94 protein-coding genes, 4 tRNA genes and 1 riboswitch (2 of these 99 cut by a window edge) are annotated in these 115,343 nt (G+C 41.4%); of the genes, 16 read left to right on the plus strand and 82 right to left on the minus strand.

The window, feature by feature from the left end; translation table 11 throughout:
• The 4 genes from BIV16_RS11020 to BIV16_RS11035 all read right to left on the minus strand — a co-directional run.
• Nucleotides 1-13, minus strand: the start of a protein-coding gene (locus BIV16_RS11020; RefSeq protein ID WP_075680834.1) for a cation:proton antiporter. Its footprint begins 1,181 nt before the window's first position; only the first 13 of its 1,194 coding nucleotides appear in the window; the start codon lies at nucleotides 11-13; its stop codon lies off the left edge, out of view.
• A gap of 419 nt (nucleotides 14-432) precedes the next feature.
• On the minus strand, nucleotides 433-1,212 hold the full coding sequence (gene murI / locus BIV16_RS11025; RefSeq protein ID WP_075680835.1) for a glutamate racemase: 780 nt from the start codon (nucleotides 1,210-1,212) through the stop codon (nucleotides 433-435).
• Between the two features lie 43 nt (nucleotides 1,213-1,255).
• On the minus strand, nucleotides 1,256-4,117 hold the full coding sequence (locus tag BIV16_RS11030) for an AAA family ATPase (protein ID WP_075680836.1): 2,862 nt from the start codon (nucleotides 4,115-4,117) through the stop codon (nucleotides 1,256-1,258).
• Nucleotides 4,114-5,268 (minus strand): exonuclease SbcCD subunit D, encoded by a 1,155-nt coding sequence (locus tag BIV16_RS11035; protein ID WP_075680837.1) that lies wholly within the window; start codon nucleotides 5,266-5,268, stop codon nucleotides 4,114-4,116. The genes BIV16_RS11030 and BIV16_RS11035 overlap by 4 nt, the downstream gene beginning before the upstream one ends.
• A 143-nt stretch (nucleotides 5,269-5,411) precedes the next feature.
• Between BIV16_RS11035 and BIV16_RS11040 the strand changes: the two genes are divergently transcribed.
• Nucleotides 5,412-5,837: a helix-turn-helix domain-containing protein gene (locus tag BIV16_RS11040; RefSeq protein WP_075680838.1), complete on the plus strand. Its 426-nt coding sequence runs from the start codon at nucleotides 5,412-5,414 to the stop codon at nucleotides 5,835-5,837.
• Nucleotides 5,838-5,927: 90 nt separating this feature from the next.
• Here the strand turns inward: BIV16_RS11040 and BIV16_RS11045 are convergent, their stop codons facing one another.
• Complete coding sequence (locus BIV16_RS11045; RefSeq protein WP_075680839.1) at nucleotides 5,928-6,845, minus strand: SufB/SufD family protein; 918 nt, start codon at nucleotides 6,843-6,845, stop codon at nucleotides 5,928-5,930.
• A gap of 85 nt (nucleotides 6,846-6,930) precedes the next feature.
• Nucleotides 6,931-7,662: an ABC transporter ATP-binding protein gene (locus BIV16_RS11050; protein ID WP_075680840.1), complete on the minus strand. Its 732-nt coding sequence runs from the start codon at nucleotides 7,660-7,662 to the stop codon at nucleotides 6,931-6,933.
• Between the two features lie 190 nt (nucleotides 7,663-7,852).
• Here BIV16_RS11050 and BIV16_RS11055 point away from each other — a divergent pair, with 190 nt between their 5' ends.
• The gene (locus tag BIV16_RS11055) at nucleotides 7,853-9,568 is read left to right on the plus strand and encodes a sensor domain-containing diguanylate cyclase (protein WP_075680841.1); all 1,716 of its coding nucleotides are present in this window, start codon (nucleotides 7,853-7,855) and stop codon (nucleotides 9,566-9,568) included.
• 15 nt (nucleotides 9,569-9,583) lie between these two features.
• Here the strand turns inward: BIV16_RS11055 and BIV16_RS11060 are convergent, their stop codons facing one another.
• Nucleotides 9,584-10,078 carry a hypothetical protein gene (locus tag BIV16_RS11060; protein WP_075680842.1) on the minus strand — a complete coding sequence of 165 codons (495 nt, stop codon included), beginning with the start codon at nucleotides 10,076-10,078 and terminating at the stop codon, nucleotides 9,584-9,586.
• A gap of 248 nt (nucleotides 10,079-10,326) precedes the next feature.
• Here BIV16_RS11060 and BIV16_RS11065 point away from each other — a divergent pair, with 248 nt between their 5' ends.
• The 4 genes from BIV16_RS11065 to BIV16_RS11080 all read left to right on the plus strand — a co-directional run bounded on the left by BIV16_RS11065 (nucleotide 10,327) and on the right by BIV16_RS11080 (nucleotide 13,847).
• On the plus strand, nucleotides 10,327-12,351 hold the full coding sequence (locus tag BIV16_RS11065) for an amylo-alpha-1,6-glucosidase (protein ID WP_075680843.1): 2,025 nt from the start codon (nucleotides 10,327-10,329) through the stop codon (nucleotides 12,349-12,351).
• Nucleotides 12,352-12,909: 558 nt separating this feature from the next.
• Nucleotides 12,910-12,982, plus strand: a tRNA-Phe gene (locus BIV16_RS11070).
• 6 nt (nucleotides 12,983-12,988) lie between these two features.
• Nucleotides 12,989-13,059: transfer RNA gene (locus BIV16_RS11075), tRNA-Gly, on the plus strand.
• 137 nt (nucleotides 13,060-13,196) lie between these two features.
• Entirely contained in the window at nucleotides 13,197-13,847 is a 651-nt protein-coding gene (locus tag BIV16_RS11080; protein WP_075681032.1) for a hypothetical protein, read from the plus strand.
• A 174-nt stretch (nucleotides 13,848-14,021) separates the two neighbouring features.
• Here the strand turns inward: BIV16_RS11080 and BIV16_RS11085 are convergent, their stop codons facing one another.
• The 5 genes from BIV16_RS11085 to malQ form a co-directional block, all read right to left on the minus strand.
• Nucleotides 14,022-15,764, minus strand: coding sequence for an alpha-amylase family glycosyl hydrolase (locus BIV16_RS11085; RefSeq protein WP_075680844.1), 1,743 nt, complete (start codon nucleotides 15,762-15,764; stop codon nucleotides 14,022-14,024).
• Between the two features lie 136 nt (nucleotides 15,765-15,900).
• The gene (locus BIV16_RS11090; RefSeq protein WP_083625237.1) at nucleotides 15,901-16,782 is read right to left on the minus strand and encodes a sugar ABC transporter permease; all 882 of its coding nucleotides are present in this window, start codon (nucleotides 16,780-16,782) and stop codon (nucleotides 15,901-15,903) included.
• The gene (locus BIV16_RS11095) at nucleotides 16,782-18,155 is read right to left on the minus strand and encodes a carbohydrate ABC transporter permease (protein WP_075680845.1); all 1,374 of its coding nucleotides are present in this window, start codon (nucleotides 18,153-18,155) and stop codon (nucleotides 16,782-16,784) included. Before BIV16_RS11095 ends, BIV16_RS11090 begins: the two co-directional genes overlap by 1 nt.
• A 165-nt stretch (nucleotides 18,156-18,320) precedes the next feature.
• Complete coding sequence (locus BIV16_RS11100) at nucleotides 18,321-19,619, minus strand: extracellular solute-binding protein (protein WP_075680846.1); 1,299 nt, start codon at nucleotides 19,617-19,619, stop codon at nucleotides 18,321-18,323.
• 81 nt (nucleotides 19,620-19,700) lie between these two features.
• Nucleotides 19,701-21,197, minus strand: a complete 1,497-nt coding sequence (gene malQ, locus BIV16_RS11105) for a 4-alpha-glucanotransferase (protein ID WP_173664559.1) — start codon at nucleotides 21,195-21,197, stop codon at nucleotides 19,701-19,703.
• 366 nt (nucleotides 21,198-21,563) lie between these two features.
• Here malQ and BIV16_RS11110 point away from each other — a divergent pair, with 366 nt between their 5' ends.
• On the plus strand, nucleotides 21,564-22,595 hold the full coding sequence (locus tag BIV16_RS11110; protein ID WP_075680848.1) for a LacI family DNA-binding transcriptional regulator: 1,032 nt from the start codon (nucleotides 21,564-21,566) through the stop codon (nucleotides 22,593-22,595).
• A gap of 299 nt (nucleotides 22,596-22,894) precedes the next feature.
• Here the strand turns inward: BIV16_RS11110 and BIV16_RS11115 are convergent, their stop codons facing one another.
• The 25 genes from BIV16_RS11115 to metK form a co-directional block, all read right to left on the minus strand.
• Complete coding sequence (locus BIV16_RS11115) at nucleotides 22,895-25,027, minus strand: methyl-accepting chemotaxis protein (RefSeq protein WP_075680849.1); 2,133 nt, start codon at nucleotides 25,025-25,027, stop codon at nucleotides 22,895-22,897.
• A gap of 580 nt (nucleotides 25,028-25,607) precedes the next feature.
• Nucleotides 25,608-25,691 (minus strand) — tRNA-Leu (locus tag BIV16_RS11120).
• Between the two features lie 18 nt (nucleotides 25,692-25,709).
• Nucleotides 25,710-25,791 (minus strand) — tRNA-Tyr (locus BIV16_RS11125).
• Nucleotides 25,792-26,283: 492 nt separating this feature from the next.
• Complete coding sequence (gene ftsH, locus BIV16_RS11130; protein WP_075680851.1) at nucleotides 26,284-28,098, minus strand: ATP-dependent zinc metalloprotease FtsH; 1,815 nt, start codon at nucleotides 28,096-28,098, stop codon at nucleotides 26,284-26,286.
• A 12-nt stretch (nucleotides 28,099-28,110) separates the two neighbouring features.
• Nucleotides 28,111-28,578, minus strand: coding sequence for a hypoxanthine phosphoribosyltransferase (gene hpt / locus BIV16_RS11135; protein ID WP_442971737.1), 468 nt, complete (start codon nucleotides 28,576-28,578; stop codon nucleotides 28,111-28,113).
• Nucleotides 28,579-28,637: 59 nt separating this feature from the next.
• Nucleotides 28,638-30,077, minus strand: coding sequence for a tRNA lysidine(34) synthetase TilS (gene tilS / locus BIV16_RS11140; RefSeq protein WP_075681036.1), 1,440 nt, complete (start codon nucleotides 30,075-30,077; stop codon nucleotides 28,638-28,640).
• A 36-nt stretch (nucleotides 30,078-30,113) separates the two neighbouring features.
• Nucleotides 30,114-31,955 (minus strand): SpoIIE family protein phosphatase, encoded by a 1,842-nt coding sequence (locus BIV16_RS11145; RefSeq protein ID WP_075680855.1) that lies wholly within the window; start codon nucleotides 31,953-31,955, stop codon nucleotides 30,114-30,116.
• Nucleotides 31,956-32,194: 239 nt separating this feature from the next.
• Complete coding sequence (locus BIV16_RS11150; RefSeq protein ID WP_075680857.1) at nucleotides 32,195-32,503, minus strand: septum formation initiator family protein; 309 nt, start codon at nucleotides 32,501-32,503, stop codon at nucleotides 32,195-32,197.
• Nucleotides 32,504-32,518: 15 nt separating this feature from the next.
• Entirely contained in the window at nucleotides 32,519-32,977 is a 459-nt protein-coding gene (gene yabQ / locus BIV16_RS11155) for a spore cortex biosynthesis protein YabQ (RefSeq protein WP_242940391.1), read from the minus strand.
• Complete coding sequence (gene yabP / locus BIV16_RS11160; RefSeq protein ID WP_075680859.1) at nucleotides 32,974-33,258, minus strand: sporulation protein YabP; 285 nt, start codon at nucleotides 33,256-33,258, stop codon at nucleotides 32,974-32,976. The genes yabQ and yabP overlap by 4 nt, the downstream gene beginning before the upstream one ends.
• A gap of 56 nt (nucleotides 33,259-33,314) precedes the next feature.
• Nucleotides 33,315-33,557 carry an RNA-binding S4 domain-containing protein gene (locus BIV16_RS11165; protein ID WP_075680861.1) on the minus strand — a complete coding sequence of 81 codons (243 nt, stop codon included), beginning with the start codon at nucleotides 33,555-33,557 and terminating at the stop codon, nucleotides 33,315-33,317.
• Between the two features lie 154 nt (nucleotides 33,558-33,711).
• The gene (locus tag BIV16_RS11170) at nucleotides 33,712-33,987 is read right to left on the minus strand and encodes an HU family DNA-binding protein (protein ID WP_075680863.1); all 276 of its coding nucleotides are present in this window, start codon (nucleotides 33,985-33,987) and stop codon (nucleotides 33,712-33,714) included.
• A 199-nt stretch (nucleotides 33,988-34,186) separates the two neighbouring features.
• A complete protein-coding gene (locus BIV16_RS11175) occupies nucleotides 34,187-35,920 on the minus strand; it encodes a phospho-sugar mutase (RefSeq protein WP_075680865.1) in 1,734 nt (577 codons plus the stop codon).
• A 162-nt stretch (nucleotides 35,921-36,082) separates the two neighbouring features.
• The gene (locus BIV16_RS11180) at nucleotides 36,083-37,438 is read right to left on the minus strand and encodes a hypothetical protein (RefSeq protein WP_075680867.1); all 1,356 of its coding nucleotides are present in this window, start codon (nucleotides 37,436-37,438) and stop codon (nucleotides 36,083-36,085) included.
• Nucleotides 37,439-37,581: 143 nt separating this feature from the next.
• The gene (locus BIV16_RS11185) at nucleotides 37,582-38,568 is read right to left on the minus strand and encodes a CotS family spore coat protein (protein WP_242940392.1); all 987 of its coding nucleotides are present in this window, start codon (nucleotides 38,566-38,568) and stop codon (nucleotides 37,582-37,584) included.
• A 77-nt stretch (nucleotides 38,569-38,645) separates the two neighbouring features.
• Nucleotides 38,646-39,980 (minus strand): CCA tRNA nucleotidyltransferase, encoded by a 1,335-nt coding sequence (locus tag BIV16_RS11190; protein WP_075680869.1) that lies wholly within the window; start codon nucleotides 39,978-39,980, stop codon nucleotides 38,646-38,648.
• Nucleotides 39,977-43,291 (minus strand): tetratricopeptide repeat-containing diguanylate cyclase, encoded by a 3,315-nt coding sequence (locus BIV16_RS11195; protein WP_075680871.1) that lies wholly within the window; start codon nucleotides 43,289-43,291, stop codon nucleotides 39,977-39,979. Before BIV16_RS11195 ends, BIV16_RS11190 begins: the two co-directional genes overlap by 4 nt.
• A 57-nt stretch (nucleotides 43,292-43,348) precedes the next feature.
• On the minus strand, nucleotides 43,349-44,788 hold the full coding sequence (proS, locus tag BIV16_RS11200) for a proline--tRNA ligase (protein WP_075680873.1): 1,440 nt from the start codon (nucleotides 44,786-44,788) through the stop codon (nucleotides 43,349-43,351).
• 37 nt (nucleotides 44,789-44,825) lie between these two features.
• The gene (locus tag BIV16_RS11205) at nucleotides 44,826-45,479 is read right to left on the minus strand and encodes an RluA family pseudouridine synthase (protein ID WP_075680876.1); all 654 of its coding nucleotides are present in this window, start codon (nucleotides 45,477-45,479) and stop codon (nucleotides 44,826-44,828) included.
• Between the two features lie 13 nt (nucleotides 45,480-45,492).
• Entirely contained in the window at nucleotides 45,493-46,104 is a 612-nt protein-coding gene (locus tag BIV16_RS11210; RefSeq protein ID WP_075680878.1) for an HD domain-containing protein, read from the minus strand.
• Between the two features lie 114 nt (nucleotides 46,105-46,218).
• Entirely contained in the window at nucleotides 46,219-46,758 is a 540-nt protein-coding gene (locus BIV16_RS11215) for a prolyl-tRNA synthetase associated domain-containing protein (RefSeq protein ID WP_075680880.1), read from the minus strand.
• A gap of 114 nt (nucleotides 46,759-46,872) precedes the next feature.
• Nucleotides 46,873-47,562, minus strand: a complete 690-nt coding sequence (locus BIV16_RS11220) for a response regulator transcription factor (RefSeq protein WP_075680882.1) — start codon at nucleotides 47,560-47,562, stop codon at nucleotides 46,873-46,875.
• Entirely contained in the window at nucleotides 47,555-49,048 is a 1,494-nt protein-coding gene (locus BIV16_RS11225) for a sensor histidine kinase (protein ID WP_075680884.1), read from the minus strand. The genes BIV16_RS11220 and BIV16_RS11225 overlap by 8 nt, the downstream gene beginning before the upstream one ends.
• A 237-nt stretch (nucleotides 49,049-49,285) precedes the next feature.
• Nucleotides 49,286-49,780: a FliG C-terminal domain-containing protein gene (locus BIV16_RS11230; protein WP_075680886.1), complete on the minus strand. Its 495-nt coding sequence runs from the start codon at nucleotides 49,778-49,780 to the stop codon at nucleotides 49,286-49,288.
• Nucleotides 49,781-50,008: 228 nt separating this feature from the next.
• Complete coding sequence (gene metK / locus BIV16_RS11235; RefSeq protein ID WP_075680888.1) at nucleotides 50,009-51,190, minus strand: methionine adenosyltransferase; 1,182 nt, start codon at nucleotides 51,188-51,190, stop codon at nucleotides 50,009-50,011.
• A gap of 153 nt (nucleotides 51,191-51,343) precedes the next feature.
• Nucleotides 51,344-51,455, minus strand: a riboswitch (SAM riboswitch).
• Between the two features lie 150 nt (nucleotides 51,456-51,605).
• On the opposite strand from metK, the gene BIV16_RS11240 reads away from it, so the two are divergent.
• Entirely contained in the window at nucleotides 51,606-52,694 is a 1,089-nt protein-coding gene (locus BIV16_RS11240; RefSeq protein ID WP_075680890.1) for an HD-GYP domain-containing protein, read from the plus strand.
• 155 nt (nucleotides 52,695-52,849) lie between these two features.
• Here the strand turns inward: BIV16_RS11240 and BIV16_RS11245 are convergent, their stop codons facing one another.
• The 9 genes from BIV16_RS11245 to BIV16_RS11285 form a co-directional block, all read right to left on the minus strand.
• Entirely contained in the window at nucleotides 52,850-54,142 is a 1,293-nt protein-coding gene (locus BIV16_RS11245; RefSeq protein ID WP_075680892.1) for a UDP-N-acetylglucosamine 1-carboxyvinyltransferase, read from the minus strand.
• A gap of 201 nt (nucleotides 54,143-54,343) precedes the next feature.
• The gene (locus BIV16_RS11250) at nucleotides 54,344-54,847 is read right to left on the minus strand and encodes a shikimate kinase (protein ID WP_075680894.1); all 504 of its coding nucleotides are present in this window, start codon (nucleotides 54,845-54,847) and stop codon (nucleotides 54,344-54,346) included.
• Nucleotides 54,848-55,054: 207 nt separating this feature from the next.
• Nucleotides 55,055-56,176 carry a peptidyl-prolyl cis-trans isomerase gene (locus tag BIV16_RS11255; protein WP_075680896.1) on the minus strand — a complete coding sequence of 374 codons (1,122 nt, stop codon included), beginning with the start codon at nucleotides 56,174-56,176 and terminating at the stop codon, nucleotides 55,055-55,057.
• Between the two features lie 181 nt (nucleotides 56,177-56,357).
• On the minus strand, nucleotides 56,358-59,903 hold the full coding sequence (gene mfd, locus BIV16_RS11260; protein ID WP_075680898.1) for a transcription-repair coupling factor: 3,546 nt from the start codon (nucleotides 59,901-59,903) through the stop codon (nucleotides 56,358-56,360).
• Nucleotides 59,904-60,482, minus strand: a complete 579-nt coding sequence (pth, locus tag BIV16_RS11265; protein ID WP_075680900.1) for an aminoacyl-tRNA hydrolase — start codon at nucleotides 60,480-60,482, stop codon at nucleotides 59,904-59,906.
• Between the two features lie 61 nt (nucleotides 60,483-60,543).
• The gene (locus BIV16_RS11270; protein ID WP_075680902.1) at nucleotides 60,544-61,284 is read right to left on the minus strand and encodes a sugar phosphate nucleotidyltransferase; all 741 of its coding nucleotides are present in this window, start codon (nucleotides 61,282-61,284) and stop codon (nucleotides 60,544-60,546) included.
• A 207-nt stretch (nucleotides 61,285-61,491) separates the two neighbouring features.
• The gene (gene spoVG, locus BIV16_RS11275) at nucleotides 61,492-61,758 is read right to left on the minus strand and encodes a septation regulator SpoVG (protein ID WP_075680904.1); all 267 of its coding nucleotides are present in this window, start codon (nucleotides 61,756-61,758) and stop codon (nucleotides 61,492-61,494) included.
• 26 nt (nucleotides 61,759-61,784) lie between these two features.
• Entirely contained in the window at nucleotides 61,785-62,903 is a 1,119-nt protein-coding gene (gene glgD, locus BIV16_RS11280) for a glucose-1-phosphate adenylyltransferase subunit GlgD (protein ID WP_075680906.1), read from the minus strand.
• Complete coding sequence (locus BIV16_RS11285; protein WP_242940395.1) at nucleotides 62,900-64,150, minus strand: glucose-1-phosphate adenylyltransferase; 1,251 nt, start codon at nucleotides 64,148-64,150, stop codon at nucleotides 62,900-62,902. The genes glgD and BIV16_RS11285 overlap by 4 nt, the downstream gene beginning before the upstream one ends.
• A 446-nt stretch (nucleotides 64,151-64,596) precedes the next feature.
• Here BIV16_RS11285 and murC point away from each other — a divergent pair, with 446 nt between their 5' ends.
• From murC to BIV16_RS11305, 4 genes are all read left to right on the plus strand, one after another.
• The gene (gene murC, locus BIV16_RS11290) at nucleotides 64,597-65,976 is read left to right on the plus strand and encodes a UDP-N-acetylmuramate--L-alanine ligase (protein WP_075680910.1); all 1,380 of its coding nucleotides are present in this window, start codon (nucleotides 64,597-64,599) and stop codon (nucleotides 65,974-65,976) included.
• A 420-nt stretch (nucleotides 65,977-66,396) separates the two neighbouring features.
• Nucleotides 66,397-67,485 carry a DnaD domain protein gene (locus BIV16_RS11295; RefSeq protein ID WP_075680912.1) on the plus strand — a complete coding sequence of 363 codons (1,089 nt, stop codon included), beginning with the start codon at nucleotides 66,397-66,399 and terminating at the stop codon, nucleotides 67,483-67,485.
• A 20-nt stretch (nucleotides 67,486-67,505) separates the two neighbouring features.
• Nucleotides 67,506-68,486 carry an ATP-binding protein gene (locus tag BIV16_RS11300; RefSeq protein ID WP_075680914.1) on the plus strand — a complete coding sequence of 327 codons (981 nt, stop codon included), beginning with the start codon at nucleotides 67,506-67,508 and terminating at the stop codon, nucleotides 68,484-68,486.
• A gap of 65 nt (nucleotides 68,487-68,551) precedes the next feature.
• Nucleotides 68,552-69,733, plus strand: a complete 1,182-nt coding sequence (locus BIV16_RS11305; protein WP_075680916.1) for a ribose-phosphate pyrophosphokinase — start codon at nucleotides 68,552-68,554, stop codon at nucleotides 69,731-69,733.
• Nucleotides 69,734-69,820: 87 nt separating this feature from the next.
• Here the strand turns inward: BIV16_RS11305 and BIV16_RS11310 are convergent, their stop codons facing one another.
• From BIV16_RS11310 to BIV16_RS11390, 17 genes are all read right to left on the minus strand, one after another.
• Nucleotides 69,821-70,294, minus strand: coding sequence for a DUF6465 family protein (locus tag BIV16_RS11310; protein ID WP_075680918.1), 474 nt, complete (start codon nucleotides 70,292-70,294; stop codon nucleotides 69,821-69,823).
• A 27-nt stretch (nucleotides 70,295-70,321) separates the two neighbouring features.
• A complete protein-coding gene (locus BIV16_RS11315) occupies nucleotides 70,322-70,576 on the minus strand; it encodes an HPr family phosphocarrier protein (RefSeq protein WP_075680920.1) in 255 nt (84 codons plus the stop codon).
• Nucleotides 70,577-70,735: 159 nt separating this feature from the next.
• Nucleotides 70,736-72,136 carry an alanine/glycine:cation symporter family protein gene (locus tag BIV16_RS11320; RefSeq protein WP_075680922.1) on the minus strand — a complete coding sequence of 467 codons (1,401 nt, stop codon included), beginning with the start codon at nucleotides 72,134-72,136 and terminating at the stop codon, nucleotides 70,736-70,738.
• 189 nt (nucleotides 72,137-72,325) lie between these two features.
• Nucleotides 72,326-74,848 (minus strand): hypothetical protein, encoded by a 2,523-nt coding sequence (locus tag BIV16_RS11325; RefSeq protein ID WP_075680924.1) that lies wholly within the window; start codon nucleotides 74,846-74,848, stop codon nucleotides 72,326-72,328.
• A 143-nt stretch (nucleotides 74,849-74,991) separates the two neighbouring features.
• The gene (locus tag BIV16_RS11330; RefSeq protein WP_159435940.1) at nucleotides 74,992-75,540 is read right to left on the minus strand and encodes a hypothetical protein; all 549 of its coding nucleotides are present in this window, start codon (nucleotides 75,538-75,540) and stop codon (nucleotides 74,992-74,994) included.
• A gap of 45 nt (nucleotides 75,541-75,585) precedes the next feature.
• Nucleotides 75,586-77,871 carry a glycoside hydrolase family 31 protein gene (locus tag BIV16_RS11335; protein ID WP_075680926.1) on the minus strand — a complete coding sequence of 762 codons (2,286 nt, stop codon included), beginning with the start codon at nucleotides 77,869-77,871 and terminating at the stop codon, nucleotides 75,586-75,588.
• Nucleotides 77,872-77,955: 84 nt separating this feature from the next.
• Entirely contained in the window at nucleotides 77,956-78,189 is a 234-nt protein-coding gene (locus tag BIV16_RS11340; RefSeq protein ID WP_242940393.1) for a hypothetical protein, read from the minus strand.
• Nucleotides 78,190-78,216: 27 nt separating this feature from the next.
• Nucleotides 78,217-79,461 (minus strand): aminopeptidase P N-terminal domain-containing protein, encoded by a 1,245-nt coding sequence (locus tag BIV16_RS11345; RefSeq protein WP_075680928.1) that lies wholly within the window; start codon nucleotides 79,459-79,461, stop codon nucleotides 78,217-78,219.
• A 264-nt stretch (nucleotides 79,462-79,725) separates the two neighbouring features.
• Nucleotides 79,726-80,934 carry a D-alanyl-lipoteichoic acid biosynthesis protein DltD gene (gene dltD / locus BIV16_RS11350; RefSeq protein ID WP_075680930.1) on the minus strand — a complete coding sequence of 403 codons (1,209 nt, stop codon included), beginning with the start codon at nucleotides 80,932-80,934 and terminating at the stop codon, nucleotides 79,726-79,728.
• A gap of 15 nt (nucleotides 80,935-80,949) precedes the next feature.
• Entirely contained in the window at nucleotides 80,950-81,189 is a 240-nt protein-coding gene (gene dltC, locus BIV16_RS11355; RefSeq protein ID WP_075680932.1) for a D-alanine--poly(phosphoribitol) ligase subunit DltC, read from the minus strand.
• 99 nt (nucleotides 81,190-81,288) lie between these two features.
• Nucleotides 81,289-82,461: a D-alanyl-lipoteichoic acid biosynthesis protein DltB gene (dltB, locus tag BIV16_RS11360; protein ID WP_075680934.1), complete on the minus strand. Its 1,173-nt coding sequence runs from the start codon at nucleotides 82,459-82,461 to the stop codon at nucleotides 81,289-81,291.
• Complete coding sequence (dltA, locus tag BIV16_RS11365) at nucleotides 82,458-83,993, minus strand: D-alanine--poly(phosphoribitol) ligase subunit DltA (RefSeq protein WP_075680936.1); 1,536 nt, start codon at nucleotides 83,991-83,993, stop codon at nucleotides 82,458-82,460. Before dltA ends, dltB begins: the two co-directional genes overlap by 4 nt.
• 199 nt (nucleotides 83,994-84,192) lie before the next feature.
• Nucleotides 84,193-84,840, minus strand: coding sequence for an HAD family hydrolase (locus tag BIV16_RS11370; RefSeq protein ID WP_075681045.1), 648 nt, complete (start codon nucleotides 84,838-84,840; stop codon nucleotides 84,193-84,195).
• Between the two features lie 35 nt (nucleotides 84,841-84,875).
• Nucleotides 84,876-85,904 carry an aldo/keto reductase gene (locus BIV16_RS11375; protein WP_075680938.1) on the minus strand — a complete coding sequence of 343 codons (1,029 nt, stop codon included), beginning with the start codon at nucleotides 85,902-85,904 and terminating at the stop codon, nucleotides 84,876-84,878.
• Nucleotides 85,904-87,880 (minus strand): LTA synthase family protein, encoded by a 1,977-nt coding sequence (locus tag BIV16_RS11380; protein WP_075680940.1) that lies wholly within the window; start codon nucleotides 87,878-87,880, stop codon nucleotides 85,904-85,906. Before BIV16_RS11380 ends, BIV16_RS11375 begins: the two co-directional genes overlap by 1 nt.
• Nucleotides 87,881-87,981: 101 nt before the next feature.
• Nucleotides 87,982-88,935 carry a lysylphosphatidylglycerol synthase transmembrane domain-containing protein gene (locus tag BIV16_RS11385; protein WP_075680942.1) on the minus strand — a complete coding sequence of 318 codons (954 nt, stop codon included), beginning with the start codon at nucleotides 88,933-88,935 and terminating at the stop codon, nucleotides 87,982-87,984.
• Between the two features lie 97 nt (nucleotides 88,936-89,032).
• Nucleotides 89,033-90,430, minus strand: a complete 1,398-nt coding sequence (locus tag BIV16_RS11390) for a radical SAM protein (RefSeq protein WP_075680944.1) — start codon at nucleotides 90,428-90,430, stop codon at nucleotides 89,033-89,035.
• A gap of 359 nt (nucleotides 90,431-90,789) precedes the next feature.
• Between BIV16_RS11390 and BIV16_RS11395 the strand changes: the two genes are divergently transcribed.
• Complete coding sequence (locus BIV16_RS11395; protein WP_075680946.1) at nucleotides 90,790-91,746, plus strand: zinc dependent phospholipase C family protein; 957 nt, start codon at nucleotides 90,790-90,792, stop codon at nucleotides 91,744-91,746.
• Nucleotides 91,747-91,817: 71 nt separating this feature from the next.
• On the opposite strand, the gene ltrA is transcribed toward BIV16_RS11395, so the two are convergent.
• From ltrA to BIV16_RS11420, 5 genes are all read right to left on the minus strand, one after another.
• Nucleotides 91,818-93,230, minus strand: a complete 1,413-nt coding sequence (gene ltrA, locus BIV16_RS11400) for a group II intron reverse transcriptase/maturase (RefSeq protein ID WP_075680656.1) — start codon at nucleotides 93,228-93,230, stop codon at nucleotides 91,818-91,820.
• A gap of 506 nt (nucleotides 93,231-93,736) precedes the next feature.
• Complete coding sequence (locus tag BIV16_RS11405) at nucleotides 93,737-94,675, minus strand: D-2-hydroxyacid dehydrogenase (RefSeq protein WP_075680948.1); 939 nt, start codon at nucleotides 94,673-94,675, stop codon at nucleotides 93,737-93,739.
• 6 nt (nucleotides 94,676-94,681) lie between these two features.
• Nucleotides 94,682-95,536, minus strand: coding sequence for a patatin-like phospholipase family protein (locus BIV16_RS11410; RefSeq protein ID WP_330546289.1), 855 nt, complete (start codon nucleotides 95,534-95,536; stop codon nucleotides 94,682-94,684).
• Between the two features lie 69 nt (nucleotides 95,537-95,605).
• On the minus strand, nucleotides 95,606-97,327 hold the full coding sequence (locus tag BIV16_RS11415) for a methyl-accepting chemotaxis protein (protein ID WP_083625241.1): 1,722 nt from the start codon (nucleotides 97,325-97,327) through the stop codon (nucleotides 95,606-95,608).
• A 276-nt stretch (nucleotides 97,328-97,603) separates the two neighbouring features.
• The gene (locus BIV16_RS11420) at nucleotides 97,604-98,056 is read right to left on the minus strand and encodes an NfeD family protein (protein WP_075680950.1); all 453 of its coding nucleotides are present in this window, start codon (nucleotides 98,054-98,056) and stop codon (nucleotides 97,604-97,606) included.
• A gap of 188 nt (nucleotides 98,057-98,244) precedes the next feature.
• Between BIV16_RS11420 and BIV16_RS11425 the strand changes: the two genes are divergently transcribed.
• Nucleotides 98,245-98,841: a hypothetical protein gene (locus BIV16_RS11425; RefSeq protein ID WP_075680952.1), complete on the plus strand. Its 597-nt coding sequence runs from the start codon at nucleotides 98,245-98,247 to the stop codon at nucleotides 98,839-98,841.
• Between the two features lie 239 nt (nucleotides 98,842-99,080).
• Here BIV16_RS11425 and BIV16_RS11430 read toward each other — a convergent pair whose 3' ends face one another.
• The 13 genes from BIV16_RS11430 to BIV16_RS11490 all read right to left on the minus strand — a co-directional run bounded on the left by BIV16_RS11430 (nucleotide 99,081) and on the right by BIV16_RS11490 (nucleotide 113,390).
• Entirely contained in the window at nucleotides 99,081-100,139 is a 1,059-nt protein-coding gene (locus BIV16_RS11430; protein WP_075680954.1) for a S66 family peptidase, read from the minus strand.
• Between the two features lie 76 nt (nucleotides 100,140-100,215).
• Entirely contained in the window at nucleotides 100,216-102,243 is a 2,028-nt protein-coding gene (locus BIV16_RS11435; protein ID WP_075680956.1) for an FtsX-like permease family protein, read from the minus strand.
• Nucleotides 102,236-103,003, minus strand: a complete 768-nt coding sequence (locus BIV16_RS11440) for an ABC transporter ATP-binding protein (RefSeq protein WP_075680958.1) — start codon at nucleotides 103,001-103,003, stop codon at nucleotides 102,236-102,238. Before BIV16_RS11440 ends, BIV16_RS11435 begins: the two co-directional genes overlap by 8 nt.
• A 181-nt stretch (nucleotides 103,004-103,184) precedes the next feature.
• Nucleotides 103,185-104,411, minus strand: a complete 1,227-nt coding sequence (locus BIV16_RS11445) for an MFS transporter (RefSeq protein WP_075680960.1) — start codon at nucleotides 104,409-104,411, stop codon at nucleotides 103,185-103,187.
• A gap of 25 nt (nucleotides 104,412-104,436) precedes the next feature.
• Entirely contained in the window at nucleotides 104,437-105,441 is a 1,005-nt protein-coding gene (locus BIV16_RS11450) for a cytidylate kinase-like family protein (protein WP_075680962.1), read from the minus strand.
• Between the two features lie 44 nt (nucleotides 105,442-105,485).
• On the minus strand, nucleotides 105,486-106,829 hold the full coding sequence (locus tag BIV16_RS11455) for a sodium:proton antiporter (protein WP_083625243.1): 1,344 nt from the start codon (nucleotides 106,827-106,829) through the stop codon (nucleotides 105,486-105,488).
• 85 nt (nucleotides 106,830-106,914) lie between these two features.
• Nucleotides 106,915-108,153: a CapA family protein gene (locus BIV16_RS11460; protein WP_075680966.1), complete on the minus strand. Its 1,239-nt coding sequence runs from the start codon at nucleotides 108,151-108,153 to the stop codon at nucleotides 106,915-106,917.
• Nucleotides 108,154-108,177: 24 nt separating this feature from the next.
• On the minus strand, nucleotides 108,178-109,140 hold the full coding sequence (locus BIV16_RS11465) for a GTP-binding protein (RefSeq protein WP_075680968.1): 963 nt from the start codon (nucleotides 109,138-109,140) through the stop codon (nucleotides 108,178-108,180).
• Nucleotides 109,141-109,143: 3 nt separating this feature from the next.
• The gene (locus BIV16_RS11470) at nucleotides 109,144-110,217 is read right to left on the minus strand and encodes a sensor histidine kinase (RefSeq protein WP_075680970.1); all 1,074 of its coding nucleotides are present in this window, start codon (nucleotides 110,215-110,217) and stop codon (nucleotides 109,144-109,146) included.
• Nucleotides 110,214-110,885 carry a response regulator transcription factor gene (locus BIV16_RS11475; protein WP_075680972.1) on the minus strand — a complete coding sequence of 224 codons (672 nt, stop codon included), beginning with the start codon at nucleotides 110,883-110,885 and terminating at the stop codon, nucleotides 110,214-110,216. The genes BIV16_RS11470 and BIV16_RS11475 overlap by 4 nt, the downstream gene beginning before the upstream one ends.
• Before the next feature lie 77 nt (nucleotides 110,886-110,962).
• The gene (locus BIV16_RS11480; RefSeq protein WP_075680974.1) at nucleotides 110,963-111,991 is read right to left on the minus strand and encodes a 3-deoxy-7-phosphoheptulonate synthase; all 1,029 of its coding nucleotides are present in this window, start codon (nucleotides 111,989-111,991) and stop codon (nucleotides 110,963-110,965) included.
• Between the two features lie 221 nt (nucleotides 111,992-112,212).
• Nucleotides 112,213-113,004 carry a LytR/AlgR family response regulator transcription factor gene (locus tag BIV16_RS11485; RefSeq protein ID WP_075680976.1) on the minus strand — a complete coding sequence of 264 codons (792 nt, stop codon included), beginning with the start codon at nucleotides 113,002-113,004 and terminating at the stop codon, nucleotides 112,213-112,215.
• A 206-nt stretch (nucleotides 113,005-113,210) separates the two neighbouring features.
• Nucleotides 113,211-113,390 carry a hypothetical protein gene (locus BIV16_RS11490; RefSeq protein WP_075680978.1) on the minus strand — a complete coding sequence of 60 codons (180 nt, stop codon included), beginning with the start codon at nucleotides 113,388-113,390 and terminating at the stop codon, nucleotides 113,211-113,213.
• A 211-nt stretch (nucleotides 113,391-113,601) separates the two neighbouring features.
• Here BIV16_RS11490 and BIV16_RS11495 point away from each other — a divergent pair, with 211 nt between their 5' ends.
• Nucleotides 113,602-114,009, plus strand: coding sequence for a hypothetical protein (locus BIV16_RS11495; RefSeq protein ID WP_075680980.1), 408 nt, complete (start codon nucleotides 113,602-113,604; stop codon nucleotides 114,007-114,009).
• A 193-nt stretch (nucleotides 114,010-114,202) separates the two neighbouring features.
• Entirely contained in the window at nucleotides 114,203-115,141 is a 939-nt protein-coding gene (locus tag BIV16_RS11500; protein ID WP_075680982.1) for a calcium/sodium antiporter, read from the plus strand.
• A gap of 59 nt (nucleotides 115,142-115,200) precedes the next feature.
• Here the strand turns inward: BIV16_RS11500 and BIV16_RS11505 are convergent, their stop codons facing one another.
• Nucleotides 115,201-115,343, minus strand: partial view of a hypothetical protein gene (locus BIV16_RS11505; protein ID WP_075680984.1) — the 3' end only. Its footprint extends 172 nt past the window's final position; the window shows 143 of its 315 coding nt (coding positions 173-315); its start codon lies beyond the right edge, outside the window; the stop codon is at nucleotides 115,201-115,203.

The following is a 115,343-nucleotide window of genomic DNA, read 5'->3' on the forward strand; positions in this document are numbered from 1 at the left end:
AATATGATTCCATATTTTTCTTCCTTTCTTAAGAGTCTTACGATTGAAAAAAGGCTACCACAACTTTCTTCGAACTTGTCTATTCTACTCTCTTTCCATGCAAAATGTAATTGACGTTTTCCACAAAGATGAAAAGGCAGCTCTTTCGAGCTGCCTTTTCGAGGAGTTTAGTTATGAAAATGTTAATCTATCTAAAGGAATTTGGCTTATGCAAATCGGTTATGGAGTACCGACTCACTTCCTTTTGATAAGAACAGTATATCCAGAAAATATGTCCGAATTGTGAAGGAATTCGAAAACATTTCTAAAATTCATTCCTACAAATTTTAGATTTTATTTATAATTAATTTGCACATTGTTTATAAGTACGGCAAATAAATACAAAAATCGCAAAAATATTACAAAACCCTTGTTTTTACGGCATTTGTGGTATCAAAAAGTATGCCAGAGCAGTTGTTTTGCCAGGGCTGTTTTCTGTTCGGTTCCTTCTGTGTTTTCAAAAATTACGGTTCCTTTTTGTGGTGTTGTGTTTAGCAGATTTTTTTCTTTGAGCCTGCGGTAAGTTTCGTGGGCCGTTCCCTCTCCACCGTCAAAAAGTGTGACCGAATCCCCTAACATTTTCTGAATCACATTTTTTACAAGCGGATAATGTGTACAGCCTAACACGGCGGAATCTATTTTTTTATCTGCAAACGGGGCAAACAATTCCTTAAAATATGCTTCGAGTGCCTCCCCTTCTAGCTCTCCTCGCTCCACGAACTCCACCAGTCCCGGACATGGAAGAGAAATAATCTCAGCCTCATTTTCATATCGTTTCATCAGTGCATGAAATTTTTCTTCCCGGAGTGTCATCGGCGTAGCCATCACAAGAACATTAGGATGCTCTTTCTGTAACACTGCTGGCTTTAGTGCCGGCTCAATCCCGATAATCGGCATATCCTTATGATGCTCCCTTAGTATCTGGATTGCAGCACTGGTTGCGGTATTGCATGCAACTACAATTGCTTTTGCACCTTTTCCAATCAAATATTCAATATTGTTACAGGTTAATTTCTGAACCTCCTGCAGACTCTTCGTTCCATACGGTGCATGTTTCGAATCCCCTAAATATAAATAGTTTTCGTTTGGTAAAAAAGCTACCAGCTCCCTTAAAACACTGATTCCACCCAAACCGGAGTCAAACACTCCAATCGGCTGCTGCATTTGTTCCATTTCTTACTCCATTCCTGCGCATATGCTGCACATTGCTCTTATGCTAAATTTCCCATTCTACACGGCTTCCTCTCTCTGTCCGCGTTACGATGAGTTTTTGATCAATCTGTTCTTTCAATTCGGTCACATGGGAAATGATTCCGACTAAGCGGCTGTCTCCAGCCAGCTCATTTAAAACCTCAATCGCCTGTTTTCTTGCCTGTGCATCCAACGAGCCAAATCCTTCGTCGATAAACATCATATCTAGCCGGATGGCTCCTGCATTGCGTCCTACAATATCGGAAAGTCCAAGCGCCATCGCAAGTGCGGCAAGAAAAGATTCCCCGCCCGACAATGTCTTGACATCACGCTCACTGTCTGTAATCAGGCTGTATACAGACAAATCCAATCCCTCGTTTGCCTTTTTCCCGGAATTGGCACCTTCCTTTAATTTGAGCATAAACTGATGATTGCTCATCGTCAACAGTCTTTTGTTCGCCTCCGCAATAATCTGTTTAAAATAACTCCTTTGAATGTAGGTCTCAAAATCTATTTTAGCAGACCCTGTCAACCTTCCATTTGCAGTCTTCGAAAGACTCTTAATCACACGGTCCTGTTCCTCAAGCTGTTTTGCCCGCTCTAAGTAACGGTTGGTGTGTTCTAATATGCTTTGATTCTGCTCTAATGCCGCATGAATGGCAAGCTGCTCTTTTTCAAGCTCCTGGACCACCTTCTGCTCCGTGGAAATCTTGTTTTCCAGGCCAGTGATTTCACATCTTTCCTGCCCCTGCGTCTTTTCTAATAAAATCTGTAACTGCCCCTCATTTTTCTGACATGCCTGTTCGTAATCCCGCAGCCAGTTTTCAAGGCTTTGCCGTTTCTCTTCACTGCAATAAGCTTCATGATAGGACGCTTCATCCAAAAATCCTTCCGCTTTTCTTTTTTCCTCATAGAGCAGCTTTTGCTTTCCGGACTCTTGTTCTAACAGATTTGCATTTTCCAGCTCCTGCTTTTGTCCGCCCTCTTGCAGATGCAGTTTTTCCAGAAAGCTTTCATAAAATTTTTTCGTCTGTTCCAGCGAAGCAGTTTCTTTTGCCAGCACGTCCTTTAATCGCTGCCATTCCATTTTTGCCTGCGCTCCACTCTCAAACGCAATTCCCTCTCTTTTTTGTTTGATTTGTGTGCGCAATACCAACAATTTCTGGTAGGATTCCTGGAGACCTTCTTTGGTCACACGACCCTCCCGCTCTCTTGTTTCACCGGTATCCTTCGAAAACCGGTCTAAGTAAGCGTCCTCCTCCATGCCGGACTCTTCCTGGAAATGTTCCCTCTCATATCGAATCTGCAACTCCAGTTCGGAACACTCCTTCTTTTTCTGCTCTAACTGCTGGTAAAGGGCATCCGTCCGCTCCTCCGCCTGATTGCGGAATTCCTTTTTCTCCTTTACCTCTGCCTCTGTCACCGCCTGCGCGGAAAGCGTTGCCGGGGATGGATGACTGGTGGAGCCACAGACCGGGCAAGGTTGATTTTCCTCTAATTTTTCTGCCAGAATTCCAGCCTGCTCCTGCAAAAAAATCTGATAGGCATCCTCGTAGTCTTTGGCAGCCTGTTTTGCCAGCCCTGCTGCCACCACCCATTCTTCTTTTTTCTTTTCCTGCTCCGCAAGGTTCTTTTCCAGCTTCCCAACAAGAAGAAGATTTTGTTTTGCCCAACTACATATGTCGTTGATATAACTTTTCCGATCGGCATCATAGGATTGCTTTACCTGTTTTTCCTGCTGCAACAATTGTTCCAGTTCTTCATAAACAGGAAACGTCTCCTCTATCGCATGCATTTTTTTGGTAAGTTCTTCCTCTCGCTCTCCAAAGCGCTTTGTCTCTGCCTGTAATTTCTCTGCCCAAGCCCGTTCCTCTTTCCTTGCACGCTCTAAATCTGTCTCCAGCTCTTTTAATCTTTTCCTGGATTCCAAAAGGCGCCTCGCTGCTCCTAAGTGTTTTTCTTCCTCCACAAATACCCTTGCAGCCCCGTCTGCCTTTCTTTTTTGCTCTGTCACCCTTTGCTGCTCGTCTTTTTGCTGTTCCAGAAATTGTTTCTCTTGTTGCAGCTTTTCCAACGAATCAAACAACTTTTGTTTTTCCTGTTCCTTCGCAAACTCCTCTTTCCAGGAATCGAGCTGTTTCTGGCGCTCACCGCGCTCTTTTTTCATATCCTTTTCTTTTTCCTTTAACGTGGATACCAGTTCGTCTAACGGAAGTTCCTCGGTTCCTTCTATCCTTACAATATGAGCCTGTTCCTGCGCATACGCACGTTCATTTTCCGAGATTTTCTCGTCCATCTCAGAGGATGACCGGCGGAGTGACTCCTGAATCTTCCAATAGAAATCCGTCTTAAACAGCTTGGTAAAAATTGCTTTTCGCTCATCCGACTTTGTATACAATAACTTCAGAAAATCTCCCTGGGCAATCATGACAATCTGCGTAAACTGATCCGCACTAAGCCCTATGATTTCCTCTATTTTGGCGTCTGTCGCCGCCTTTTTTTCCGGGAAAACCAGCCCGTCCGGCATCGTAAGCTCTACGGTAGGTGCCACGCGCTGCTCCTTTTCCTTGCCGTTTTTTAGCTGTTTTAAAATCCGGTATTCGGGATTCCTTTTGATGCGGTAAACAGTATTCCCATACGCAAATGAAAAATCAACGTAAGTCACTGCCTCCGGGCTTGCATACTGGCTTCTCATCATGTTTCCGTTGCGCTCTCCACCGCTGGTCTGGTCGTAAAGCGCATAGGTGATTGCATCAAAAATCGTTGTTTTTCCCGCTCCGGTATCCCCTGTAATCAGGAAAATCCCGTGATCCTGCTTTGTAAAATCAATTGTAGTTACATCCGCGTAAGAACCAAACGCCGACATCGTCAGTTGTAACGGTTTCACTCCTCCTCACCTCCTATCTGCTTTTGAATCACTTCTCTTAAAAAAGCATCTTCTTCCTCACTTAACTCCCGGTGGTTCATCTCCTTGAAAAAGCTGCAAAATGCCTCATAAGGGTCAACATGTTCGACCTTCCCCGTCGTAAAGTTCAAAAGATTTCTCGTCCTTGCATTGTCTATTTTTATCTCTAAAATCCGTTCAAACACTGTTTCCAGCTGCTCTTTCGGACGGTTTGACTCCACCTCATCTGTGAGCGTGACGCTGACAAAATCTTTGGCATACTCTTTTTTTTCTAGGATATCTTCCAGTTTTCCCGTCAGTTTCCGCACTGCATGGCGCGGCTTAAGCGGATGAGAAGTCACAACCGCAGGCGTACCTTTTTCGCCTAATTCCACGACTGTAATCGCTTTTTCATCCGATGCTTCGCTCACGGAGTAAGGAAGCGGCGTGCCGCTGTAACGAAACCGTTCCTCGCCAATCTTTTGTGCGCGGTGAATGTGTCCGAGTGCTGCATAATCAAACGATGCAAGACAGCTTACATCCACATTTTCGATCCCGCCTACAATATGCATCTCCGAATCGCTGATCAAAGGCTCCGACGCCCCTGCGGTATAAAACTGGTGGCTTATAATTACATTTCTTCTTGCTGCATCAATCTCTTCCCGCGACAGCACCGCCTTTACGGCACCGTCGTAGCTTGTGATTTCTTCCTCCACCAGTTTTCGGACATAGCCCGGTTTAACAAACGGCAACAGATAGAAATCGACCGGTCCATAAGCATCCTCTAGTGTTACCTTTTTCACTTTCTCTTCCGGTGTAACCGGCGGCATTCCTGCAATGTATACATCATTTTTTGCCAGGATACTGCTTGCGAAATCAATTCTTCTGGCACTGTCATGATTCCCCGCAATCATCATCACGGGTATCGCCGGCTCTATTTCGGACAGGCTTGTTAAAAAGTTGTCAAACACGGACACTGCTTCTGCCGATGGCACTGCCACGTCGTAAATATCGCCGGCAAGAAGAATCGCATCCGGATGCTCTTTTTTTGCATAATCGACAATCTGTTGTAAAATAAAACGCTGTTCTTCACATAAATTATAGTGATGTAACTGTTTTCCAATATGAAGATCCGACAAATGAAAAAATTTCATAGTTTCCACGATTCCCTTCTATTTTCATATATTTTGCACTTGTTTTCAGATAAATTATAGTTTCCATTCTTTTTCTGGTGTAATATAATAAATAGCTATCATTTGACATACACCAACACGTTGAAACGAGAATGGAGATTTTTATGACCGATGACACTTTATTTAAAAATTATAAATTCTGTGCGCAATGCCGAAAGCCGCTTTCCCTCTCATACCCGGATGATATCTGTCCGGATTGCAAGGAACGCCAGCTTTTCAATGAGGTAAAAGAATATATCCGTTCCAATGTTGCGAATGAATATCAGGTCTGCGAACATTTTCACATTCCTCACCACAAAGTGCGCGAATGGATTCGAGAAGGACGAATTGAATATGTAAAAAAGGGCGATCAGGTTGTGATGATTTCTCTCCACTGCAAAAACTGCGGTGCTCCTATCACCTTTGGTTCTCTTTGCTCAAAATGCCTGAAAATGCAAAATACGCAAAGAGGTCATGCCTATGCCGCACCCTCCAAAGAAAACGACGTCCGCATGCACTTTTTGGATTCTGAAAAACCGGATCTGCCATAAATTTTTCAAAAAATCAGGTATACAGCATTTCGAAAAAGTAAAAAAGGTCTGCCACATTACGATATTCCTCGTTTGTGACAGACCTTCTTTTTATTTCAAAAATCCATTGATAATCTGTTCTTCTGCTTCTTTCTCTGTCAATCCAAGTGTCATTAACTTAATTAACTGTTCGCCGGCAATTTTTCCAATTGCGGCTTCATGAATCAGGCTTGCATCGATATTATTGGCGGTAAGCTGTGGGCTTGCAGTCACACATGCCTTGTCCATAATGATGGCGTCACATTCACTATGACCTGCACACTCTGCATTTCCGTTCATGACGGAGAAGAATTCCTGCTTGGATTCCTCTTTTGCAACAGAACGGGAAACCAGATTACAACTGCAGCCTTTTCCATTCATATCAACGGTAAAGTCTGTTTTGGCATACTGTTTGCCGTGTGTCATGATATTCTCATGAATCTCTAAGGTTGCGCCGTCTGCAAGGTCACCCTTTGTCACACGGACGGTGGAATCGATTCCCTTAATCTGTGTGGTCTCCATCTCCATGTATGCACCCTCTTTTAAATGAACGATAGTCTGAGGATTCATCACATTCTTTCCATTTCCATCACCCTCACCATAGTGTCTTTCTATATAGCGGACTTTTGCATTCTTCTCTAAGTAAAAGGTATGAATTCCTTCGTGTTTGGAAGTATCCACACCACAGTTATGAATTCCACAACCGGCTACGATGGTAACGTCCGCACCCTCGCCGATGTAGAAATCATTGTATACACACTCCTGTAAACCACTCTGGCTTAACACAACTGGGATATGAACGCTCTCGTTTACAGTTCCCGGTTTGATGATGATGTCAATTCCATCTTTGTCTGTCTTTGAAACAATATCAATATTGGCAGTTGTGTTGCGGCCTTCCTTTTTCCCATTTGCACGGATGTTGTAAGCACCCTCTGGGATTTCATGCAGTCCTGCAACCTGCTCTAATAAATTCTTTTCTATAATATCCATATCTTAACCATGCCTTTCTTACGAACTATCGGAAATACACTTTGTGCACTCCTAAGGGTTATTGCGATATACGCACAAATACAGTCTAACGGCCTTCTATCTTATCCGTCAGTGTCTTGCAGGTCTCTGCTGTATGAAGAAGCTGTGGAAGTACCTCTTCCTTACTTCCTGCCGTCTGAATCTGTCCATCTGCAATCACCACAATCTTGTCCGCAATATCAAGAATCTTCTCCTGATGAGAAATGATTAAAATGGTTCCCTGAATCTCATCGCGCATCTTCTCGAATACCTTAATCAGGCTGTTAAAGCTCCACAAATCAATGCCTGCTTCTGGCTCATCAAAAATAGAAAGCTGTGTTCCTCTTGCCAAAATCATGGCAATCTCGATTCGTTTCAGCTCTCCACCGGAAAGACTTGCGTTAATCTCACGGTCGATATACTCTCTTGCACACAAGCCAACCTCGGAAAGAATGTCGCAGATATCGCCAACACTCATCTCTTTTCCTGCTGCAAGTGTTACCAAATCCTTTACGGTAAGTCCTTTAAAATGAACCGGCTGCTGAAATGCAAAACTGATTCCTTTTCTGGCACGTTCTGTGATATCCAGCCCTGTAATGTCTTCCCCATTGAACAGAATCTGTCCGCTTGTCGGCTTGATAATTCCGGCAATCATCTTGGCAAGTGTTGACTTTCCACCGCCGTTTGGTCCCGTAATTGCCACAAAATGATCTTCTATTGTCAAATTAATATTTTTTAAAATCTCTTTATTGTCACGATTATCATCAACTTCATATGTGATGTTTCTTAATTCTAACATGAATCCCTCCACAAACTTGATACTTACGGAGAATCCGCAGTTTCTCACGTTATTATATTATACTATCAATCAAATGGAGATACAAGGAAAATATTTCTAGAAAAATTCAGAGTTCTGTCGACTTTTTTGCTTGTTTATGCTAGACTTTTTTTAGAATATTTTTGCTTCAGAATACACATTGGAGTTTATCATGGCGAAAACAAACTTTTCCATAAAATCATTTTTTATTATTCTTGCAGGGTTTACCATTGCTCTGGGTCTGACCTTCCTGCTCTTTTCTTTTTTTCAGCAAGGAGGGCTTGCAGACGACAGCGTAACCTTAAACGATCACTGGAATCTTTCCATTAACGATACACACTATTCTGACGTTTCTTTATCGGACACTCTTTTCCCGGAAACCAATAAGGGAGACTATATCACTCTTTCCTGCACCCTTCCAGACACCGGACTTTCCCATGCACAGCTGATTCTTTTTTCCTGCCATTCTACCCTGAATGTCTCCATCAACGGCACTTCCGTTTACCGTTTTGGCGAGGAGCGGGCTGCCAAGAATAAAATGATTGGATACGGGAACCACTATCTGGAGCTTCCCATCTCTTATGCCGGGAAAACACTTTCCATCCAGATGAAAGTCACAGAAAATCACTCTTTTACCAGTGTGACTGCCCCGATTATCGCAGATGGATACCGCAGTCAGGAACTGTTTATGAGCAAGCATATTATGCCATTCTTTATTAGTGTTTTCTTGATTATATTTGGCATTGCGTTTCTCTTTTTATCTGTTATCATGTATAGCCTTTCGGGAAAATTCTTCCCGTTGGTGCAGCTTTCTTTGATTTCAATCTGCGTTGGAATGTGGACCTTCTGCAACTATCACCTGATGCAGCTTTTCACGCCGGATTTAGCGCTGTGCGCATATTTGGAATATACCAGCCTTTACGTTGCGCCGATTCCGGTTATGCTTTATTTTTACAACTATATCAAATCCTCGAAAAAGAAAATTTTTCCACATTTGTATCAGCTTTATCTGGTCGTATATACGGTCTTTCTGGCAGTCTGCTTTACCTGCCATACCATCGGTGTTGCACATTTTCCTGTATTTTTGCGCATCTTTCACGTGCTGGCCGTCATTATGCTTTTACTGATTATGTTAACCCCATTTTTCGGTTTCCAGACAAAGACCGTCGAATCGAGACTCTTAATCTGTGGTCTTTTGATTTTTGCACTGTTTGCTTCACTTGATTTAATCCGGTTTAATCTGGAAAAGTACACACATTATTTTCTTCGTGAAAGCTTTAACGGATTTCTTGCAATCGGTGCTGTGATTTTTATTCTGTTCCTGTTGGTCTCCTTCGCAGTCCAGCTGACCCAGAATGTCTATTCACAGGCAAAACAGGATCTTTTGGAGCATCAGGCAAACACGGACTCCATGACGGGACTTGCCAACCGCCGGTTCTGTCAAAAAGAAATGGAACAGTTCAAATCATTTCCGAAAAACCAGGTCTTTGGCATCCTTACCTTTGATCTTAACAACTTAAAACAGACCAACGATTCCCTTGGACATGAATACGGGGATAAACTGATTATTACCTTTGCAAATCTTCTGGCACAGACTTTTTCGGATTACGGAACCGTAGGGCGCACGGGCGGCGATGAATTTGTTGTACTTCTTCCAGATGTCAAAAAAAATGACGTGGACGCCCTGGTAAACACACTTTTTGCTAAAATTGCAGATACCAATCGCACCCTGCACGAGTTTACCATCAGTACTTCCTTTGGCTACGCTGAAAGTTCTGAGACTACCGACATTCTTGAGTTGTATAAACTTGCAGACAGCCGCATGTACGACTACAAACGTCGTTATAAAGGAAAATCCCTGGAACCAGAACTGTTCCCAGGGATCTAATCTTTCGCTTTGAAGTTATTTGACAACGGAACGTGGATATTTCACCATGATAGCATCTAACATCTCTTCGTCCGGTTCAAACTCGTACATTTTTACGGTCTCTCCGTCACGCCATACCACTTCATACACCTTGGCATCTGCTCTTCCGGATGCCACATTCTTTCTGGTGATGGTGCGGTCATTCTCATACTTGTACATGCTGCGGTCACCTTTTGGTGCAATCGCAAGCACATTGTCCATATCCATGTAGGCAACTTTCTTTCTTTTTCTTTTTGCCTTAATCATTGCAATCTTCAAATCACCTTCATAGTAGGTATATTCATATTCTACATCAGACTGAAACGCCTGCCAGTACCAGACTACTCCAAACACAATCAACGGTACCAGAAATACAAATGGATTGACCAGACACAGTACAAATGATAAACAGGCTAACACAAGCCAGAGCCATGTCATGACTTTTTTACCAGTGCTTTTTAGCTTTGGCACAACATTCAAAACTTCTCGCATAATTCTTCTTCTCCTAATCTTCAGTATCTATTCTCACTTCTCTTATTATAGAACGTTTTTTGTAAAAAACAAAGAGAAAGGATAGCTTTTTTTTATTCTATCATGTAAAATAAATCTTGCGAAGATTTTTTCGTAAAGTTTCGTACATTTTCATATTTTTTTAGATTTTGTTTAGAATTTATTCTTTTTTCTACGATAAAATCAAATTGTATTTTGTAGAGTAAAATTTCGAGAAGGGATGGGTTTTTATGATTTCTTACGAATACACCAGCAAAGACTGGACAACCTTCCAAGAAGGTATCAAAAGAGAATGGGCAATGACAAACGGCATCGGCGGTTATGCCGGAAGTTCCCTGATTGGAGCGCACAACCGGACACACCAGGGATGGCTGATTGCAAGCCTTCATCCGCCGATTGAGCGTTACCTTGTTTTTTCCAAAATAAATGAGGTGCTAACACGTGGCGATGAAACCTTTGATCTGACAACAGCGCAGCACAAACCGTTTGTTTATCAGGAAGGCCAGACTTATTTGAAACATGTTTCCTACGATGGCACCATCAGTTACTTTTACCAGATGGATCATCTTTCTTTTACACGTCATATCAGTTTAAAACGTGGAAAGAATCTTTGTGCTGTCGCTTATGAGATTGACAACGACGGCGCACCTGTCACCTTGTCTCTCACCCCACTGTTTAACTTCAGAGAACACAGCGAGAGCAGCAAACCGGAAGATTTTGATTTTGAGATTTCTTTGGATGGAAAGAATCTGACTCTGATTCCGAAAAAGATGCCAGATGTTGCCATTCTTTTTAAGACCAGCGAGGGAACCTTTCTCCCACGCAAAGACCTCTACGACTGCGACATGCAGCTTCAGACTGAGGTCGACCTTGAGACAGACGGACTTGACTCTCACTTTACCCCTTATAACATCTCAATCCAGATTCCGGCAGAGGTCTGTAAAAAAGTCAGCGTCACCTGCGAGGTTGTCCCAATTGCCAAATTAGAGAAAAAGAAGGCAGCTTCTATCTCTTCAACCTGCGCATTTACGATTTTGGAGGAAAACAAAAGCTACTACGAGACACTCCAGAAAAATGCAGGCTATCAGAATGAATTTGCCAACCAGCTTGTACTTGCCTCAGACGCTTTCCTTTGCTACCGGGAATCCACCGGATTAAAGACTGTACTTGCCGGACTTCCTTGGTTTACCGACTGGGGACGTGACACTATGATTGCTTTTACCGGACTGACCCTTTGCTGTGGGCGTTATCAGGACGCAAAGGACATTCTGGTTACTTTTTCCAGATATATTCATCATGGAATTGTGCCAAACATGTTCCCGGACACAAACGCAGAGCCACTTTATAACACTGTGGATGCCTCCCTTTGGTATTTTTACGCAGTTGACCAGTTCCTGCGCTATCAGAACACCAAGGCCGACTATGCTTTTGTAGAAAGAGAACTTTATCCGCATTTGAAAGAGATTCAGACCGCTTATGAAAACGGTACCGACTTTAGTATCTACATGGATAAGGACGGGCTTATTCATGCCGGAAGCGGCGTGGATCAGATTACCTGGATGGACGTGCGTGTCGGCGACTGGGTTCCGACTCCTCGTCATGGAAAACCGGTTGAAATCAATGCGTTATGGTACAATGCCTTAAAAGTAATGGAAGATCTTGCGACACGTTTTGGAGATGACCCAACGCATTACCGCGAATTATCAGAACAGGTGAAAGAATCCTTCCTCTCCAAGTTCTGGTACAAGGAGGCCGGCTGCCTTTATGATGTTGTGGACGGTGATGAAATCGATGACCACATCCGTCCAAACCAGATTTACGCCGTATCCTTACCATACAGCATGGTTCCAGATGATATGGCAGAAAAAATCGTATCGGTTGTAAAAGAAAAACTTTACGTTGGATGCGGACTCCGCTCCCTTTCCCGCGACCACAGGGAATACCACGGTATCTATTGCGGTGCGCTGGAAAAACGAGACGCCGCTTACCACCAGGGAACTGCCTGGGGCTTCTTGCTGGGCGGTTTCTTAAGTGCTTACTTAAAGGTAAACCATCACTCCAAAGAGAGTGTCAAAGAGGCTCTTAAGATGTTAGAACCTGTCACTGCACATTTATCTGACAACGGTTGTATTGGTTCCATCTCCGAAATCTTTGACGGTGATGCTCCTCACAATCCACGTGGCTGCTATGCACAGGCCTGGAGTGTCGGAGAAGTCTTACGTGCCTACACCCAGGATATTCTGCCTTATTTGTAAGATTTTGGTTTTATTAAGATTCGGGTGTTAAAAGGTCGCTTACAGTTTTCTTGCTGGAAAATTGCACAATGCCAAGTCTATTTTGTATTTTACAGCCCTCTGTTTTTGGTTAACAGGGGGCTGTTTTTTCTTTTCTTATTATTACTTATTACATTCATGGGATACTTTTCTTTTTGAAGGTTTTATGTTGGAATTTTTCATAACTTAGTGGAGGACAAATTGCACCATGACAGCTCTGCTTTGTGACTATGGAAGAACATTAGAAAATCTTAGTATGTCTGTCTTGGTACAGTGATGTTCTGCCAAGGATGGCAGAACAAGGCTTCACGGGCCACGGACGGCACGTTGAAGCCGGTCACGTCAAAACAAAGCCACTTTTTCAGACATACTTAGATTTTCTTATGTTCGCACATCGGAACAAAGCAGAGACGTCATGATACAATTTGTCCTTTACGAAACTATGCGCAATTTTTTCAAAAAAACTTTCAAAAAGTTACGCTTTTTTTCTTGACACAGGCTTTATCTTCATGTAAAATTGATTTTGTTGTGATGCAAAACGCCCAGTTAGCTCAGTTGGTAGAGCAGAGGACTGAAAATCCTCGTGTCTCTGGTTCGATTCCGGAACTGGGCATCACCTGCGGGTGTAGTTCAATGGTAGAACACCAGCCTTCCAAGCTGGATACGTGGGTTCGATTCCCATCACCCGCTTTAAGAACAGATTCAATCGAATCTGTTCTTTTTTGTTTCCGAAACTTTTCACAAAAGAAGCATTTTCATACCAATTTGCAGCTGTAAAGATAAGATATCGCATCCTCTTTACAGAACCGAAAGAAATGAGGGATATTTTGGAGAAGAAAACAGATTTTAAGGCACTGTCCGGGAAAGCAAAGGCACAATATATTTTTGATTATTATAAGTGGCCCATTCTGATTGGAATTGTTGTTTTGATTATTCTGATTAAAGTAATCATTCATTTTGTAACTTATAAAGAGCCTGTTTTGAATGTAACTATGGTGAACTGCTATCAAACAGCCGAGAACACTGATACAAGCAGTTTCGATGACTTTTTTGAAAAAGAAGGATTTGATGCCGCCAAAGAATGTATCGGTTTTACAAACTCTTTGACCTGGAATCCAAAATCGAACGACTCCATGAGCGTCTCATCCTATGAGAGCATCGCCTTACACATAACGGCTGGTGATGAGGATGTATTTTTCGCTCCACCGGATGTTTTCGAGGCATTGGCTCCTGACGGCTGTATGCTGGATTTAAGAACACTTTTCTCCGATGAGGAATTAGACTCCTACTCCGATTTTCTGGTCTATACGACCGATTCAGAGACGCAGGAGACCTATCCATGTGGATTTGCTTTGAAAAACAATCCTTGGATTACAGAGCATGAATATTATGATGACACCTGCTACCTTGGTATACTGTATACAAGCAAGCATAAGGACACTGCTCTTGATTTTGTAGATTATATTATAAATCCATAGATTTCCCTTTCTGATATGCCATAAATGGAGGAAATTCCTTTTTGCAATCAATGCTGACTAAAAAGAAGGAGCTGGACACTAAAAACTCAGTGTTCAGCTCCTTTTTTATCAATAAAGCAAAGCATTCGCCTGCATCTGCTTCTATGCGACAATTACATCAAATCAATCCATGAATTATTTCAACACAACAACCGAATATGCTGGCATTGTCAGTGTTGTTCCTTCATAAGCAACCGGTTCTGTTCCGGTAAGCAGGCTTCCTCCAATGGAAAGGTCTTTGGTTTCTTCCCCGTTTACAGAAAGTCCGGCAAGATCTACCGTCTGTGTTTCGCCGGAAATATTGTAGACAAGTACCACCTGTTTGTCATCATAAGTTTTTGTAATAGTACAAATATTTTCATCGGAATAATCGCTTTCAAATGTTACATTACCATGCACAATTTCTGGATAGGCGTTCCGAATCTTAATGACTTGTTTCACATAATTGTAGATGGAATTCTCGTCGTCTTTTTGTTCTTCTAAACTGTCATATTTCATTTTGACGGTATCCATATCTTTTGGTCCATCACACATGCCCTTTGCGTTATCGTCTTTCGACCAGTACATCGGCGCTCTCTTATTCTCATCTTTTCCTGAACCTTTCATGCCGAGTTCCTCTCCATAATAAAGGAAGGCGCTTCCGCTCATCAGAAGGTTCATCGCCTGTGCAATCTTTGTCTGGCTCTCGGAATCATCCCCGGAATAATAACCAGCACCTCTTGCCATATCATGGTTGGTATAAAACGGTGCATCAATATAGTTTTCGTTATACTGGGAAATGGTATCCTGCAATGTCTCTAGCTCTTTTCCGTAGCTGCTTGCATTCTTGCCGGAGGAACGTTTGATGGTGTTTGCAATTAAACCGGTGCTGTCTGCAAAATCAAAATCAAAACAGCTGTCCATTCCGCTTGCATAATATTTGGCATAAGTCGGCAAATCCAGCCATGCCTCACCTACGATGTAGGCGTCTTCTTTTTTCTCTTTTACCATCTGGTTAAACCAGCTTAAAACCTCTACGTTCTTATCCACGCTGCCGGAATAATACTCTTTCACTGCATCCAGTCGGAAGCCGTCTACATCATGCGCAAGCCAGAAATCCACAATCTTGTCAAACTCTGCACGAACTGCATCGGAACCGAGATTTAAGTCTGGCATCTCGCTCCAGAACTGTGCCTCATAGTACCAGTCGGTTCCTGGAACTTCATAATAGTTCGCCTGTTTTTCTTTTGAAAAATTATAATAATCTACATATGGACAATCCGCTGCGTTTGGCTCCTCGCCATCCGAAAGGCTCTGCAAATAGGAAACTGCCTGTGTGAACCATGGATGCTTGGAGGATGTATGGTTCATAACAAAATCGATGATAACGTTGATTCCGCGCTCATGAGCTGCCGAAACAAAAGCGTCAAAATCATCCATCGTTCCATACTCCGGATCAATGTCACAGTAATCGGTCACATCATATTTGTGATAGGTTGTTGACGGCATAATCGGCATGAGCCAGATTCCGTTGACACCTAAATCCGTATCGGTAGAAGGATCTCCGTCATTTAAATAGTCAAGCTGTGAAGTAAGACCATTCAAATCTCCGATTCCATCCCCATCGCTGTCATAAAAACTATAAACAAACGCCTCATAAAAGGTACGGTAATTGTCATCCACCACATTTTCCTGGAGCTGGTTGGTCTCGTTCATCAAGGAGAGAGCACCCTCTTCTCCCGTCGCATTTACATTTATAGTTGTCTCTGTGTTTTCCTGCTCTGACGTTACAGCCTCTTTTGTTTCCTTTGCGCCTTGTTTTGTGGTTCCACATCCACCTGCAACACTTCCTAACAGCATCGCTCCCACCAACAGCGCTGCAATACATCTTTTTTTCATTTTCTTCTCCTACTTTTTTAAGAAAAGGCCGTCGAGAACGCTCCATACGTTCTGTGACAGCCCTTTCGTCTATTTTTTTACATTTTCATCTAAAACCCCGCGGAATGTTCCGCAAGTATTTCTTAACCCTATCACTTTAGCCCTTAACAGCTCCGCTCATTCCATCTACATAGAATTTCTGTGTGAAGATGAAGAGGATTGCAATTGGAACAGATACTACAACTGCACCAGCTGCGAAACAGGTATACCAGGAGTTGATATACTCTTTCTCTAACATTTTCCACAAACCGATGGAAACGGTAAAGTACTGTGCGTTTGCACGACAGATAACCTTTGCAAAGATGAAGTCTAACCATGGTGCCATGAAGGAAGTCAGGATTGTGTATACAATGATTGGCTTACTTAATGGAATGGTAATCTTTGTAAATGTCTGCCATCTTGTTGCACCGTCAATCAGTGCTGCTTCGTCTAATGCCTTTGGAATTGTATCAAAGAATCCCTTCGCTACATAGAATCCCAGACCGGTACCTGCGGAGTACACGATAATCAGGGACAGACGAATCATAGAACCATCTGTTAAACCGAATACCTTTAAAATGTAGTAAACAGCAACCATGGACATGAATCCTGGGAAAAGGCCAAGAATCATGGCAATGTTCATGAATGGTTTTCTCATTTTAAAACGCATTCTTGACATACAGTAAGAAACAGAAAGTACAAAAATGGTTGAAATGATACAAGTACAAATCGCAATAATAAATGTATTTAAGAACATCTGTGGGAAGTTCAAAATACTTGTATCTGTAAATAATTTCTTATAGTTATCTAATGTATATCCTTTTGGGAAAAATGATGTTACGTAAGAACCTGGTTCTTTACGGAAGCTTGTTAAAATAACCCAAAAGATTGGAAGCAACCAGATAAATGCTAAGATTGCTAAAATAACATGAACAAAAAAGTTTCCAATTTTTTTTCTGATTTTTGCGCCTGACATAGGAGCACTCGTTGTTTTACTCATTACATGAATCCCTCCTCGTCTTTGTAAGATGCAGTATTACGATAGGTTACCAATGCAACGATTGCTAATACGATAAAGGTCATAATACCGATAACAGCACCTAAGTTGTAGTAGTTCTTATCGATGGTCAACTTGTACAACCAGGTAACAAGTAAGTCTGTCTTACCAGCGGTCGCCTCCACAGGAGTAGGGTTACCACCAGACAACAGGAAGATAACGTTAAAGTTGTTTACGTTTCCGGTAAACTGTGTAATCAGGTATGGTGTCATAACGAATAACATGTATGGCAATGTAATCTTAAAGAATGTCTGAACCTGATTTGCACCGTCAATTTTTGCTGCTTCGTATAACTCAGCAGGAATGTTCTGTAAAATACCGGTAACCTGAAGCATGGTATATGGAATACCAACCCAGATATTGATAATGATAACGGTTACACGAGCCCATGTTGCATTTGTAAAGAATGGCAACGCAGTGTCGATAAGACCATATTTAATTAACAATGTGTTTACGATACCGGTTGGCTGTAACATTGTTCTCATAATCAAAAGGGATACGAACTGAGGTACTGCGATGGATAATACAAAGCAGAATCTCCAGAATCCTTTTGCCTTTGTCTCCTTACGGTTGATTACAATCGCAAGAATCATACCAAGAATGTAGTTTGTTACAGTTGCAAGAACAGCCCAGCAAAGGGTCCATCCTAATACTGAATAGAATAACTTACCAATACTATCGCCAAAATTTAAGATTTTTGCAAAGTTTGCAAGTCCTACCCAATCAAATAAAACAAGATGATCACCTACTTTACTGTAGTTGGTAAACGCCATGGTAATCATGAAAATAAGTGGTAAAATAGTGAAAACAAGTACACCTGTTAATGGTGCTGCAAGTAATAATTTATGTAAATTTTGATCAAACAAACTCTTGAAGTCTTCTTTAAATGTATTTAAGTGCTTGCCTTCTTTTGCAAGAACTTCGGATTTATAAGAGCTCTTTACTGACTCTCTCCATACAATAATGAATCCTAATGTGATGAATATTGTTCCAATTCCGTATAATAACAAGAGTAAGGACTGGTCTCCAGCCGTATATTCATAAATACTCTTTTTCTCGTTCCAAACTTTTTCCTGTTCTCTCCATCCAAGTGATGGGAGCATTGATAAATTATAAATACCTGATTGAATCATGAACCAGATATAACCTACTTCGATTGCAAGAAACATAAGTCCTTTAAAGACCTGTTTATGCGCAATATTTCCTAAACCTAAAATAAGCATGGAAAGCTTTGTAATCGCATTTCCTTTTGTTAATGCATTTGTCACCGTATACGGCGTAGAAAATTCATTTTTCTTTTTCACAGCCTTCTTCACGTCGTTGGCCTCCTCATTTCTCTTTGCCAGCAGAAACGTCTACTGAATTTGCGGATAATTCCTAATTTTCGTAATTTTTCGTAATCTATGATAGCAAGACTTCCAGGGTACCCCCTGGTACCCTGGAAACCCCCACCATCTTTCTTTTTATTTTGAAAAGATATCTTATTCTGCTGCAGCGTCTGTGTTCATTGCTGTGTTCATGTCTTCTGTCTTCTCAGCTGCGTTGTCATGTGTAACATCTCCAGACTGGATAGCTTTACCCATGTTCTCTGCTGGTGACCAGTAGTTACCCATTGCAGAAACGAATGGCTGTGTGATAGATGTTCTATCATAAGTATCGTTCTGAGCTTCTACTACAGGATCATCTGTGATTGTAGCAAGTAAGTCTGTGTTACAAGGAACTACGTTTCTCATCTCGTAATGAGCTTTCTGAGCATCAGAGCTTGTTAAGAACTGTGCTAAAGACATAGCTACCTGTGGGTTTTCTGTGTTAGGGTTAACACCGATTGCTTTAGAACCAGCGAATGCCATCATCTGTCCTTCATTTCCGTCGATTGTTACAGTAGGAAGAGCTGCTGCTGCGAAATTATCGCCAAGAGCTTCTTTTACGTTCTCAGCATCCCAAGAACCAGAGAATACAGCGTTAACGCTTCCGTTTGCTAATCCAGAGATACCAGATCCATCAGCATCTACTACAAAGTTAGGATTTTTAACTAAGTCTACTAAGTAATCTGTAACAGCTGTTGCTTTGTCTCCACCGAAGTCGATTCCAGCAGATTCATCCATCTGGTCATCACCAAATAATGTACAACCGTTAGCTACATAGAATGCCTGGATATACCATGAGTTTGTAAGAGGGAAAGAAACTTTTCCTTTTTCAAGCATGGTATCAAAGCTCTTGATATCGTCTTCTGAGAACACGCTCTTATCATAGTACATAAACCATGTATTTGTTGTGAATGGGAAACCATATACGCTTCCATCAATTGTTACAGAGTTTACGATTGAATCAGAGTTTGTAGATTTAACAGAATCTAAGTAGCTTCCACCTAATTCAGAAAGTGCATTAGCTGCTACTAAGTCTGTAATGTTATCGTTTGCGAACATGTAAACATCAGCAGCGCCTTCAACGTCCTGAGTTACGTTTGCTTTTGCATCACCTTCTGGGCAAACACCATATTCAAATGTGATATCCCAGTTTGGATGAGCTTCGTTGAATGCCTGGCATTCCTGATCTAACCAGCCAGTATCCTGATCTTCCTGTGGGCTCCATACTGTGATGGTACCAGACCAAGCTTCTTCTTCTGCTGCGTCATCTGAGCTGCTAGCTGCTTCTGTGCTTGCTGCGCTGTTGTTGTCAGATGTTGTTGTGTTGTCTGCTGCGTCTTTGCTACCGCAACCAGCTACCATAGTTGCTGTCATTGCTGCAATAAGCAATGCTGAAATTACTTTCTTTTTCATTTCGTTCCTCTCCTTTTCATAATAAAAAGTATTTATATAAAATGCCCCACGCATTTCATATCAGCATTAAAATGTTTTGTACTAGCGCCGATATACGGAAGCTAGCGTTCGAATCCATGCTTTCCGCTCTTCGCTGATTGTGTCTGTACCAATTCTCCAACGCCAGTTTTTTCCGACTGTGGATGGTGCATTCATTCGGGCTTCATTTCCAAGTTTTAACAAGTCCTGCATCTGGATAATCACAACATCCGCGATACTTCCATACGCCGCCCGGATTAAGGCATCCGGTATATCCTCTTTACATCGGATATTTAAGTACTCATACAGATAAGCCAGTTCGTAATCCGTCTTATCGTGGAAATAACCCACAATGGTTTCGTTATCATGCGTTCCCGCATAGACAACCAGGTTGTTGTCAACGTAATTATGAGGTAAATGTTCATTTGCCGTATCATCGTCAAATGCAAACATTAAAATCTTAATTCCCGGCCAGCCCATCCGGTTCATCAGCTTTTTCACTCCCGGAATCGGTGTCCTGAGTCCCACATCTTCTACAATAACATGTGTATCTCCTAATACTTCTTCCATCGCGTCTGTCAGCTTTTTCCCTGGTCCCTTGGACCATTTACCGTTTTTGGCTGTCGGTGCGTCATTCGGAATCGTATAATATCTTACAATTCCTACAAAGTGGTCCAAACGAATGATGTTAAACAACTGTGCATTTTCTTTCATCCGCTTTTTCCACCAGTCGAAGCCATCTGCCTCCATTCGGTTCCAGTCGTAAATCGGGCTGCCCCATTTCTGACCTTCCTCTGTAAAAGAATCTGGTGGAACACCTGCAACACCATTTGGTGTGCCGTCCTCATTCAACAGGAATAAATCTCTGTGTGCCCAGACATCCATGCTGTCAAGCGCCACATAAAACGGAAGATCTCCGATAATGGAGACTCCTCTGTTATTTGCATATTGCTTTAAGTCTCCCCATTGTTTGAAGAACTCATACTGTAAAAATTTCCAAAACAAAATCTCATTATGTAGGATTTTTGAATATTCCTTTAATGCTTCCGGATTCCGGTCTCTTAACGAGGCGTCCCAGCTTAGCCATTCATGTCCGTCAAAATGATACTTGAGTGCCATGAACAATGCATAATCTTCTAACCAGTATTTTGTCTCTTCCTGGAACAGAACAAACGCCGGATTGTTTCCATCGAAACGTTCATATGCAATCTGTAAAACCTTAAATCGGTTCTCATAAATGGTTGCATAATCAATGTCTGCCTCATCGGTTCCCCAATTGTAACTTCGAATCTCTGTCTTCGTCAGTAATCCTTCTGTTGCCAGATCATCTAAATCAATCAGGTACGGATTCCCCGCAAATGCGGAAAGTGATTGATACGGGCTATCGCCAAAACTGGTTGGTCCAATCGGAAGAACCTGCCAATAGCTCTGTTTCAAATCAACCAAAAGATCTACAAACCGATATGCAGCATCTCCAAGAGTACCTATACCGTAGGAAGATGGAAGACTTGTAATCGCCAGCAGTATACCTGCTCCTCTGGTTAATTCTTTCGCCTTCAAGATGATTTCCCCCAGTTTTTAAAAGTATCGTTTGGTTTTGCTACGAAACTTTCGGAAATTCTTTTGAGTTTGTTTCGTAAATTTTCGTATCTGAGTTAATTTTATAATTATTAACGCTTTTTGTCAACGAATTTGCGATGTTTGACAACGATTTTGCCATTTTTACTGTTTTTTAGGTGCGATTTTTGTACAAAATAACAATTGAATCTTCCTTTTTTTTCGAAAATCCGCTTTTTCTTTATTCAATTACGCTTGTAAATCCGTTTTTTCTTCTATATAATGGAAGTATCACAATCATTTTTTTATTATATTTGCATATCACGGTAGTATTACCAATCGATAAATTTTTGCAAACAGAGGAAAATTATGGCTACAATAAAAGATATTGCCAATCGGCTTGGAGTATCCGTCAGTACTGTTTCAAAAGGATTAAACGGAGCAAGCGACATCAGCGACGAACTTCGCCAGATGGTTCTTGACACGGCAGTCGAAATGGGGTACGCAACAAAGAAATCAAAAAAAGAAGAAAACCGCAAACTTTGCATCTTCATCGAAAATATGGATTACGAAACCAACAATCAGTTTGGTTATGAAATTGTACTCGGTTTTAAGCAGAATGCATTCCGGCATAAATGGGACGTTACGGTCGTACCGGTAACACCATCTTTCCAGCTTGCCGAAAAATATGATACTTATATGTTAAAAAATGGCTACTGTGGCGCATTCCTTCTGGGATTTGCACTCCATGATGAATGGATGAAACAGTTAGAGACCACAACCATGCCAACGGTTCTTTTTGATAACCACATCAAGAAGAATCCGAATGTGTGTTACATTGGAACCGACAACTATGAAGGTATTGACATCGCCATAGACCATCTTTACACGCTTGGTCATAAAAAGATTGCCTTCTTAAACGGTTCGCTTCATTCAATGGTTTCCGAGCAGCGCCAGGAAGCATATTATCAGAGCATGAAGGCTCATGGTCTTGAAATCAAGGAATCTTTAACTGCATACGGTTATTACGTTGCGGACAGTGCCAAATATCATGTACCAACCTTTTTAGGCGAGGGCGCAACTGCGATTCTTTGTGGTAACGATTTGATTGCATCCGGTGTCATTACCGAATGTCAGCTTCGCGGTTTCCGTGTTCCAGAGGACATCAGTGTCATTGGATTCGATGATATCCCGATTTCTTCCATGTTGGAGCCACCGCTGACAACCGTCCACCAGGAACGTGGTGAACTCGGCAAATGTGCTTATGTCATTTTGAATTCACTGATTCACCATATCTCAATCAGCAAAACATTGATTCGTCCCCAGTTAATTGAACGTGAATCAACTGCCCGCTGTCAGGCTCCTATCGTAACAAAGGGATTGCTTTCCAAGCAGGAATAAATGATTTTATTCAGACTGTAATAGAAAAAAGAACCGGCATAAAAGTCAATTTTGAAATTACTTTTATGCCGGTTCTTTTTTCTTTTGTCCAGGCAATTTATCGCTGCCTATTCCTTCTTCTTGTCTCTTTTCAGGCAGCTTATCACTGCCGGTTCTTATTTTCTTATTTTAACAGCTTATCACTGCTGGTCCCTTTTTCTTATTTTAACAGCTTATCACTGCTGGTCTCTTTTTCTTATTTATTTGGGGTATCATCATTTATCACTGCTATTTTTTATTATCGTGCCAGGCTTTCGCTCTTAAATCACAAATTTCTGTAACATCGTTGCAAGCTCCTCTGCCTGTGCTGCCAGTTTATTGGACGCACTCTCGAGCTCTGTGACCGCATCACTTTGTGTCTGGGCTGCTGTGTACACAGTCTTCGAACCGGATGCCGTCTGTGCAGAAATTGAAGAAATACTTTCAATTGCAGATAATGTAGTGGCACGCGCACGATCCATATTCTCTACATTAGAGTTAATCATGTTAAGCGAATCCATAAGAGAATCCACCTTCTTGTCAATTTTTTCAAAAGAACCTGTGGTATAATTTACTGCCTCTTCCTGGCTCTTTACAATCTCTTCTGCCTTCTTTGCAACCGTAACAACATCACCGGTACCGGCAATAATCTCTTCTACAATATGTTCTATCTCAGAAGCAGAATTCATAGACTGGTCTGCAAGCTTCTTAATCTCTTCCGCAACTACCGCAAACCCTCTTCCGGCCTCACCGGCACGTGCCGCCTCAATGGAAGCATTCAGCGACAAAAGGTTCGTTTCTTCTGCAATTTCATTGATTGTATTGATAATTTTGCCGATGGAACGTGATTTTTCCTCTAATTCCTGAATTGCAATAATTACATGTGAGGTTACCTCTGTCGTAGAAGCTGCACTGCGATTTAATTCTTCCATCGAATTGATTCCGGAAGCAATTGCCTCGCCTGTGGCATCAGTCAATTCACTAATCTGCGCAGCACTCTCAGACATGAATCCAATTTTCTGGGAAAGAGAATCCATCTGCTCTAAACAGTCTGCGGAATCCGTGTCAAGTTTTGATGTTCCGGTCTCAATTTCCGAGATTGCATCCTTGATTCCATCTGAAGTCTGAATAAATGTTCCGGTAGATTCTGCGACCTGTCCCGCTGCCTCCGCAAGCTCCGCACTTGCCTCGGTCACATTTGTAATCAGCTCCTTCATGCTTGTCACCATGTCGGTAATTCCCTCTGCAAGCAGTTTAAATTCATCTTTTCTTTTCGTTGTAACCGAAACAGTAAGATTTCCTTTTCCAATTTTCTTAAGATTATGCACCATCTTATTGATTGCACGTCCATAGGAGCTTGCAATCAGGTTTCCTAAAACAATTGCAACCAGGCATGCCACAACTACAAATGCAATTGTAATCTTTTTGATATTAGCGACCTTTGCAATTACATTTGCCTCTGGAATCAGTGTACAAATCATTGCACTTCTTCCCTCAATTCTTGCATACAGGAACAAATACTTTTCACCGTCATACTGCACATATTCAGCACCTTTTCCATCTTCTGCCTCACATGCTTTCTGGTAAAAGTCTGTGCCATAAAAAACAGTCTCTGAGGATGTTTCCCCATCTTTTTTGACATACTCTGTTCCATCCTGTGTCACAAGGCTTACCATGCTGCCTGCTCCACCATCCAGTGAGGATAACGTGTCTTCGATACAGGCTTTATCTATATCCACAACCATAAGTGCCTTTGCACCATTTAGATAGCGAACCAGTCTTGCGCCATATTTATCACTTGATGTACCCATTTTTTCATCTGTCTCGCACTGGTTTCCAAGCAGGTAAAAATTGTATTTATCACCTTTTACAATCTGCCCCTGCGTACTGGATAGATAGTCCGAATACAAAGAGTCCCCACTGCACTTTGCTGTTGTAATCACCGGCTCAGAATCCGATAAGAAATAAATATTCGACACCATTTTATCGGTTGTCACTGTCTTATTGAGCGTGTCCTGATATTTTTTCTTAACGCTGTCATGTTTTACCTTATCCTTATCCAACAATCCCTTATAATACTGTAACATGGAATCGTCGTTGATATACTCTTTATAATTCAGCTGTACGGTGTCAAACACTAAGGACAGATACTGTTCCATCATCTGCATGGTCTGGTTAACCGAATTCTCATAACTGCTGACAACGGATGCGGATGCGTTTTGAAATGATGTCACACCTAAGAGGATAATAAACACAACCGGTATTAAGAATGCTGCAATGAGTCGACACTGAATTCCTCGAAAAAAAGGAACTCCGTTTTTCTTTTCTTCTTTCTTTTCCTGACGCATTGATTTGCGCAGACTCTTTACCTGACTTTTGGTCTGGTTCTTTGCCTGACTCTTCTCTTTTTTCATGGTACAATCCCTCTCTTTTACTCAAATCGTCATGGTCCCTCTTTACCATAACTTTCCATTTATGCCATCTTAACAAATTTTTCGTCAGAATACTACCCGTTTTCGACATTTTCGTCATTATTTACGAAATTCATCGAAAAATATATTGCTCTGCCCGCTTTATTTTTGTTGTTTTTTCTGTATAACTGAATTGGGATTTTCTGGAGAGTATTTTTTTCACTTTAGGTGTTTTTTGACAGCTTGCTTATTTTCTACTCCATGGGCTTTCTTGCTTTAGGTGTTTTTTCTCACTTTGTTCTTTTTCTACTCTAATGGGTATCTCTTCACCTGGCTGTTTTAGGTGTTTTTGAAACATCCATGCAATTTCGCCTCCAATTACGAAAGTTCAATAGATTGAAAAATTGACTTTTCTTAGAAAAACACCTAATCCTATTTGTTTATTAGAGTAATATTTTTAAATTTTTCTTGAAAACACCTAACGGAGTTAAACATCACTAAAGAATTGCAAAAAGACATGTAATAGAGTCAAACGCAAAAAAAGACATCTTCCCGCAAGAAGATGTCTTTCTCATTCTGGTAATGCCGGCGACCGGAATCGAACCGGTACGATGTCGCCACCACAGGATTTTAAGTCCTGCGCGTCTGCCAGTTCCGCCACGCCGGCATGCAATAAAATTGCAAATGGGCAGAGGTGGATTCGAACCACCGAAGCAAATTGCAGCAGATTTACAGTCTGTCCCCTTTGGCCACTCGGGAATCTGCCCATTCATGTCTGACAATAATTGTCCTGACAAGATAAAATTATATCATACGCCAACAAATTATGCAAGCATTAGTTTTCTTTTTTCTGTAAAAGATTATGTTATTGAATCATCATAATAAAGCTTTCTTTTCCTAATAGAATTTGCTTGCCAAAAGGCAGCTTACCTTTTACCAACAAGGGAACTGTGCATTATCTTTTGACAGCCATATCCTAATCGCAAAGCAAAATCAAAAACAGCCCTGCTTTGCAGAACTGTTTTTGCAAATAAAAGGACGGCCTGTCGATCAGCCGTCCTTTTAGGAGAAGGTATTTTTACTATGGGGTGTAGCAAAAACTATATATAATGTATTGGGGGGTTTTTACAGTTATTATAATAACATGTTCCCCCGGATAAGTGTGCACAAACTTCACAATTTGCGCCATCCATTTTTGTGCATTATTTATAGAACTTTTGAATTATTTCCGTAATTTGGAAGAAAATGTTGCACAAATACTACTCAAAAAGTGCCTCGAACTCCTGTTGATTAATCTTTTCTTTCTCCAACAGGAGCGCTGCGCAAGCGTCCAATACATTACGGTGTTCCATAATCATTGTCTTTGCTTTCTCATAGCTGTCATCAATGATTCTCTTGATTTCCTGGTCGATTGCACTCGCAACACCTTCGCTGTATCCTCTGGTATGTGCAAGATCCCGTCCGATAAAGACTTCATCGTCATCATTGTCATAACAGATCAAACCAATATTATCCGACATTCCGTATTTGGTAACCATAGATTTTGCAAGCTGTGTTGCCTGCTTAATATCCTGAGATGCTCCTGTTGTAATATCATCAAACACCAGTTCTTCTGCCACACGTCCGCCTAGGGATACGATGATATCCTGTAACATCTTTCCTTTTGTGTTAAACATCTCATCCTTTTCCGGGAGTGGCATCGTATATCCTGCTGCACCTGCTCCGGTTGGGATGATGGATACGGAATAAACCGGTCCGACATCTGGAAGCAGATGGAATAAAATAGCATGGCCTGCCTCGTGGAATGCTGTGATTCTCTTTTCTTTTTCCGAAATTACACGGCTCTTTTTCTCTGCACCGATTCCAACTTTTACAAATGCTTTCTTAATATCTGCCTGCGTGATAAATGCACGGTCTTCCTTTGCAGCAACAATTGCAGCCTCATTTAAAAGGTTCTCCAAATCTGCACCGGTAAATCCGGCAGTTGTCTGCGCAATCTGTTTCAAATCTACGTCATCGCCAAGTGGCTTGTTCTTCGCATGAACCTGTAAAATCTCTTCTCGTCCACCGACATCCGGGCGTCCTACGTGTACCTTTCGGTCAAAACGTCCCGGACGCATGATAGCAGGATCTAAGATATCAACACGATTGGTTGCTGCCATCACAATGATTCCCTCGTTGGCACCAAATCCATCCATTTCCACAAGCATCTGGTTTAAGGTCTGCTCACGCTCATCGTGACCGCCACCCATACCGGTTCCACGTCTTCTTGCCACCGCATCAATCTCATCAATAAAAACGATACATGGCGCATTTTTCTTTGCTTCCTCAAATAAATCTCTCACACGGGAAGCTCCGACACCGACAAACATCTCCACAAAATCAGAACCGGAAATGCTAAAGAATGGCACTCCAGCCTCTCCTGCAATTGCTTTTGCAAGCAAGGTCTTACCGGTTCCTGGAGGTCCTACCAAAAGCACACCCTTTGGAATTCTTGCACCAAGCTTGGTATATTTCTTTGGATCACGTAAGAAATCCACGATTTCTTCGAGTTCTTCTTTTTCTTCTTTCAGACCGGCTACATTTGCAAAGGTAACCGATTTATTCTCGTCCACCGACATCTTGGCACGGCTTTTTCCAAAATTCATCATTTTGCTGTTGCCGCCACCTGCTGACGCCTGGTTATTCATAATCATAAACAAGATAAACATTGCAGCGAACACTAACAGAAGTGGCAAAAGATTCATTAACCAGCTCTCTGCCGGCACATCTTTTACAACATATTTTGAGAACTGATACTGTTCCATCAAATCCTGCATCTCATTCACGTCAGATGTATAAAGTGTTTCCTCGTTGGAATCCGTCAGCGTAATCTCCAGGCTGCCCGTCGGAACTTCCCGGTTCTGGACAACCTCAACCGATGCCACTTTCCCATTCTTCAATGCTTTTTCAAATTCTGACTTCGAATATGCGTTTGTAAGAGAACTTCCATCCAGCCAGTACCATACGCATACCACAATCAAGATAAGTCCTATATAGAACCCTAATCCTCTGTAACTGCTTTTCTTATTCAAATCTTTTCTCCTTTATTCTTCAATCTCCACAAAACCAATGTATGGAAGATCTCTGTAATGCTGGTCATAATCAAGACCATAACCAACCACAAATTCGTCCGGAATTTCAAATCCGACATAGTCTACATCAACATCTACCACACGGCGGTCCGGTTTATCCAATAAAGTACAGAGTTTTAAGCTCTTTGGATTTCTCTTTTTCAAAATATCCAACAGATAGCTTAATGTTCTTCCAGAGTCGATGATATCCTCCACTACTAAGACATTCTTTCCCTCTAAGCTTACATCTAAGTCCTTCACGATTTTTACAACACCACAGGATGATGTGCCGGAACCATAGCTTGAAACTGACATGAAATCCATCTCAACCGGTGATGTAATTCTTTTTGCAAGATCACAGGTAAAAAAGATAGATCCTTTTAAAATACAAACCATATATACGGTCTCATCGCCATAATCCTTGCTGATTTCTGCAGCCATCTCTCTTACTCTCTTGTCAAGCTGTTCTTCTGTAAAATGTTCATGAATTGCTTTAATTTTCATTTTTCTTCCTCCACAAGCTGTACTTCTAATACTCTCTTCGTGCCTTCTGTCACTTTATAGGATGCGCCAATTCGTCTTCCGACGACCCAAAGAACGCTGGATGCATCGGTTAATAACCATATCTTTCCACGTTCTTCCTGCGGTATCTTCTCATTGATAAAGTACTGCTTTAATTTCTTTGTATGACCCTCTTCATCCACAGTCAGATAATCTCCCTGCCTGCGTTTGCGAATCTGCAGTCCATTTTGTATTTTATCATAATCGAACCATTTCGTATATGGTTTTTGACTAATTTCTTCCATTTTGCCCGAAAACGGGAACACATGGAAACGCCACCTTTTGCCGGATAAAACTGTTTCTAAGCCAAAAGGATTCTTCGCATCTGAAAGCTTTTCTGTGCTTATCGAGAAACTTTCTCCCTGTTCTAAGTCGTCCTCTTTCTTTTTCCTGCCAAGAAAAATCCCGCCATACTGTCTCTTTGCCTGTATCTGGTACGGAAACGACAGCGTGCGTCCCACCTGCTTTTTCATCAGTTCGTCCAGCTCCTTTACGTGAACTGACGCAATATCCTTTTTGCTTTGCGCAACATCTGCGAGCGCCTCGTGAAGCACCTCTTTGCGCAACACCTCCTGCTCCTGCCACAAAAGCTCCGACAAAAAAATCCCGTCCTGCACGGGTGTCCGATATTTCTCATAGACCGTCTGTGCCTGATTTTCCATATAATCTGCGATATCGCACAGCATCTTCGCACTTTGATTTATATGCGCTACCGCTTGCGCATTGACCTGGGAAAGTAGTGGTAAAATCTCATGGCGAATCTTGTTTCTGCTGTACGCCATGTCTGCGTTGGTGCTGTCGGTACAATATGGCTGCCCCAGCTCCTTAAGATATGCCTCAATCTCTTCCCTTCCCATCGTAAGAAGCGGGCGAATCAGGTACATATGCTCTGCAAACCGGCGGATTGGCTGCATTCCGCACAGACCATCGATTCCACTCCCCCGCACCATCTGAAACAGAATGGTTTCCGCATTGTCATCCGCATGGTGCGCAAGGGCAATTTTGACATCCGTGTCACCCTTTTTCAGCTTCTGTGCGGCTTTTTTGAAACAGTCATAACGCAAAATTCTGGCTGCCTCCTCTTCCCCTAGCCCATGCTCCTTTGCATATTCCGGAACTTTGACATCAAATCGTGTCAGTAAAAGACCTTTGTCTTTGCATAACTTTTCCACAAACTCTGCATCCATCACACTCTCTTTTCCACGAATTCCATGTTCTACGTGCACAACCTGGAGTGAAAACGGAATCTTTTTTTGCAGTTCACATAGAAGAAGCAGCATGCAGACAGAATCTGCCCCGCCTGACACGGCAGCAAGGATGACATCCCCTTCTTCTATGATATGCAGTTTTTGTATCTTTTCTTCCATTTTGTTTTTCATTTTATCCATTCACATCTTGTGTAATTACATTTGTAGTTATTGTTTTTCCCACAGGCAGGTGGTAAGAACCGTCATATCATCCGGCACTTTTCCTGCGGTGAACAGCATGACGCGCTCTAAAATCCGCTTTGCCAGCACTCCAGCATGGTTCGTCGAAATGCTCTCTATCATCTCACGCATCGTCTCTTCCGGCTGTGGAACATGAAGATATTCTAACACACCATCTGTCACCATGACAAGAAAATCACCGTCTTCTAACTGCCTGGTTGTTTTTTCAATCTCGACTCCCTGCTGCGCACCGACCGGCAGGTTTGTGGAAAAGATACACTCCACACCGTCCTTTCTTTTTAAAAATGTGGCTGCTGCGCCAATCTTATAGATTCCAAGCTTCCCGGTATAAAGGTTGACGGCGCACAAATCGATGGTGGAATACAGATTCTGCTCCCCTTTTAAAACCATGGCGGAATTCATCATGCGTATTGATGTTTCAATGGAAAATCCCGCCTGTAAAAAACGTTCCATCAAATCAATGACCAGTTCACTTTCCTTGGAGGCAACCATCCCGGAGCCCATTCCATCCGACAGACTCATCACAAAAGTTCCATTTTCCAGTTCTAAAAAGGAAAAGTTATCGCCCGAAACCTGTTCCCCGTCTTTTTTGACCTTCGCAATTCCCTGTGTATTCAAAAAGCGGGTGTCTTCCAATAACAAAAAAGAGTTTGGCTCCTTGGTCAGAAACATTCTGGCATCCTGCGAAATCCTCATTTTTCGTTTTAGGGCACTGCTCGCAAGACGCACAAATTCCCGCACTGCAATGCATCCTCCCTGCCTGCTGTGCATTTTTACCTCTAACTGGTATCTGCCAGATTCTAGTTCGCTCAGATGCATTGCATCAATCAGGATTCCTTCCTCCTTCGCAAGGTAGCGCAGTTCTGAAAGTTTCCGGTGTTCTCTTGCATCCACCTGCTTTTGCTCGGCGGCGCAATCCTCCATGATGTACGCCATGGCGTCTAGCTGTTCTGCAATCACCTTCCTGTTTTCTAACAAACGGTTATACCAGGAACGGTTGAGTGTTGCACGTTCAAACACTCCCACCGCCTCCTCCACCATGTCCTTACTTTTCCTACAATATTTTTTCAGGCTTTTTTCATCCTCCTGCGATGGAAAACCTCTCTTTAAAATCGATGTTATCATCCTTGATATAATTCCAACTAAAGGTGTAGTTTCATTTTCCCAGCATACTGCGCAGCAATCGCAGGAAGTACACATTTTTGCCGTAAGTTCATTTTGAATCTGTCCAAGTTCTTCCGAGGTAAACTGCTTCTTGGGGCTGCTCATCGTTTTAAAAATCTCGGACAACCCGTTAAACGACTGTGCATACGTCAAAAGTTTTTCATCCTTCGCCGCCTCTTCCATCTCATCTTTTTCGACAAAAAACTCAAACTCTAACACGCTATGTATGGCACGATGAAACAGCACAGCCGCCCCTGTCACAAAAAGTCCTTCCAATAACATCACCGGAACCGCAAGCTGGTCTTTTAAACTAAGTGCCTGTCCACCCAGCGACAACAAAATGCAGATTCCGCCTGCCGCACTTCCTGCAATCCACGTTTTACAGGATGGCTGCACCCATTGAATCAGCTTTACGAATGCAGCAATCGTCACCATCGCAATCAGATATTTAATCGCCGTCATCACCGGCAGGAAAAAGAACATTCCTGCGAAAAACATCGCATACGCATACCATCCCGTCACCTCTTCTAAATACAGTGCCACAAAATAGGCAGGCACAAGCGGGTAGCATCCTAGCATACCAAATTTACAGATTCCTCCCCCTAAAACTCCAAGCATTATTTTTCTGATTCCCTTTTCTCTCACGTTTTCATCCTCCTTCCAATCTTTTCCGTTTTTACGAAACGTGAGCTTGATTATAGCTGTGTCCTTTCAAAATCTTTGTCAAATGAAAGACAACTTCACAAAAAGTTTTCGCCATTTTCTCTTTTCAAATGTCTTTTCAAGGGAGTTCGATTCCATTCATGCTTTTTAGGAGCTTCGCTTTTTTGCTTTCAGGTATCACAAAAAGAAGCTTATAACTACATTTGTAATTATAAGCTTCTTTAATCCTGTTCCTTGAAGATAATCTCATTGCCATATGCAAGTCCTAATTTGCTTTTTGCAACATCTTCAATATACTGTTGTGTCTGGGTATATGCCTCATACTCGCTTAATCTTGTCTGCCGCTCTGTCTCTTCCGCCAATTGTCCTTCCAGTGATTTCTCACGTTCTATGTACTCTTGATCTTTTTCATAAAGATTTACCATCTGAACGGACATGACCCCGATAAACAGTAACACGATAAAGCTGATACAGATTTTTCCCATCCGGTTGCTGTCCCGCCTTCTGCGGTACTTATTTCTTTTCGCCATACCAATGCCCTCTTATCATAGTTTACATAATCCTATTTTAACTGTTTTCCATATTTTTTTCAATTGTTTTTTCAGCGCACGGCCCACTTTTTTTAGTACTTTTGTCATTGGTGCAAACAGGAAATGAACGACTCTATGAATTCCCTTTTTCAAGCGGTTCAATGCCCATGAAAAAAAGCGCACAACGTACCGGCTGCAAAGTCCGTGGTAAAGCAGCATTCCAATTACAATTCCAAGAAATGCAAACCCACGCACCATTCCATCATTCTCCTGATACAATACCACAGAAAATGCACCGGTTACGGCAAGCCAGTAGATAAAATCTTCCACTGCAACCCATATCGTTCCATGGCGCACGACACGTCTTAAGATACGAAGCAGATCATAGCACGCCGTCAGGGCTGCCCCCAGCACCACAGATACCCCCAGAAATGCCAGTTCCTTTCCAATCGCCTCACTTACCTGAAGCATCATTTAAACAGCCTTCCAAGGAAAGATTCTGCCTGTTTTCCAGGTGTTTTCACGTCAGAATATGCCAGGGAATCGATGCGTCCTTCAATATCCACTTCCCCTTTTTCCAGTGACAGCCGGTTCACATGCAAATCGTGTCCTTTAATCATCAGCATTCCCAGCTCTGTCTCCAATAAAATCTCTGCAACATCAAAGGACAATACATCCACAACGCCGCTAAACGCCCCGCTTTTTCGGTTTACAAGCAATACTTTATGTGATTTTGATACGTTCTTTTCTTCCATAGCCAGCCTCCTTACTACCAATATATATGTAGCAATTTGGGCTTTCATTCCTAAAATTAGGAAACGTATTCAAATAAATCTTTTGCTTCGTCTTTTTTCGTTGTGTCCTGAATATCTAACACACGTACTTTTACATTTTTTGTTCCAAATGCAATCTCAATCACGTCACCGACTTTTACATTTGTGGATGCCTTAGCAGGCTTTCCATTGATGGTTACTCTTCCCGCATCACATGCTTCATTTGCAACCGTGCGTCGTTTAATCAGACGTGAAACCTTCAAAAATTTATCTAATCTCATCCCGTTTCTCCTTTCTTGCTCCTTGCGGAGCATTTTTATGTAATAGGAACGAATTCCCTATTACATAAAAAAGCTGTTGCATCACAGACATTACATCTGCATCCACAACAGCTTCTTTTCTCACATCTCTATCTCAGATTCTATCCGAAATCAATTATGCGTTGATCATATCCTTTAATGCTTTACCAGCTTTGAATTTAGGTGCTTTGGAAGCAGCGATTGTCATTTCTGCTCCTGTCTGAGGATTTCTTCCTGTTCTAGCAGCTCTTTCAGATACTTCGAATGTACCGAAACCTACTAACTGGATTTTCTCACCTTTTTTTAATTCTTCAGATACTACATCTGTGAATGCTTTTAATGCTGCTTCTGCATCCTTTTTGCTTAATTCAGTTTTCTCAGCCATAGCTGCAACTAATTCTGCTTTGTTCATGTTAAAAATTCCTCCTCTGGATTTTCATAAAAAAATAAGTTCGAGTCCTGTTCCGAACTCTCATAAACATATTTATACTTGTTTTTATGACCTTTGTCAAGAAAAATCGTTGATTTTAAGGCATTTTCGGCATATTTTTATGTCGATAACACCTTAAAACCTGTCTTAGTACCTTTGTACTGAGTTATCGTACTTTTTCTTATAACATTTTTTCAATCATAGCGTGTACTTCTTTGGATAATGCTGCTGACTTCTCATCCGCATCTTCTAAGGAAGTTCCTTTTACACCAAGGTAGAATTTTACCTTTGGCTCTGTACCGGATGGTCTTACACATACCCATGCACCATCTGTCATCTCATAGTAAAGTACGTTAGAAGATGGAAGTCCGGTTGGGGTTACTTTTCCTGTAACTACATCTGTAATTGTATCTTTCTTGTAGTCACGTACTTTTGTCACTTCGTAAGCGCCAATCTTAGCCGGAGCGTTCTCACGTAAGGTATTCATAATCTCCTGAATCTTAGCAAGACCTTCGATTCCCTTTAAGGTGATAGCGGTAACATCATCTTTGTAGTAACCGTATTTCTCATACATTGCAAGCATTGCATCCCACAATGTCATGTTCTTTGTCTTGTAGTAAGCTGCTGCCTCGCAGAGTGTCATGGATGCAACGATGGCATCTTTGTCTCTTGCGTAAGTTCCGGTTAAGCAGCCGTAGCTTTCTTCCATACCGAAAAGGTAAGTTCCTTTTCCGGTCTTTTCAAACTCTAAAATCTTCTGTCCGATGAACTTGAATCCGGTTAAAACTTCGATTAACTGGATGCCGTAATGTTCTGCGATTGCATCTGCCATGTTGGTAGATACGATAGAACGGATGAAGGCACCATCTTTTGGAAGACCATATTTTTCTTTTCTCTGTCCGATGACATAATCACCGATGAGACATCCTGACATGTTACCGGTTAAGCTGTGGTATTCTCCTGTCTTGGAATCTTTTACATAAACACCAAGTCTGTCCGCATCCGGGTCTGTTGCAAGGATTAAGTCAGCGTCTACTTTCTTACCGAGAGCAAGTCCAAGTTCAAATGCTTCTGCAGCCTCTGGATTTGGATAACTTACCGTTGGGAATTCTCCATCTGGAAGTTCCTGCTCTGGAACAACATATACATTCTGGAAACCTAACTCTTTTAAGACACGGCGAACCGGAATATTACCTGTTCCGTGAAGTGGTGTGTATACAATCTTCATATCAGCAGCAACCTGATCGATGCAGTCCTGACGAAGTACTAATTTCTTTAATTCTGCAATATATGGGTCATCGATATTGGCACCGATTGTCTCATAAAGTCCTGCTGCTTTTGCATCTTTCAAAGACATTGTCTTAACGGTTGCAAAATCTGTTACTTTCTTAACTTCATCCATGATACCTGTATCATGAGGTGGTGTAATCTGTGCGCCATCTTCCCAGTATACTTTATAGCCGTTGTATTCTGGCGGGTTGTGGCTTGCTGTGATGTTGATACCAGCAATACATCCTAATTTACGCACTGCGTAAGAAAGTTCTGGTGTTGGACGTAAGGACTCAAATACATAAGCCTTAATTCCGTTTGCTGCAAGACAAAGTGCTGCTTCATCTGCAAATTCCGGTGACATTCTTCTGGAATCGTATGCGATTGCGACACCTTTTTTCTGTCCGTTCACATTGCAAATATAGTTTGCAAGTCCCTGAGTTGCCTTACGAACTGTGTAAATGTTCATACGATTGGTTCCGGCACCAATCACGCCACGAAGTCCGGCGGTACCAAACTCTAACTCTGTATAGAAACGCTCTTCAATTTCTTTTTCATCATTCGCAATTCCCTTTAACTCTGCCTTGGTTGCTTCGTCAAAGTATGGATTGCTCAGCCATGATTCATATACCTCTTTGTAACCCATTTTTTCAATCCTCCATGTTTTCCCAGAAAATAACTGTCTCTTACGACAACAAATTTCCTCTTATAAATATTCCACGCACTCTATTGTAGCCAAAAAGTGGCTATTTTTCAAGTAAAAGTCCACGGTTCTTTCTTTTGCCTGAAATCAGCCACTTTTTGCCTGTTATTGTGAATTTGAATTCGTAAAGGAGGACAGCAATTGCGATAACGTACTTAAGTAGTCTGTATTACTGCTTGAGCTGCTGCTACTATTGCTACTGCTGCTGCCTGTACCGCTGCTACTGCTTGTGCTGCTGCCAGAAGATGTTCCACTGGAGGTTCCGGTTCCAAGGCTCTCCCGAATGGTTCCACTGTCACCAATTCCGGTATTCGACGATGCATTACTATTTGTAGTTGAATTACCCTGTGACATTGTGCTGTCTGTCGAGCCGCTGTCAGATGATGTGTCAGAACTGCTATCAGATTCAGTCGGGTCAATCACAATGGTTGCCTCCGATGAGTTCACATAAAGATATTTACTCCAGGTATCATATCCTGGCACATTCACAATGATAGAATGTACTCCGTATTTCAACGATACGGTCTGGGAAAAATCAACATTCTGCCCATCTACCATAAGGCTTGCGCCGTCGCCTGCAATCACAAACGCCACATTACAGTATTTCGGACCTTCCCCTTTTAAGGTATCCAGATCTAGCGTCACCGTCTGCCCACGCTCTACCGTGATGTCGGTGCTTCCGCCATATCCATCGTTTGCAACCGTAACTGTATAAGTTCCCTCCGCAAGTTCCATCTGCATATCAGGTGTAATCTCGGAAAAGATTTTCGTTCCAATCTGAATATAACTTCCCTCAAAAAGTTCTGTATTCACAAGTGACAGTGTGCCATGCCCGGTTGTAACGGTAAGCGAAAGCAGTTTCTTGCCAACGCCAATCACACGCAGCGTGTCCTTCTGGTTCAAATCCGCGATATCTAAAATTGTGTCGTCTGAGTTTACCAAAAGGCTGCTATCATACCGGTATTTATCTCCTGCATACGTAAACATATTATAGTCTAAATCTATCGCATATTTGGACACGTCATCATATTCCCAGACGTCATCGGAAATCTGAATCGCATCCAGTTTTCCCTGCGCATCCTTTTGTCCGATTTTCACTGCTCTTCCGACATCAAAGTTGACGACGGATGTGTGATTCGCATACTTATCTAGAAATTTTGTTCCAAACGAATAGTAATACATATATTGTTTTCCGGTCGACAGTTGTTTTAAAATCAACATCTCTGTCTCCATATCATTTTTCATAATCAGATACAGATTATCGGGAATCGTCTCCGACTCTGCCTCCTGCGTATCCTCTTCTCCCTCTACTTCCTCTGTCGCTGTTTCTGTGACTTCTTCCTGGGATTCTCCGGTATAATAATGCTGTCCCATCACATACTCTGGACGTTTCGAGCCTCCGCATCCAACTACAAAAAGCATTAAAATGACCACTATCCCTGTCAAACTGTATTTTCTCATTTGCACTTCCTCACGTGATTTCATCACTCAATAATTTCGTCGTTCGTCAATCATGCAAGCATGTTTATTCACTTACACTCATTATATTATATCATATTCATCCTCATACTAATATAAAAATCTTGTATGTAAAAACTTAAGTTTCACTCCATGACCTTTGCAAGGCGAAACAGCATCTCTAAAAATTCACTCCTTGCCTTTTCCTGTTCGACCACCTTTCCAAGCTTTTCAATGTCTCTGCCGGAAAGCCATGCCTTGTGTGAATTGTAGTAATGGTTTGCAATTTTCCAGAATTTTTCTGGATAAGCAAGGTAAAGATAAAGGAGCCGGATTTCCTCCTCACCTAATTTTCGCTCTTTGTCATACGCTCTTATCATATCCAGTGCGAGACCGCAGTTCCAATTCTGTTTCTCTAGCATTTTCCGCATAAAATTCGCAAGGTCCGCCATCTGCACCTGATAAGAAAAGGCGTCAAACCTCACAATTGCAGCCTCTGACTTTTCAAACAAAAGATTGTGCTGGTTATAATCGCCGTGACAAAAACCGACCAGACCCGCATCTAACTTTTGCATCGCCAAAAGATCCGTCACCTCTTTTGCCTTTTCCATAAAATAATGGTATTGTTCCATGAACCGAACCTCGAATTCATTCTTTTTCTTCTTGGTACGGATATAATTTTTTACTTTATTCAGCTCGCGGTTATGTTTTTCATAGAGCCATAACATTGCATCCGGCTCTGACTTTACAAATTCCGGGATATCCCCCTGATACTCCCTCGATACAAGGTGCAGCCTTGCAAGCTCTCTTGCTCCGGCTAAAATATGATCCCTGTTTTTTGTATCACACTCCACCCCCTCAAACGTACCACAAAGCATGTATTTTGTGTCGTCGTTATCCTTGGCAGCCGGTTCATCTTCCTTGGTCCGCACAATGGTCTCCACCCTCAGTTGATGCGCTTTTAAAAAATCAAGAATCTCCGCCAAAAATTCAGCCCGTTCCATCGAGCCCTTATACTCTTTTAAAATCTTGGTTCCACAGTTTGTCTCGCAGATGTATGCCCTGCGCCCTCTTGCTATGGATTTTATCTCTAAGTCGTAAAGTTCTAATACCTGTTCTGGTCGATTATACACAAAAACCCCTCCACATGACTCATCTACGGTCTCTTGCCGTGTCAATTCATCTTATGTGTCGGGGTGTTGTTTCATACCTAACTTCTTTTTTGTTTTTGATAGAGTTCTAACAACGTATCCTTTTGATTCCATTCTGGATGCTCTAACACCTGCTGCAACAGGAACTGTAACATCTCGCCTAATTCCTTTCCCGGTGTCATGCCAGCCTGAATCAAATCTTTTCCGGTAAGCGCAAGGCTTTTTAAGGACAAACATTGCTTTTTCTCTAAAATTTCGTGGTAGATTTTTTCGTATTGGTTTACATAATTATTTTTCTCTTCGCGGTGGTAGTCGCTTTGTGCCGCAATGTCCGCTCTCTTTACTGCAAAAAGATTCGGATACTGCGCCTCTCCATTTCGAAAAATTGCATAACGGATTTCTTTTTCATCCAAAACCGGATTATCGTCATGGCAGGTCACCAGCCGCACCACTGCATCCGTCGTCTCGTTATCGAACTTCAGGCGGCGCATAATGCTTTTTGCCATCTGCGCTCCCTTTTTCGGATGTCCGTAAAACTGGTCACATCCATTCTCATCCGTTGTCAGGCATACCGGCTTTGCGACATCATGAAACAGCATCGTCAAACGAAGCACCTTGTCTGCCGGAATCTGCTGCAACGCTGCAATGGTATGTTCTCCCACCGTAAACTTATGATGCTTATTCTGCTGCTTCGTCTCCATCATCCTATCAAACTCTGGCAGGAAAACTTTGGTAAGCCCAGTCTCATAGGCACTTCTTATCTCCTCTGGATGAGGGGACACCAAAAGTTTTACCAGCTCCACCTGGATACGCTCTGCGCTGATTTTCGCGATATTGGGGGCAAGCTGCCGGATTGCATCTTTGGTCGACGCTTCCATCGTAAAACCAAGCTGTGCACAAAAGCGGACTGCACGAAGCATCCGAAGCGCATCCTCGGTAAAGCGCTCCGTTGCATTACCAACACATCGCACGATTCCCCGCTTCAAATCGCCCTCCCCGTCAAATGCATCTACAAGTCCTGCCACATCATTATACGCCATCGCATTGATGGTAAAATCTCTTCGTTTTAGATCTTCCAGTAGATTTGAGGTAAACAGAACCTCTTTGGGATGTCTGGCATCCTCATACTCACCGTCAATCCGGTACGTTGTCACCTCATAGCCGATATGGTCTAATAAGATGGTAACTGTCCCATGCTGGATTCCGGTGTCAATGGTATGTAAAAAAAGTTTCTTGACCTCTTCCGGTTTCGCTGAGGTCGTGATATCCCAGTCTTGTGGCTGTCTTCCTAGCATGGTATCCCTGACACATCCACCAACTGCATACGCCTCAAACCCATGTGCCATCAGGGTATCAATAATTTTTTTCACATGTTCCGGTAAAACTATTTTCATATTCGATAAGTTCCTTTTGTGGATGATTTAATGCAATAGAGCAGTTCATCCGCTTCTTTAATCAAATTATTAATGTCTTCCTCTTCCTGAATCTGCTCGGATGTGCTGATTCCAATGGAACAGGAAATCTTATATCTCTCATCAATTTCCACCGCATGACCCAGTTTCTTTGCAATCTCTTTTTCAAAACCATTGGTCTTTTCAATACATTGATAGATTTTCTTTGCGGTGTCCTCTAAAAACTGCTTGTCCGCTGTGTCAAAGACCAGAATGAACTCATCCCCGCCATAACGGCAGACAAATCCTTCTTCCACGCAAAAACCCCGAAAAATCTCTGCCATAGATTTTAAAATCAAATCCCCAATATCATGCCCAAACGTATCGTTATAATGTTTAAAGTTATCCAAATCGACAAACATCAGACTAACACTTGCACTCATTTTCCCAGAATGAATCTTATCTAGGATTTTTGCTACATTCTGATAAAACCCCTCTCTGTTGTAGATTCCCGTGAGCTGATCAGTAACAGCTGATAAATACAATTTTTTATTCATCTCAAAAATCTTGTCATACGCATCAAGACGGTTCAGGGAATAGCGCACTTCGCGCCATAGCAGCTGATAGATAGAAAGGTCATCATCATCCAGCATATATCGGTTCACAGAGGAATGCCAGTTGTCCTTCATCTGCACAAACGTAATAAAAATGGTATCAATCTGTGAGTTATTAAAAAATGGAATTGCCACCATGGAGCAGACATCATCCTCATCAAACAATGAGATAACATCCAAATGCTCGGTATAGTTACTGCTGATTTTGGATACGGCAAATCCTCTTGTGTATTTTTTCATCGCCTTTTCAATGACAGCAATCATTTCTGTTGTCATTTCACGCTCAGTATCATTATAAAGCACATGTGGGACACGCTCTGCGTAACGGATATATACCCCCTTATCAACACTAAAGTGGTTTCGAAACATCTTCATGCCTTCTTCCACAAGCTCCTGCGACGTCTGCCCTGTCACATCAATGATTTTCTGCCAGGTCGAGATAAAATCCAATTGGCCTTTTTTGGTCTTGTATGCTTTTATAATACTTTCTGTCTTTAATAATGTCTCTATTTTCTCTTCTGAGATGCATTCGCATTTGGCAGGTTCTGCAACATCTTTTACCATATCTTTCAATATTGCAAATGTATTTTCCTGATAACGCTCTTTACGTGTTTTCTCAAAGTTTTCCAAATCTTTATGTTCACGCTCATATAATTCCATCTTTCCGAGTGCCTTCATACACTCCATTCGTTTCTGGCGAAACAGCGCATAGCTAAAGAACTGGTTTCCCTCGGCACGTTTCAGATATACCTCAGCAATCTCAAACTGTTCAAATGCCTGTTCTAAGTTGCCATTATGCATCGATAACAAAGCAGTTGAAAATGTATAAAGAAACATATCATCATCACATTTTGCATAATCATGTATGATTCCGATATCATTTTGCATATTCTCTTTTTCAAATACATAATTTAAGAACTGACGGCAATTGTAAAGGTAACGCTCACAGTCAAATTGATTTTTCTGTAAAATGCCAACCAGTGCCAGCAATCCATATAACTTAGAAAGGTTGCAAACACGCAGGCTGTTCAGGTGAAGCTTCTCGATTGCTTTCATGCATAGAAGAAGATAGTGCTGTGCAGCCTGATAATTTCCCTGCATAATACAGTTTAACGACATGTTATACTGCACCTCTGCAATATCCTCTGAGCTTTTCAGTTCATAAAACATCCGAATCGCTTTGTCGTAATATTTTTGTGCATTTTCATTCTGTCCCATTGCACAAAGATTATACGCAACACCGGAAAAAATTCTTGCACCGTCCACAGAGTTTTTCTCTTTCAATGCCTCATAGGTTCTTACCGAATACAAAATCGAAATTTCGTACATTCCATTCGTGGATGCAATCATGATATTTTTCTGATAGGCGTTCGAAATCAATTGCTCGTTTCCAATTTTCTTGGCAAGCGATACCCCTTTGCTAAAGTATTGTAAAAGTTCTTCCGATTCATACGCCTTTGCAACAACTTCCGGTTTGTTATCATTCGCATAAATATATATATTTGCAAGATGATTCTCATAATGGCGTTCTTCCAGCTCCTCTAACAATTTCTCATCTACAACTAAATCCTGTGCACAAAAGAAAATATTACACCAGCCGGACATCTGAATCTGGATTTCCAATAATTTTGCATGAAACAGCCAATAGGCATTGTCATTTTCCCTTGCAATCTCCATTCCCCTATGCGCAAGCTTAAATGCCTGTGGCAGTCTGCCTAAATACATATATGCGGTTGCAGCAAGAAAACAATATTCATACTTCTTTTGCGCTTCTTTTCCCGGAATCTGAAGCTTTTGGATATCCTCGCACACCTCTAATGCTTTCGCCATATCCCTTGTCATGATGGAAACATAGGCATACTCCTTCCAGAGCTGGAAAATGATTTCATCTGAAATCGTAAAATTATCCAGTTTGATTCTACGCTCCCACTGTCCCAGCAAATAGGCTGCCTGTTCAAAATCCAACAGCTCAATCAGGTTTTTAATTTTTACATTCTCCTGCTCACTGCTGACTTCAAACGACTTTTCTTCACTGACAGCACCCTGTGTTTTCTTCTGCATATTGCCGATATGATAGACTCTGCTGCCGTCATCTAATTTTTCAAAAATCGTATCCCATACCGGAATCAAAAACTCTGGCATGGACTGCTCATCACTGACACCAATGACAATACCAATATTCTTGGTTTTTCTGGAAAGAAGTTTTGACAGAAGAATCATACTGCTCCTGCTGGCAAGCTGGAATCTGTTAACTACAATCATAATTGGATGGATTTCGGCAAGGCGCAACAACATCGTGACAATTGCCTGCGCCATCCGTGACTGCTCATATTCCACTTCTCCTAGCAAAATCAGTTCTTCCCGGACGCATACACCTGTCTCATAGTAGCTTAACAGCGCTGACCGGTGCAGTTTATAGACTTCACATTCTTCCATGAACGAGGAAAAACTTCCTGTTCCATATTTTCGGAACATCTTGCAGATAATCTCCAAAAACGGTTCATATCCACCTGCAATCTCTTCATGATTAAATTCATGACAGGAAAAGAAAACGTCCTGCCGTCCTTGTTCACGACTGACGCTTTCCAAATCCCAAATTGAAAAATCATTGTTATATCTGACTAACAGGTAGTTTTCCTCCAGCTTCCCCACCTGGCCTGATACCTGCTCAATAACGCCATTATAATACTTTTCTATCATAACTTTTCCTCGTAAAATCCCCTGTCTTGCAACGGTTTTCTTTCGTATGTTTTTCTCTTAGTATGCTTTTCCCCAATATACTAATTTGTGTGCCGGTTTTCCACAGCAGACACAGACATCCGAAATCTTTTCCTGATCTTCAAATGGCATACAACGTGATGTTACTGCAAGATCCTCTTTAATTTTATCTTCACATGCCTGATTCTCGCACCACATACCACGGATAAATCCTGGTTTGTTCTCTGCGATATCTTTCATCTCTTCATAATTGTGTGCATCCCAGATATGAGAATCACGATGTGCTTTTGCACGTTCATACATATCTTTTTGAATCTGCTCTAAAAGTTCTGGAACCTTTGTCTCTAACTCATCTAAAGATACTTCAATCTTCTCTCTTGTATCACGGCGCACTACCACGCATTTATTTGCTTCGATATCCTTTGGTCCTAATTCGATACGAACCGGAATACCACGCATCTCCTGTTCTGAGAATTTCCAGCCTGGACTCTTATCGGAGCTGTCTAATTTGGCACGGCAGACTTTTCCAAGACGGTCACATACTTCCTGCGCTTTGTCTAACACACCCTCTTTATGCTGCATGATTGGAATTACCATTGCCTGTACCGGTGCGATTCTTGGTGGTAACACAAGACCGGAATCATCTCCATGAACCATGATGATAGCACCAATCAGACGTGTTGTCATACCCCAGGAAGTCTGGTGTACATACTGTAATTTATTTTCCTTATCTGTATACTGGATACCAAATGCTTTTGCGAATCCATCCCCAAAGTTATGGCTGGTACCGGACTGTAATGCTTTTCCATCGTGCATCAATGCTTCGATTGTGTAGGTTGCCTCAGCACCTGCAAATTTTTCTTTCTCTGTCTTTTGTCCGCGGACAACCGGCATTGCAAGTACTTCCTCACAGAAATCTGCATAAAGATTGAGCATCTGGATGGTTCTCTCTTTTGCTTCCTCTGCTGTTGCATGTGCAGTATGGCCTTCCTGCCACAAGAACTCTCTGGAACGTAAGAATGGACGTGTCTCTTTCTCCCATCTTACAACGTTACACCACTGGTTATAAACCTTTGGCAAATCACGGTAAGACTGAATCAGGTTCTTGTAAAAATCACAGAACAATGTCTCAGAAGTTGGTCTGACACAAAGACGTTCTGGCAATGGATTCAATCCACCATAAGTAACCCATGCTACTTCCGGTGCAAAACCTTCAACATGGTCTTTCTCTTTTTCCAAAAGACTCTCTGGAATAAATAAAGGCATATAAACATTCTCTACGCCTGTCTCTTTAAATCTTCTGTCAAGTTCATGCTGGATATTTTCCCAAATTGCATAACCTGCCGGTTTTATAATCATACATCCTTTTACAGATGAGTAGTCAATTAACTCTGCCTTTTTTACGACATCGGTATACCACTGCGCAAAATCATCCTCCATGGATGTAATTGCTTCTACTAATTTCTTATCCTTAGCCATTTTGTAACTCCTTCATTCTTTTTCACTATCTCTAATACTATGTCAAACGAAATGGGTTGTCAATTTCAAAATCCATTTTCTTCTTTGTCCTGGGGTGTCGAAACGATATTTTATAGGAACAAAGACATAATTCATTTGAAAAATGCTGCATATTTTCTTTAAAATTATACTTTCTGTCACCCACAATGGGAAAGCCTGCATGCGCAAGCTGAACACGAATCTGATGATGCCGTCCTGTTTCAAGTTTAATTCGAAGAAGTGCCTGCTTTCCATTCTGCTCTAACACTTCATACGCTAACTCTGCGCGCTTTGCATCCGGCGTTGACTTTGGTACAACCTTCGACGTATTGGTTTTCCCATCCCGAATAAGGTAATCTTCTAACGTTGCCTTTCGCTCCTCTGGAACACCATCCGTCACTGCATAATAAAACTTATCGGCTGCCTTTGTTGCAATCTGTCTGTTTAAAGCTGCTGCTGCCTCTTTTGTCTTTGCAAATACCATCACACCGGAAACCGGCTGGTCTAACCGATGCACGACACCAATATAGGGAGGCTCTCCTTTTCCCGCTCTGGCATTTTTAAGAAGGCTCTCCATATCTGCCTGCCCTAACCGCTTTGTCTGGGTTGCAACACCGGCTGGCTTTTTTACCACGCATATTACATCATCTTCGTATAGGTATTCTAAATTCATACTTTTTCCTACTTTAATCTGTACTTTCCTTACTATTACTTTCCTTAATGTTTCCCTTTTTGATGTTTTCCTGGATTATTTGATCGGTCAACTCAAATAATTTTTCGGAACCTTCTTTGGTTCTTCCCTGTCGTCCATAAACCTGTTCGGAAGAAACTCCGTGTTCTCTCCAATCCGCACCGCCATTGCTGTTGTTTAACATTAATGGCTGGAGGTTATCCATTGCATGTGCAAACTTTGCCTCCGGCGTCTTATTTTCCTCGAATTCATCAAAAATTCCCATCAGCTCTTTTTTCTGGTCTTCTGGAAGAATCGAATAAAGCCGTTCCTTTGCAGCATCCTCTCTTGCCTTTTGTGTCTTCTTTCCCTCTGTGTCATAGGCGTAGGTATCACCTGCATCAATTTCAACAACATCATGAATCAGGCACATAATCATCGTTCTGGTAATATCAATCTCTTCATTTGAATATTCTTTTAACAAGTACGCCATGATTGCCATATGCCATGCATGTTCTGCATCATTTTCATTTCTTCCGTGATTCGATAAATGGGTCTGTCGAAAAATATTTTTCTCTTTATCAATTTCAAGTGCAAACTCCATTTGTTTCTTCAACCGTTCTTCCATCTTGCTATTGCTCCCGCCTTCGGATGCTTTTTATGCATAATCGTACATAAAACACTTACTAAAATTCATTATACCACAATTTACGCCATGACCCAATGGTTTCTTTTTTGTACTTTAGGATACCTTCACAACCATATAATCATGTTCAATCTCTTTTAAAAAGGTTCCAAAAACATCCTCTACCTTCATTCGAAGACTTGATGTATTGATACAAGGATGGCATCCTAAATATTCGCTTTTTAGCACATCTTCATCTACCAAAAGCTTTACCTGATGTTCTTTATCATTCATCAAACCTAGTACACTGACCGAACCCGGCGTGATATCCAAAAATTTTTCCATATATTCTTCCGGGGCAAAAGATAATCTCGGGCTTGGAATCTGAGGTGAAATCTCCTTCGTCTTAAACTTCTTGTCATCTCTTATCATCAAAAGATAAAACCTTGTTTTCTGGCTGTTGCACAGGAACAGATTTTTGCAAATCACCGCTGGTGCAAGCACTTCATCGATTTCCTTACAGGCTTCCATCGTCATCGCCGCCTCATGGTCCACCCTTTCATAAAAAATCCCAAGTTTGTCTAACAAATCATAGGTTCTGATTTCCTTTTCCAAACGTCCTGTCTCTTCTTTTGGTCTTCCTGCCTCTAACTTCATATCTGTTCTCCTCTTTTTATATTGTGTCGTATTCCGTTTCGAAATATTTGTTCGTTCCTATTACATAAAAGAAAGATGCTGCACGGCTGCGCAGCATCTTTGCTTATTATACTGTTACAATTTAAATCTGTATCCTACCCCCCAGATTGTCTCAATATATTGAGGTTTATTGGTATTCATCTCAACCTTCTCACGAATCTTTTTGATATGAACCGTTACGGTTGCGATATCTCCAATGGACTCCATATCCCAGATTTCACGGAACAATTCTTCCTTGGTAAACACATGGTTTGGATTTTCTGCGAGGAAGGTTAAAAGGTCGAATTCTTTTGTTGTAAACTGTTTTTCTTCCTCATTAACCCAGACTCTTCTTGCTGTCTTGTCAATCTTGATTCCACGAATCTCAATGATGTCATTTTTCACTTCATTACTGCCAATCAGGCGCTCATAACGGGCAAGATGAGCCTTCACCCTTGCGACAAGTTCACTCGGCGAAAACGGTTTCGTAATATAATCATCCGCACCTAAACCAAGTCCTCTGATTTTATCAATGTCATCTTTCTTTGCTGACACCATTAAAATCGGTGTATTTTTCTGTTCACGGATTCTTTTGCAAATCTCAAATCCATCGATTCCAGGCAGCATCAAATCCAGGATGAACATATCGAAATCTTCTGACAACGCTCTGGCTAGTCCACGGTCACCCGTATTTTCAATCTCAACCTCAAATCCACTCAGTTCTAAATAATCTTTCTCTAAATCTGCAATTGCTTCTTCATCTTCTACAATCAAAATCTTACTCATTTGGTACCTCCTGATATTTGCGAATAACAAAATACATGACCGTTCCAATCGATTCCTTGCTGGTTGCCCATATTTTGCCACCATGATCTTCTATAATTTTCTTTACAATTGACAAACCGATTCCACTTCCACCGGTTGCAGAATTTCTAGAAGCATCTGCGCGATAGAAGCGATTGAAAATATATGGCAAATCCTTTGCCGCAATTCCTTGTCCATTGTCCTCAATTTCAACCTGGATAAAATCCCCAACATCTTTTATTCTAATATTGATGAAACCCTTTTGTTTGTCAAGATATTTCACAGAATTTCCAATAATATTGTGAATGACCCTTCTAAGCTGCTCCGGGTCCGCAATGATCACGGTATTCTCGTCCGTATAGTTAAAATAGGCAAGTCCAATATTTTTTGCCTCTAAATCCAATCCAATCTCTTCGATACAATCATTAAAGTAGTCTGTGACATTTATTTTTGCAAAATTGTAAGGAATACGGTTCGTATCAATCTTCGAATAGAGTGTCAGTTCATTTATCAGCGTATCCATCTCATTTGCTTTGTTATAGATGGTTCGAACGTATTTATCCCGCTTCTCAGGTGTATCCGCAACACCGTCCATGAGACCTTCCGCATATCCTTTTACCGCGGTGATTGGTGTCTTAAGGTCGTGCGCAATATTGCTAATCAAAGCTCTGTTCTCACGTTCGTTCGAAACTTTTTCCTCGGCGTTATCTTTCAGGCGCTGTCTCATCTCTTCAAAGTTATGACACAGCTCTCCAATCTCATCATCGCTGTCCACCTCAATCACAAAATCAAGATTTCCTTCTTTGATGTTCTGTGTTGCAACCTGCAATTTTTTGACCGGAGTAATCAGGCTTCTGTAAATCCATATTGTAAGCATTGCTGCCGTTAAAACCAGAATCAAGACAATCGAAGCAAAGGCATCAATCACAAGATTTTTTACTTCTGGAACCATTTCCTCAACTTTTGTAATAAGGAAAACGGAACACTCATTGCCATCCTTGCAATAAAAGTCAATCTGTTTGATTAAAATCTGCTTATCCCCGTCCATGTATACACCAGAATTCAAATCGGAACTCTCATCCCCAGCCCCAAATTCTGGAAGTTTTGTAAGAAGGGACGCATCATAATCCGAACCGATATACGTTAACTCTTTTGCTTCACGTACCACAAGATAAGAATATTTCGATTCCAGTTTCTCGTTCATGGAATCCAGATAATCTTCATCTTCAAACTTCTGAGGTTCTTCTTTGGAAACTTTAAGTAAACTCTCATAGTCATCCTTCGTATACCGGTTCAGAAGTTGAAGTGAATTGCCAAAATAATTATATCCATCCGTATCCACCCCGTAAGTCTGGCGGATTGTACGCATCTGTATCTGTTGGAATCCCACAATCGTAAAACCAGCCAAAACAATCGGGACGAAAATAATAATGCAAAATGATATGATTAATTTCGTCTTAAACTTCATATATCCCACACTTTCCTTTATGTATTTATCTCATCACTCAATAATTTTGTTATTCCTTAATGCTGCGAGCATGTTGACTCACTTACACTCATTATATCATGAATCATTTCCATTCCCATTTATTTTATCTAAAAATATCTAAAGATTTTATAAAATTAACGAAAACAGGGTTCATCAGTTCAACTTTTACTGACAAACCCTGTTTTCTTTTTTATTCAGATATTACCATTATCCGCTTTACAAAGCAGCATTAATTTGCGCCAATATTTTTTGTTGCATATCCTCGACTTCTGCCAGAGGCATAGGATTATGGCTAAGAACGGCAGATTCTAAATCGCCATTATTTAATGTAGTAAAAATAAATTTCTTGTTCTGAGGCGAGGTTCCCATACATGCAACAGCTAAATCTTTTACATCAAATAATTCTAGAACCGATTTAACAATACCCGTATCCAAAGATTGCACATCTTCAAAAGAATAGATTTTGTCAAGAATTGGTGAATTTGTATTATCACGAATAATGTTTTCGAAGGTGTTCTTTTCATCAGGCTCTAAATAAGTTAGTAAATTTTGAATTTCATCGGCAACATTTAATTTTTCTCTAAATCTACAAATGTCCTGCAAAATATCATTCCATTCATTATCTGTAAAAGAACGATTCTCCGCTAATACATGATATACCATTTTTCGATTTGTTTCGTTAAGGGAACGAATAAAATTTACAAAATCCATTGCATTACCTCCATACTTATTCATACTTGATTAATTAAGAGACATTATTTCCGTAAAAAATTACTTTACAGAATTTCATTAGCTATAAGTATAATTATACTAAAAGATGAATATAAATACAAATGCTTTTATGACTTCTTTTTCTTATAACGCAAAAAACAGGATGCCCCCGCTCAAATCAAAACGGATTCATCCTGCTTCTTTATTGCCATTTCCGGTATTTACTTTTTATAAGTATTTCTTCAAATCGTCTACTTTATTTAATGCTTCCCATGGAAGATTTAAGTCGTTACGTCCGAAATGTCCGTATGCTGCTGTTGGACGGTAGATTGGTCTTCTTAAGTCGAGCATCTTGATGATTCCTGCTGGACGAAGATCAAAGTTTTCACGAACGATTTCTACTAATTTTTCATCGGAAAGTTTTCCGGTTCCGAACGTATCTACCATGATAGAAGTTGGCTGTGCAACACCGATTGCGTAAGATAACTGAATCTCACATTTGTCTGCAAGACCTGCTGCAACTAAGTTCTTCGCAACGTAACGTGCTGCGTAAGCTGCGGAACGGTCTACCTTTGTGCAGTCTTTTCCAGAGAAAGCTCCGCCGCCGTGACGAGCCATTCCACCGTAAGTATCTACGATAATCTTACGTCCGGTTAAACCTGCATCTCCGTGAGGTCCACCGATAACAAAACGTCCGGTTGGGTTGATGAAGAATTTGGTTGCGTCATCTACTAATTCTTTTGGAAGAACCGGATCAAAGACATATTTCTTGATATCTTCGTGAATCTGTTCCTGTGTCACTTCCTCGTCATGCTGTGTGGATAAAACAACTGCCTCTAATCTCTTTGGCTTTCCAGCTTCATCATATTCAACAGAAACCTGAGTTTTTCCATCTGGTCTTAAATAGCTTAATGTACCATCTTTTCTTACTTTTGTTAACTGTAATGCTAACTTATGAGCAAGTGAAATTGGATATGGCATATATTCTTCTGTCTCGTTTGTTGCATATCCAAACATCATACCCTGATCACCGGCACCGGTATCAAGATCATCTTCTAATGCACCTTCTCTTGCCTCTAATGCTTTATCAACACCCATTGCGATATCTGCAGACTGCTGGTCTAATGCAACCATAACTGCGCAGGTATGACCATCAAATCCGGTCTTTGCATCGTTGTATCCGATTTCATTTACGGTATTACGCACGATGGAAGGAATATCTAACTGTGCCTTTGTTGTAATTTCACCAGTTACCAAAACAAATCCGGTACAGCTTGTTGTCTCACATGCGACACGGCTCATTGGGTCCTGTTCCATACATGCATCTAAGATGGCATCGGAAATTGCATCACACATTTTGTCTGGATGTCCTTCTGTTACGGACTCTGAGGTAAATAATAATTTTTCCATTCTATACTCTCCTATGTAAACTTTGACTAGCCTGTTTTCGAAAAGCCGTTCCTCTGGAAAAATTGTTATGCGCGCAATTTCCACAATTTTTGCCACTAAAAAACCGCCTGTCGAAGAACAAGCGGAATTGATACGATGTTAGATAATCAAATCCTCTTATTGTTCGAACTGAATTAACAGCATTACTCGCTCAGGTAGGCACCTTCCGTAGAGGGGTTGCCGTGACTTCACAGATCCTATGTATCTCCATCACTCTGAATAAGAGAAATTTCACAATATTGAATTTTCAAATCTACCTTTGTAGGGTACACCCTATTTTTCCATCTGTCAATACCTTTTACCCATATTCTTATTGACTTTATTTTTCGATGATTTTATACTTATATTAGAAGTTTTCGAAAAATGGGGGATAAGAATGAAAAATATTGCAAACAAAGATTTAGAACCCGGCATGATTCTTGCTGAGACCGTGAAAACAAGAGGAGGACAGCTTATTGCCAAATCAGGCACCGTCCTTACCAAACAGTTAATTCTACATATGGGATTCTACAACATCGAATCTGTTGCGATTGTCGAAGAAGAAAACAGCGAAGAACCTACGACCCCAAAGACAAACGCTTCCGATTCCTCTTATTCCCAGAAAATCAGAAGTTCGAAAAAATTTCAGGCTTTCCAGATTGATTACAGTGTCATGATTCAACATGTACATGAGGCTTTTGAGAATTATGTAGACAAAGGGATTCCATTACCTTCTGAACAGCTTTTAGAGGAAACCATCACACTATATCAATCCTGCCGGACAACCATAGACTTATTTGACATGCTGCACAACATGCGCTCTGTCAACGACAGTACCTATGCACATTGCTTAAATGTGGCACTGATTTGCAGAATTTTTGGAAAATGGCTGAAAGTTGATAGAAAGACCCAGGATGTCATCACACTCTGCGGGCTTTACCATGACATTGGAAAGTTAAAAATCCCGGATGCTATCTTAAACAAACCCGGCAAGTACACGGATGATGAATTTACCCTTGTGAAAAAGCACCCACAGTTCAGCTACGATTTGTTAAAAGATCTTCCACTGGATTCTCATATTAAAAACGCTGCCCTGATGCATCATGAACGCTGCGATGGTTCCGGATATCCAGGACATCTGACTACAAATGAAATTGATAATTATGCTATGATTGTGGCGATTGCCGATGTCTATGATGCAATGACTGCTGCACGTTCCTATCGTGCACCGCTTTGTCCATTCCAGGTCATTGAGAATTTTGAAAAAGATGGATTATCAAAATATATGCCAAAATATGTTCTCACTTTCCTGGAACGCATTGCAAATACCTATCAGAGCCAGCGCGTTCTGCTTAGCAATGGTCAGAGTGCCAACATCGTATTTTTGAACAAACAGAATCTGTCCAGACCGATGGTTCAGCTTAACGATAATAGCTGTATCAATTTGTCAACCGCAGGCGATTTACATATTCAGGCTCTTTTATAGTAATTTTCTATGTATAACTGAAAAGAGTGTCTTAAGAAATGAAATTCTTAAGGCACTCTTTTTTCATAAAATACGTCCTGTTTAAAAATTATATGCACTTTAACGAGACACTTGATTCCGAAAAATACACCCCGTTTCTATAAGACTTTTTGTCTTTATGAAACCTGTAACGTAAATTTCTGAATCTCTTTCTCTGTGCTTACTTTCTCAATCTGTGCACCAAGTGATGCTAATTTCTTTTCAAATTCTTCGTAACCACGTTCAATGTAATAAATATCATCTACCACTGTGATGCCGTCCGCAGCGAGTCCTGCAATGACAAGTGCTGCTCCTGCACGAAGATCCGGTGCATTTACACGCGCACCTGTGTAGCGCTCTACTCCACCGATAATCGCGATATTGCTCTCTACTTTGATGTTGGCACCCATTCTGGTCAATTCATCTACATACTTGAAACGATTCTCAAAGATGCTCTCTGTCACAGTACTTGTTCCAGATGCAATACCAAGAACAACTGCCATCTGTGGCTGCATATCTGTTGGGAAACCTGGGTATGGAAGTGTCGTTACCTGGGTATGTGTCAAAGGTTTGGAAGCGACAACACGTACCGCATCATCAAACTCTTCTACCTCACAGCCAATCTCTAATAATTTTGCTGTGGTAGCCTCTAAATGCTTTGGAATGACATTCTTAACTGTCACATCACCTTTTGTTGCTGCTGCGGCAAACATGAAAGTACCGGCTTCAATCTGATCCGGGATAATGGAGTACTCTGTCTTGTGAAGCTTTTCAACACCGACAATACGGATTACATCGGTTCCGGCTCCTTTGATATTCGCACCCATGCTGTTTAAAAAGTTTGCAACATCAACCACGTGTGGCTCTCTTGCCGCATTTTCAATTACAGTCTTTCCTTCCGCCATAGCAGATGCCATCATAATGTTGATTGTCGCACCTACGGATACTTTGTCTAAGTAAATGTGAGTTCCAACTAACTTCTCTGCCTGTGCCATGACAAGACCATGCTGGATGTCGACCTGCGCTCCCATTGCCTGGAAACCTTTTAAGTGCAAGTCAATCGGGCGGCTGCCAATGTTACAGCCACCTGGAAGAGCAACCTCTGCTCTCTTATATTTTCCTAATAACGCACCAATCAGATAATAAGACGCTCTGATTTTACGGATAAATTCATTGTCAACGTTCAAATCACGGATAAAAGAACCGTTGATTTTCACGGTATGCGCATCAATTCGGTCCACCTTCGCACCGATTTCCTTGATTGCATTCAAAAGGACATTGATGTCCCTAACATTTGGTAAATTCTCTATTAAAACGGTTTCATCTGTCATGATTGCAGCAGAAAGAATTGCCAAAGCAGCATTTTTTGCTCCGCCAATCTCTACTTCACCAACCAATGGATTACCACCTTTGATTACATACTGTTCCATATCACACCTCTATGAACAAACTTATACAAACATATAATTATAGTAACTTTTTACTACGTTTGTCAAGCTGTTCTTCTTCTACTACGGCTTCCAATTCGTTCCATTGTCTCTCGTATATCTTATTCGTTTTTCTTTTTTTTGTTACTTTCATGATTCCGACTGAATTCGTCCTCGAACAAAATTTCCTATTACATAAAAAAATTATGCCTGTAACTTCTTCACCAGAGAATCAATCGTTTGTTCTACATTCAATCCAAATTCACAGACTGTTACATCTGCGTATTTTTCATAGAGCGGGACGCGCTCCTCATACAAATCATGCAGCGTCTGTCCATCGCGCAAAACCACGCCTCTTCCTTTGATGTCGCGCAGTCTTTTCTCTAATTCCTCAAATGGAAGTTCTAAGTAAACAACGGTTCCAATGGACTTCAAATGTTCCATTGCCTCCTGTCCATATACCACACTTCCTCCGGTTGCAACCACCGCATGTTCCACTGCAAGGCTTGCATTCACACGGTTCTCTACCTCTATAAATCCATCGGTTCCCACTTCTGTGATAATCTCATGAAGCAGTTTCCCTTCTTCTTCCTGAATTACTAAGTCAGCATCTACGAACTGATAGCCTAAGACTTTCGCTAATATTACGCCTACTGTACTCTTTCCTACGCCTGGCATTCCTATTAATACTATATTGTCCTTCTTCATCGGCTTTCATTCCTCGTATTTCAAATTGTTGTCTATTTTCAAGTTCCTGTGGACTGTCTGCGTCATTTACCGCAATAGTCTACATTATTTTAAAGAATAACATATTTTTCGACAAAAAAAAAGAGGTTCTTTGAAAAACATTGCATTTCCATAAAATGGTTATGTTTTTGGAACCTCTTTTGTCTATTGTATGCTTCTTTTTTGTTCTTATTCGAGTGTTTCTGTCGTCTCAGTGCCTTCGTTTACTGTCTCTGTTCCCTCTGTCACAGACTCCGTTGCCTGCTCGGTCTGTGTTGCAGCTTCGGTTGGCTCTGCTGTCTCTGTATCATCAACCTTGGTTGTGAATAAATTATCAAACTGTACGGTTGCCCATACTTTTTCTTTTAATTCCCATTTTGCATCGTCTTCCCAGCCGGAAAGAACGCTGTCATACAAATCCTGCTGACGCTGTTTGATAATCTCCTGTCTGTGTGTCTCGGTTGCCTCCTCGTCACAGTCTGTATCCAGACGAAGAATGTAATAGGAGCTTTCCGCAGTGACAAGGTCTGAAACTTCGCCTTCCTTAAGTTTATCTAAGGCTGCCACAACCGCATCTGGAAGCTTATCATCATCTTTTGCATAAGTTCCGGTACTTACCGTATATCCGGCATTGGTGATTGCGCCATCAAAATCTTCCTTACATGCTTCTGCCAATGCTTCGGAATTCTTCTCTAACAGTGCTTTTTCGTCGTCGGTATAATCCACAGACTGACCGGAATCATCCGTGTGGCTCTGATTTGGAATCTCAACATAACTGTAACCTCTCATGTTGGCATCCTCATCACTGACATTGGTATCTGCATCTGCAACAATCGCATCATACATTTTACTCTGAATCGTATTTAAGGTTAAGTATTCCTCTACAATCTCCTCGGTTGCGCCAAGTTGGTCTAACGCATCCTTTGTGTTGTCTGACATAAAGGTTTCTGCAGCTTCTTTGATGGCAGCTGTCTCATCATCCGTCAGGGAAACACCGTAATCATCCATGTGATTCTGTAAAATGTAAAGGTCTTCTACCGTCTTAATGATGTTCTCTTTGAGGCTGTCCTGTGTTGTGCTTCCACTGTTATATAAATCAGAAGACCATACATCTTCCCCAAAATATGCCACATAAAAATCATCATATTTTGCCTGTGTAAATCTGGCTGCAAAATTTGCAACTCCTAACGTAATATCTTTTCCATCTAATGTCGCTACCACTGCGTCTTTTTTCACGCTGTCGCATCCGGTCAGGCCGGTTGTAAGCAATGCTCCGCATAAAAGTAATGCAGCAATTCTCTTGGTCTTCATTGATATCCTCCATTCTCTGGAATCTTCTCTTTTGTTGCGATTCCATCTGTCCTCTTATTTCAACAATGCCATTTATGGCTTAGGACAGTCACTTTTTATATTATAGTGCTTTTTGGGCTATGCCGCAATATTTTTCATACAATTTTCACAGGGCATACGCCGCTGTTTTCCTTACGCCAAATCAACTACATACGTCGTTGGGTGTTTCCAGAAGCACCCTCGCATCCTGTAAAATTTTTTCCAGCAATTCTTTGATATTTACCTTCTTATCCCTGCTGTTTGCCTTTAGCTGATAGGTAAAATATGGTGCCTTCTTGTCCATTGCAAATGTCATCCTGCCATCATAGGCAGCCACAAAGTCTGGAATCTTTGCCGGATTTATCTTTGCTTTTTCATATAAGGTAAACTTTAAGGTATTGTTTTTCTGCGCAATTTCCGTGAAAAAGACCCAGTGTGCCATTGTTTTTATTTTGGCAATGAAAAGCAGGTTTTCGACGGATTTCGGAAGATCTCCAAAACGATCCATCAATTCCTCTAGCATCTCTTCGGACTCTTCCTGTGTTTCAATATCCGCAATTCTCTTGTAAATATCCAGTTTCTGGAACTCATTTGGAATGTACGTCATCGGAATATAGGCATCAATATCGATATCAATCGACGTATCAAAGCTTTCTTCCACCGGAATACCTTTCGCCTCTTTTACCGCCTCGTTGAGCATTTTACAGTACAGGTCATAACCGACCGCCTCCATATGCCCATGCTGTTTTGCACCAAGCAGATTCCCGGCACCACGGATTTCCAAATCCCGCATTGCAATCTTGAATCCACTGCCCAGTTCTGTATATTCTTTGATGGCGGCAAGTCGTTTTTCTGCAACCTCTTTTAACATTTTATCCCGCTTATACATCAAAAAAGCGTATGCGGTCCGGCTGCTTCTTCCGACTCGTCCTCTTAGCTGATAAAGCTGGGACAGTCCCAGATTGTCTGCATCCTGTATCAAAATCGTGTTGACATTTGAAATATCCAGACCGGTCTCGATAATCGTTGTTGAAACCAGCACATCAATCTCACCGTTGATAAACTGGTACATAATTTTTTCCAGCTCGTGTTCTTTCATCTGCCCATGTGCAAATGCGACATTTGCCTCTGGAATCAGCTCCGATAAACGATGCGCCACGTCCTCAATCTCCTTGACACGGTTAAACACGTAATACACCTGACCGCCTCTTGCCAGTTCTCTTGAAACCGCTTCCCGCACAAGCTCCTCGTTATATTCCATCACATAGGTCTGAATCGGAATCCGGTCCATTGGCGGTTCTTCTAATACACTCATGTCACGGATTCCAATCAGGCTCATGTGAAGCGTTCTTGGAATCGGGGTTGCCGTTAGCGTCAAAACATCAATGTTTGTTTTTAACTGCTTAATCTTTTCTTTATGTCCCACACCGAAACGTTGTTCCTCATCAATGATGAGTAACCCTAAATCTTTGAATACAATATCCTTCGAAAGTACGCGGTGGGTTCCAATCAGGATATCAATCTGTCCTTTCTTGACACCCTCCATCGTCTTTTTCTGCTCCGCCGGTGTGCGGAAACGGCAAAGCAAATCGATATGAATCGGGAAATCCTTCATTCGCTGCACAAAGGTACTGTAATGCTGCTGTGCCAAGATGGTTGTCGGACATAAAAAGACTACCTGTTTGCCATCCTGAACTGCCTTGAACGCTGCACGGATTGCAATTTCGGTTTTTCCATATCCTACGTCACCACAGATAAGACGATCCATGATTTTTTTGCTTTCCATATCACGCTTGGTGTCCGCGATGGCTGCCTCCTGGTCTTCCGTCTCCTCAAACGGGAACATCTCCTCAAATTCGTTTTGCCAGACGGTATCCGGGCTAAACGCAAATCCTTCTTCCTGCTGCCTTGTGGCATACAAACTGACAAGGTCTTTTGCGATGTCTTTTACCGCACCACGCACCTTGCTCTTCGTTTTGCTCCAATCCTGGCTTCCTAATTTGTTCAGCTTTGGCTTTTTGGCATCTGCTCCGGCGTACTTTTGCAATAACTCCAGCTGTGTTGCCAGAATATATAGCGTTCCACTGTTTGCATATTCAATCTTAATGTAATCTTTTACCGTTTTGTCGACCTCAATTTTCTCGATTCCACGGTAAATGCCGAGTCCGTGATTCTCATGAACCACGTAATCTCCAACATTAAGGTCCGTAAAACTTGCGATTCGCTCTCCCTCATAGGCTTTGCGATGTTTCTTCTTTTTCTTTTCTCCACCAAAAATATCACTCTCTGAGATGACAACAAACTGAATCATCGGATACTCATATCCCTTTTTCAGTTTCCCATATCCCGTCATGATTTCGCCCGGTTTTACCTCATGTTCAAAATCTTCGGTGTAAAAAGCGTTTAAACCTTCTGCCATCAAATCTTCTGCAAGACGTTTCGCTCTGGTTCTCGAACCCGAAAGTAAAATCACACGATATCCATTCTTTTTATAACGTACCAAATCCTTCACGAGAAGTTCAAAACTGTTATTATAAGGGTTTACCGTCTTAGTCTGGATGTTTAAGTGTTCCGTAATCTCAAGGTAATTGCACTTTAAGTCAAGCGTTGCAAGCGCAACACACCGCTGGTTTTCAATTTTTCCCAGAATCTCCTTATATGGAATCAGCTCTTTCATCTGTCCCGGAAGAATGTACCCTTTTTCCAGGCGCTGCTTCATGCTGTCCAAAAATTCGGTCTCCGTTGCAATTCCGCGCTCGATACTACGATTGGTCTCATCCAAAAAGAGGATGGTATTCTCCTTTGAAAAATAGTCGAGCAGCGAAACCCGTTCCTCCACAAAATAGGAAAGAAATGCATCCGCTCCGGCAACGATTCCAAATTCTCCAATCTCTTCTGCAACCTGTTCTGCCACCTGCATCGCGCGGTGCGCTTCCTCGGTTTTCATCTTTTTTCGAAGTTTTTCGGAAACCTGCTTCGCTTCTTTTTTCAATTTCTCAATACCGGCTTGTTTTTCCGCCTCGGTTAGCACAAGCTCGCATGCCGGATAGATATGCACTTCCTCTAAATTTTCAATGGAGCGCTGGCTTTCCGGATCAAAAGAACGGATGGAATCCACCTCATCTCCCCACAGTTCAATTCGGAATGGATTGTCCTCCGTAAGCGAAAAAATATCCAGGATTCCACCACGCACCGAAAATTGTCCCATCGACTCTGCCTGGTAATTTTTCTCGTAGCCAAGTTCCACCAGGCTCTTTACCATCGCTTCCAAATCCAGTGTGTCGCCAACTGCAATCCGTTTTACAGACTGGATAAAACGTTCGGGCTGTGGCATAGGATTCATCAGACCGTCAAACGTCGTGATAATGGTGCAGTCTTTTTCCTCTGCAATACGTTTTAGTGCCTGAATACGCTCTGCTGTCAACACATTTCCGCGAATATCGGACTGATAAAAAAGAATATCTTTTGCCGGATAATATGCAACATTTTTGTCAAAAAATGCGTACTCCTCCAAAAGTTCTTTGGCGCGCTGTTCCTGAAACGTTACGATAATCCGGTTCCCTTTTCCATTGTTGATGCTGCTGATAAAATGCGCCTTTTGTGCATCGATACAGCCTGAAACCTGGATGATTCCCTTTTCTTTTTTCAGTTGTTGTTCCAGTTCCTCAAATTCCCTTAAACCGCTTAGGGACTCGGTAAATGCTTTCACTTAAGCCTCCTGCTTTTTACTGTTAAAATCATTCATGGCGCGGTCCACTTCCCCTTGAACCATCATGCCGGCTGCACAGATTGCATCCTTTATGGCATCTTCTACCTTAGCCTGATCTTCTTTATTAAAATGACCTAACACATGGTCTGCCAAATCCCAGCCTTTTGGTTTTTCGCCGACCCCGACTTTAATACGCATAAAGTTCTGTGTTCCGGTCATGGCGATAATATTTTTGATTCCGTTGTGACCGCCTGCGCTTCCTTTTTTGCGGATGCGAAGGTTCCCCGGTGCAAGACTGATATCGTCAAAAATCACTATCATCTCATCTTCCGGGTTAAGTTTGTAGTAATTGACAAGCTCTGCCACGCTTTCCCCGCTTAAGTTCATAAAGGTCTGTGGTTTTGCCAGTACCACTTTCACTCCCTCGATGACTCCTTTTCCGACAAGTGCTTTGTGTTTTTTTTCACAAATGCTGATGTTATATTGATCTGCCAGTGCGTCCAGACAATCAAATCCGACGTTGTGGCGTGTATGCTCGTATTGTTTTCCTGGATTTCCTAATCCAACGATTAAAAACATGGTATTCCTCCTATTTCATTATCTCAAATAAAATGTGCGAAGTTTGAGTTCATTATGTTTTTTACTGTGCTTTTCTTGCGTGAATAATTTCAGTCGCAGCCTTCAACTGTTCCTGATCATTGACTCCGGTGATGTCTTCTGGATTATCTAATGCATAGGCATCCACACGGAGACCTTTTTCTTTGATAATGGTGAGCGTGTCTGGAAGATAATATTCTCCCTGTGCATTATTTGGTGTGATTTTTTCTAATGCTTCTTTTAATTCCTTTGTGTCAAAAACATACATTCCAGAATTCACCTCGTGGGATGCTAACTCTTTCTCATTTGCATCTTTGTGTTCCACACTTTTGACAAAATTTCCTTTTTCATCACGGATAATTCTTCCGTACCCGGTTGGGTCTTCCATCATCGCCGATAACACGGTGACGGTATTTCCTTTTTCCTTTTGGTAATCCGCAAGGTTCTTTAATGTCTTTGCGGTGATAAGCGGAGTATCTCCGAACAAAATCATAGTCTGTCCGTCTTCTCCCATAAAATCTTTTGCGCATTTTACGGCATGACCGGTTCCTAACTGTTCTTCCTGCATGACAAATGCAACATCTTTATTCTGGATGCTTTCCTTTACCACATCGCTCTTATATCCGACAACCAGACATACTTCATCAGCTCCTGCTCCCTTTGCTGCCTCAATTGCATAATCCACCAGGCATTTTCCATCAATGGTATGAACGACCTTTGGAAGGTCGGATTTCATTCGGGTTCCTTTTCCTGCTGCAAGGATGACTGCTTTTAATTTACTCATATCTATTCTCCTTCTATCTTAACTTATTCTCTTTTTTCTTTTCTATTCGTCTCGCCTTTTCTGTGTGCGACTTCCTATCTATTCTAACCAAAATTCTTCCATTTGTATAGTGCGATTGTTGTGACCTCGCCACTCGCACAAAAAGAGCCGTGACACCTATTTTCATAAATGTTACGACTCTTTCTCTCATTTTTGCTACAAATCCTGTTATTCTTCTACCGCCAATGTCTCCTGATATTTCTGCAAAATCAGATTCTGGATACGCTCTCTTGTATCGGAATTGATTGGATGTGCGATATCGCGATATTCTCCATCTGCAGCTTTGCGGCTTGGCATTGCGATAAACAATCCTTTTTCACCTTCAATTACTTTAATATCATGTACCACGAATTCCTCATCAATGGTAATAGAAACAACTGCTTTCATTTTTCCTTCTTTTTCTACTTTTCGAATTCTTACATCTGTAATCTGCATGACATTATGTCCCCCTTTTGTCTTATTTATAGAACGTATCTCTCGTTATTCTCGAAGACAATCTTCACACCATTGTCCCCACAATAATACGTGTTCGCCTTTAACGTATCCCGACTTTCTACGATACAGTTCTCGATATGAGTATTATCACCAATATAAACGTCGTTTAGTATAATTGAATTCTTAATCACACAATTCTTACCGACAAATACCTTCTTAAATAAAATGGAATTCTCCACCTTACTGTTGATGATACAGCCACTTGCAATCAGGCTGTTTCTCACACTTGAACCTGCATTGTATTTCGCCGGTGGAAGATCATCCACCTTGGAATAAATGGTTGGTTCTTCTTTAAAAAAGTATTTTCTGACTTCCGGTTTCAAGAAGTCCATATTGGTCTTGTAGTAGGAATCTACGGTCGCAATGTTGCTCCAGTATTCCTTCATCTTGTATCCATAGATACGTTTCATATTTTTGTAACGAATCAGAATATCGGTTACGAAATCCCAACGGTCTTCCTGTGCGCTTCTTTCCAGCATCTCTATCAATTGTCTTCTCCGCACAATATAGATTCCGGTAGAAATGGTATTGGATCTGGAAACCATCGGTTTCTCTTCGAATTCTGTAATCCGTGCATCCTCATTCATGCGTACCACACCGAATCTGCTGACATCTTCCCCTGGCTCCATGTCCTTGCAAACCACGGTAATATCTGCTTTCTTCTCAATGTGATAGTCTAAAACTTTATTGTAATCGAGCTTGTATACACAATCACCACTTGTGATGATAACGTATGGCTCATGACACTTCTTTAAGAAACTAATGTTCTGGTACATTGCATCTGCGGTACCACGATACCACCAGCTGTTGTCCACCGTAACCGTCGGATTGAATACAAACAGACCTCCCTGCTTTCTTCCGAAATCCCACCATTTCGATGAACTTAAATGCTCGTTCAAAGACCTTGCGCTGTACTGTGTCAGTACTGCGACCGTCTGGATATGTGAGTTACTCATGTTGCTCAATGCAAAATCGATGCTTCTGAAACTTCCTCCAATCGGCATTGCTGCGATTGCACGTTTATTCGAAAGTTCCTGCATTCTTGTGTTGTTACCACCAGCCAAAATTATTCCTACTGCCTTCATACTGTGTCACCTGCCTTAATGATTACTTCACCGCTCTCCAGTCTCTTGTCCGGATAATCCGAAAGCTCTGTCACACCAGAGATTGCTGTGTTCTTGCCTACTTCTACGCCTGCAGGGATAACAGATTTTTCCCCTATCGTCACAAGTCCAAACGAATATATCTTCTCATTTAATTTATTTGGAGCCTCTTCTCCAACTCCAAGCTTCGCCCCATCGCATATCTCGCAATTCTCCGCAATAATTGCCTTGTCAATGGTAACGTTCTCGCCAATCGTGGTTCCCTTCATAATGATGGAGTCCCGCACAACGCTTCCCTTGCCAATTGTGACGCCTGCGCCAATGACGGAACTATGTACCTCTCCGCAAATCTCAGTCCCCTCACTTACAAGGCTCTTCTCCACAACTGCCTCTTCGGAAAGATACTGAGGTTCTATGATATCGCTCTTGGTATAAATCTTCCAATACTCTTCATACAAATTAAATTCCGGAATCAAATCAATCAATTCCATATTGGCTTCCCAATAAGAACCAAGTGTTCCAACATCTTTCCAATAACCATTGTATTCATAAGCGAAAAGACGTTGTCCCTTCTCGTGACAATACGGAATAATATGCTTTCCGAAGTCACAGCTGCCCTGATCCTTCATGGCTAGCAATGCTTCTTTCAGAACATTCCAGCTAAAAATATAGATTCCCATGGATGCAAGGTTGCTTCTTGGATGTTCCGGTTTCTCCTCGAATTCCTGGATCTTCTTATTCTCATCCGCAATCACAATTCCGAACCGGCTTGCCTCGTCTATCGGAACCGGCATCGTCGCAATCGTGACATCCGCATGATTCTCCTTATGAAAATCCAACATAACCTCATAATCCATCTTGTAAATATGATCTCCTGACAAAATCAGGACATATTCCGGATTATACTGCTCCATGTAATTCATGTTCTGATAAATTGCGTTTGCAGTTCCTGTATACCATTCACTGTTATCGCTTCTCTCATATGGAGGCAATACAGTTACACCACCATTGTTTCGATCCAAATCCCACGGAATACCTATCCCAATATGGGTGTTGAGTCGAAGTGGCTGATATTGTGTTAGTACCCCTACTGTATCAATCCCCGAATTGATACAGTTGCTCAGTGGGAAATCGATGATACGGTATTTTCCACCAAACGCAACAGCCGGTTTTGCAACTCCTGCTGTCAATACTCCTAAGCGGCTCCCCTGTCCACCAGCTAATAGCATTGCTATCATTTCTTTTCGAATCACGTCACTCACCTCTCGTCACTTTCTAGTCTTGCTACATAAAAATTATAACATACTGCATTTTTTATGTACATCTTTTTTCACAATCTTTTCGTCAAATTTCGCATATTTTTGTCATTTTAAACAAATATAATTAATTTTGATACAAAATTACACATTTGCCACTTTTCCTAATGCGCAACCCTTTGCGCAACCTATATTTTTTCTTGTACCGAAAATTTTCAGTTAATTTCATTACTTGAAATTTTTTATCGTTTTTCTTACATTTTCTGGAAAGACAGAAAAAACAAGACTTTCTTCGAAATAAAATTTGCAAAATTCATATATATGGTTATAATGAAACGTAGTCACTTTACGTGCATCTTAATATGGAAGAAACCTAAGATGTAACCAAGTGCCAATGAAAAAACAGGTAGGTATTTATCATGTATAAAATTAATTTTAATCAGCCAATACATATCCACTTTATTGGTATTGGCGGTATCAGCATGAGCGGTCTTGCTGAGATTCTTTTGGAAGAGCATTTTACCGTGTCCGGTTCCGACGCAAAGGAATCTGATTTGACCAGACACTTAGAGCATATGGGTGTACAAATTTTCTACGGTCAGAAAGCAGAAAATATCATCGACGGCATCGACCTTGTCGTTTACACCGCTGCAATTTCTGAAACCAACCCGGAATTTGCACGTGCAAAAGAAGTGGGACTTCCTATGTTAAGCCGTGCCGAGCTGCTCGGACAGATTATGGACAATTACAAACAGTCCATCGCCGTTGCCGGTACCCATGGAAAAACAACCACAACTTCCATGATTAGTCAGATTCTGCTTCAGGCGAAATGTGACCCAACCATCTCTGTTGGTGGTATTTTAAAAGCAATTGACGGAAATCTTCGTGTTGGAAAATCCGATGTATTCATCACCGAAGCGTGCGAATACACCAACAGCTTTTTGAATTTCCGCCCAAAATACAGCATTATCCTAAATGTGGAAGCAGAACACCTTGACTTCTTTAAAGATATTCAAGACATCCGTCATTCTTTCCACTTATTTGCAAAAAATACTCTGGAGAACGGTGCCATCATCATCAATGGCGATATTGAACATTACGAAGAACTGGTAAAAGACCTTGCCCCAGCCATTCTTACTTTTGGTAAGACAGCAAGCAGTGATTTTTACCCGGAAAATATTACATTCAACGAAAAAGCCTGTGCAACCTATGACGCAATGTTCCGCGGCGAAAAGCTGATGACGGTCTCCTTAAACGTGCCTGGCATGCATAATGTTACAAACTCTCTTGCAGCCATTGCACTTGCCAAAGATTTAAAGATTTCCGATGAGAGTATTCTCGCAGGACTTTCGGCATTTGGTGGAGCCGACAGACGTTTCCAGTACAAAGGATGCGTGGACGGCGTTACGATTATTGATGATTATGCCCATCATCCAACCGAAATCCGTGCTACCTTAACAGCAGCAGAAAAATATCCACACAAACGTCTGGTTCTTGTATTCCAGCCGCACACTTATTCTCGAACCAAAGCGTTCTTAGATGATTTTGCGGATGTTCTTTCTATGGCAGATGTTGTCGTCTTAGCTGACATCTACGCCGCAAGAGAAAAAAATACCATTGGAATCAGTTCCAAGGATATTCTTACGAAACTGGAAGAAAAGGGAACAGAATGTTATTATTTCCCTTCTTTTTCCGAAATTGAAAACTTTTTACTAGAAAATTGTGTGAACGGTGACCTGTTGATAACCATGGGTGCCGGAGACATTGTAAATGTGGGCGAATCCCTGCTTGGCAAATAGTTATCCACATTATCCACATTTTTTTGGGGAAAACTTTCCCCGAAGGAATGTGGATTTTTAATTTACATAATATTTTTCCTGTTTTTCTCCTAAAGTCCTGTTCTATAACTGTTTCGTTCATTTTCGGCAGTTTCCATAAAAATATAGCCCCCTTGCTTTTCCACATTATCCACATTTTCAACATCTTCAAAAACCCTTGAATTTACTTGGATTTATCACCAAAATTGTTCTTCTCAATTTCAATTTCTTGTGTTATAATTCAAGTCGCATGATAGGAGGAAACGGTTCTTTTTATGGATTCTCCGTGGAAACTCTATTTTCGATTTGAGTTTTTTATCATATCATGTTAGAATTTGTTGTCAGTAGTTTTCCACTATGGATTCTTCTTATTTTACTGACTTGAAAGGAAATGAGTCATACATGGCAAAGATTACATTACACAGTGACAGAGAAACAACCGTCACCAGTGTTTCCAATGTGTTTATAGATGAATACATGTCGAATGCCAATGGAGAATTTGTAAAGATTTATCTTTATCTGCTCCGCTGCATGAATTCGTCCGATGCGACGTTTTCCATCTCAGCTATGGCAGATAAATTCGAACATACCGAGAAAGACATCAAGCGAGCCTTGAATTATTGGGAGCGCATGCATTTACTCCGACTGGAATACGATTCTGAGAAGAATCTGACCGGTGTCTGTTTTGTGGATTCCAATGAATCCTCTGAATCGGAAAGTATGGAGAGTTCTTCCTCTGTGGATATGGAAGAAGATGCAGCTTTAGAAAAAGCACCTGCCACTCCTGCCCCTTCGATTTCAAACCGCAAACAGTACAGTGCCGACGAGATTATGGTGTTCCAGAAAAATGACGATGTTGCGGAACTGATTTTTATCATGGAAAAATACCTTGGACGACCACTGACATCGACCGACACCAATGCTTTACTTTATTGGTTTGACGAACTTGGATTTTCCACAGACCTGATTGAATATCTGGTGGAATATTGTGTCACAAAGGGACACATGAGTGTCCGTTACATGGACAAGGTTGCACTTGCCTGGGCAGAATCCAAGGTAAAGACCGTCGAGGATGCCAAGAAATCCACAAATTTACACAGTGAACTTTATTTCGCTGTACTGAAGGCTTTTGGAATCTCCGGGCGTAACTTGGTCGCCGCTGAGAGCGGTTATATTGACAAATGGAAGAATACATACGGATTTTCATCCGAACTGATTCTGGAGGGATGCCGCAGAACCATGCAGGCAATCCATCAGCCAAGCTTTGAATATACTGACAGTATCTTATCCAGCTGGCGGAAAAATAACATTTCAACCCTGGAAGATGTGCAGCGTTCCGATGAGGCGTTCCAGAAGAAGAAATCTGCTTCTGCAACCAGACAGGCTTCCACCGAGAACGGTGCTTCCAAAAATAAATTCAACAACTTTACCCAGCGTTCTTACAACTATGATGAGCTGGAGAAAATGCTTTTAACTACAAATGTACATTAATTTTTCAAAGGAGTGTCTTTATGTCACTGAACAATTCACAGTATGACGAACTGATTCGTCATTACAATGCAACACAATTGAAAAACCAACGTTTGCATGAGGCGCGTGTTCGCGACGCTTATTTAAAGACACCAGCTTTAAAAGAAATTGATGATGCAATTGCTTCCTGCTCAGTTGCGCAGGCAAGAAAATTATTAGATGGTGATGCCGGTGCGCTTGACGCATTGAAATCCCAGTTAAAAGAACTTCGAGCTAAGAAGAAGGCATTGTTAACTTCTCTTGGCTATTCTGACGATTATTTTGACCCTGTCTATGATTGTCCTGACTGTAAGGACACAGGTTTTATCGACGGGAAACGCTGTCACTGCTTCAAGCAGGCGGCGATTGACCTCGTGTATACACAATCCAATTTAAAAGAAATTCTTGCAAAAGAGAATTTTACTACGTTCTCTTTTGCATATTATTCAGATGAAGAAGTGAATCCGGCAACCGGTCTTTCTTCTCTTGCTACTGTAAAAAATGCCGTAAAAGAATGTCATTACTTTATTGACCATTTTGATGAGGATTCTTCGAATCTTTATTTCTATGGAGACACTGGCGTTGGGAAAACTTTTCTTTCCAACTGTGTCGCCAAAGAACTTTTGGACCGTGGTCACTCTGTCATTTATTTTACGGCTTTTCAATTATTCGATATATTAGGGAAAAATGTTTTTGACAAGGACGCAGATGCCATTGCTGCAAACCAGAATATTTTTGACTGCGACCTTTTGATCATTGATGACCTGGGAACAGAACTTGCCAATTCTTTTACAGCTTCCCAGCTTTTCTTATGTATCAATGAACGTGCCCTTCGAAAGAAACACACGGTTATTTCAACCAATCTGAATGTACCTCAGCTTGCTGATATTTATTCAGAGCGCGTTCTTTCCCGTATTTCAAACAGCTATACGCTTATCAAACTTTTCGGTGACGATATCCGTATGAAAAAAAGACTTCACTAGATAAAGATCACCCTATCTTTTCTAATGAAATAGATCAATGCAAAACATTTATGGAGGAATCATTCATGCCAAACGATGAAAGAAACTTAGAAACCTTACCAGACGGTGCTCTTGGACTCATCCCATTAAAGAGCTGCAAAGAACTCGGTGACAAAGTAGACAAATACTTGGTCGGCTGGAGAGAGAAAAGAGAACATGAACACCGTGGAAGCCTTGCATACAAGGATTACAAACGTGACTCTTATATTATCCCAACTGCAGTCCCACGTTTTGGTTCCGGTGAAGCAAAAGGATCTATCAAAGCATCTGTCCGTGGTTATGACTTATACCTTATGGTGGATGTCACAAATTACAGTTTAACTTATTCCTTATGTGGTCACGAAAATCACATGTCCCCAGACGACCACTTCCAGGATTTGAAACGTATTATCGCTGCTGTTGGTGGTAAAGCAAGAAGAATTACTGTTATCATTCCTTTCCTTTACGAAAGCCGTCAGCACAAACGTACTTCCCGTGAGTCCTTAGACTGTGCTCTTGGACTTCAGGAACTGGTTGCAATGGGTGTTGATAACATCATCACATTTGACGCTCACGACCCACGTGTTCAGAACGCAATCCCTCTCAAAGGATTCGAGACTGTTCAGCCTGCATACCAGTTTATCAAAGGTATCTGCCGCCATGTCAAAGATTTACAGCTAGATAACGATCACCTAATGATTATCAGCCCGGATGAAGGTGGTACAAACCGTGCCGTTTACCTCGCAAACGTATTGGGTGTCGATATGGGTATGTTCTACAAACGCCGTGATTACAGCAAAATTGTAGATGGACGTAACCCAATTGTTGCTCACGAATTCCTTGGTACTTCCGTAGAAGGAAAAGATGTTATCATCATTGATGATATGATTTCTTCCGGCGAAAGTATGATTGACGTTGCAACAGAGTTAAAGAAGAGAAAAGCAAGAAGAATCTTCGTAGTCGCTACTTTTGGTCTTTTCACAGACGGACTTGCAAAATTTGACAAGGCTGTTGCAGACGGAATTATCTACAAAGTAGTAACAACAAACTTAACTTACCAGACACCGGAATTACTTTCCAGAGAATATTACATCAACTGTGATATGAGTAAATACATCGCTTATATCATTGATACTTTAAATCATGATTCTTCCATCAGTGATTTATTAGATCCTTACGATCGTATCCAGAGACTTGTATCTGCTTACAAAGAAGAACAGAACAACTAATTTACAAAACAAAAATCAGGTGTACCGATTTTCCAAGAAAACAGGTACACCTGATTTTTTATGTAGATTCAAGTCTTTTTTTTAGTTCTAAAACAAGTCAATTTTTCCTGCAAACTTCTGATTAATCACATAATAAGCTGCGTAATCTTCTGGTTTTAGGTAAACCTGAAGCGATTTAATGGAAGATGCTCTGTGTCCTTCTGCTACATACTGTGCAGTTGCCTTTGACACAACATCATCAATCACTGCTTCACGTCCCTGGAACTGTATGAATACTTCTGGTTTCAGAGGCTCCTTTTCTGCTGATTTTGTGGCTTTCTTCTTCGCTGCTGCGCTCTTTGCCACTGCTTTCACTGCTTCTTTCTTTTCTTCCACTTTGGCTGCGACCTTTGCTCCGGTCTCTTTTGCTGCTTCCTTCGTGTCTGCCACTACTGCCTTGGCTGTCTGGGTTACATCACTTACTTTTACAGTACTTTCCACTTCAACAGGCTTAGGCTCTACCACTACTCTCACTGCCTTAGTCTCATTAAGTTTTGTTGCTGCTACTGTCTTTTTCTGCATAAAGAATCCCTCCTTAAAATCAAAAAACTACTCACACACTAAAAACTTCTCCATTGCTACTAATGCTTCTTCTTCATCGCTTCCCTCTGCCACGATGTCTACTTTCATGCCAGAAGAGGGATTAAATGCCATAATTCCCATAATACTTTTTGCATTAATCTTACGATTGTTGCTTTCTAATGTAATATTGCTATCAAAACGACATGCAACCTGTACTAACTCTGCAATTGGGTTTTTATGCTGTTCAGAAACATTCGATACAATAATTTCTTTCCTACTCATATTTTCCACTTCCTCGTCTTAAAGTACAACTCAAAATATACCCTATCTAACTAAAATTTGCAATACATTTTAGGGAAAACCGTTATTCTTAACGAATGAATGAGATTACACCTTTAAAATTTATGCATTTTTTTACCCAATATGCATTCTGTTTCGTTTTTATTTTTGCCGTTCCTTCTTCAAAATGTGTTCAAATTCTTCTACATCTTTTGCGATTTCACCACTCAACACTAATAAACAAATCAGATTCGGAACTGCCATCAATGCATTTGCGATATCCGAAAAATCCCAGACAATGTCAAATGCTGTTGTGGCACCAACATATACAATCAATGAAAATACAATTCGATACACCATATTATATTTATGCGTTCCTAATAAATATTCAAACGCCTTTTCTCCATGATACTCCCATCCTAAAATTGTCGAAAATGCGAACAGCGCAATTCCTCCTGTCACAAGATATGCGCCGACATTTCCCAGACCAGTTCGAAAGGCCACAATCGTAAGTGCTGCACCTTTGACATACGCTCCCGTTTCGTCCACCATGCCTAACACACCGGAACTTGCGATTGCAAGTCCTGTTATGGTACACACTACAATCGTATCCCAAAATGTTCCCGTCATATTGATATAGCCCTGCCGTACAGGATGATCTGTTGTTGCTGCCGCTGCAGTGATTGCGGCAGAACCCATTCCAGCTTCATTGGAAAAGATACCACGCGCCACCCCAAAATGAACCGCATTCATGATGGATGCTGTAATTGTTCCACATAGACCGCCTCCTGCTGCACGGAACGAAAATGCCATTTTAAAAATCATCGCAACACCTGCCGGAAGATTTTTAATATTTATGAGTATTACAAGCAGCCCTGCAAGAACGTAAAAGATTGCCATAAACGGAACTACAACGGACGATACTTTGGAAATCGTTTTAATTCCACCGACAATGATAAATAAAACCAAAACGGTGATTACAAGACCGGTCACCCAGGTTGGCACCTGAAATGTTGCATGAATTGCGTCCGATATGGAATTTGCCTGCGTCAGATTGCCTATACCAAAAGAGGCAATGACTGCAAATAGCGCAAACAGCCAGCCTAATACCGCTCCGGCCTTTTTGTTGTGAAATGCCTTTTTCATGGTGTACATCGGGCCACCGGACATTTCACCTTTTTCATTTACCTCACGGTATTTGATTGCCAGCATACACTCACTGAATTTCGAGGACAAACCAAAGCATGCGGAAATCCACATCCACACAAGTGCCCCCGGTCCACCGGATACCATGGCGGTTGCAACCCCGACAATATTTCCGGTTCCGATTGTAGCTGCAAGCGCAGTTGTCAATGCAGAAAACGGGGAAATATCGCCGTCCCCTCTTTTGGTTGTCCGTGCCTCTTTACTTAAGGTAGAACGAATTGCATATCCTAAATTGCGCCAGGTGCGAAACCGTAAACGCACGGTGAGATAAATTCCGGTTCCCACAAGCAAAACAAGCATCACAGGCCCCCACACCACATCATCAATCTGTTTTAATATCTCTGCGAATCTTTCCATTCCATCACCAATCCTTTCCCCATATCTTATGTCTCTTCTTCTGTTTCATTCGAACTTCCATTTCCCTGTAAAACACGCTTTCTCCCGTTCTCAAAATCTTTGTAAAAAAAGAAGAGACAACGGCTTTATCGTTGTCTCTTCTTTGAGATTCTTATTTTATTCTAACATATTAAAGCATCCTGTCAAGCTTTACTTCGCTAAATAGGTAAAGAATACATTTCCTGCATTGCGGAACAGGGTATCGGCATCGTTCATTCCCATCTTAGATGTCGCGAGTGTTGCCGGATCAAAAAGGATTACATTGTTTGCATCATAGCCGACAATTAAAACCGCTGTGTCACTTCCTGTCATGGCAAATACCGGTGTTCCACGGTTTACATAATACAGCGTCTCATCCACACCACATCCGGTCAGATCTAATACCGTTGCATCTTTCATGGTGTTTGTCAATACTTCCTTCGGAGTTGCCCCCTCTTTAATCAACGCACTGACACTAATATTAATGCCTTCTTTTTCCAACATGGCATTGATACACTGAATCACCGTTCCTGCGCCTGCATCCTCTTCGCCTACTGTAATGTCACTCAATGCACTTTGTGCGTTTTTTCTCGCCCGCTTCCAGATATACTGCTGTTCATCTCCAATTACAACACCCATGCTCTCATTTGCGGACATAATTGCCTCTGTCACACTGTCTGTGGACAGCACAACTTTTCCTTTTGCATAAACATAATAACGTGCCTGCTGCATCTGGTCATCTATCGATAACGTGTGATCTTCTTCGCTGATAATCAGCTTCGGTGTCAAAAGTCTTGCTTTCTTTTCGCTGACTGGGTCTGGCAATGTAAGCTGAACCTGAGTCTGTTTTACCTCAGATTTTGAGGTTGCCACCAAAACGCCATCCTTTTCCTCACCTTCCCGGTTCATGATTGTATCCTGATCTGCATCCACATACGCGGTTCCATTGAACTGAACTCGATTCAGGTAAATCGTATAATCGCTGATGGTAATTCCGGATACATAGTAACCCGCCTTTTGGTATTCTTTTAAAATTTCATGCTTTTCGGAAGAGGAGTCCATAATCTTTACTTTGTTCATCGGGAAAATGGTATTTCCTGCTGCATCCACGACAACATCTGAAATATTGGCACTTCCGTAAATAAAGTCCTCATCCATGAAACCAAGCGGCTTCACATAGCTTGCATCGTCTTCCTTGATTTCATAGGTGCTTCCGTCCTTAAAATCCATAAAATGTATGGAGGAATTCTTATTATCATCATCCACCCACGCAAAATAACGGTTGGATTTGGAGACTGTAAATCTGCTATCTGTTAAGTTTTTCACAATCTCTTTGCTCTTTAGCGTATTTAAATCGATTTCGTAAAGGCTGCCTGACATCATAATGTAGAAGTTTCCTTCTTCATTTTCATACATGACCTGGCCTAATTCCTCTTTCATGACCTCGTAGGACTGTGTCGAAGGAAGGAACAATTCCTCTTCGTTGGTATTTGCAACAGCATCGTAATGATAAACACTGATTCCAACGGCACCTTCGTGTTCTCCACGATTCATATATCCGTAGACAATATAGTCAATACTTCCGGCCTCGTCGATGTTGATAATCTTGATATCGTGCTGATTATAATTTTCTCTGGCATCAATTCCTTCATATCCGCGGAAACTGAATACCTCTGCAACCTGATTTTTTGTGGAATCATAACTCCAGAGTTCCCCCTCCTGTACAAAACAGGTGATGGTTCCGGCTCCGTTAGACTGATATTCTACCTCATCTGAACGGATTCCAAGCTGAATATTTTTCTCAGAAAAGCTGCTGTTCTCCCCTCTGAAAATCTGGTTCATCGTACGCTCAAAATTTAAAAGATACATTCTGCTCTCTGTATAGCGTACTCTATAATATTCTTCTACGTTATAGTATTCGCTTTCTCCATTCTCTCCCAACGAAGTCACAACGTAATCTAACACAATTACATTATAAGAGCTGTTGATTTCCTTGATAGAGGCAACCGGCGTTGTCAGACGCTCCCCTCCGAAATCCGACCAGGTAATCTGGCTGAGCGAATTATTCAATGTGACATAATGAAGGTTATCATCCGAGGCGGTATTCGACTCCACATAAGTGGATAACGTCTTGGATATCTCATCGTTGAATGTGGTCGCGGAAAAATCTGTCACAAAATCCACACACTCTTTGACATGGCAGTCTACCGGCTGAATGATTCTGGTATAATAGGAAATCGTTTTCTTATTGCTTTCTACCTGAATCAAAAGCAGATATTCTTTTCCCTCTTCTAATAAATTCTGTATCTCAAGCTGTGTGGAGATGGTACTTCCATTCTGGTTATAATCTTCTACCTTTGCGTTTGCAATCAGACGTTTTGCATCGAGGCTTCGGATTTCATAGGAAATAGCATCCACCTTTGTCTGGAAACACTGGATACTGATTGGAAGCATACGATCCTCTCCGATTGGAGTGATGGTATCCCTCATGTACTGTGACTGCATCTCCTCTGTGTATCCATGCAGTTCATTGATGGCTGTTCCATCCTCATACAACGTCACAAGTGGCAGCGTTGCCTCCTTCATCTCCGTTGTTAAATCCTCATTATCCTGATTGGTCAGTGCCCCGGTGATTCCTATGGTCACAAAAAATACTGCTATTAAAACAAGCGCTTTGATTGCACCTTTTGACATCTCTATCGTTCCTTTCCCAAATGACTGGTCTTTTTCCACATCATAAATATAGCTACCGCTAAAACGCGATAGCTATATTGTATGCATTTTTTTTCGAAACTGCAACCTTATTTTCCGTTTCTCTACTTATTTTAAGAAAATCTTTACCACCATCTGCGGCATCTGCGATGTCTACATCTTCTTTTATACATCTCATTGTTCAAAAGAACACCAATCAGATCACGCAAATCATCCCGTGGTCCCGGTGGCGGTGGCATCGGTGGTCTCGGTCCTGGCGGCATTGGCGGCCTTTGCCCTGGTGGCGGTGGCATTGGTGGTCTTGGTCCTGGTGGCGGCATTGGCGGCCTGCGGTTCTCAGCTACAATATCCTGCTGATACTCCTGCTCCTGAACCGCCCCCATCTCCTGCTTTGCAAGCTCATAAATATGGTCTGCCAGACGTTCTATCCTCATACGATCCGGATATTCATCAAACATCAGGCTTCCCTCATATTCCATCTTGTCGCACTCGTCCTCAACGATTTCTAACACTTTCTTTACACTGCGCGGATACAGTTCCTTCATCCGTTCCATATCTTTTTCATATTCCATCTCTGTCAGATACAGATTCTGCATGGGATAACTCATATAAAACGGCATTCTTGGTGCATCATACTGTTGCATTCGAAACAAATGTTCCTGATTATAGTCCACAAACTGCTCCTATCATTCCCATCTCTATAACATATGCACCTGTTTTTATTTTGCCACAACTACTTCTGTCGTCTCATTCGTAACTACATTTGTACTTGTAATCTTTTTGTAAGGGCGATAGCCTGCATGACTCATGGCTGCTGTCAACACACCATTCTCGTTGTGGAACTCATACAAAGCATATTCCCCATCCTGATATTTGAAATCCTCTCCATTATCCTGATAATGAACATAACTTCCTTTTCCCGGATAAGTAAGAAGTTTTAAGGTATCGTATGGTTTTTCTCCTACATACTGCACGACATCATAGGTTGGAATCACACTGCCTGCTTTTACAAACATCGGGCATACATCAAGTGGCGCATCCACAAGATAGTACTGTCCGCCCGCATATTCTTTTCCAGTCTCAAAATCATACCAGGTTCCTTCTGGCAGATATACCATCTTTTTCGTTGCACCCTGTTCTAAGACTGGCGCTACTAAAATATGCTCTCCAAATAAAAATTCTGTATTCAGATTTTTTACTTCCTCATCCTTTTCATAATGAAGCACAAGCGGACGTATAATTGGAAGTCCTGTTTTCTCACATTCACGGAACAAGTCGTATAAATATGGAAGCAGACGATAACGCAGTTCTACGAATTTGCGGTTGATATCGATGGTCTGCTTGTCAAACCGCCAAGGCTCCTGATAGGTACTTCCTTTAGAGGAATGGTTTCGGAACAACGGTGAAAAGCAGCCGACCTGAACCCATCTGCATAAAAGTTCCGGTGTACAGTCTGCACCAAATCCGCCTACATCTGTTCCTGCAAATGCCAGACCACTTAAACCAAGGTTACATAACTGTGGCACTGCCATCTGAAGATGTGACCAAAGGCTTTGGTTATCCCCGGTCCAGACGGTTGAATATTTCTGTGTTCCTGCGTAGCAGGCTCTTGTGATGACGAATGGACGTTTTCCATCATATTTTTTCAAGCCCTCGTAGGTTGCTTTCGACATCAGATGTCCATAGACATTATGCATTTTTGCATGGTTGATTGGTCTGTCCTCATCTGTAAACACAACGTCCTCTGGCAGCTCTCCCCGGAAACTTGCCGGTTCGTTCATATCGTTCCAGACACCGCGTACTCCAAGGTCTAATAAAAATTTCTGATTGTCTGCCCACCATGCTCTCGTCTCTGGTTTTCCATAATCCGGATAAACTGCATCCCCAGGCCATACGGCATTGACATAGACTTCCCCTTCCGGAGTCGTTGCAAAATAGTGGTTTTCGATTCCTTCGTCATATTTGGAATACCCTGGGTCTAATTTTACACCCGGATCGATAATGGTAACTACCTTAAAACCTTGTTTTCCAATCTCATCGATGATGGCACCCGGCTTTCCAAATGCCTTATCATCCCAGGTAAACACCCGATAGCCATCCATATAATCAATGTCAAAATGAATCGTATCACATGGGATTTTCAAATCTCTGTAATGCTCTGCAATATCGCGGATATCTCCGGCACACTCATAGCCCCATCTGGACTGCTGATAGCCCAGTGTCCAAAGCTGTGGAAGTGGTGTACGACCTGTCAGATAGGTGTATCCTTCTACGATTTCCGGCATTGTCTCCCCTGCGATAAAATAATAATCCAGGTTTCCGGCATCTGCTCCATAATAGAGATATCCCTCATTTTCTTTTCCAAGGTTTACATAAGATTTGTATGTGTTATCGAAAAACAACCCATACACACAATCATTTCTTAATGTAATCAGGAAAGGAATGGATTTGTACAGTGCCTTATAACTGTCGGTATGTGCCTGTGGAATATCGGAATTCCAGTTCTCGTATTCGTAATGTCTCTTATTTAAAAATCCGGTTTTGTCACCCAGTCCGTAGAAACTCTCGTCTCCCTGAATCTTTTTGATTACCTGAACCGGATAATCAAAATCGGTTGCATCCGGTACCTCGTGTCCCTCCGCCTTTAAAAATTCAATAAATCGTTCGCTAATCTGTGACTGGAACACTCGTCCGTCACGGCTGTCCGCACAGAGAAGTTTTCCATTTTTATCATAGAAATCTACGAAAAAGTCGTCATACACTTTTACAACTACATTTGAAGTTGAAATTACAAGTGCACCCTCCGCTTCAGCAACCTGAAATTCTGTCGGAACTTCCTTGTCTCCTTCAATCGCCTTGGAACGGTGGTCTTTTGTCTCTAGCGGAAGAAACACATTCATGATCCGGTCTGTCAGAACATTTACAAATGCCGTTCCTTTTTCAAACTGAATCTGTACCTGCTGTCCTGCCTTTTGATACGATACTCTTTTCCCTAATTTTTCCATCGCAATCTTCCTTTCCCAATTACATTTTAGAAATTACAGGCAGTTTTCACACCTGAAATTCCTTTGAACCTTCTTCGTTGTACCCTATTGTCTTGCTAACTCTTGTATCTCCTGTAACAAATCAAGATCGGACTGTTTTACTTTAATATTGGAAGTAATCGTGTCACATCCTGGCTTGGTCACGCTGATTTCAATAATCGTGTCCTCTACAATCCCGTTTCCAAATGCAGCCTTTAAAAAAGCTAAAAATTTCGGGTGGTTGGAATCAAATTTATTCTTTGCACTCATCAATTTCATAAGGGTTGCTGGATTTACCATAATACTGTTCCTCTTCTTTTCTCTTTCTTATTTTCTGTGTTCTTTCATGAAGGCTTCGATTTCATCCGCATCACGCATGATTGCTTCCGATAATACCACGCATCCGTCTTCTGTAATCATAAGGTCGTCCTCAATACGGATTCCGATTGCCCACTCATCAATGTAAAGTCCCGGTTCATCCGAAATGATTGCGCCCGGACGTAATTTTTTATTGGAATCAACGGTTACATCATGGACATCAATACCAAGGTGGTGGGAAACGCCATGCATGTAGTATTTACCGATTTCTTCTTCTTTTTCAATTAAACCTAATTTGATACAGCCTTCTGCTAACACCTTTTTACAGATATTGTTCAAATCTAACGTAGTCATGCCTGGCTTTGCAGATTTTGCGACCTCACGGTTTGCCGCAAGCACAATATCGTATACCTCTCTCTGGCGTTTGGAGTAAGTACCATTTACCGGATAGGTTCTGGTAATGTCTGCACAGTATCCTTTGTATTTTGCCCCAAGGTCTAACAATAAAAGTGTTCCATCCTCGCAAGTCTCCTGGTTGGTCTCATAATGAAGCATGGTTCCATTCATGCCACTTCCTGCGATTGTCGGGAAAGAAACACCGTCTGCGCCGTTTCTTTTAATGCTGTATTCAAAATCTGCCTGTGCCTGATATTCCTTCATTCCCGGAGTAAGGTTGCGCATGACATTTTTAAGTCCCTCATCTGTAAGTGCAATCGCATCCTTAATCAAAGCTGCCTCATCCTCGTCTTTTTGCATTCTCATCTCTGCAATCATCGGGAAGCAGTTACGAATCTTCATTCCTGGATATTTTGCTGCGAATTCATTTGCCTTTACCACGTTGTAATCCGGCAAATCCTGATACTGATGACGATAGGTATCAAAATAAACCGTTGTCACATCTTCTCTTGTCAAAATCATGTCCATCGCCGGCTCGAACTCATCCAGAAAACCAACGCGTTCGATCTGAGTCACCTCTTTTGCCTCCTCAACGGTCACTTTCTTGCCATACCAGCGCTCCATCGTAGGATCTGCTTCCTCAATGTAAAGTCTCTCAACCGGTTTTGCTGCTGCCTTATCCAACACCAAAATCATGTTATCGCGGCGAAGTCCCGTCAGATAAAAGAAGTTACGGTTTGCCTCGAATGGTGCGTATTCATCCGCACTCACATGAGATTCAATCCCAGAATATAAAATCAGGATGGAGTTGTCTTCCATTCTATTTAAAATTTCTTCTCTACGTTTCTTAAAGTCCATTTTTCTCCTGCCTTTCCTGTGGTTTCCACTAAGAAAAAACACCTCTTATGTGGTAGTACCAACTATAACGGTATCTTACCATAAAAAGGTGTTTTTGTTTATAAATTTTCGAAAATTTTAGATTTCTGACCGAAAACAGAAACGTCTTAAAAAGCTTCATAGATAAAGGTTGGTGCAGCGGAGTCCTTGGATAGAATCTGATAGACAAAAAATGCGACAAAAATCAGATAGAAGAATGCGACTCTGCACCAGAAATCTGCTTTTTTATTTTGCCTGATCTTTTTGCGCAACGTTTTCATCTTCCTGGTAAAAACGGTAAATGTGTTCATTTAAATCCACCAATCCTTTCAATGCAAGATGTGAGTTATCTTCAAAATAGTACTGTGCATATTCGTTCCCGGATAAATCTGCACATTCAGCTCCGTACTGCTCGGAAAGATCCCGTACCTTCTGATAGATTGCCTCGCGCTTACTGCTATCGTAATTTGCAAAATCATACCAGTAACCATTGAATGGCAGCATGACAATTAACGGTGTGATTTTCTCATCCTTGCAGATTTTTAAGAAACACTCCAGGTCATCAAACTCAACTGAATTTGTGGTATAACCCGGTCTTTTCACACTTCCTTTTTCTACAACCTCCTGGTAGGAATGCGTGTATGCAGAATTACACATGCCAAACTCATTTCCACCTGCAATCTTTCCGCCTTTTTTCTCTGCTGCACGGTATAAGTCCGCCCAATCCTCATCACTGACTACGTTTGTAGTCGTATCTTCTTTCGATTTGTTCTTTCCTTTTCCGAATAACATACTTTCAGATAAAAGCCTTGTCTGCGCCTTTTCTTTGACATAGAGGGCATAAAATTTCGCCTGTGCATTTGATAATGCATCCTCGCTTTTTTCTCCATACCACTCATTATCCCGTAGGATACGCTCATTCATGACCTCATTGCTGCTTGTCAGTCTCTCTGTACGCGCCATCACATATTCCTTCGTCTCCTGACGAATTGTTGGATTTTCCAGAAAACGAATGTAGTTATCTTCGGAAAAGGCTGCACCAAATGCATCCTCACGCACTCCTTTTTTCTTAAACCATTGTTCGGATACAATTAGCACAACTTTTCGACCTTTTAAGTTGTCACCAAGGGCACCTAACGTGGTGGCATGTGTCAGACATTGATATCCTGCCTGCCCGATGAAAACCGGCTCCATATCTGCGTTTTTAAAAATTGTGTTTGCATGAAACTTCGATTTTTGCCCGTGGCGCAGCTCCGAGGAACCAAAAATGGGAATGGATTGACTGCTTGCAAGCATTTTATCCAGTCCATCCGCGCTTGCAAATTTTGCCTCATTAATCCAGGTTCCATAGGAAAGTTCATAACCTGGCAACTCTTTTTTGATTCCAAAATGAAACATTGGCACCGTGATGCAAAAGATGAGCAGTGCCACCAAAAAAGCTTTTATATTTCTCATTCTTCTCCATCCTTACTACTTCGCATTCGCTCTTGTTAAAACCAGCTCTAAAATCTTATTTGTGGTATTCAAATCCTCTCTTGTTACCTCAGACGGTGAAATCACAATCCCAAGTTCATCCTCAATTCTTACTAACAATTCCGCGAATCCGAGAGAATCTAACAAGTCATCCTCAAACAAATCCAAATCGCGTTCCTCTCTTACCACATCATCCTCACAAATGTCCTCTAAAATTTCTAATAATTTTTCTTCCATCGTATTTTTCCGTGTGAAATTTTATTTCTACACGTTCTCCTTCCTCTACTTGTATTTTATCTGTTGTTTTATTTTCATCCGGTGCCATCACATCCGCATTTAATTTTGTATGAAATGTCCTGAGAAAATCAGAAATCCAAACATAACCAGCTGTAAGGTCAGGAACCAGGAAATAAACTGATACCAGCCTGTCTTTTTATATTTTTTGTAAAACTTTGATTTCTTTTGATAAATCTCCGTACCTGCTAATAGGATGCCATGATAGAGACCGTACAGAATATAATGAAGCGTCAATCCATGCCACAATCCCATGACGAGCATATTTACAAGAAATCCAATGGAGGCGCCTGTCAGTCTTGTCCGAAACCATTTTTTCTTCATCGAAAGCATGATGAATCTGGAAAAAACAAAATCCCGGAACCACTCAGACAGAGAAATATGCCATCTTGCCCAGAAGTCTTTCATGTCGGTACTGACAAATGGCCGTTTAAAGTTCTCCGGCACCCGGATTCCAAGCATATATCCGGTTCCGATTGCCATCAGGGAATACCCCGCAAAATCAAAGAACATATAAAATCCATAGCAATAAGCATATCCAATCATTGCTAAAACCTTTTGTCCAAACGGCAGTGCATCGTTCGGAATCATATTCAAAAGCTGATACCATAACTCCGCAATCACGAATTTATATAAAATCCCAAGCATCAGCTTCCAAAGGCCTGTTCCAAACAATTCCAGATATTCTTCCCGCTTATAAGTGGTATGCAAGTCTTCACAAAATCGTCTGCTCCGGTCGATTGGTCCACAGCTAAACGTCGGGAAAAATACCAAAAATGCGGTAAAATCTGAAACACTCACGGTTTCTATCACACCATCATAAAGTTCAATCACAATCTGCACCACGCGGAACGTCAGGTATGAGATTCCGACAAACTGAAACCAGCTCATCGCCTCGAATACCTTTAAGTCACATAGTTTACATAATATAAGTGGTGTTATCGTAAGAAAAACGGTCAACCGGTACAGCCAGGTGATGCGCCCCTTTGATTTTCGAAGCTTTTCATACCCCTTGACTAAAGCAAGCTCTAGCAGATAATACGCAATAAAATAGCATAACTGCTCTTTACTTTTTGCCAAAATACAAATTGTAATCACACCTGAAAAGAACAGGCTGTACCATTTTAAATTTTTCTCCAGAACTCCAATCAGCAATGCTCCCAGAACAACAAACAGCAGTACCAGGAAAAACTGCATCCCGCTATAAAAACTCATGCCAGAAGTCCTCCTAAGTATTTCCGGTCAACTTTTCCATGATTGTTCATCGGAATACTGTCGATAGGAAGTATTTTCTTCGGTATCATGTAGGCTGGCAAAAAGGTTTTTAACTCTTCCTTAATCTGCCTTGAGAATTCCGTCTTAGATGCCTCCTTCTCTTTTCCGGTTACAAATGCGGTCAGGCTCTTCACTTTTCCGTCTTTTACATTTGGAATGACAACCGCATGCGAAATCTGTGGAAGGCGCATCATATTATTTTCAATATCTTCAATTTCGATGCGGTAACCGTGTAGTTTTACCTGCAGATCGATTCTTCCATTGTAGAAAAGCTGTCCGTCCTTTTTATATCCGGCATCCCCAGTATGATAACCACGATAGGTCTTTCCTTCTCTCTCACAGGTGAAAAAGCTCTTCTTCGTCAAATCCTCACGCTGATAGTAGCCTATGCTGACCGTATCTCCGATAATGACGATTTCGCCAACTTCGCCGTCCTCTTTTATCTGATGATTTTCATCCCAGATTTCAATCCATGTTCCTGGTTTCTCATGTCCAACCGGAAGTGATTTTCCCTCTTTTACGTTCTCTTCCAGGAGTTCCTTTGTAATCTCCACATTCGTTACGGCAACTGTCGATTCCGTCGGTCCGTATGTATTGATGATTCTCGCCTTTGGAAAACGTTCCATCAGACGTTCCACCGTCGACGTTGTCAATGTCTCTCCACAAAACAAAAAGGTCTGCAGTTCCGGAAGCAATTGCTCTGAAAAATTGCGGTCAACCAGACACATATCTGCAAAAGATGGTGTTGACACCCAGACGTTCAATTTTTCCTGCTGGAAAAAGGAAAACATCTTTCCATAATCTTTCTGTGTCTGTTTGTTCATCGTCACAAGTGTTCCACCACAAGCTAATGATGTATACAAATCCATGACCGACAAATCAAAAGAAAACGGTGCCTGATTCAAAAAGAAAAGCGGTTCTTCCTGCTCGTTTGCCTTCACCAAAGTCACGGACCAGTCCAGATAGTGATTGAGACAATCCGTTGTAATCTGTACTCCTTTTGGCTTTCCAGTGCTGCCCGAAGTGAAAATAATATAATGCACATCCTCCGGTTTATTGTTCCAGCGCTCCTCATATACGTTTGTTGTTTTCTCAAGGATTGTTTTTAACTCTGCAAGATTCACAGTCTGAATCTCAGAAAGTTCTAATTTTCCTTCCAGTACAAACACCACATCTGGTTTCACACTCTCAATGGTGTCTATAACACGAATCATTGGAATCGAAATGTCCTGTGGACAATATCCTCTTCCTGCTTTCACACATGCCAAAAAACAGACCACCATATACGGATTTTTATGTCCATATACAACTACGGGTGTTTTTGAATCAGGCATGTTCTGCTGTAACCATACCGCCAGACGGTCCGAGTACTCCTCCAGCTGCGCATATGTCAGGGACTCTTCTTCACTCTTAATCGCAATTCGCTCTCCATGCTCTTTTGCAGTCTCTCGTATTTCTTTTAAAATATCCATGCCGTTCTCCTTACTCTCTTGTTCCCTCTATTTTCACAAGATTTTCTTTCTCTTACGTTTTTTACAGTGGGAATTATAGCACCTAATTTCAAAAAAACTGCAAAAGAAAAGAAATCTTAAAACTAATTAAGATTTCTTTCACATTTTCTTCTGGATTTCTTATAAAACTGATTTTTTCCTTCTAAAGCTCCTAAAATACCTATAAAAGCTGTTCTAACTCATCCGCATCTTTTGCAAATACAGTTGCGCCGTTTTCTTTTAAAAATTCCTTCTCACGGAATCCCCACAATACGGAAATGCATGGGAGTCCAGAATTTTTGGCTGTCATAACATCCACGTCGGAATCTCCGATGTAAACGGCATCTTCCTTTGTGACGCCGAGTTCACGGAACGCCTGGTTGACGGTGTCCGGTGCCGGTTTCTTCCGAATTCCTTCACACTCACCAATTGCAACGGTAATCACATCTTTAAAATAAATCTGGTTCAGTTCTTTTACCGCGCTGTCCGCTTTATTGGACACAATTGCAAGGTGATAGCCTTCTTTGGAAAGCTTTTCTAATAAAGCCGGCATTCCGTCATACGGTCTTGTCTTATCGTTGCAGTGAACGGCATAATGTGCTTTAAAATCTGCGAAAATCTGGTCAGTCTCCGCTGTCTCCGTTCCCGCCGGAACGGCACGCTCAATCAAAAGACGGATTCCATTTCCGACAAAGCTTCTGACTTCCTCTATTGTTCTTTGTGGTTTGTTGTTTTTTTCCAGTGCTGCATTGACTGAGTTTGTCAAATCTTCTAAGGTATTTAACAATGTTCCATCTAAATCAAAAATCGCTGTTTTGTAGTGTTTCATCTCATTTCCATCCTTTCCGCCATCAAACATGTGAATTAGTTCACACTAACCTCTCCTGCAAGTACTTTCTTGTAATCTTCGTAATTCTTTGCAAGAAGAGCCGGTGTATGTAATCCATACGGGCATTTGCTCATGCATTTGTTGCAGTGCATACAGCCTGCAATTTTGCTCATTTTCATCTGCCACTCCTCGGTTAACCAAGACGCAGATGGTGCACGGCGGAGCATCAAAGACATTCTGGCACAGTTATTGATTTCAATTCCCGCCGGACAGGGCATACAATACCCGCATCCTCTGCAAAAGTCTCCGCTCAGCTGCTTTTTATCATGCTCGATAATGGCTTTTATCTCTGCGGTAAGCACCGGTGGATGTTCGATAAAGGAAATAAACTCATCCAGTTCTTTTTCACGCTGCACGCCCCAGATTGGAAGTACATTTTCAAACTGTGCCTCAAACGCATACGCTGCTTTTGCATTGTTGATGAGTCCTCCCGATAATGCTTTCATCGCAATAAATCCCATATTGTGTTCTTTACATAGCGTAACCAGCTCCATATCTTTTTCCGTTGCAAGATAGCAGAATGGGAACTGCAAAGTCTCATAGAGTCCTGACTCAATCGCTTCTTTTGCGACCGCAAGGCGGTGATTGGTGATTCCGATATGGCGGATTTTCCCCTGTGCCTTTGCCTCTAACATCGCCTCATAAAGTCCGGTTCCATCTCCCGGTTTCGGACAAAACGATGGATTGTGAAACTGATACAAATCAATATAATCGGTGCGAAGCATTTTTAAAGAGGTCTCTAAATCTTTCCAGAAATCATCCGCATTCTGTGCTCCGGTCTTGGTTGCAATGTAAAGCTGTTCGCGGATTCCCTCGAATGCCTCTCCCAATTTTTCCTCACTGTCCGAATACCATCTTGCGGTATCAAAGAACGTGATTCCCGCATGGAACGCTTTTCTTGCCAGGGCAACGGCATCCTCCGCACTGACTCTTTGAATTGGAAGTGCCCCAAATCCATTCTTGTTCACTGTAATATTGGTGCTTCCTAATGTAACATATTCCATCATTGCTCCTCCTTATATGGGAAAAAAAGTGTACTTTTGTCTTTGTCAAACATATTGTTGTATTGCAAAATCTGATACTTGTGAATCCAGTCTGCTTCCTCTCCGGCCGCATCCTCAATATGTTCAAAGCATCCATTTGCTTTTGAATAATATCCTCTGGAATTGATTGCCGGAATCTCCTCCTGCATATCTGCCAAAAACTGATTGTAAGCCGGAAGTTCGATTCCTGCACGCTCTAATGCCAGTGTGGAAAGGTAGTTCAGACTTGTGATGTCCACCTGTTCCTCCTCGCTGTCATAATTCGTCCAGATGAAAAATGGTACCGTATAAAGGTCTTCTAATTCATTCTCGGTTAGTCCTGACAAACCTTTCCCATTCAGGTATGGATAAAAGCTCGTTGACAGACTCGGCTGATGGTCACCGAAGAACACAATTTCAACCGGGTCATCCACATTCTGAAAATAGGAAATCAGATATTCGAGTGCCTCGTCACTCCGGTGGAGCAAAGAAAGATACTGATTCACATCATAAAAACTCATTCCCAATAACCGTACATCCTGCCTAAAATTATCGTAGCTTTCCGTATAACCTCCATGATTTTGCATGGAGATACTCATGATAAAAAGATTCTCATTCGACGGTTTGCTTTCGTACCGCTCGATAATTTTTTCATATAATTCCTGGTCTGTAATATAATCACGAAGCAGCTTTGTCTGGTCAAAATCATCGATAAAATGCATCTCATCAAAGCCAAGGCTTGGATATACCGTATTCCGGCTCCAGCCTGTCGCATAGTAAGGGTGCATCGCTACACAAGTGTACCCGACATTTTTCAGATTGGAAACAATGGAGGACGGCTCATCCCCGATATACTGCTGATAAACAACAGAACCGCTCGGCAAAAATGCCATCGAATTTCCCGTCATAAATTCCCATTCAGAGTTCGGCGTCTTTGCTCCAAAAACGGAAGAAAGTGCATGTCCTTTGATACAGTTTTCCGAAAGGGAATCGTAAAAAGGTGTCACATCCATATTGGTCGTGTAATTTCCAACCACCTGCAAATCCGCATAGGATTCATTCATAACTACAATTATAGTTGGTTTCTTTTGATTGGAATCGGAATTTGCCGTCGTGTCTGAGCTGGATGCTGAATCCGCCTCTGAGTCAGCCGTCTTTTCATACTGCTGCTCTAACTCCTCCACCGCCTCTTTCGAATAACCATCCGGTTTTGCAATAAAGGAATCCCGCACGCTTAATATAAAGTTTAAAACATAGCCGTTCCGATAGCTTCCCTTCTGCTCCCAAGTCTCCGTCACGGTATATTGTGTTGCGTTTCCAATGTAAACGGAAAGCAGCACGGCAACAGAGGTACAAAGCACTGCCATCCAGATTCTTTTTTGAAATTTCACATGGAATTTCCGAATCAATGCCACGTACAGGATTGTTAAAAAAATCACATACACAGCCCGTGGCTCTAACACAAAATCATAATTCGATGCCACACTAAGACCGGTCTGCACGGATTTGATGTCACTGAAAATCAGTTCATTTCCACGGAACAGATAGACAAAATAGTTCGTTCCCGCAAGTATCATGAAAAAAAGATGGGAAATGATACAAGTCAGTCCCGTATTATTCGTAAATATCTGGATGAAAAAATAAAATGCCAGACAGCACAATATATTCAGCAGCATCTTATCCGTTGTTATTTTGGCACGAAGTTCTGCATCCAGTAACAGATACTGCACCAGATACGCAGAAAATAGGCTGCTTAGCCCAAACAGAAGTAATGTCCAAAGCCATGGCAGCTTGTCATTTAACGTAACCTCTATATTTTTTATGAGGAAATACCCTGCTCCAAACAATGGCAGTACCCACCAGGCATACCCTACTTTTCCAAGTAAGACCGCTGCTATTATCATGACTACGGCAAGTGCCAGCCATGTCCCCTTTTGCAATTTAAATGTGACCTTCATTTTTTATCCGTCTCTTTTTCTAAAATAGTCTGTTCGGTGCTACTATACAACAAAATTCCCGGCTTATCAACCGGGAATTCCATGAAAAATTTATGATATTTTTATAAATCACTCGATGCTCTTTTTATCAAAATTCTGCGTACGATTACCACGACGGCTCCAATCAAAAATGGGAACACAAACGTTCCAAAGCGATAGAGCAAGGATGCCGAGCCTGCAAGTCCGGTTCCAACAATGGAAGCAAACAATGCCGTAAACACAAACTCAGTTGAACCGATTCCTGCCGGCGACGGAATGACTGCTGCAAGCATCACAGACATTGCCGTGACTGCCATCGTCTCGGTAATCGTCACCTGCGCATGGCTGACAAAAATCAGATATGGAATTCCATACCAGAAAGCAGCTTTCAACAGGTTTAAAAGAATGGTCTCTATCACCAGTTTTTTCTTTTTCAGCAGTCTCCTTGCAGCATCTTCCAGCATCATACACTGCTCCGTCAACTGCGCAATCAGGACATCCAGCTTTCCCTTTCGGTTTAGCAGTCCCAAGAACCGCAAAAGCAAATCGTGAAACCATTTTGCCGAGCAGAACAGTACCAGTACCACTGTAATTATAATTGTAATTGCATATCCTGCTACCATCAGCCAGGTATAATCTGCAAAGTGCTCCCACATGCAGCCAAAGTTAAGCAGGAAAAAGATTCCCGAAAAAATCGCAATGCTAATCTTATGAAGTGCATATTCAATCATATACATTCCAAATCCCTGTGAAACTGCAACTCCATTCTCGTTGAGATAATAAACTGCTGCCACACCAGCTCCGCTGCCAAGTGTCGCTACGCGGTAAAATGCACAGTAAAATGTATTTCCCATCGCCTTTGCAAATTTAAAATCCGGGTTATACTGCCTTGCAAGTATATATGTAATTACGCTTTCCACCACATCATAAAGAAGCGCACACATACAGATTGCAAGTACCACCCACAATGGAGTCTTTTTCAATTGTGCAAGAATTGGGGCTGCCGAATCACGGAACGTATAAATAATCGCACCCACAATGACTACTACAAATAACCATTTTAAAATCTGCTTTTGTTTTTTACTGATAATATCACCATATCCTTCTGTAACAGCACAAAAGCACCGTCACTTTTTATTTTTTCTTAAAGTTGGTATAGCCTTTTTGTTCATATGGATGTTCTTTCCAAAGTTTATCCGCAGTATCCTTCCATGCACAGGCATAAGCTTCGCATTTTCCACATAAGTGTTCAACTGGCTCTGCCTCTTCTACATCGGTAGAATGTGCTTTGGATTCTTTTACCATCTTCTGTAAAAGTTCCGGGTTCTCAAGCATTGGACATGGTCTTAACATATTATCGTTGAATGGCTGACCATCACGATATGCCATGAACAATGGCTGCTTCAAACATTCCAGTAAGGATTTCTCACGAATGTTTGCACCTGAGTAATGAATAAATACACATGGTTCTACATCACCCTTTGGATTAATATGGCAGTAGTTTCTACCTCCGGCGATACATCCGCCTACAAATTCACCATCGTTCTGGAAGTCCATAACGAAAATCTCTTTTCCGCCTTCTTTTGCACGAACCTCACGAATTCTGTGATAGATATATTCACGCTGCTCTGCGGTTGGCATCAGTTCCGGTGATGCTTTCATTCCGACTGGCATTAAATGGAAATACCATGCGAAACGGCTTCCATGTTCTATCAATAAATCAAAGAATTCATCTGATGTTACAACATCCATGTTTTTAGAAGTATAGCATACTGAATTACCAAAAATCAATCCATTCTCATGAAGAAGATCCATTGCATGGATAACCTTGTCATAGACACCATTTCCTCTACGGAAATCGTTTGCCTCTTCAAATCCTTCCAAACTGATGGATAAGGACAGGTTTCCGACACGTTTCATCTCATCACAAAATGCCTGGTCTACCAGTGTACCATTGGTGTAACAATGGAATGCACATTCGTTATGTTTTTCACAAAGTTTGATGATATCTGCTTTACGAACCAATGGTTCTCCACCTGTCATCATATAGAAATAGATTCCAAGTTCTTTTCCCTGTGTTACAATGCTGTCTAACTCATCAAATGTCAAATTTAATTTATTACCATATTCTGCTGCCCAGCATCCGGTACAGTGCAGGTTACAGGCACTGGTTGGGTCCATCAGGATCAGCCATGGAATATTACAATCATGTTCTTCTCTCATTTTACGGATTGTCTTTGTTCCTAAAAATGCAGCCTGGAAACCAAGATTTAAAGCTGTCATTTTTGCAACGTGTGGGTCTGTCTCATCTAACAAACGATTCACATAACGCATCCATTTATGGTCTGGGTTCTGAATCATTGCTCTTGCACCATCATAAGACTCTTTGCTAAAGTTGTCTCCCATAAATTTCTCTGCAAGATCTACGATTTGTAATAATGCTTTCTCGCGGTCCTTGTTCAGATTCTTTAATGCTGCATCGACTGCAACACCGAATGCTTTTCGTTCTACTGTCTGTACTATCTTTCCCATTCTATCATTCCTCCGTTGTTCTTACACATTTTCTGTCTATACACGTAGTATAAAAATATTTATCTTATTTTTAAATATGCAAACTGTTTTTGGTGTCGTTCTCAAATATACATTTTGCCCAATTTGTATATTATATACCCTATGAAAAGGAAGTATATGCCACGTGACATAGTTTTAATTACTACGTATTATATCACATTCTTCTTTTCCGTCAACACCTGCTCTTTTTTCCTTTGCTTTTTTTCTTTCCTTTTTTCTGCATTTTTTCTTAATTATTATCCGAAATACTGTTCAATATACCTGATTTTGGATATAATAAAGGATACGAAAGAACTTATGTTACAAAGGAGGAACGAAATATGCCCGGTTTTACAACCCATTATCTTTTTGGTTCCGACACTTACCGTAGTTTAAAGTGCACCCCTTTAAAACGAAATTTATATTATAACCGTGCCGCCTATGCGCTTGGACTTCAGGGGCCGGATATTTTCTTTTATTATTTACCTTCTTATGCCATTCACGGCAGCAACATTGGTGCACTTGCACATTGTAAGCGTTCCGGCGAGTTTTACCACAACCTTATCGAAAGCCGCAACCAGTTTGTCAGCTCCTCAGACCGGAAAATCTGCGATGCATATCTGATTGGTTTCCTGGGGCATTACACCTTAGACACCATCTGTCATCCTTATATTTATGCAAGAACCAATTATACCGGAAATAAGAAAGACTACTTTGGAAAACATGCCTATTTAGAGGTCGACATTGACAGTGCCTTGCTTTATTCCAAGCTTCATAAACTGCCAAGCGAATTTCACCAGGCAAACACCATTATCCTCTCACCACGCCAGCGTCATGTGGTCGCACGGATGCTTTACTTTGCCTACAAACGCACCTACCCGGAATACAAAATCCGCCTTAGCACCATGATTCTTGGCATTTACTCGATGCAGATTGGGCTTCGCCTTTTGCATGATGCGACCGGTCAGAAAAAAGTGGCCGCACGTTTTATTGAGGGAAAATTATTAGGTTTTCCAAACTTTTCCCCGCTTGTGCCAAGTGATACGCTCCAGTTTTGTAAGGACCCTTTTAATATGAAGCATGATGTATGGCGCAATCCATGGAACCCGGAGTTCACCTCGGAAGAGACCTTTTTTGACCTCTACGAAAAAGCCGTTGTGCTTTATCGCAAACGTATCCATCTTCTGAATGCCTACCTGCGCTGCCCGGATGATTCGGACTGTGCACAGCGTAATCTGCAGGCTTTTTTATCAGATTATGGTGATTTGTCCTTCCACAGCGGACTGCCAATCGGGTAGGAGGTAAATAATTATTTTATTTACCGTCCTCCCACACCACCCGGCATACGGTTCCGTACCAGGGCGGTTCTTTAGTTTTCACTAACTATTAGATAATAGTCAAGCATGGATGTATATCCCAGCTTGGCTATTATTTTCTTTGAAAAGATTTGGTTCAAGGCTTTCGCCATTCTCCAGTAACCTTTTCTACTATAAGCAAGTTCCTTGACTTTCCAATCTTCTAGCCCCAGCGCTTTCAGCATTCGATATTTTGTCTTGATTCTCTTCCATTGTTTCCAATAGACTGCTCGGATTCTCCGTCTTGCCCATTCATCCGTTTTTATGAGAAGTCCTTTCATGTCTGCCAGCCTGAAATATTCCACCCAGCCTTGCACATACTCTTGATATTTCTTCTCACGTACTTCATTGCTAATGCCTTTATTTCGGTCGGTGAGTTCTCTGATTTTGTCTTTCATCTTAATTACCGACTTTGGATGTATTCTTAATCTGCATTTTCCCTTATGTCTATAAAAGGAATAGCCAAGATACTTGACCTTGCTGATGTGTGCCACCTCTGTTTTCTTCCGATTAACTTTGAGGAATAGTTTTCCTTCTATAAACGGAATAATGTTTTCTAAGGTTCTTTCTGCACTTTTCCTGCTTTTGCAAAAAATCATACAGTCATCTGCATAGCGGACAAATCTATGTCCTCTACGTTCCAGTTCCTTGTCCAACTCATTTAGCATTACATTACTAAGTAACGGACTAAGCGGACCACCTTGCGGCATACCGACCTCTGTACGTTCAAACATTCCATTTGCGATTACTCCCGCATTCAGGTATTTGTGTATTAAAGATATCACTCTGCCATCTTTGATGGTTTTTGACAATACTTCTATCAGCTTACTCTGGCATACGGTGTCGAAGAACTTTTCCAAGTCCATATCTACCACATATACATAACCATCGTTTACATGCTTTTGGCATTGTCTAAGGGCATCGTGTGCTCCTCGCTTTGGCCTGAATCCAAAACTGTTCTCTGAGAATTGCTCCTCATAGATTGGCGAGAGTTCCTGTGCTATTGCCTGTTGTACAACTCTGTCAACAACAGTTGGAACTCCAAGCTTTCTGAACTCGCCTTTTGTTTCCTTGGGTATTTCTACCCTTCGAACCGGGGTAGGTTTATATTTTCCTTCCCTTATCTCCTGGATTAAGGATTCCTGGTTTTCTCTAAGGAAGGGCAGAAGTTCATCCACCTGCATACCATCGATTCCGCCTTTTCCTTTGTTTTTCCTGACTTGCTTATAGGCGTTGTTAAGATTGTCTTTTCGCAAAATCAGATCCAGAAGATTGTTCGTCCAATAGTCTGTGATGACACCGCTCTTTTCAGTAATCTTAGAGTAGTCGAACACTTCTGCATACTCTTTCTGTTCCGCAGATACCATTTGCAGATAGTCTTCCATATGAAGTTGTCTGTTCTTAAATCTACTTTCAGTTACATTCATTGCTTGTGTCTCCTAAAGTTCAGCCCTTCGCCGATGTCTTAAGCCATCGGTTTACTATGGCTTCTGCTGACTTCTCGCCATTCGTTGTTACTGACGGATTTCATACTCTGTTTCCATCCGCTGACAAGACCTCCCTTGGTACCACACGTCACTTTCTCTCCATATATCTGCCACATTTACTTTAGTTAATTCCGAGTAGTTATTGGACTTTGACTTGTTATGCAGCCTTATCCTTAACTATAGCCTCATGTGATTTCTGTTCGTCAGACCAGAGATTTGCCTCCACCTTCCTTCAGATTCCCCTCACGTTAATCATAGTCTTGCTATGAACAGGACACCCTTGGTCTTGGCTGTATCCTTCCCACTACTAGGGCGGATTAGGAACTTTCATCCATTAGCGACGTGCGCCGCAAGGCGCACATAAAGAATACCCCGGACTTTTAAATCCGGGGTATTTGTGTTCTTACGAAATCTTTTAAATGTCATTATGTAAACCTTTTGCGTATTTATTTTTTTGCAAAAAAATCTTTTATCTGCTCTAAAATAATCTCCATCAGGCGTGTTCTTGCCTCGATGCTCGCCCATGCAATATGAGGCGTAATCAAAAGCTTTTCACTGTCTTTGATTCTACGAAGCGGGTTGTCCGGGCTCATCGGTTCCACGCATAAAACGTCCAGTCCTGCTGCCGCAATCTCACCCTGTTCTAGCGCATTGGCAAGTGCTTCCTCCACCACAATCGGTCCTCTTCCTACATTTAAAAAGATTGCAGACTCTTTCATCTTATGAAATGCCTGCTCATCCATCAACTGATGGGTATCCTCCGTAAGCGGTGCGTGTACAGATACAATATCAGATTCTTTTAACAAGGTATCCAAATCCACCCGCTCATAGCCTTCCTGATTGTTGCGTCCCGATGTGGAGTAATAGATGACATGACAGCCAAACAGTTTTGCAATGTCTGCCACACGGCGTCCGATTGCACCTAACCCGATAATGCCCCAGGTCATGCCATGCAATTCATGGAATACCTTTGCAAAATGTGTGAAAATGGTGTCCGCAATGTACTGCTCACTTTTTACATAATTGTCATAGTAAGGTAGTTTTTCCAATAGGTAAAAAAGCATTGCAAATGTGTGCTGTGCCACGCTTTCGGTGGAGTATCCTGCAACATTACGCCATGCAATTCCTCTTTGCTCTAAATATTCTTTATCCAGATTGTTCGTTCCGGTTGCTGTGACGCAGACCAGCTTCAGATTCTTCGCCTTGCCAATGCTCGATTCGTCGATTTCCACTTTGTTGACAATCACAACATCCGCATCCTTGGTACGCTCTGATGCTTCTTCTTGGGTAGAAAAATTATATCTTACAACTTCTCCTAACGCCTCAAATCCAGATAAATCGATATCCTCTCCAATTGATTTTGCATCTAAAAAAACGATTTTCATCTTTTCTCATCCTTTTAAGTATTCTTTTAACTTCGGCATCTCTCTCTTGGCAATGTCGTAGCCTTCCTGGTAAAGCTTTCCAAGCAGCTTCGTGTCTGTCTCAGTACGTCCTACCCCATAAGTATCATCCGGTGCAATGATAAACACCTTGCCTTCTTTTTCGAGCTCATAGAGCTTCTTCATGCAAGCATTGTAGCGTTCTGCTCTTGTATCAAGCGACTCCACAATTTTCGGATATTTCTTGTAAAGTTTTTCAGTCATTTTCGTGACACGGTCCGTCTTTTTCAGATAACCACGCGCTCTTGTCAAAACAACGATGTTCTTATCGCATCCCTTTTCCATCGCATGTTCAAATGGAACGGAATCCGCAAGTCCGCCATCTAAATAGTAGTGTTTTCCAATCTTCACCGGCTGAAACAAAATCGGGAGGGAACAGCTTGCCACCAGAACATCCTCCATGCTTTTATCTCTTGGCACCGGAACATAGGCTGCTTTTCCGGTATGAATATTAGTCACTGCTGCCTCAATCTCGCCCGGAAATGCTGCAAGTGCGTCGTAATCAAATGGCAGTAATTTATCAGGAATCTCCTCAAACACAAATGGTATATTATAATAGGCTCTTGTCTTTCGGTTGATTAAATGGCGCATTCCCATATAACGTTTGTCTGCCATAAACTGCTCCATCAACTTTAGATTACGTCCTTTCTGCTTTGACAGATAGGATACCCCGTAGGCAATTCCGGCAGAAACACCAATAAAATAATCTGGCAGTAAATCTTCTTCTAGGAAAGCATCCAACACGCCACAGGAAAAAATGGTACGGTTGGCACCACCTTCACATGTCATTCCTAATTTCATCATAAAACACCTCGCTTTGTGTTTTATAATAACACTTTTTCCACCGAAATAGCAATTCCGTTTCAACGAATCTTATTCTAATTTGAATTTACCAACTTCAACCCCTAATTTGTCGGAAATCTCAAGGTTGCCACTTGCCTCCTGACCGATACTTTGTACCTCTGTACTAAGGTCTGTCGTTATCGCAGAAACATTGGTAATTCCATTTGCACTTTCCTCCACAGCAGAATTGACAGCTGTGACAGATTCTAAAATGTTGTTCATGTCATCCGCAAGTTTGGCGGAATTTTCTGCAAACTGCTGCATCATTCCGTTGATTTCGGAAGCATCCTGTTCATATCCCTCACTTAAATCCAGCAGCTTCGTATATCCGGTCATGGTAGTCTCTCCGATGAAGGAAATCATCCCTGCCGCTTCCATTGCCAATTCATTTACAGCTGTAATTACTTCTGTGCTGACCTTTTGGATTCTGACTGCTGCTTCGGCAGAATTGGTTGCAAGGTTTCCAATCTCACCCGCAACAACTGCAAATCCTTTTCCTGCCTCACCTGCTTGTGCAGCCTCGATGCTTGCATTTAACGCCAACAGGTTCGTCTGTTCGGTGATACTGATGATATTCTCGGTCAAGGCACTGATTTCTTCTACCTCTTTTGATTTTTCAATCTTCTCTTTTACCTTTTCTTCCATCTCTTTCGCATGCCGTTTTGCATCTTCCTGCTCAAGCGTTGCATTTTTCTGAATCTCTGTGGCCTTTTTCTGAATCTCTGTGGTCATCTGATTTCCATCGGCTGCCTTTTTGGAAATGATTTCAATCTTTTCAAAGACATCGGTTATTGCATCGGTTATCTGCGTAAGGGAGGCGTTCGTCTCTTCCATCGCCGCACTCATCTGTTCCATCGTTGCAGAAACATCCGAAATATTATCTTCTGCACCGTTTAAGTCAGTCGAAATCTTTTTGGCTGAATTGTTCAGATTTTCGGAATAACTTGAAATATTCTGCATAATTCCACGAATGTAAGTAATTAAATCATTGACATTATTGGCAATCAGTTCTGTCTCATCGCCAGTTGTCACATGCAGCGTCTGCGTTAAGTCCCCTTCGTTATTTACAATCTCGTAAATCTTATCATCCACAAGATAAAGGTTCTTCGCAATTTTCTTCACAATCATGCTTAAGATAAAAATAGAGACTGCTATCCAGAAAATCTCAATCGCAATTACCCAGTTGATATTAATCATCTTGCTTCGCACAATATAGGAAGCATCGTAGTCACATCCCAATGCCGCAATCACCTGCTTGTTCGAATCGTAAATTGGCACATACGCTGTCAAAAGACTTCCATCTGCCGTACTTAAAATCTGATTCTCGACATATTTCTCACCGGAAAATACAGGCTTAAGTTCCTCATAAGACACTTCAAATTCCTCCCCATAGGAGACCTGGTTTGCGGTGTCGTCCGAATCCAGCGCATAATAAACTTTATTTCCATCTGTGTAAATGACATATAAATACGGCACATCACAGTCGTCCCGAATCCGCTGCATGGACGAAATGACTTCCGTAGCCGCATCCTCATCATGGCTTTCCATCGCATATTCTACGGTATCACCGTCTAACATCTCACTTGCAATCTGTGCGATAAGCTGTGCCTGCTGCTTGCCAAGTTCTGTCATCTGATCTGCACTGCGAGTTGTCATCATCATTCCTATGGAAGAACACACAATAAAAATGATTAGATCTGCAGGTAATATCATCTTATACCCAATTGGCATTTTTCTTGTTTTTCTTTTCATATTTTTCTATCTCTCCTTCTTGGAAATCTCTGTATGCACGCTCCCCATCCCACAGACATTTCTATTATCTCGTTCTTTTCCCTGCTAAAGAAGTAGCACAAAAAGTTCTACCGCTATCATTGTAACATTTTATAAATACACTATATCCCCCAAAAACGTTGAATTTATCCCTGTTTTCGTCATGATTGCCTAACGCAGAATCCAGTTGACACATTCCGCAAAAAAGAAGCTGTCATAAGGCAGCCTCTTATCCATTCAGACTTTTTCTATTTTCTGCTACACTTCTTTTCCCGGCATTGTAGCACTTGCTGCCACGTAAAGAGTAACACCACGGATTTCCTTCACCAATACAATCTCGCCCGCCTCGAAAGTCTCACCATCTACTGCTGCACGTGCGGTCCATTCTTGTCCTTTTAAAACAGCGGTTCCGGTTCCTTTCTGGTTATCGACGGCTTCCGTCAGGCAGACATTCTGTCCGATTGCTTCCTCATAGTTTGTGCGAACCAGTCTCGGCTTAACATATTTCATTGCCCATGGTCTTGTAAAGCAAAGCAATACAATTGACACAAGTAAAAATGCTACCACCTGTACCACTTCGTTACATCCAAGTAAATTTAAAATAAGAGCGACTACTGCCCCACCTGCAAACCAGATTGAGGTCAGTCCAACCGTGATAATTTCTACAACTGCAAAAATAATAATTAACGCAATCCAGATTATTGCTGCCATCTGACTCCTCCTGTTCCTCTCTTGTAGCTATTTTTCTCTTTCTACTTATTATATTCGATTTGCGTTTCCGGCACAACCTTCTTTTGAAAAGTCTTTCTCCTATTTTCCCATTTATTCTTCATTTTTTTCATTTTATGCCGATAACATAACTGAACCTTAGAATAGAACGTAATCGGAAGGAGGCAGCTATGAGCCTTGCAGCCAGCGGAGTTGGAACTACATTTTCTTCCAGCTTCTACTTACGAAAATTTTATAAAAACTGTTCGGATGCTTCTAAAACATCCAAACGAAGCAAACTAGAGCCGAACCGCCTGTCCCAGGCAGACGCAGATGCCTTACATAAGGCAGTCAAACAGCTTCGGAGTTTTAAGTTCACGGACGATGACAATTCGAATCTTCATGCCGGAGTATCCGCACTTTTAGAAACCTACAATCACACGATGGATTCCTGTAAGGATTCCTCCGATTTATCGGTGAGACGTTATGCCAAACAGTTAAAGTCCCTTGTGAATAATCATAAAGATGAACTTGAGGATATCGGTGTCACAGTAAATAAGGACGGTACCTTAACCGCCAATTCCAATCTTTTGAAAAGTGCTTCCGTCTCAAAGATTAAGAAGCTGTTTTCCAAAGAAAGTGAATTCTCCACAAAGGCATTCCAATACTCCAGACACTTAGAGGAAAAATCTGAGGAAGCCTACAAAAGTGATATCATTGAGCAGTCCCTCAAACAGAAAGAAGCTCTACTGACCGGACTCGGTCAATCCGTAGACCTATCGCTCTAACAAAAATAAATTTTTAGAAAAAACGCTGTAAAAATTAGTCTATTAGATTGCACAAAAGACAACTCCAATTTTCTTATGGGCAATGGAGATAAACCTCTTAAAGCGAAAACCGTGGAAGCCACTGCTGAACACGGTTTTCGCTTTAAGAGGTTTATCGCAATGTTTTGCACAACAGAAAATTGAAGTTGTATTTTCGGTGAATTTAATAGACTAATTTTTTATACGACTTTTCTAGGAACCTATTTTTCGTTCATCTCGATTGTGATGTGGTTGCCTTGTACGGTGACGTCGGCGAAACTTCCGCAGATGAGTGGCATCATCGGTGAGAGATGTCCGATATCAAGGTCCATAATAATTGGCACCTTGTATTTTGCAAGCAGGTCACAAACCGCATGATACTGATCTAGTCCCATCAGCTCTTGTCCATGAACTCCTGGACGTCCAATCAGAAATCCCTTGGTGTACCGGAACCAGCCGGCATGCTCCATCTGCCAGATTGCTCTTCGAATGGACATGACATTCAAATCACAGGACTCTAAGAACCAGATGACACCCTCTTCCTTATAGCGCTCATTGAATTCTGCCACATAATCAAAAGACGTTCCAAGCAGATTCACCAGACAGTCCATACAACCACCTAACAAGCGTCCCTGCATATGCACATCTGGATGTTTTCCCTGATTTTCTTTGATAAAATAAGTGCCTTGTGTATAAACCTGTAACTTTCCTGGTTCTGTCACATTGTACGGCGCTAACGGTTTCTCCGGGCTTTTTATCTCGTCCTTTTCCCATAACCCGTATTCATGTACAGTTGTAGTTTCACCGCATAGCACACGATATGCATCTTCTACCGCAGGATGCCACGGTTTCATTCCAAATTCTGACGCACATGGTCCATAGATGGCTGCTGTATCACATATGGTTGCCAGCAAAAATGTAAAATTTGTATTATCCGAATATCCCATAAACCACTTCGGAGCCGCATTTTTTATTTTTTCAAAATCGATGTATTCTAAAATCTCACACATCAACTCTCCACCACCACAGGAAATCAGGACTTCGTTTTTATTGCTGCAATAGTAATCGACCAGTTCGTCTGCACATTTTTGCGGCGTGTTGCTGATTCCAAGTCCACTGCCCTCGCAGCAGTTCGGACCAAGGTCCGCTCCATGTCCTAATTCTTTGAATTTCTCTAATGCTGCCCCAAAGGCTGTATGATATGGCTCGATAAAGCATCCAAACGATGGTGCTACATATCCGATGGTTCCATTTTTGCTCAAATGTTTTGGAAATTTCATGCTTTTTCCCCCTGCTTTGCTTTTTTGTACCTTTCATTATAAATGCGCAAAAACATCTTAGCAAGGGGAAAACACTCTATCTAATCTGATTTCCTACAATCTTATAGTAAGTTCTAGATGTCATTTTAAATACAAAATAATAGATTGCTCCGAAAATCAGAATCGTTCCGGCCATACATTCTACAAATAATATGATGTTAGTCAATCCAAAGATTTTTAAGATTCTGCTAATCATCGGGAATGCGAAGCCTACATGGATTGCTGCCGTAACAAGTGGCAGAAAAAATACAATTCGAACCTGGGAACGAATGCTCCTTTTCACTTCACGATTGCTCATGCCTACTTTTTCCATTATCTGAAATCTCATCTTGTCATCGTAACCTTCTGAAATCTGCTTATAGAAAATAATCAATACAGTCACCATCAAAAACATGGTTCCAAGGAACAGACCCAGGAAGAAAAGACCACCATAGAGACCGTAAAACTCACTTGCATTCATATCACGGCATTCCATGTAAAAAGATTTCCATGGTCCATCGATATGCTGTGCATTCAATTCATACAAATGACTTTCACACGCTAATTTTTCTTCTTCCGTACCGTCAATGTCGATGTTGACATACTGAACCAAATCAGACGCATAATCCTGTAACTGTTCCTTTTGAGCGAAAAAAATCTGCTGCAGTGTATCCTGGCTGTCCACTAAGACATAATAGCATTGGTCTGCGACTCCCTCAATTGAACTCATATCAGCCTTGTTCATTTCATAGGACATGGACACCGGATAATCTTTTCCAAAAGCAGAAAAGGTGTCCTTCTGATATTTTGGAAAACCAATTACTTCTACGGTACCCTCTTTTACCTTTTTAATCTGCGCTATATTGTCCTCATTCTGTGTCATTTTGATAAAGTCTTCACGTGTCATAAATGTAATGATTGCAATATTACTGACCCCATTTTTATAAGCATTGTCAGAGTAATCATAAGTGCCATCCCCAAGAAGCGATGCCATAAACATCAGGGACGAATAACTGTATTCTCCCGTGATGGTTCTGCCTGATTCCGCAATCTTCTGGTGGAACTGTTCTACCAAAGGTGTTGCATCTCCTAATTCCTCTGTGTATCGGATGGTTGCATTGATGCTGCTTGGATAGCGTGCACTAAGTTCATCCTCCGCACCGAAGTATAAACTAACCGTTGTCGATACCATAACTAATACCATTGTGGATAAAATACAGATATTGGCAAGGCCAACTGCATTCTGTTTCATCCGGTACATCATACCGGAAACAGCGGTAAAGTGATTGCTTTTATAGTAAAAATTCTTATTTTTTCGAAGAAGCTTTAATACTGCAATACTTCCTGCTGTAAAAAGACAATAGGTTCCGATAATCACCAGTACAACAGCCACAAAGAAAAGAGAAAGCGCACTGATTGGATTCTCAGTTGTGACGGCAATATAATAACCGCCTGCCAAACACAACGCACCTACAATTGTCATTAAAATCTTTGTCTTCGGTTCTTTTTCTCCTGCATTTTCACTGTGGAGCAAATCAATCGGTTTTGCCTTTCCAATCTGAATCAGATTATAAATCAGTGTCGATGCATAGATAATGCCAAACAAAATCATGCTGCCAATCACTCCCGGCACTGACACATAAAACTGAATGCTCTCTGATAATCCAGCTAACTTATAAAGAAACATTGTCAATAATTTACTAAATACGGTTCCAAAAAGAAGCCCACCTGCAATGGAAAGCACTGCATTAAATAAGGTTTCCAGAAATACGACTTTTGCAATGTGTCTTTTCTCCATTCCCAGAATGTTATAAAGACCTAGTTCTTTTTTCCTTCTCTTAATAATAAAACTGTTCGTGTAAAATAAGAAAATGAACGCAAAAATACCGATGACAATACAGCCTAAGAACAAAATAGCCGCAAGGCTCGTATTGCCTGGTATGCTGGATAGGCCACGATTACTTGCAAGATAAACCATAATATAAAACATGGCAACTGTTAATGCACCTGTCAAAAAATATGGAAGATAAAACTGGCGGCCATTTTTCATACTTGTTTTCGCAAGACCAACATATAAATTACTCATTCTGATCACCACCTGTCGTTAAAATCGTAAGTGTATCTGAAATTTTTGCATACAGCTCTTCATTTGTCATATTTCCGCGATATAACTGGTGGAATACCTCACCATCTTTGATGAAAAGCACACGTTTTGCATGGCTGGCAGCCTTGGTACTGTGTGTTACCATAAGAATCGTCTGACCTTCTTCATTAATCTGATTAAACAAATCAAGCAGGCTGTCGGTTGCCTTGGAATCAAGCGCTCCGGTCGGCTCATCCGCCAAAATCAGCTGTGGATTTGTAATCAGTGCACGTGCCACTGCGACACGCTGCTTCTGACCACCGGACACCTCATACGGATATTTTTCTAAAAGCTGCGCAATTCCTAATTTCTGTGCAATTGGCACAAGACGCTGTTCCATCTCCTTTGGTGTCTTTCCCGACAAAACAAGTGGAAGAAAGATATTATCCTTTAAGGAAAAGCTGTCTAACAGATTGAAGTCCTGGAACACAAATCCTAGATTATCACGGCGGAATGCCGAGATTTCTCTTTCCCGGATGGTGACAATGTTTTTTCCATTCAGGCAAACCTCTCCGCTTGTCGGCTTATCAAGTGCCGCTAAAATGTTCAAAAGTGTGGTCTTACCGGAACCGGATTCGCCCATGATTGCAACATACTCGCCCTCCTCCACGGAAAAGTTAATGTTGCGCAGTGCCTGCACCTGGTTTCCTCCAAATCGTGTGGTATATATTTTCTTTAAGTTGCTAACTTCCAAAATAGCCATGATACAAATTTCCTTTCTGTTATAACTACATTTATAGTTTTCTCACCGGGAGCTCTGCCGGCGAACTCACGTCATCACTGACCTTACAAACGTAGTATAACAAAAGGTCAAAATGGAATCTATCGCTTTAGATTACATTTTGACCTTCGTTTCTTACACTTTTGTAAGATTGGATATTTCTTTATTCATACAACTCATGATACTTCTTCTTATCACAGACAATCAGAACCGCCCCCAGCAAAATTGCGACCAGGAGTACACCGATTACCAGCCCCCACGCCATGGTGGATCCCAAATTGTCATAGACCACTCCGACCACATAGAGGAATGTACCTTGCAAAACGCTTTGTACCACCGTCATGAATCCGTTCATTCTGCCACGGTGACTGGCTGGAATACGTGCTGTCAAATACGGTCCATTTACAATTGTAGTCAGGATTTCTCCAAACGTAAACAACGTGATTGCGACATAATATGCCGGAATATGTCCTAACATAAGAAGGAATACCGCATAACCTACCAAAAGCATCACCTGACCAAGCAAATTTTTCTTCGTGTGTGTTATTTTTGCAAACATTTTTGTGAAAATTGGTGTAAAAAGCACTACCACGATACAATTTAAACTTGAGACACTGCCAAAGATAACGGCTCCGTTTTCTCCATGCAAACGTCCCATATCAAGCGGCATCAGATAACCATACTGCTGATATGCAGCACCATAGAGTCCCATTCCGATGATATAAAGTAAAATCACCTTGTGGTCTTTTAACACCTGAATCAGGCTGTCCCCGTCACGATTCTCCTGATAAGAAGACTCTGCCTCCTCTTCTTTGACAGGTTCGATATCCCTTACCTGCCAGAAAATCAAGAACGTGGAAACTCCAATTGCAATACCACTGATTAAAAATGCCAGCCATAAGTAGTTTTTAAAAAGAATTCCTGCAATCGTAGGAGACGCAATCAATCCAATATTCGCACCCAGATATTGCAGGGAAAATGCACGCTCACGGTCTTTCGTGTAGGTAATATCGGCAATGAGCGCATTGTATGCCGGATACTCCATACTCTGACAGGCTGCTGCCACAATGATTAGCGCAATCGTCACATAAGAAAGTGGAATCACAGCGCAGATGATATAAAAGAAAATGGAAATCAAATCACAGATAATAATACAATTTCTTTTATTGTATTTGTCTGCAAGACGTCCTCCCATCAGCCCTGCCGGCAAGAGTAAAATTCCCGAAACAATGGTGACGAGCGCAACACCTGTTGCACTCATCCCCAGTTTCTGGTTTAAGATTAAGGTTAGAACCGGCCAGACCATGGAACCCAGGTTGGTCACAATTCTACCTAAGAATAAGATATAATTCTCCTTTCGGAGTCCTTTGTATTGTGAAAAAAAATGCATAAAGTACCTTTGTCTTTCTGTGTCATTACTTGTCGTGGTTCGGGTACTGATTAATCATACGTTCAATCAATTCCACTGACTCCTCGATTCCGTAACTTGCGCTATTGATACAGAGGTCATAATTGACGGCATCGCCCCATTTTTTCCCAGTGTAATGGCGATAATAACGCTCGTGTTTCCGGTCTAATTTCGTCAGTAACAAAACCGCCTGTTTATAGTTCAAATTGTGCAGTTCCATCATGCGATGCACTCTCTGCTCGAAGGAAGCTGTAATAAAAATGCTGATATGAGGAATACGGTGATTGGTTAAAACTACATCCGCACATCTTCCCATTACAATAAAATCTTCCTTTTTTGCCATCTCGCAGATTAAATCACTCTGATTGAAAAAGATGGCATCCTGCGTTGGCAATCCGTGATAACGGTTGAAGTTCTCAAAGAATTTTCCAATGTTGGTGTTCTTGTGAATTTTTTCACGAAGTTCAGTCTTGTAATCGCTATGGTCTACAACCTGTTCTTTTTCAGCGTCGAGACGCTTTAACACCTGTTTGAAAATCTCAGCGTCATAATAATTAATCTTCAGTTTATCTGCCAATGCAAATCCAATATCGGTTCCCGCACTTCCGTGCGTTCTTCCGATACAGATAATCAAATGGTCCTCCGGCGAAAAATGCTGGCGCAAATTTGAGGAATTCAATGCTGCAAGGTTTTCATTGATGATATCCACGCTTCCAAAACTGGACGGAATCTTTTCCACCTTTTTCAAGATATCATTGTATTCTTTCATCATGCGGTGATGATCTTCTTTGTTCTTGATGGTTCTTGCCATGTTTCCGATCAAGGCAATCTCACTTCTGATTTCATGTCCCTGCGGTCTTGTAATCAAAAGTTTTGTGATATTTTCCACGCAGGTTGCCTCATCACCCGTGTACGTTCTTCCCAAAGAAGAACCGACACATTTATATACTTCTTCATCTAAGTGATAAATTTGTTTTGCAATTTCGTAACAATTTTCACGATTATTTTCCATAATTTCAACACCTTTCTAACTACATTTGTAAGTAACTGTCTTTCCTAAAGGAAAAATACGAACGTATCGATGATGAATACCGGAATCAGAATTCCAAAAGACCATCCCATATAGCCAAAGAAAGATGGCATACGGATACCGTTTTCGTCCGATATGGATTTCACCATAAAGTTTGGTGCATTACCGATGTATGTATTTGCTCCCATAAAGACAGCACCACAGGAAATTGCCATTAACACTTTGACTGATACTGTACCTACTGTTGTTAAGATACCACTGGTATAACCAAGCGTTCCCGCTGTTGTTAAAAATACCAGATAGGTCGGTGTATTGTCTAAGAAACTGGAAAGCAGACCGGTTGCCCAGAACATCTGGAATGGTTTCGTGATACCAAGCTGTGGTCCTTTTTCCTTTAATACCATAAGCGCTGGCTGCATCGTGATAAAGATACCGATAAATAACACGGCAACCTCTTTGATTGCTCCCCATGTAAAATGGTTCTCCGTTCTGACTTTTGCATCTGTTGTCTTAAAGGACAATAACGCTGCCAGCAAAATGATTGCAATCTCAATCAATGCCGGGAATGTTAATTTTACGGACTCAAAAATCGGGATTCCCAACACATTGCCGGACGCATCCTGGAATGCCGGAAGACTTGGCAAAGTACCGCTTAAAATAACAGCTGCTACAATCATGATCAAGAAAATTACATTATGTAAACCAACGATTTTCATCTCAACACCAGGCTTGCTGATATCCGGGTGCATACCTTCTGCGATATCTTTCCGGTAATTGCGACGATCAATGAAATAAAATATAATAAGAAGCAATGCCATATTAAAAAGTAAAATCGGGAACAGATGGAAACTCCAGAAAAATGGAACTCCACGCATAAATCCCATCAACAGAGGCGGATCTCCAATTGGTGTCAAAGAACCACCCATATTTGAAATCATGAAAATGAAGAAAATCATAATCTGGCTCTTACGTTTTCTCCAGGAATTCATCTTAATCATTGGACGAACTAAAAGCATACTTGCTCCGGTTGTACCAATACAACTGGAGAGTAAGGTTCCGATTGCCAGAAACAGCGCATTTACGCCAGGCGAACCGGCCAGATTCCCCTCAAGCGTGATATTACCGGACACACAAAACAGTCCAAATAATAACACGATAAATGTCAGATAATCATTGACGATACATTCCAATACAGTTTCTGCTGCCCCCGCAGCACCATTTAACACTGCATACGGAATCACAAACAAAAGTGACCACACGATGACTGCAATTGCCTGATTCTTTTCCCACCACTCAGGCTTAATCAGCGGCATCACTGCAATGCAAAGCAACAGCCCCGCAAACGGGATACAAAGTAATAAATTATTCATGCTATTTACCACACCTTTCCTTTTCTCTATTCCATATTACTTTTTTTCCAGAATTTTGCAACATACATTTTGCCCAAAGTGTATGTTATCTTTTGGGACTTAAAATCTGATCCTCCTCCCAGATTTGTCTGGTCAGGTTTTCGCAATACTCCAGGGAAAACGCTCCATCCTGTTTTAGGATATGATTCTGTGCTGCCAGCTCTTGTGTATAGTCCTCCAGATAATAAGTGGTAACCTCGTCTTCGCCCCAGTGGCAGACAAGCGGTATCACACCATAATCTTCGACAACAACCTCACCGTCATCGTTTCTTCCAATTGTGACATCCGCCATTCCGCCTACCATACGGTTCGATGTTCCCGGTCCTGTCCCGGAAGTTGAGTTTACATAATTTCCAAGGGAATAATAGACAAGCATCTGGTCTCCGTCGTCATCCGTCACCCACTCAATCGGTTCAATCACATGCGGGTGTGTGCCAATCACTAAATCAACGCCATTTTCTAAAAAAAGATTGGTCCAGTATTCCTGCTCACTGGAAACTTCAAGAGAATACTCCGTTCCCCAGTGCGGGCAGACCACCACAAAATCCGCATTCTCGTCCGCCTTTTGCAAATCGCTTGTCACCTTATCCTGCTCCAGATAATCAACCGCATAAGGCATATCCGCCGGTGTGGAAATTCCATTGGTTCCATACGTATAGTTTAAAATTGCAATCGTTATCCCATTCTGCTCATAATAGAAAATATTGTTATCCTGAGTTTCTTTTCTCTTATGAATTCCAAGATACGCAATATCCGGATAGTTTTCTTCCCAGAAATTCATGCAGTTAAGAAGTCCCGCTTTTCCGGCATCCAGCGCATGATTTGTCGCATGTAAAATCACATCAAACCCCGCATCTGCCTCCGCATCCCCCAACTCATAGGGCGAATTAAAACAAGGATATCCTTTGATTCCAAGTTCTTCTCCTCCAAGGATTGTTTCCTGGTTTACAATCGCAAGGTCTGCCTCTTTTATCTGTGTCCTTACATGATCAAACAAATAACGGAAGTCATAGCTTCCATCGGCAAGCTGTCCTTTTTCCACAACAGTCATATGCATAAGCATATCTCCTACCATGACAAGCTCTATCGTATCTGGTTCCTCATTCTTAACTTCTGCCAGGCTTTCTTTTTCTGTCTCCTGCTGCACCTGCTGCTCCTGTTCCTCATTCGCCGCTGCCGTTTCCTGCGTCTTTGCCTTCTTGCAGCCGGTAACATCTCCCGCCACAAGCAGACATACCAGGACAACGCCTAGCCTTCTGCACAACAGGTCATTTCGTTTTTTCATAACGCTCTCCATTCCACCGTATTTTTACTTAAAAAGTTGTTCTATCTCCTCTTTTGCAAGATGCTCTCCAATCACAATCAAAACATCCTGCCCCTGTTCCATCGTCTGAACATGCATCTGGTCGTGCGTCGCATTAAAAGAAAGCCACTTGCCATCTTTTTTCTGAAGAAATCCCTTCACACGAAAAACTGTTCCAAAACGCTCCTGCTGCATCAGTTCCTTTATCTTCTCCTGAAGTGTCTCTTCTGTCAGCTTCTGGTCTACAAAAAAGAGGGAAGTAAACATCTCATTTTTGTCAAACCATAGCTTTTTATGGTCCGCATTCACATATCCGCAATGCAAAAGTCCCTCTAGCTGTTCTTTTCCAAGTATCTCGGAGTCCTTTGCCAAAACTACATCCTGGTCATCCTCCCATTTTGCCGTTCCTAATTTAAAACTACGTTTGCAGTTATATTTTTCCAAAATAGCATTGAGTTTTTCTACCGTCTGCTGTTTTTCTTTCGCACTTGCTTCCTCTGCCTTACTAAGAATCACCTTGCCGGCGTTTGCCACCTGCGAAGTCAGCAGATATTCCGCCTGCTCCGACATGCGCACATCCAACTTTGCATCTACCATCGCAAAAATATTTCCAACCTCGAACCAGTTGCTTAACGGCTCATCATAAAGCATATCAAAAAAGACATCGACATCATAGATTCCAGATGGCTCCACAATCACGCGGTCATATCCTTGCATTGCCATGGAAATAAGCTTTGCCTTGAATCTTCTTTTCCAGTCCTCCACCACATTTCCACCGACAATCGGCTCCAGCTCACACTGGTCTCCCTCAAGGTCCTGTAACATCATCATATCCACATTGATTGCGCCAAAATCATTTTCAATGATTCCGATTTTCTTTCCCGCATCCATCAAATATTTCGCATAGGTACGGATAAAAGTTGTTTTCCCAGAACCCAGAAAACCGGTTACCAAATCTACTTTTATCATATCTTACACATCCTTTCCTCCAGTATAAAACCCAATTTTTACGGTGGTGCCCTTTCCAACTACGGATGTAATTTCTATTGTATGACCCAATTTTTTCAAAATACGGCTGCACAGATACAATCCAATTCCGGTCGAATGTTTATCAGAGTGCCCATTGTAGCCCGTGTAACCTTTTTCACAGACTCTTGGCAAATCCTCCTTGCGGATTCCAATTCCGGTATCCTCAATCAGTAGAAAAACGGCCTCCTTCTCTTCCTCCGTCGAGATTGTGACACTGCCGGTCTGCGTATATTTTACGGCATTGGATAACACCTGCTCTAAGACAAATTCCGTCCACTTTTCATCGGTAAGAATCTCCTGATTCAATTCCTTATAATGAAGTGCAATCTTCTTACGGATAAAAAGCTTCGCATACTTATGCACCGCCTCTTTTACCATCTTGTCCAGCGGACATTTCTGAAATACAAAATCGTTTGTCTCGGCATCCAGCCTTAGATACTGGAGCGCCATCTCCACGTACTGCTCAATCCGGAAAAGTTCTTCTTCGATTTCCTTTCTTTCTTCCATGCACATCTGCTGCAATTCATCCAACCTTGCCGCATCCGCTTTTTTCTTCTCATCCTCATCGAGCATTGCCTGCCTGGATTCGTATGCCTGGAGCAAAAGGCGCATCGCCGCAATTGGGGTTTTAATCTGATGAACCCACATGGAATAATACTCTGTCATGTCCTTGCGTTTGTTCTCTAACTCATTTGTCTTACCCGCATTTTCAATCAAAAGTTTTTCCAAAAGCTCCCGGTATGCAGTCTCGACTGTGTCTGTGTCCTCCGGGAGATTCTGAAGGCTAAATTGTTTTAGTTGTTTTAATTGTTCCAATTGTTTGCATTTATGATTATATTTTACGAAGTCAAATGCCACAAACAATACGAAAAAGAATCCCATCAGAAAAATTCCATATAGAACTTCATCTGCTGCAATTCCGTTCAAATAGAGCAGCAATGTCATCGTGAATACACACAATACATACATCACAATCCATAAGCATTGTCTTTTGCAATAGGAAAATAAGTGTCTCATCCGATTCGATACCCAATTCCTTTCTTCGTCACGATAAAATCAGTAAGTCCGATTCCCTCTAACTTTTTGCGCAAACGGTTGACATTGACGGACAGCGTGTTTTCATCCACATAATTGTCGCTCTCCCACAATTTTGTCATAAGCGTATCTCTCGAAACGACTTTTTCTTTATTCTCCATCAGTACCTGTAAAATCTTTAAATCATTTTTGGTCAATTCCAGTTTTTCATCCTGATAACTCAGTGTTGCCTCCGTGAGATTCAACAAGGCTCCCTGATGCTCTAAAATACTGCCCGTTCCCATAAAATCATAACTGCGGCGCAGCATCGCCTGAATCTTTGCTGTAAGAATATCAAAATCAAACGGTTTTGCAATGAAATCATCGCCTCCCATATTCATCGCCATGACAACATTCATATTGTCCGATGCCGATGACAGGAAAATGACCGGCACCTTTGATACTTTCCGAATCTCGGTGCACCAGTGATATCCATTAAAAAAAGGAAGCTTGATATCCATCAACACAAGCTGCGGCGCACAGGAAACAAACTCTGACATGACATTGGAAAAATCTTTGACACAATGCACGTCATAGTTCCAGCTTTCCAGATGCTGTTTCACACTCTTTGCTATGATTTCATCATCTTCCACCATAAAAATCTTATACATAACGCATTCCTCGGATTCACAAAATTGCGGCTCCAAAAACTGCTTTCCAGTTCTTTGGAGCCGCTTTCCTTACCATCTTACCATAAGTCTGCTAATTCATAAATAAGTTGTTCTGTTTTTTCCCAGCCAAGGCATGGGTCTGTAATGGATTTTCCATAACAATGGTCACCAACCTTCTGGTTGCCGTCCTCAATGTAACTCTCAATCATCAAGCCTTTTACAAGATTATGTATCTCTGGAGATACCTTACAGCTATGCATGATATCTTTGCTGATTCGAATCTGTTCTAAGTAATTTTTACCGGAATTCGAATGGTTGGTATCAATGATAACGGCCGGATTCTGCAAATCTTTTCCATCATACTGCTCCAACAGATGCTGTAAATCTTCATAATGATAGTTTGGAATGTTGCGTCCAAATTTATCTACATATCCCCTTAAAATTGCATGTGCATAAGGATTTCCTTTTGTCTTTACTTCCCATCCACGATATAGGAAAGTATGGCCGCTCTGTGCTGCAATGATAGAATTCATCATAACCGAAATATCTCCGCCTGTCGGATTCTTCATACCAGCCGGGATTCCTACTCCACTTGCAGTAAGACGGTGCTGCTGATCCTCCACAGAACGTGCACCAACCGCAACGTAAGATAACAAATCAGATAAATAACGATGATTCTCCGGGTAGAGCATCTCGTCCGCACAGGTAAACTCCGTCTCCTCGATTGCTCTCTTATGAAGCTGACGGATTGCAATGATTCCCTTTAACATATCGGATTCCTTCTCCGGGTCTGGCTGGTGAAGCATTCCCTTATATCCTACACCGATGGTTCTTGGCTTGTTGGTATAAATACGTGGAATCATGAAAATCTTGTCACTTACCTTCTCCTGCACCTTACGAAGTCTGGAAATATAATCGATAACAGCATCCTCATGGTCCGCAGAACACGGTCCAATCACCAAAATCAACTTATCTGATTTCCCGGAAAAAATATCGCGAATCTCCTTATCACGTTCTTCCTTAATCTGCATTACTTTATTGCTAACAGGAAACTGCTCTTTTAACTCCTGTGGGGTCGGCAATTTTCTTAAAAATTCCATATCCATTTCTTAATCTCCTTACTCTAAAAGCTATCCATCACACATTCTACCATACTTTTCAACCAGGAATTCATAATGTTTCACTTCCTCATGTATGCTTTATCACTTTGACGCATTAATGTGTGCTAATAGCATAATAAATCATTCTACGCATTTCGTCAAGCTTATCGCACAAAAAAATGACCTTAATGGTCATTTTTTCGCAAATCTCTTTTTCTATGCTGAGTTTAACCTATTTTAGGAATGCTTTTTCCTGCATTGGCGAGCATGGAGAGGTTCTCCTCAATATTCATAATATTCTTCTGACGCTCCTGGAGTTCGTATTCATTAAAGCGCTCGATAATCGCTTTCCTGCCACTCTTACGAATCGGCACAAGCTGCTGATTCAGTGTAATGAAATCCGTTCCGGTACATCCCACTACGTGACGCAGATTCACCAGATAGCTCTGGTGACATCGTAAGAAAATATTATCATCTAACTGAGTCTCAAACTCATCCAATTTACCATATACCTTGATGGTTCCCTGTGTAAGCGTATAAAAATTAACAACCTTATTCTCAGATTCCACACATACAATATCTTTGTAGAAAATGTTGTAGGTCTTCCACTTTGATTTTACAGAGATATACTTCTGATTCTGTTCCGGATATTTTTGCAGATAATAATCTACAATTGCCTCAATGCGGAACGGATCATACGGTTTCAAAAGGTATCCCATCGCATGCACTTCGTGTGCCTCAATTGCAAAATCGGAACTTGAGGTACAATATACAATCTCTGCTTTTGCATCCAGACTGTGTATAATCTTGCCTGCCTCAATACCGTTCATGTTATTCATCATGATGTCCAAAAATACCAGATCAAATTTTTCTTCCTTGAACTTCTCGGTCAACTCTTCCCCACTTGCAAATTCAGAAATCGTTGCCTGGCTTCCTTTTGCCTCAATCAAATGTCTCACAATCTCTACTAAAAGAGCGCGATCAATCTTATTATCTTCACAGATTGCTATGTTAATCATTTGCATCAACTTCCCCGTCATTTTATTTGGAATTCTGGTATATCAGATACCTTACCCTCTTACTTATATTTTAACATAACTTCAAATGTACGCAAGCATTTTGTTGCAAATTTTTGCTTTTTTCGCAATATTTTCCTTTATTTTCAGACGTTTACTTGACATTTCTTTCCATATTATCTATTTTTATCTATTAGCAATTATATATTCTAATTCTTTTTACATTCTATTTTATTCCATTTTTCTCTTTTTTCACATTGAAGTTTTACTTCTACTTTCTTCTTTTCACATTGAGATTCTGCTTCTACTTTCCTCTTTTTTCTCATTGAAATCTTGATTCTATTTTCTTTTTTGTACATTGAAATCTTGATTCTGTTTTCTTTTTCCACAATATTGTTTTACTTCTACTCACCCCTTTTTTCACATTGAGATTTTGCTCCTATTTCTTTTTTTCACATTAAAGTTTTTGCTTCTATTTTCCTCTTTGCTTTCGACATTTTATGACAGTTTTCTCTTTTTCTGGCATTGCATCTTGCCCCCTCTTCTGTTATGATACGGACAGTAGGGAATTCATTTTTCAATGAAGGCAGGCATTTTCGCATGAAAGTATTTACAAATATAGTTAGAAAGTATACTTCGATTCTTACAATTTTTGTTTTACTTTTTTCCGGGATTGGTTTCAATCAGCTTGAAGCCGAATCTTCTTTTTTTGATGCCACAAATACCACTTCCCCTACCATCTGTCTTACAGCATCGGAAGAGTTCACCTCTTCTGCACCTTGCACACTGGAAATGCTTGGACAGACACCACAGCTTGCAGCCTGTCATAATCCAAATCTGATGGCACGGCGCATCACAGAGCCTACAAGTTCTGTTTTTGTTGTCCTACTGTTTTTTCTGGCAGGACTGCTTTTTCTAATTTCGTGGGAATCTGTTTTTTATCCTCACGAAGTCTACAGTATTATCACTACAATCCGTTACATTCATAACGAAGATGGCAAAAAATGAATCTTACTTCTTCCCTATGTACCCATAGGTGTGTTTTTTGTACCCAAAATTACATATTTTATAGAAAGAGGAAATTATGATTCGAGATATTTTTGTTATTGTTATGTGTGTTGTCGCTCTCGCTGCCGGTGCATGGTGCTGGTGGTTGGAACACCACGGAAAAAATGATTCCGACGAAAGGTAAGGATTTTGTATGAGTAACATTCAGACCATTCTTCTGAACATATTCTGGTTGATTTCCGGATTTTTTCTACTCATGAAAGGCGCCGACTGGTTTGTCGATGGAGCTGCAGGATTTGCTCGCAGACTTGGAATACCACAGCTTGTAATCGGACTTACCATCGTCGCCATGGGAACAAGTGCGCCTGAGGCGGCGGTCAGTATTACCGCTGCCTTGCGGCACAATGCCGGGATTTCTATTGGAAATGTTGTTGGAAGTAATATTTTAAACATCCTTATTATTCTTGGAATTACCTGTATCATTGCAACCTTGAAAATTCAAATTTCGACCTTGCACTATGAAATTCCTTATATGGTTGCAATTACGATTTTACTGCTTCTATTTGGTTACACTTCCTCAATTGTGAATCGAATAGAAGGTGCAATTTTGTGGTTTTTCTTCCTATTATATCTGGTTTATCTTTACCTTCTTTCCCGGAATGGAAAAGAGGAACCTGTCTTAGAAGAAAAACACGTCCCACAGCTTTTACTTTATACCATTGCTGGTATCGTTTTTATTATTTTAGGCAGTAATGTGACTGTCAACGGTGCGACCGCCTTTGCCAAAATGTTTGGATTAAGTGACCGCTTTATCGGTCTTACAATTGTCGCATTCGGAACGTCTCTCCCCGAGCTCGTCACTTCCGTCACTGCCGCCAAAAAGGGGAACTCCGATATCGCAGTTGGTAACATCGTAGGAAGTAATATTTTTAATATTTTGTTTGTCATTGGAACAACCGCTCTGATTTGTCCGGTTCCGTTTGAATCCAACTTTATTGTGGATTCCGTCATTGCTATTTTTGCCGGCATTTTACTTTTTCTTTGCACGGTTCGCTCCAGGCAGCTGAAACGCCCCTGTGGTATCCTAATGCTTCTCTGCTACTTCGGATATCTCGTTTACTTGCTGCATTAGAAAAAAATCCTCCAATGTAGATTTTATGTCCCTTCTACATTTGGAGGATTTTTCACATTTTACATACACATATTCTGATAAAAATTCAGGTTTTTAATAATCCAATCCGATTTCCACCAATTCTTGCTGATATGCCATTGTTCTGGATAACTGCCCCAGTCCCAGGTAATCGCCCAAGTTCCGTCTTCCTGCTGTGTCTTAG

Source organism: Roseburia sp. 831b, from assembly GCF_001940165.2.
In the GTDB taxonomy this organism is placed as follows: domain Bacteria; phylum Bacillota; class Clostridia; order Lachnospirales; family Lachnospiraceae; genus Roseburia.

Coding starts and splice junctions, on each gene's coding strand:
- murI (WP_075680835.1), bottom strand. CDS start 1,212: ATGGAACAAATGCAGCAGCCGATTGGAGTGTTTGACTCCGGTTTGGGT.
- BIV16_RS11035 (WP_075680837.1), bottom strand. CDS start 5,268: ATGAAATTTTTTCATTTGTCGGATCTTCATATTGGAAAACAGTTACAT.
- BIV16_RS11040 (WP_075680838.1), top strand. CDS start 5,412: ATGACCGATGACACTTTATTTAAAAATTATAAATTCTGTGCGCAATGC.
- BIV16_RS11045 (WP_075680839.1), bottom strand. CDS start 6,845: ATGGATATTATAGAAAAGAATTTATTAGAGCAGGTTGCAGGACTGCAT.
- BIV16_RS11050 (WP_075680840.1), bottom strand. CDS start 7,662: ATGTTAGAATTAAGAAACATCACATATGAAGTTGATGATAATCGTGAC.
- BIV16_RS11055 (WP_075680841.1), top strand. CDS start 7,853: ATGGCGAAAACAAACTTTTCCATAAAATCATTTTTTATTATTCTTGCA.
- BIV16_RS11060 (WP_075680842.1), bottom strand. CDS start 10,078: ATGCGAGAAGTTTTGAATGTTGTGCCAAAGCTAAAAAGCACTGGTAAA.
- BIV16_RS11065 (WP_075680843.1), top strand. CDS start 10,327: ATGATTTCTTACGAATACACCAGCAAAGACTGGACAACCTTCCAAGAA.
- BIV16_RS11085 (WP_075680844.1), bottom strand. CDS start 15,764: ATGAAAAAAAGATGTATTGCAGCGCTGTTGGTGGGAGCGATGCTGTTA.
- BIV16_RS11090 (WP_083625237.1), bottom strand. CDS start 16,782: ATGAGTAAAACAACGAGTGCTCCTATGTCAGGCGCAAAAATCAGAAAA.
- BIV16_RS11100 (WP_075680846.1), bottom strand. CDS start 19,619: ATGAAAAAGAAAGTAATTTCAGCATTGCTTATTGCAGCAATGACAGCA.
- BIV16_RS11110 (WP_075680848.1), top strand. CDS start 21,564: ATGGCTACAATAAAAGATATTGCCAATCGGCTTGGAGTATCCGTCAGT.
- BIV16_RS11115 (WP_075680849.1), bottom strand. CDS start 25,027: ATGAAAAAAGAGAAGAGTCAGGCAAAGAACCAGACCAAAAGTCAGGTA.
- hpt (WP_442971737.1), bottom strand. CDS start 28,578: ATGGCTGCAGAAATCAGCAAGGATTATGGCGATGAGACCGTATATATG.
- tilS (WP_075681036.1), bottom strand. CDS start 30,077: ATGAAAAACAAAATGGAAGAAAAGATACAAAAACTGCATATCATAGAA.
- BIV16_RS11150 (WP_075680857.1), bottom strand. CDS start 32,503: ATGGCGAAAAGAAATAAGTACCGCAGAAGGCGGGACAGCAACCGGATG.
- yabQ (WP_242940391.1), bottom strand. CDS start 32,977: ATGATGCTTCAGGTAAGTGAGGCGATTGGAAAGGAACTGGCATTTCTG.
- yabP (WP_075680859.1), bottom strand. CDS start 33,258: ATGGAAGAAAAGAACGTATCAAAATCACATAAAGTATTGCTTGTAAAC.
- BIV16_RS11165 (WP_075680861.1), bottom strand. CDS start 33,557: ATGAGATTAGATAAATTTTTGAAGGTTTCACGTCTGATTAAACGACGC.
- BIV16_RS11170 (WP_075680863.1), bottom strand. CDS start 33,987: ATGAACAAAGCAGAATTAGTTGCAGCTATGGCTGAGAAAACTGAATTA.
- BIV16_RS11175 (WP_075680865.1), bottom strand. CDS start 35,920: ATGGGTTACAAAGAGGTATATGAATCATGGCTGAGCAATCCATACTTT.
- BIV16_RS11180 (WP_075680867.1), bottom strand. CDS start 37,438: ATGAGAAAATACAGTTTGACAGGGATAGTGGTCATTTTAATGCTTTTT.
- BIV16_RS11190 (WP_075680869.1), bottom strand. CDS start 39,980: ATGAAAATAGTTTTACCGGAACATGTGAAAAAAATTATTGATACCCTG.
- BIV16_RS11195 (WP_075680871.1), bottom strand. CDS start 43,291: ATGATAGAAAAGTATTATAATGGCGTTATTGAGCAGGTATCAGGCCAG.
- proS (WP_075680873.1), bottom strand. CDS start 44,788: ATGGCTAAGGATAAGAAATTAGTAGAAGCAATTACATCCATGGAGGAT.
- BIV16_RS11205 (WP_075680876.1), bottom strand. CDS start 45,479: ATGAATTTAGAATACCTATACGAAGATGATGTAATATGCGTGGTAAAA.
- BIV16_RS11210 (WP_075680878.1), bottom strand. CDS start 46,104: ATGGAAGAACGGTTGAAGAAACAAATGGAGTTTGCACTTGAAATTGAT.
- BIV16_RS11215 (WP_075680880.1), bottom strand. CDS start 46,758: ATGAAGTTAGAGGCAGGAAGACCAAAAGAAGAGACAGGACGTTTGGAA.
- BIV16_RS11220 (WP_075680882.1), bottom strand. CDS start 47,562: ATGAGTAAGATTTTGATTGTAGAAGATGAAGAAGCAATTGCAGATTTA.
- BIV16_RS11225 (WP_075680884.1), bottom strand. CDS start 49,048: ATGAAGTTTAAGACGAAATTAATCATATCATTTTGCATTATTATTTTC.
- BIV16_RS11230 (WP_075680886.1), bottom strand. CDS start 49,780: ATGGATTTTGTAAATTTTATTCGTTCCCTTAACGAAACAAATCGAAAA.
- metK (WP_075680888.1), bottom strand. CDS start 51,190: ATGGAAAAATTATTATTTACCTCAGAGTCCGTAACAGAAGGACATCCA.
- BIV16_RS11240 (WP_075680890.1), top strand. CDS start 51,606: ATGAAAAATATTGCAAACAAAGATTTAGAACCCGGCATGATTCTTGCT.
- BIV16_RS11245 (WP_075680892.1), bottom strand. CDS start 54,142: ATGGAACAGTATGTAATCAAAGGTGGTAATCCATTGGTTGGTGAAGTA.
- BIV16_RS11250 (WP_075680894.1), bottom strand. CDS start 54,847: ATGAAGAAGGACAATATAGTATTAATAGGAATGCCAGGCGTAGGAAAG.
- BIV16_RS11255 (WP_075680896.1), bottom strand. CDS start 56,176: ATGAAGACCAAGAGAATTGCTGCATTACTTTTATGCGGAGCATTGCTT.
- pth (WP_075680900.1), bottom strand. CDS start 60,482: ATGTTTTTAATCGTTGGATTAGGAAATCCAGGAAAACAATACGAGCAT.
- BIV16_RS11270 (WP_075680902.1), bottom strand. CDS start 61,284: ATGAGTAAATTAAAAGCAGTCATCCTTGCAGCAGGAAAAGGAACCCGA.
- spoVG (WP_075680904.1), bottom strand. CDS start 61,758: ATGCAGATTACAGATGTAAGAATTCGAAAAGTAGAAAAAGAAGGAAAA.
- glgD (WP_075680906.1), bottom strand. CDS start 62,903: ATGAAGGCAGTAGGAATAATTTTGGCTGGTGGTAACAACACAAGAATG.
- BIV16_RS11285 (WP_242940395.1), bottom strand. CDS start 64,150: ATGCTATTAGCTGGTGGACAGGGGAGCCGCTTAGGAGTATTGACAGCA.
- murC (WP_075680910.1), top strand. CDS start 64,597: ATGTATAAAATTAATTTTAATCAGCCAATACATATCCACTTTATTGGT.
- BIV16_RS11295 (WP_075680912.1), top strand. CDS start 66,397: ATGGCAAAGATTACATTACACAGTGACAGAGAAACAACCGTCACCAGT.
- BIV16_RS11300 (WP_075680914.1), top strand. CDS start 67,506: ATGTCACTGAACAATTCACAGTATGACGAACTGATTCGTCATTACAAT.
- BIV16_RS11305 (WP_075680916.1), top strand. CDS start 68,552: ATGCCAAACGATGAAAGAAACTTAGAAACCTTACCAGACGGTGCTCTT.
- BIV16_RS11310 (WP_075680918.1), bottom strand. CDS start 70,294: ATGCAGAAAAAGACAGTAGCAGCAACAAAACTTAATGAGACTAAGGCA.
- BIV16_RS11315 (WP_075680920.1), bottom strand. CDS start 70,576: ATGAGTAGGAAAGAAATTATTGTATCGAATGTTTCTGAACAGCATAAA.
- BIV16_RS11320 (WP_075680922.1), bottom strand. CDS start 72,136: ATGGAAAGATTCGCAGAGATATTAAAACAGATTGATGATGTGGTGTGG.
- BIV16_RS11325 (WP_075680924.1), bottom strand. CDS start 74,848: ATGTCAAAAGGTGCAATCAAAGCGCTTGTTTTAATAGCAGTATTTTTT.
- BIV16_RS11335 (WP_075680926.1), bottom strand. CDS start 77,871: ATGGAAAAATTAGGGAAAAGAGTATCGTATCAAAAGGCAGGACAGCAG.
- BIV16_RS11340 (WP_242940393.1), bottom strand. CDS start 78,189: ATGGTAAATCCAGCAACCCTTATGAAATTGATGAGTGCAAAGAATAAA.
- BIV16_RS11345 (WP_075680928.1), bottom strand. CDS start 79,461: ATGGACTTTAAGAAACGTAGAGAAGAAATTTTAAATAGAATGGAAGAC.
- dltD (WP_075680930.1), bottom strand. CDS start 80,934: ATGAGAAATATAAAAGCTTTTTTGGTGGCACTGCTCATCTTTTGCATC.
- dltC (WP_075680932.1), bottom strand. CDS start 81,189: ATGGAAGAAAAATTATTAGAAATTTTAGAGGACATTTGTGAGGATGAT.
- dltB (WP_075680934.1), bottom strand. CDS start 82,461: ATGAGTTTTTATAGCGGGATGCAGTTTTTCCTGGTACTGCTGTTTGTT.
- dltA (WP_075680936.1), bottom strand. CDS start 83,993: ATGGATATTTTAAAAGAAATACGAGAGACTGCAAAAGAGCATGGAGAG.
- BIV16_RS11370 (WP_075681045.1), bottom strand. CDS start 84,840: ATGAAACACTACAAAACAGCGATTTTTGATTTAGATGGAACATTGTTA.
- BIV16_RS11375 (WP_075680938.1), bottom strand. CDS start 85,904: ATGGAATATGTTACATTAGGAAGCACCAATATTACAGTGAACAAGAAT.
- BIV16_RS11380 (WP_075680940.1), bottom strand. CDS start 87,880: ATGAAGGTCACATTTAAATTGCAAAAGGGGACATGGCTGGCACTTGCC.
- BIV16_RS11390 (WP_075680944.1), bottom strand. CDS start 90,430: ATGGGAAAGATAGTACAGACAGTAGAACGAAAAGCATTCGGTGTTGCA.
- BIV16_RS11395 (WP_075680946.1), top strand. CDS start 90,790: ATGCCCGGTTTTACAACCCATTATCTTTTTGGTTCCGACACTTACCGT.
- ltrA (WP_075680656.1), bottom strand. CDS start 93,230: ATGAATGTAACTGAAAGTAGATTTAAGAACAGACAACTTCATATGGAA.
- BIV16_RS11405 (WP_075680948.1), bottom strand. CDS start 94,675: ATGAAAATCGTTTTTTTAGATGCAAAATCAATTGGAGAGGATATCGAT.
- BIV16_RS11410 (WP_330546289.1), bottom strand. CDS start 95,536: ATGATGAAATTAGGAATGACATGTGAAGGTGGTGCCAACCGTACCATT.
- BIV16_RS11415 (WP_083625241.1), bottom strand. CDS start 97,327: ATGAAAAGAAAAACAAGAAAAATGCCAATTGGGTATAAGATGATATTA.
- BIV16_RS11420 (WP_075680950.1), bottom strand. CDS start 98,056: ATGGCAGCAATAATCTGGATTGCGTTAATTATTATTTTTGCAGTTGTA.
- BIV16_RS11425 (WP_075680952.1), top strand. CDS start 98,245: ATGAGCCTTGCAGCCAGCGGAGTTGGAACTACATTTTCTTCCAGCTTC.
- BIV16_RS11430 (WP_075680954.1), bottom strand. CDS start 100,139: ATGAAATTTCCAAAACATTTGAGCAAAAATGGAACCATCGGATATGTA.
- BIV16_RS11435 (WP_075680956.1), bottom strand. CDS start 102,243: ATGAGTAATTTATATGTTGGTCTTGCGAAAACAAGTATGAAAAATGGC.
- BIV16_RS11440 (WP_075680958.1), bottom strand. CDS start 103,003: ATGGCTATTTTGGAAGTTAGCAACTTAAAGAAAATATATACCACACGA.
- BIV16_RS11445 (WP_075680960.1), bottom strand. CDS start 104,411: ATGCATTTTTTTTCACAATACAAAGGACTCCGAAAGGAGAATTATATC.
- BIV16_RS11450 (WP_075680962.1), bottom strand. CDS start 105,441: ATGGAAAATAATCGTGAAAATTGTTACGAAATTGCAAAACAAATTTAT.
- BIV16_RS11455 (WP_083625243.1), bottom strand. CDS start 106,829: ATGAATAATTTATTACTTTGTATCCCGTTTGCGGGGCTGTTGCTTTGC.
- BIV16_RS11460 (WP_075680966.1), bottom strand. CDS start 108,153: ATGAAAAAACGAAATGACCTGTTGTGCAGAAGGCTAGGCGTTGTCCTG.
- BIV16_RS11465 (WP_075680968.1), bottom strand. CDS start 109,140: ATGATAAAAGTAGATTTGGTAACCGGTTTTCTGGGTTCTGGGAAAACA.
- BIV16_RS11470 (WP_075680970.1), bottom strand. CDS start 110,217: ATGAGACACTTATTTTCCTATTGCAAAAGACAATGCTTATGGATTGTG.
- BIV16_RS11475 (WP_075680972.1), bottom strand. CDS start 110,885: ATGTATAAGATTTTTATGGTGGAAGATGATGAAATCATAGCAAAGAGT.
- BIV16_RS11480 (WP_075680974.1), bottom strand. CDS start 111,991: ATGGATATGGAATTTTTAAGAAAATTGCCGACCCCACAGGAGTTAAAA.
- BIV16_RS11485 (WP_075680976.1), bottom strand. CDS start 113,004: ATGATTAACATAGCAATCTGTGAAGATAATAAGATTGATCGCGCTCTT.
- BIV16_RS11495 (WP_075680980.1), top strand. CDS start 113,602: ATGAAAGTATTTACAAATATAGTTAGAAAGTATACTTCGATTCTTACA.
- BIV16_RS11500 (WP_075680982.1), top strand. CDS start 114,203: ATGAGTAACATTCAGACCATTCTTCTGAACATATTCTGGTTGATTTCC.